Annotated in this window: 112 protein-coding genes, 6 tRNA genes and 1 riboswitch (1 of these 119 only partly in view); of the genes, 64 read left to right on the top strand and 54 right to left on the bottom strand. The window is 55.2% G+C overall.

Annotated elements, in window-relative coordinates; genetic code table 11:
• Positions 1-310: the 3' end of a phosphoethanolamine transferase gene (locus TH5_RS13095; RefSeq protein ID WP_244204911.1), read on the top strand. The gene continues 1,421 nt to the left of window position 1, outside the view; only the last 310 of its 1,731 coding nucleotides appear in the window; its start codon lies off the left edge, out of view; the stop codon is at positions 308-310.
• Positions 311-377: 67 nt separating this feature from the next.
• Positions 378-1,010, top strand: coding sequence for a TetR/AcrR family transcriptional regulator (locus TH5_RS13090; protein WP_114122236.1), 633 nt, complete (start codon positions 378-380; stop codon positions 1,008-1,010).
• 27 nt (positions 1,011-1,037) lie between these two features.
• Here TH5_RS13090 and TH5_RS13085 read toward each other — a convergent pair whose 3' ends face one another.
• The 7 genes from TH5_RS13085 to TH5_RS13055 all read right to left on the bottom strand — a co-directional run bounded on the left by TH5_RS13085 (position 1,038) and on the right by TH5_RS13055 (position 7,423).
• Positions 1,038-1,460 carry a secondary thiamine-phosphate synthase enzyme YjbQ gene (locus TH5_RS13085; protein ID WP_114122235.1) on the bottom strand — a complete coding sequence of 141 codons (423 nt, stop codon included), beginning with the start codon at positions 1,458-1,460 and terminating at the stop codon, positions 1,038-1,040.
• A gap of 42 nt (positions 1,461-1,502) precedes the next feature.
• Positions 1,503-2,348 (bottom strand): DODA-type extradiol aromatic ring-opening family dioxygenase, encoded by an 846-nt coding sequence (locus TH5_RS13080; protein ID WP_114122234.1) that lies wholly within the window; start codon positions 2,346-2,348, stop codon positions 1,503-1,505.
• 148 nt (positions 2,349-2,496) lie between these two features.
• Positions 2,497-2,709 (bottom strand): DUF3185 family protein, encoded by a 213-nt coding sequence (locus tag TH5_RS13075; RefSeq protein ID WP_114122233.1) that lies wholly within the window; start codon positions 2,707-2,709, stop codon positions 2,497-2,499.
• 198 nt (positions 2,710-2,907) lie between these two features.
• Entirely contained in the window at positions 2,908-4,782 is a 1,875-nt protein-coding gene (locus TH5_RS13070; RefSeq protein ID WP_114122232.1) for an autotransporter outer membrane beta-barrel domain-containing protein, read from the bottom strand.
• 182 nt (positions 4,783-4,964) lie between these two features.
• Entirely contained in the window at positions 4,965-5,546 is a 582-nt protein-coding gene (locus tag TH5_RS13065; protein WP_244204910.1) for a cysteine hydrolase family protein, read from the bottom strand.
• Positions 5,547-5,647: 101 nt separating this feature from the next.
• Positions 5,648-6,208, bottom strand: a complete 561-nt coding sequence (locus TH5_RS13060) for a hypothetical protein (protein WP_147250103.1) — start codon at positions 6,206-6,208, stop codon at positions 5,648-5,650.
• 309 nt (positions 6,209-6,517) lie between these two features.
• Entirely contained in the window at positions 6,518-7,423 is a 906-nt protein-coding gene (locus TH5_RS13055; protein ID WP_114122230.1) for a LysR family transcriptional regulator, read from the bottom strand.
• Between the two features lie 104 nt (positions 7,424-7,527).
• Here TH5_RS13055 and wrbA point away from each other — a divergent pair, with 104 nt between their 5' ends.
• Together wrbA and TH5_RS13045 are read left to right on the top strand one after the other, a co-directional pair.
• Complete coding sequence (gene wrbA, locus TH5_RS13050) at positions 7,528-8,163, top strand: NAD(P)H:quinone oxidoreductase (protein WP_114122229.1); 636 nt, start codon at positions 7,528-7,530, stop codon at positions 8,161-8,163.
• On the top strand, positions 8,163-9,368 hold the full coding sequence (locus TH5_RS13045; RefSeq protein ID WP_167443544.1) for an MFS transporter: 1,206 nt from the start codon (positions 8,163-8,165) through the stop codon (positions 9,366-9,368). Before wrbA ends, TH5_RS13045 begins: the two co-directional genes overlap by 1 nt.
• Positions 9,369-9,458: 90 nt before the next feature.
• Here TH5_RS13045 and TH5_RS13040 read toward each other — a convergent pair whose 3' ends face one another.
• Positions 9,459-13,169 carry a vitamin B12-dependent ribonucleotide reductase gene (locus tag TH5_RS13040; protein WP_114122264.1) on the bottom strand — a complete coding sequence of 1,237 codons (3,711 nt, stop codon included), beginning with the start codon at positions 13,167-13,169 and terminating at the stop codon, positions 9,459-9,461.
• 947 nt (positions 13,170-14,116) lie between these two features.
• Between TH5_RS13040 and TH5_RS13035 the strand changes: the two genes are divergently transcribed.
• From TH5_RS13035 to TH5_RS13005, 7 genes are all read left to right on the top strand, one after another.
• Positions 14,117-14,479 (top strand): NADH:ubiquinone oxidoreductase subunit NDUFA12, encoded by a 363-nt coding sequence (locus TH5_RS13035; RefSeq protein ID WP_114122227.1) that lies wholly within the window; start codon positions 14,117-14,119, stop codon positions 14,477-14,479.
• A 157-nt stretch (positions 14,480-14,636) separates the two neighbouring features.
• Positions 14,637-15,113 (top strand): outer membrane lipid asymmetry maintenance protein MlaD, encoded by a 477-nt coding sequence (gene mlaD / locus TH5_RS13030; RefSeq protein ID WP_114122226.1) that lies wholly within the window; start codon positions 14,637-14,639, stop codon positions 15,111-15,113.
• Positions 15,114-15,273: 160 nt separating this feature from the next.
• Positions 15,274-15,519, top strand: coding sequence for a hypothetical protein (locus tag TH5_RS13025; protein ID WP_114116183.1), 246 nt, complete (start codon positions 15,274-15,276; stop codon positions 15,517-15,519).
• A 6-nt stretch (positions 15,520-15,525) separates the two neighbouring features.
• Complete coding sequence (locus TH5_RS13020; protein ID WP_114122225.1) at positions 15,526-15,969, top strand: DUF2155 domain-containing protein; 444 nt, start codon at positions 15,526-15,528, stop codon at positions 15,967-15,969.
• A gap of 381 nt (positions 15,970-16,350) precedes the next feature.
• Positions 16,351-16,944, top strand: coding sequence for a YceI family protein (locus TH5_RS13015; protein ID WP_114122224.1), 594 nt, complete (start codon positions 16,351-16,353; stop codon positions 16,942-16,944).
• A 73-nt stretch (positions 16,945-17,017) separates the two neighbouring features.
• Positions 17,018-17,572, top strand: coding sequence for a cytochrome b (locus TH5_RS13010; protein ID WP_114122223.1), 555 nt, complete (start codon positions 17,018-17,020; stop codon positions 17,570-17,572).
• A gap of 2 nt (positions 17,573-17,574) precedes the next feature.
• A complete protein-coding gene (locus tag TH5_RS13005) occupies positions 17,575-18,150 on the top strand; it encodes a YceI family protein (protein WP_114122222.1) in 576 nt (191 codons plus the stop codon).
• A gap of 89 nt (positions 18,151-18,239) precedes the next feature.
• Here the strand turns inward: TH5_RS13005 and TH5_RS13000 are convergent, their stop codons facing one another.
• Together TH5_RS13000 and TH5_RS12995 are read right to left on the bottom strand one after the other, a co-directional pair.
• Positions 18,240-19,940, bottom strand: coding sequence for a methyl-accepting chemotaxis protein (locus TH5_RS13000; protein WP_114122221.1), 1,701 nt, complete (start codon positions 19,938-19,940; stop codon positions 18,240-18,242).
• A 216-nt stretch (positions 19,941-20,156) separates the two neighbouring features.
• Positions 20,157-20,855 carry an alpha/beta hydrolase gene (locus TH5_RS12995; protein WP_114122220.1) on the bottom strand — a complete coding sequence of 233 codons (699 nt, stop codon included), beginning with the start codon at positions 20,853-20,855 and terminating at the stop codon, positions 20,157-20,159.
• Positions 20,856-21,537: 682 nt separating this feature from the next.
• Between TH5_RS12995 and TH5_RS12990 the strand changes: the two genes are divergently transcribed.
• On the top strand, positions 21,538-22,875 hold the full coding sequence (locus TH5_RS12990; RefSeq protein WP_114122219.1) for an MATE family efflux transporter: 1,338 nt from the start codon (positions 21,538-21,540) through the stop codon (positions 22,873-22,875).
• Between the two features lie 32 nt (positions 22,876-22,907).
• Here TH5_RS12990 and TH5_RS12985 read toward each other — a convergent pair whose 3' ends face one another.
• Positions 22,908-23,384 (bottom strand): Lrp/AsnC family transcriptional regulator, encoded by a 477-nt coding sequence (locus tag TH5_RS12985; protein ID WP_007091953.1) that lies wholly within the window; start codon positions 23,382-23,384, stop codon positions 22,908-22,910.
• 469 nt (positions 23,385-23,853) lie between these two features.
• Here TH5_RS12985 and TH5_RS12980 point away from each other — a divergent pair, with 469 nt between their 5' ends.
• Both TH5_RS12980 and TH5_RS12975 read left to right on the top strand, forming a co-directional pair.
• Positions 23,854-24,351, top strand: a complete 498-nt coding sequence (locus TH5_RS12980) for a GNAT family N-acetyltransferase (protein ID WP_223305055.1) — start codon at positions 23,854-23,856, stop codon at positions 24,349-24,351.
• A gap of 4 nt (positions 24,352-24,355) precedes the next feature.
• Positions 24,356-24,802: an Rrf2 family transcriptional regulator gene (locus tag TH5_RS12975; protein WP_114122218.1), complete on the top strand. Its 447-nt coding sequence runs from the start codon at positions 24,356-24,358 to the stop codon at positions 24,800-24,802.
• A 93-nt stretch (positions 24,803-24,895) separates the two neighbouring features.
• On the opposite strand, the gene TH5_RS12970 is transcribed toward TH5_RS12975, so the two are convergent.
• Positions 24,896-26,743 carry a DEAD/DEAH box helicase gene (locus tag TH5_RS12970; protein WP_114122217.1) on the bottom strand — a complete coding sequence of 616 codons (1,848 nt, stop codon included), beginning with the start codon at positions 26,741-26,743 and terminating at the stop codon, positions 24,896-24,898.
• 214 nt (positions 26,744-26,957) lie between these two features.
• On the opposite strand from TH5_RS12970, the gene TH5_RS12965 reads away from it, so the two are divergent.
• Both TH5_RS12965 and TH5_RS12960 read left to right on the top strand, forming a co-directional pair.
• Positions 26,958-27,518: a hydrolase gene (locus TH5_RS12965; protein ID WP_114122216.1), complete on the top strand. Its 561-nt coding sequence runs from the start codon at positions 26,958-26,960 to the stop codon at positions 27,516-27,518.
• Positions 27,515-28,252: an alpha/beta fold hydrolase gene (locus tag TH5_RS12960; protein ID WP_114122215.1), complete on the top strand. Its 738-nt coding sequence runs from the start codon at positions 27,515-27,517 to the stop codon at positions 28,250-28,252. The genes TH5_RS12965 and TH5_RS12960 overlap by 4 nt, the downstream gene beginning before the upstream one ends.
• On the opposite strand, the gene TH5_RS12955 is transcribed toward TH5_RS12960, so the two are convergent.
• Both TH5_RS12955 and TH5_RS12950 read right to left on the bottom strand, forming a co-directional pair.
• Positions 28,249-29,088 carry a substrate-binding periplasmic protein gene (locus TH5_RS12955; protein WP_167443543.1) on the bottom strand — a complete coding sequence of 280 codons (840 nt, stop codon included), beginning with the start codon at positions 29,086-29,088 and terminating at the stop codon, positions 28,249-28,251. The genes TH5_RS12960 and TH5_RS12955 overlap by 4 nt on opposite strands.
• 324 nt (positions 29,089-29,412) lie before the next feature.
• A complete protein-coding gene (locus tag TH5_RS12950; RefSeq protein ID WP_114122213.1) occupies positions 29,413-30,027 on the bottom strand; it encodes a hypothetical protein in 615 nt (204 codons plus the stop codon).
• Positions 30,028-30,165: 138 nt separating this feature from the next.
• On the opposite strand from TH5_RS12950, the gene TH5_RS12945 reads away from it, so the two are divergent.
• Positions 30,166-30,717: a cytochrome b gene (locus TH5_RS12945; protein ID WP_114122212.1), complete on the top strand. Its 552-nt coding sequence runs from the start codon at positions 30,166-30,168 to the stop codon at positions 30,715-30,717.
• Between the two features lie 56 nt (positions 30,718-30,773).
• Here TH5_RS12945 and TH5_RS12940 read toward each other — a convergent pair whose 3' ends face one another.
• Positions 30,774-31,301 carry a TetR/AcrR family transcriptional regulator gene (locus tag TH5_RS12940; protein ID WP_197467338.1) on the bottom strand — a complete coding sequence of 176 codons (528 nt, stop codon included), beginning with the start codon at positions 31,299-31,301 and terminating at the stop codon, positions 30,774-30,776.
• 81 nt (positions 31,302-31,382) lie between these two features.
• Between TH5_RS12940 and TH5_RS12935 the strand changes: the two genes are divergently transcribed.
• The gene (locus tag TH5_RS12935) at positions 31,383-31,907 is read left to right on the top strand and encodes a dihydrofolate reductase family protein (RefSeq protein ID WP_114122211.1); all 525 of its coding nucleotides are present in this window, start codon (positions 31,383-31,385) and stop codon (positions 31,905-31,907) included.
• Between the two features lie 39 nt (positions 31,908-31,946).
• Here the strand turns inward: TH5_RS12935 and TH5_RS12930 are convergent, their stop codons facing one another.
• The gene (locus tag TH5_RS12930) at positions 31,947-32,867 is read right to left on the bottom strand and encodes a glutaminase (RefSeq protein WP_114122210.1); all 921 of its coding nucleotides are present in this window, start codon (positions 32,865-32,867) and stop codon (positions 31,947-31,949) included.
• A gap of 86 nt (positions 32,868-32,953) precedes the next feature.
• On the bottom strand, positions 32,954-34,936 hold the full coding sequence (gene parE, locus TH5_RS12925) for a DNA topoisomerase IV subunit B (RefSeq protein WP_114122209.1): 1,983 nt from the start codon (positions 34,934-34,936) through the stop codon (positions 32,954-32,956).
• A 273-nt stretch (positions 34,937-35,209) separates the two neighbouring features.
• On the opposite strand from parE, the gene TH5_RS12920 reads away from it, so the two are divergent.
• A complete protein-coding gene (locus TH5_RS12920; RefSeq protein ID WP_062951777.1) occupies positions 35,210-35,635 on the top strand; it encodes an acyl-CoA thioesterase in 426 nt (141 codons plus the stop codon).
• A 110-nt stretch (positions 35,636-35,745) separates the two neighbouring features.
• Here the strand turns inward: TH5_RS12920 and TH5_RS12915 are convergent, their stop codons facing one another.
• From TH5_RS12915 to TH5_RS12870, 10 genes are all read right to left on the bottom strand, one after another.
• Positions 35,746-36,036, bottom strand: a complete 291-nt coding sequence (locus TH5_RS12915; RefSeq protein ID WP_114122208.1) for a type II toxin-antitoxin system RelE/ParE family toxin — start codon at positions 36,034-36,036, stop codon at positions 35,746-35,748.
• Positions 36,033-36,275 carry a type II toxin-antitoxin system ParD family antitoxin gene (locus tag TH5_RS12910; protein ID WP_114122207.1) on the bottom strand — a complete coding sequence of 81 codons (243 nt, stop codon included), beginning with the start codon at positions 36,273-36,275 and terminating at the stop codon, positions 36,033-36,035. Before TH5_RS12910 ends, TH5_RS12915 begins: the two co-directional genes overlap by 4 nt.
• Before the next feature lie 104 nt (positions 36,276-36,379).
• On the bottom strand, positions 36,380-37,402 hold the full coding sequence (locus TH5_RS12905) for a dipeptidase (RefSeq protein ID WP_114122206.1): 1,023 nt from the start codon (positions 37,400-37,402) through the stop codon (positions 36,380-36,382).
• A gap of 54 nt (positions 37,403-37,456) precedes the next feature.
• Complete coding sequence (locus tag TH5_RS12900; protein ID WP_114110466.1) at positions 37,457-38,230, bottom strand: ABC transporter ATP-binding protein; 774 nt, start codon at positions 38,228-38,230, stop codon at positions 37,457-37,459.
• A gap of 7 nt (positions 38,231-38,237) precedes the next feature.
• The gene (locus tag TH5_RS12895) at positions 38,238-39,080 is read right to left on the bottom strand and encodes an ABC transporter ATP-binding protein (RefSeq protein ID WP_114122205.1); all 843 of its coding nucleotides are present in this window, start codon (positions 39,078-39,080) and stop codon (positions 38,238-38,240) included.
• Positions 39,081-39,082: 2 nt separating this feature from the next.
• Positions 39,083-40,006, bottom strand: coding sequence for a nickel transporter permease (gene nikC / locus TH5_RS12890; protein ID WP_114122204.1), 924 nt, complete (start codon positions 40,004-40,006; stop codon positions 39,083-39,085).
• A 6-nt stretch (positions 40,007-40,012) separates the two neighbouring features.
• Positions 40,013-41,080: an ABC transporter permease gene (locus tag TH5_RS12885; protein WP_114122203.1), complete on the bottom strand. Its 1,068-nt coding sequence runs from the start codon at positions 41,078-41,080 to the stop codon at positions 40,013-40,015.
• A 15-nt stretch (positions 41,081-41,095) separates the two neighbouring features.
• Positions 41,096-42,685: an ABC transporter substrate-binding protein gene (locus TH5_RS12880; protein WP_114122202.1), complete on the bottom strand. Its 1,590-nt coding sequence runs from the start codon at positions 42,683-42,685 to the stop codon at positions 41,096-41,098.
• A gap of 299 nt (positions 42,686-42,984) precedes the next feature.
• Positions 42,985-43,061 (bottom strand) — tRNA-Asp (locus tag TH5_RS12875).
• 330 nt (positions 43,062-43,391) lie between these two features.
• A tRNA-Asp gene (locus TH5_RS12870) sits at positions 43,392-43,468 on the bottom strand.
• Positions 43,469-43,701: 233 nt separating this feature from the next.
• On the opposite strand from TH5_RS12870, the gene TH5_RS12865 reads away from it, so the two are divergent.
• Positions 43,702-44,073: a hypothetical protein gene (locus TH5_RS12865; RefSeq protein WP_147250101.1), complete on the top strand. Its 372-nt coding sequence runs from the start codon at positions 43,702-43,704 to the stop codon at positions 44,071-44,073.
• Positions 44,074-44,118: 45 nt separating this feature from the next.
• Here the strand turns inward: TH5_RS12865 and TH5_RS12860 are convergent, their stop codons facing one another.
• The 3 genes from TH5_RS12860 to TH5_RS12850 all read right to left on the bottom strand — a co-directional run bounded on the left by TH5_RS12860 (position 44,119) and on the right by TH5_RS12850 (position 45,934).
• Positions 44,119-44,667, bottom strand: coding sequence for a transcriptional regulator (locus TH5_RS12860; RefSeq protein ID WP_114122200.1), 549 nt, complete (start codon positions 44,665-44,667; stop codon positions 44,119-44,121).
• Complete coding sequence (locus TH5_RS12855; RefSeq protein WP_114122199.1) at positions 44,664-45,161, bottom strand: response regulator; 498 nt, start codon at positions 45,159-45,161, stop codon at positions 44,664-44,666. The genes TH5_RS12860 and TH5_RS12855 overlap by 4 nt, the downstream gene beginning before the upstream one ends.
• A gap of 278 nt (positions 45,162-45,439) precedes the next feature.
• Entirely contained in the window at positions 45,440-45,934 is a 495-nt protein-coding gene (locus TH5_RS12850) for a deoxycytidylate deaminase (RefSeq protein WP_114122198.1), read from the bottom strand.
• Between the two features lie 309 nt (positions 45,935-46,243).
• Here TH5_RS12850 and pyk point away from each other — a divergent pair, with 309 nt between their 5' ends.
• The 3 genes from pyk to TH5_RS12835 all read left to right on the top strand — a co-directional run bounded on the left by pyk (position 46,244) and on the right by TH5_RS12835 (position 50,425).
• Complete coding sequence (gene pyk / locus TH5_RS12845) at positions 46,244-47,668, top strand: pyruvate kinase (protein ID WP_114122197.1); 1,425 nt, start codon at positions 46,244-46,246, stop codon at positions 47,666-47,668.
• 346 nt (positions 47,669-48,014) lie between these two features.
• On the top strand, positions 48,015-49,478 hold the full coding sequence (locus tag TH5_RS12840) for a DUF2336 domain-containing protein (RefSeq protein WP_114122196.1): 1,464 nt from the start codon (positions 48,015-48,017) through the stop codon (positions 49,476-49,478).
• A gap of 5 nt (positions 49,479-49,483) precedes the next feature.
• A complete protein-coding gene (locus TH5_RS12835; protein WP_114122195.1) occupies positions 49,484-50,425 on the top strand; it encodes a hypothetical protein in 942 nt (313 codons plus the stop codon).
• A 25-nt stretch (positions 50,426-50,450) separates the two neighbouring features.
• Here TH5_RS12835 and TH5_RS12830 read toward each other — a convergent pair whose 3' ends face one another.
• From TH5_RS12830 to TH5_RS12820, 3 genes are all read right to left on the bottom strand, one after another.
• Positions 50,451-50,765 (bottom strand): ribbon-helix-helix domain-containing protein, encoded by a 315-nt coding sequence (locus TH5_RS12830; protein ID WP_114122263.1) that lies wholly within the window; start codon positions 50,763-50,765, stop codon positions 50,451-50,453.
• Positions 50,766-50,876: 111 nt separating this feature from the next.
• A complete protein-coding gene (locus tag TH5_RS12825) occupies positions 50,877-51,458 on the bottom strand; it encodes a DJ-1/PfpI family protein (RefSeq protein ID WP_114122194.1) in 582 nt (193 codons plus the stop codon).
• 163 nt (positions 51,459-51,621) lie between these two features.
• Complete coding sequence (locus tag TH5_RS12820; protein ID WP_244204909.1) at positions 51,622-52,602, bottom strand: mechanosensitive ion channel family protein; 981 nt, start codon at positions 52,600-52,602, stop codon at positions 51,622-51,624.
• A 244-nt stretch (positions 52,603-52,846) separates the two neighbouring features.
• Between TH5_RS12820 and TH5_RS12815 the strand changes: the two genes are divergently transcribed.
• The gene (locus TH5_RS12815; protein WP_114122193.1) at positions 52,847-53,746 is read left to right on the top strand and encodes an OmpA family protein; all 900 of its coding nucleotides are present in this window, start codon (positions 52,847-52,849) and stop codon (positions 53,744-53,746) included.
• 173 nt (positions 53,747-53,919) lie between these two features.
• Complete coding sequence (locus TH5_RS12810; RefSeq protein ID WP_114122192.1) at positions 53,920-54,561, top strand: hypothetical protein; 642 nt, start codon at positions 53,920-53,922, stop codon at positions 54,559-54,561.
• A 78-nt stretch (positions 54,562-54,639) separates the two neighbouring features.
• On the opposite strand, the gene TH5_RS12805 is transcribed toward TH5_RS12810, so the two are convergent.
• The gene (locus TH5_RS12805) at positions 54,640-55,083 is read right to left on the bottom strand and encodes a CoA-binding protein (RefSeq protein WP_062958297.1); all 444 of its coding nucleotides are present in this window, start codon (positions 55,081-55,083) and stop codon (positions 54,640-54,642) included.
• A 208-nt stretch (positions 55,084-55,291) separates the two neighbouring features.
• Here TH5_RS12805 and TH5_RS12800 point away from each other — a divergent pair, with 208 nt between their 5' ends.
• On the top strand, positions 55,292-56,173 hold the full coding sequence (locus TH5_RS12800) for a protein-methionine-sulfoxide reductase heme-binding subunit MsrQ (RefSeq protein ID WP_114122191.1): 882 nt from the start codon (positions 55,292-55,294) through the stop codon (positions 56,171-56,173).
• On the opposite strand, the gene TH5_RS12795 is transcribed toward TH5_RS12800, so the two are convergent.
• Together TH5_RS12795 and TH5_RS12790 are read right to left on the bottom strand one after the other, a co-directional pair.
• Positions 56,145-56,780 carry a LysE family translocator gene (locus TH5_RS12795; protein WP_114122190.1) on the bottom strand — a complete coding sequence of 212 codons (636 nt, stop codon included), beginning with the start codon at positions 56,778-56,780 and terminating at the stop codon, positions 56,145-56,147. The two genes, TH5_RS12800 and TH5_RS12795, sit on opposite strands and share 29 nt — an antisense overlap.
• An 88-nt stretch (positions 56,781-56,868) precedes the next feature.
• The gene (locus TH5_RS12790; protein WP_114122189.1) at positions 56,869-57,678 is read right to left on the bottom strand and encodes an enoyl-CoA hydratase; all 810 of its coding nucleotides are present in this window, start codon (positions 57,676-57,678) and stop codon (positions 56,869-56,871) included.
• Between the two features lie 154 nt (positions 57,679-57,832).
• On the opposite strand from TH5_RS12790, the gene TH5_RS12785 reads away from it, so the two are divergent.
• From TH5_RS12785 to rpsI, 6 genes are all read left to right on the top strand, one after another.
• Positions 57,833-58,723, top strand: a complete 891-nt coding sequence (locus tag TH5_RS12785) for a hypothetical protein (protein ID WP_114122188.1) — start codon at positions 57,833-57,835, stop codon at positions 58,721-58,723.
• A gap of 274 nt (positions 58,724-58,997) precedes the next feature.
• Positions 58,998-59,285, top strand: coding sequence for a hypothetical protein (locus tag TH5_RS12780; RefSeq protein WP_114122187.1), 288 nt, complete (start codon positions 58,998-59,000; stop codon positions 59,283-59,285).
• 53 nt (positions 59,286-59,338) lie between these two features.
• Complete coding sequence (locus tag TH5_RS12775) at positions 59,339-59,941, top strand: hypothetical protein (RefSeq protein ID WP_147250100.1); 603 nt, start codon at positions 59,339-59,341, stop codon at positions 59,939-59,941.
• 153 nt (positions 59,942-60,094) lie between these two features.
• Positions 60,095-60,553, top strand: coding sequence for a PaaI family thioesterase (locus TH5_RS12770; RefSeq protein ID WP_114122185.1), 459 nt, complete (start codon positions 60,095-60,097; stop codon positions 60,551-60,553).
• Positions 60,554-60,713: 160 nt separating this feature from the next.
• Entirely contained in the window at positions 60,714-61,181 is a 468-nt protein-coding gene (gene rplM, locus TH5_RS12765) for a 50S ribosomal protein L13 (protein ID WP_007091636.1), read from the top strand.
• Entirely contained in the window at positions 61,181-61,666 is a 486-nt protein-coding gene (gene rpsI / locus TH5_RS12760) for a 30S ribosomal protein S9 (RefSeq protein ID WP_007091635.1), read from the top strand. Before rplM ends, rpsI begins: the two co-directional genes overlap by 1 nt.
• Before the next feature lie 179 nt (positions 61,667-61,845).
• On the opposite strand, the gene TH5_RS12755 is transcribed toward rpsI, so the two are convergent.
• The gene (locus tag TH5_RS12755; RefSeq protein WP_114122184.1) at positions 61,846-63,009 is read right to left on the bottom strand and encodes an alpha-hydroxy acid oxidase; all 1,164 of its coding nucleotides are present in this window, start codon (positions 63,007-63,009) and stop codon (positions 61,846-61,848) included.
• A 387-nt stretch (positions 63,010-63,396) separates the two neighbouring features.
• Between TH5_RS12755 and TH5_RS12745 the strand changes: the two genes are divergently transcribed.
• The 3 genes from TH5_RS12745 (at position 63,397) to argC (ending at position 66,877) form a co-directional block, all read left to right on the top strand.
• Positions 63,397-64,290, top strand: a complete 894-nt coding sequence (locus TH5_RS12745) for a GNAT family N-acetyltransferase (RefSeq protein ID WP_114122182.1) — start codon at positions 63,397-63,399, stop codon at positions 64,288-64,290.
• A gap of 27 nt (positions 64,291-64,317) precedes the next feature.
• Entirely contained in the window at positions 64,318-65,646 is a 1,329-nt protein-coding gene (locus tag TH5_RS12740; RefSeq protein WP_114122261.1) for a hypothetical protein, read from the top strand.
• Positions 65,647-65,830: 184 nt separating this feature from the next.
• On the top strand, positions 65,831-66,877 hold the full coding sequence (gene argC, locus TH5_RS12735) for an N-acetyl-gamma-glutamyl-phosphate reductase (RefSeq protein ID WP_114122181.1): 1,047 nt from the start codon (positions 65,831-65,833) through the stop codon (positions 66,875-66,877).
• Positions 66,878-66,929: 52 nt separating this feature from the next.
• Here argC and TH5_RS12730 read toward each other — a convergent pair whose 3' ends face one another.
• The gene (locus TH5_RS12730; RefSeq protein ID WP_244204908.1) at positions 66,930-68,339 is read right to left on the bottom strand and encodes an aminotransferase-like domain-containing protein; all 1,410 of its coding nucleotides are present in this window, start codon (positions 68,337-68,339) and stop codon (positions 66,930-66,932) included.
• Between the two features lie 109 nt (positions 68,340-68,448).
• Here TH5_RS12730 and TH5_RS12725 point away from each other — a divergent pair, with 109 nt between their 5' ends.
• Positions 68,449-69,324: a DMT family transporter gene (locus TH5_RS12725; protein ID WP_114122260.1), complete on the top strand. Its 876-nt coding sequence runs from the start codon at positions 68,449-68,451 to the stop codon at positions 69,322-69,324.
• A gap of 15 nt (positions 69,325-69,339) precedes the next feature.
• On the opposite strand, the gene TH5_RS12720 is transcribed toward TH5_RS12725, so the two are convergent.
• Positions 69,340-70,194, bottom strand: coding sequence for a substrate-binding periplasmic protein (locus tag TH5_RS12720; RefSeq protein ID WP_114122180.1), 855 nt, complete (start codon positions 70,192-70,194; stop codon positions 69,340-69,342).
• Positions 70,195-70,337: 143 nt separating this feature from the next.
• Between TH5_RS12720 and TH5_RS12715 the strand changes: the two genes are divergently transcribed.
• The 3 genes from TH5_RS12715 to TH5_RS12705 all read left to right on the top strand — a co-directional run bounded on the left by TH5_RS12715 (position 70,338) and on the right by TH5_RS12705 (position 73,323).
• Positions 70,338-70,871 (top strand): gamma carbonic anhydrase family protein, encoded by a 534-nt coding sequence (locus tag TH5_RS12715; protein ID WP_114122258.1) that lies wholly within the window; start codon positions 70,338-70,340, stop codon positions 70,869-70,871.
• A 133-nt stretch (positions 70,872-71,004) separates the two neighbouring features.
• Positions 71,005-71,904 carry a DMT family transporter gene (locus tag TH5_RS12710; RefSeq protein WP_114122179.1) on the top strand — a complete coding sequence of 300 codons (900 nt, stop codon included), beginning with the start codon at positions 71,005-71,007 and terminating at the stop codon, positions 71,902-71,904.
• 114 nt (positions 71,905-72,018) lie between these two features.
• Positions 72,019-73,323, top strand: a complete 1,305-nt coding sequence (locus TH5_RS12705) for a cytochrome-c peroxidase (RefSeq protein ID WP_244204907.1) — start codon at positions 72,019-72,021, stop codon at positions 73,321-73,323.
• Between the two features lie 2 nt (positions 73,324-73,325).
• Here the strand turns inward: TH5_RS12705 and TH5_RS12700 are convergent, their stop codons facing one another.
• On the bottom strand, positions 73,326-74,201 hold the full coding sequence (locus TH5_RS12700) for an NAD(P)-dependent oxidoreductase (protein WP_114122178.1): 876 nt from the start codon (positions 74,199-74,201) through the stop codon (positions 73,326-73,328).
• A 76-nt stretch (positions 74,202-74,277) separates the two neighbouring features.
• Complete coding sequence (locus TH5_RS12695; RefSeq protein ID WP_114122177.1) at positions 74,278-76,080, bottom strand: PHA/PHB synthase family protein; 1,803 nt, start codon at positions 76,078-76,080, stop codon at positions 74,278-74,280.
• A gap of 265 nt (positions 76,081-76,345) precedes the next feature.
• Here TH5_RS12695 and TH5_RS12690 point away from each other — a divergent pair, with 265 nt between their 5' ends.
• From TH5_RS12690 to TH5_RS12670, 5 genes are all read left to right on the top strand, one after another.
• Positions 76,346-77,848: an OmpA family protein gene (locus TH5_RS12690; protein ID WP_114122176.1), complete on the top strand. Its 1,503-nt coding sequence runs from the start codon at positions 76,346-76,348 to the stop codon at positions 77,846-77,848.
• A 137-nt stretch (positions 77,849-77,985) separates the two neighbouring features.
• Positions 77,986-79,227: an LL-diaminopimelate aminotransferase gene (locus TH5_RS12685; protein ID WP_062951813.1), complete on the top strand. Its 1,242-nt coding sequence runs from the start codon at positions 77,986-77,988 to the stop codon at positions 79,225-79,227.
• Between the two features lie 124 nt (positions 79,228-79,351).
• Positions 79,352-80,656, top strand: coding sequence for a homoserine dehydrogenase (locus TH5_RS12680; protein ID WP_114122175.1), 1,305 nt, complete (start codon positions 79,352-79,354; stop codon positions 80,654-80,656).
• Positions 80,657-80,793: 137 nt separating this feature from the next.
• The gene (glpX, locus tag TH5_RS12675) at positions 80,794-81,753 is read left to right on the top strand and encodes a class II fructose-bisphosphatase (RefSeq protein WP_007091616.1); all 960 of its coding nucleotides are present in this window, start codon (positions 80,794-80,796) and stop codon (positions 81,751-81,753) included.
• Positions 81,754-81,887: 134 nt separating this feature from the next.
• Positions 81,888-83,180: an Hsp70 family protein gene (locus tag TH5_RS12670; protein WP_097050485.1), complete on the top strand. Its 1,293-nt coding sequence runs from the start codon at positions 81,888-81,890 to the stop codon at positions 83,178-83,180.
• Positions 83,181-83,193: 13 nt separating this feature from the next.
• Here the strand turns inward: TH5_RS12670 and TH5_RS12665 are convergent, their stop codons facing one another.
• On the bottom strand, positions 83,194-83,511 hold the full coding sequence (locus tag TH5_RS12665) for a hypothetical protein (RefSeq protein WP_007091614.1): 318 nt from the start codon (positions 83,509-83,511) through the stop codon (positions 83,194-83,196).
• 202 nt (positions 83,512-83,713) lie between these two features.
• On the opposite strand from TH5_RS12665, the gene TH5_RS12660 reads away from it, so the two are divergent.
• The 3 genes from TH5_RS12660 to TH5_RS12650 all read left to right on the top strand — a co-directional run bounded on the left by TH5_RS12660 (position 83,714) and on the right by TH5_RS12650 (position 87,082).
• Positions 83,714-84,250, top strand: a complete 537-nt coding sequence (locus tag TH5_RS12660) for a peroxiredoxin (RefSeq protein ID WP_114122174.1) — start codon at positions 83,714-83,716, stop codon at positions 84,248-84,250.
• 83 nt (positions 84,251-84,333) lie between these two features.
• Positions 84,334-86,130, top strand: coding sequence for a single-stranded-DNA-specific exonuclease RecJ (gene recJ / locus TH5_RS12655; RefSeq protein WP_167443542.1), 1,797 nt, complete (start codon positions 84,334-84,336; stop codon positions 86,128-86,130).
• Between the two features lie 175 nt (positions 86,131-86,305).
• Positions 86,306-87,082, top strand: coding sequence for a substrate-binding periplasmic protein (locus tag TH5_RS12650; protein WP_167443541.1), 777 nt, complete (start codon positions 86,306-86,308; stop codon positions 87,080-87,082).
• A gap of 43 nt (positions 87,083-87,125) precedes the next feature.
• On the opposite strand, the gene TH5_RS12645 is transcribed toward TH5_RS12650, so the two are convergent.
• A complete protein-coding gene (locus TH5_RS12645; RefSeq protein ID WP_062951822.1) occupies positions 87,126-87,659 on the bottom strand; it encodes a hypothetical protein in 534 nt (177 codons plus the stop codon).
• Between the two features lie 530 nt (positions 87,660-88,189).
• Between TH5_RS12645 and TH5_RS12640 the strand changes: the two genes are divergently transcribed.
• The 6 genes from TH5_RS12640 (at position 88,190) to TH5_RS12615 (ending at position 91,054) form a co-directional block, all read left to right on the top strand.
• Entirely contained in the window at positions 88,190-89,014 is an 825-nt protein-coding gene (locus TH5_RS12640) for a substrate-binding periplasmic protein (RefSeq protein ID WP_167443540.1), read from the top strand.
• A 196-nt stretch (positions 89,015-89,210) separates the two neighbouring features.
• Complete coding sequence (locus tag TH5_RS12635; RefSeq protein WP_244204906.1) at positions 89,211-90,392, top strand: MFS transporter; 1,182 nt, start codon at positions 89,211-89,213, stop codon at positions 90,390-90,392.
• Between the two features lie 250 nt (positions 90,393-90,642).
• Positions 90,643-90,718 (top strand) — tRNA-Glu (locus tag TH5_RS12630).
• Positions 90,719-90,750: 32 nt separating this feature from the next.
• Positions 90,751-90,826, top strand: a tRNA-Glu gene (locus TH5_RS12625).
• A gap of 38 nt (positions 90,827-90,864) precedes the next feature.
• Positions 90,865-90,940, top strand: a tRNA-Glu gene (locus tag TH5_RS12620).
• Between the two features lie 38 nt (positions 90,941-90,978).
• A tRNA-Glu gene (locus tag TH5_RS12615) sits at positions 90,979-91,054 on the top strand.
• Between the two features lie 89 nt (positions 91,055-91,143).
• On the opposite strand, the gene TH5_RS12610 is transcribed toward TH5_RS12615, so the two are convergent.
• Positions 91,144-92,514: a DNA polymerase IV gene (locus TH5_RS12610; protein ID WP_114122169.1), complete on the bottom strand. Its 1,371-nt coding sequence runs from the start codon at positions 92,512-92,514 to the stop codon at positions 91,144-91,146.
• 92 nt (positions 92,515-92,606) lie between these two features.
• Positions 92,607-93,857, bottom strand: coding sequence for an EAL domain-containing protein (locus tag TH5_RS12605; RefSeq protein ID WP_114122168.1), 1,251 nt, complete (start codon positions 93,855-93,857; stop codon positions 92,607-92,609).
• 321 nt (positions 93,858-94,178) lie between these two features.
• Between TH5_RS12605 and TH5_RS12600 the strand changes: the two genes are divergently transcribed.
• From TH5_RS12600 to TH5_RS12590, 4 genes are all read left to right on the top strand, one after another.
• Positions 94,179-95,597 carry a tetratricopeptide repeat protein gene (locus tag TH5_RS12600; protein WP_114122167.1) on the top strand — a complete coding sequence of 473 codons (1,419 nt, stop codon included), beginning with the start codon at positions 94,179-94,181 and terminating at the stop codon, positions 95,595-95,597.
• 24 nt (positions 95,598-95,621) lie between these two features.
• Complete coding sequence (locus TH5_RS26105; RefSeq protein WP_341866610.1) at positions 95,622-96,161, top strand: SAM hydrolase/SAM-dependent halogenase family protein; 540 nt, start codon at positions 95,622-95,624, stop codon at positions 96,159-96,161.
• A gap of 24 nt (positions 96,162-96,185) precedes the next feature.
• Positions 96,186-96,443 (top strand): SAM hydroxide adenosyltransferase, encoded by a 258-nt coding sequence (locus TH5_RS26100; RefSeq protein WP_341866612.1) that lies wholly within the window; start codon positions 96,186-96,188, stop codon positions 96,441-96,443.
• Between the two features lie 98 nt (positions 96,444-96,541).
• Positions 96,542-97,366 (top strand): MBL fold metallo-hydrolase, encoded by an 825-nt coding sequence (locus TH5_RS12590; RefSeq protein ID WP_114122166.1) that lies wholly within the window; start codon positions 96,542-96,544, stop codon positions 97,364-97,366.
• Positions 97,367-97,387: 21 nt separating this feature from the next.
• Here TH5_RS12590 and TH5_RS12585 read toward each other — a convergent pair whose 3' ends face one another.
• From TH5_RS12585 to TH5_RS12575, 3 genes are all read right to left on the bottom strand, one after another.
• Entirely contained in the window at positions 97,388-98,080 is a 693-nt protein-coding gene (locus TH5_RS12585; RefSeq protein ID WP_114122255.1) for an OmpA/MotB family protein, read from the bottom strand.
• A gap of 35 nt (positions 98,081-98,115) precedes the next feature.
• Positions 98,116-98,910: a motility protein A gene (locus TH5_RS12580; RefSeq protein WP_114122165.1), complete on the bottom strand. Its 795-nt coding sequence runs from the start codon at positions 98,908-98,910 to the stop codon at positions 98,116-98,118.
• Positions 98,911-99,189: 279 nt separating this feature from the next.
• A complete protein-coding gene (locus TH5_RS12575; RefSeq protein ID WP_244204905.1) occupies positions 99,190-100,902 on the bottom strand; it encodes a methyl-accepting chemotaxis protein in 1,713 nt (570 codons plus the stop codon).
• A gap of 274 nt (positions 100,903-101,176) precedes the next feature.
• Here TH5_RS12575 and TH5_RS12570 point away from each other — a divergent pair, with 274 nt between their 5' ends.
• The 5 genes from TH5_RS12570 to TH5_RS12550 all read left to right on the top strand — a co-directional run bounded on the left by TH5_RS12570 (position 101,177) and on the right by TH5_RS12550 (position 103,783).
• Positions 101,177-101,443 carry a hypothetical protein gene (locus TH5_RS12570; RefSeq protein WP_062958278.1) on the top strand — a complete coding sequence of 89 codons (267 nt, stop codon included), beginning with the start codon at positions 101,177-101,179 and terminating at the stop codon, positions 101,441-101,443.
• A 240-nt stretch (positions 101,444-101,683) separates the two neighbouring features.
• Positions 101,684-101,905, top strand: a complete 222-nt coding sequence (locus TH5_RS12565) for a hypothetical protein (protein WP_114122254.1) — start codon at positions 101,684-101,686, stop codon at positions 101,903-101,905.
• A gap of 112 nt (positions 101,906-102,017) precedes the next feature.
• Positions 102,018-102,545 carry an adenine phosphoribosyltransferase gene (locus TH5_RS12560; RefSeq protein WP_114122163.1) on the top strand — a complete coding sequence of 176 codons (528 nt, stop codon included), beginning with the start codon at positions 102,018-102,020 and terminating at the stop codon, positions 102,543-102,545.
• Between the two features lie 125 nt (positions 102,546-102,670).
• The gene (locus TH5_RS12555; RefSeq protein WP_114122162.1) at positions 102,671-103,117 is read left to right on the top strand and encodes a hypothetical protein; all 447 of its coding nucleotides are present in this window, start codon (positions 102,671-102,673) and stop codon (positions 103,115-103,117) included.
• A 123-nt stretch (positions 103,118-103,240) separates the two neighbouring features.
• Positions 103,241-103,783: a Panacea domain-containing protein gene (locus TH5_RS12550; RefSeq protein WP_114122161.1), complete on the top strand. Its 543-nt coding sequence runs from the start codon at positions 103,241-103,243 to the stop codon at positions 103,781-103,783.
• 28 nt (positions 103,784-103,811) lie between these two features.
• Here TH5_RS12550 and TH5_RS12545 read toward each other — a convergent pair whose 3' ends face one another.
• Positions 103,812-104,867 carry a ChaN family lipoprotein gene (locus TH5_RS12545; RefSeq protein ID WP_114122160.1) on the bottom strand — a complete coding sequence of 352 codons (1,056 nt, stop codon included), beginning with the start codon at positions 104,865-104,867 and terminating at the stop codon, positions 103,812-103,814.
• 48 nt (positions 104,868-104,915) lie between these two features.
• Entirely contained in the window at positions 104,916-106,073 is a 1,158-nt protein-coding gene (locus TH5_RS12540) for a trans-sulfuration enzyme family protein (protein ID WP_244204904.1), read from the bottom strand.
• Positions 106,074-106,166: 93 nt separating this feature from the next.
• Here TH5_RS12540 and TH5_RS12535 point away from each other — a divergent pair, with 93 nt between their 5' ends.
• Both TH5_RS12535 and TH5_RS12530 read left to right on the top strand, forming a co-directional pair.
• Complete coding sequence (locus tag TH5_RS12535) at positions 106,167-107,489, top strand: NAD(P)/FAD-dependent oxidoreductase (protein ID WP_114122158.1); 1,323 nt, start codon at positions 106,167-106,169, stop codon at positions 107,487-107,489.
• A gap of 123 nt (positions 107,490-107,612) precedes the next feature.
• Positions 107,613-108,341, top strand: a complete 729-nt coding sequence (locus TH5_RS12530) for a DUF4198 domain-containing protein (protein WP_167443539.1) — start codon at positions 107,613-107,615, stop codon at positions 108,339-108,341.
• An 84-nt stretch (positions 108,342-108,425) separates the two neighbouring features.
• Here TH5_RS12530 and TH5_RS12525 read toward each other — a convergent pair whose 3' ends face one another.
• From TH5_RS12525 to TH5_RS12510, 4 genes are all read right to left on the bottom strand, one after another.
• Positions 108,426-109,469, bottom strand: coding sequence for an MBL fold metallo-hydrolase (locus TH5_RS12525; RefSeq protein WP_114122156.1), 1,044 nt, complete (start codon positions 109,467-109,469; stop codon positions 108,426-108,428).
• Between the two features lie 195 nt (positions 109,470-109,664).
• Positions 109,665-110,618 (bottom strand): ABC transporter substrate-binding protein, encoded by a 954-nt coding sequence (locus TH5_RS12520; protein WP_114122155.1) that lies wholly within the window; start codon positions 110,616-110,618, stop codon positions 109,665-109,667.
• A gap of 72 nt (positions 110,619-110,690) precedes the next feature.
• Positions 110,691-111,494, bottom strand: coding sequence for an ABC transporter permease (locus tag TH5_RS12515; RefSeq protein ID WP_114122154.1), 804 nt, complete (start codon positions 111,492-111,494; stop codon positions 110,691-110,693).
• A complete protein-coding gene (locus TH5_RS12510; RefSeq protein WP_114122253.1) occupies positions 111,491-112,315 on the bottom strand; it encodes an ABC transporter ATP-binding protein in 825 nt (274 codons plus the stop codon). The genes TH5_RS12515 and TH5_RS12510 overlap by 4 nt, the downstream gene beginning before the upstream one ends.
• Positions 112,306-112,417, bottom strand: a riboswitch (TPP riboswitch). (Overlaps the previous gene by 10 nt.)
• Between the last annotated feature and the right edge of the window lie 434 nt (positions 112,418-112,851).

Here is a 112,851-nt window from a genome sequence, read left to right as displayed (position 1 = left end):
ATCACTTGGCGAAAGCGGCATGTATCTGCATGGGGCGCCATACATGTTTGCGCCCGATGAACAGACGCGGGTGCCGATGTTTGTCTGGGCGTCGGACGGGTTTGTCGCCGATCGCGGGGTCAGTCGCGTTTGTCTGAGCGATCAGGCCAGAACCGGCAGCTTTTCGCATGACAATGTGTTTTCAACCGTACTGGGCGTGATGGGGGTCGAAACATCGGTCTATCGCAAGGGGCAGGATATCTTTGCTCCTTGCGAGAACGCCACTTATCAGGCCGAGCTTGAAACGCAGCCCGAAATGACGGGCAATTGACAGCGGCGGATATCGAGTTTAATTGAGTATGCTCATTGAGTGTGCTCAATTAAATAAGGGATGTCTTATGCAGACCGGTGTGAACAGCCGTGCCACCAAACGCGAACAGACACGTGAAAATATCCTGATCGCGGCGCGAAAATGCTTTGACGCGCAGGGTTATGACGGGGCATCCACGCGCGAAATCGCAAGGGAAGCCGGGGTTGCCGAAGGCACGATTTTCAGCCATTTTCCGACCAAGGAAGAGTTGCTGATTTCCAGTGTGGGTGACCATCTGGCCGATGCGATCAAGCAGGGGCTGCATACGATGGAGCCCGAATGGTGCTTTGTCGACAAGCTGATGCATATCGCATCCTATCGCTTTGCGCAGATCGCGTTGCAGCCGGGACTTTGGCAGGTGATTTTGCAGCAATTGGTGTTTTCGCCGCGCAAGGGGGCGGTCAAGGAACTGATGCGCGGTAGCGGCCTGATTGATGCGGTGATGCGCCTGATCGAGGATGCGCAGCTTGACGGGGAACTGAACCCCGCAATCGAACCCGCAGCAATCCACAAAACCGTTATCGCGCTGTTTTTGTTCACCATTCATGAACATGTCGGGGCGGAGAATTACGATTGCGAAGACATGTGCGCGACATTGCGTGATTTGCTTGAAACCCAGATCAAAGGCATCTGGCTGCGCCGGCCGGTGACGGCGGCGTGAGAGTGCAGGGGCGGAATTATTCGGCTCCTATTCCCCAATCAGATGCAGGGTGATCTGGCGGCGGTGCGGGGCGTGGCGATGTTCAAACAGATAGATGCCCTGCCACGTTCCCAGAACCGCGCGGCCACGCGCAACCGGGATGGTGAGTGACACATCGGTCAGCGCAGCCCGGATGTGGGCTGGCATATCGTCCGGGCCTTCGGCGGTGTGGCGATAGAGGCTGGGGTTTTCTTCCACCAGCCTTGCAAAGAAGGTTTCAAGATCAAGCACCACATCGGGATCGGCGTTTTCCTGGATCGTCAGACTGGCCGAGGTATGGCGGCAATAGATTGTCACCTGACCGGTTTTGATGCCGGTCTGTTGCAGCCATGACTGGACCTGATCGGTGAATTCAAGCAGGCCCTGTCCGGTGGTGCTGATTTCAAGGGTGGTCTGATCCTGGGTAAGCATGGCATCCCGCTTTGTTTCGGGCGGCCCGTATGATCGGTGTGATCAGGCCGCCGCAGTCGCACTTTGGGGATCGTAGAAGCGCAGGGCCGTCATGGCAAGGTTGCCGAACTCAAAACTGTCATGCAGGGTTTCGGGTACGAAATCATCACCCGCCGCCCCCACCGCAGCCCCAAGGGCAACATAAAACGGCATCAGGTGATCGTCTTCGGGGTGGGCCATGGCGGCGTGCGGGGCCTGTGCGCGGTAATCGAGCAGGGCATCGATATCGTGGGCGGCCAGTTTGCCAAGCATCCAGTTGGTGAATTCCTGTGCCCACGGATCAATCGCGCCCTCGTTACGGTCAAGGGCGCGGAGATTATGGGTCATCGCCCCGCTGCCAACCACCAGAACGCCCAGATCGCGCAAGCCGCGCAGCTTTTTACCCAACTCAAAATGATCTGCCGGGCTGCCATGACCCAGCATGGATAACTGAAATACCGGGATATCGGCACCGGGGCGCGCGATGATCAAAGGCATCCATGCGCCGTGATCAAGGCCGCGTGCGGCATCGGTTTCTGCGCCGATCAGACCGGCAATTTCGGATGCCAGTGCGGGATCGCCCGCCACATCGTAATGCAGGTCATAAATCGGTTTGGGGAAGCCGTAAAAATCGTGGATGGTGTCCGGGCGGGCGGCGGTCGAGATGGTCGGCGTGGCGGTCTGCCAATGGGCCGAGACGATCAGAATGGCGCGTGCGCCATCGAACTGCCCCCCAAGATCGCGGGTAAAGAAATCAAAGGCCGGGGTGCTTTGGCGTGCGACCAGCATCGGCGATCCGTGCGAAATGAAGATCGGCGCAAGATTGCCCTGCGGGGCGGTCGAAACAGGGCTGGCAACGGGACTGGTCATGGTGGGGCACCTCGACATTCACAAAATACTGATTGCGAATATGTGCCTGTTTGGGCCACCTGACCAGTCACCGTTCGTCAACAGTGTGTTGCCATTGCACGCGAAAGGGCAGTTTGGGGAAACAATGGCAACACCCGGATCGGGATGATCAGCGGGCCTTGGCGCCGAACATCATCATGACAAAGCCACCAATGGCAGCCGCAGCACCAGCAATCAGATACCAGACGGTTTCGTCGGTATAGCGGCCAAGGAAGGTTTCGGACAACTGATCGGCCGCACTTTCAGACGCGTTAAAGCCAACAATCAAAAGAGCGATGCCGATGATACAGATGACGATGCCTGCGATACGACTGATGGGCATTGGGGGCTCCTGTTATTTTTGTTTGCGTTTGCTCGTGTCCTGAAAGCAGGACGTGTGTAACAGAGATCACAACGCGGCTTTGGCGAAGTTGTTCCCGCGGGTAAATAATTGATCCGGCTGGATGTATGGTGAAACGCAAAACCCCCGGCCTGTGACCGGGGGCGTTGCGGATTTTATCGGGCGGTTGGTTGCGAGAAATCAGAAAGGCATCGATATGCTGATTTCGATCCGGCTGGTGTCGGTGTCATCGTCATCATCATCGTTGGCAACCGACATCATATGGCTGAGTGCGAGTTCGCTGCTAAGCCTGCCGGTATCAAAACCAAATCCGGTGCGGATGCGCTGATTGCCATATTCGTTGAGGTTGCTGGCGAAGAATGGTGTAACGATCCCAAGGGGACGGCCATCATCGCCAACCAGTTCAAAGCCGTAAAGGATCGTACCGCCGATGGTGTATTCGGTGTAGTCCGACCGACCGGCAAGGTAGTTGCCTTCGAGTGCGGCACTCAGGCCGGTAGCAGAGTCAGACAGCCGCACACCGCCGCCAATATTGAACGCGGTTTTGTCATTGTTGATTTCATCGGTGAAATCATAGATCAGGCCGGTTTCAACAAAGGGCGAGACGGTCAGGCTTTGAGTTGGGGTGAAGTCATAGGCCGCCTCGATCGCCGGTTTGATCTGCCGGGTGTTGGACCGGGTGGTGGCGTTGTTTGTGCCGTCGCTTTCACGATAGGCATCGACCGTCTTGCGGGCCGCGAGAAACGCCAGTGACGGGGTGAGGGACGCCGCCGACAGGGTTTCGGTCGGGCTGATCCGATAAGATGTGGTCAGGGCTGCATACCAGATATCTGAGTCCGTATTGCCCGACACCGCATTGTTATCGCGTGCCACATCAATCTCGCCCATGCCGTATCCGGCTTCGGCCAAGATGGAGAGGTTCGCGAGCGGGCGATAAATCACATAAGGCGATGCGACCCAGCCGGTTTCCTGATAGCTGCCATTGTTAAAGGCGGTGGTCAGGTCGGTATCATTATAGCCAAGTGACAGGCCGGCAATCAGGGCATCGGCAAACCGGTAATCCAGCCCGACATTGTAACCCCAGACATCGCCGTCATAGCGGTTGTCATTGGTGCCATTGACATAGTCGTTATCGACCGAGGTAAAGGAGCCGTGACCCCACACGGTAAAGGGCGTTGTGGTGGCAAAGGCAGACCGTCCGTCAATGCCACTTGCGCCGCCAACATCGCCCTGATCGGTCGGGCCAAGGCCGAGCATCTGCATGCCTTTGCCGGTGGAGCTGTCGAAGCTGCCCATCATTGCCATGCGACGCAGCGCATCATCGCCGTCGGTGATGCTGTTGCGATCATCATCGGGCGTTGTGCCGGTCAGGCTGGTGCGATGGGTGCCGGTTTCGACCATTGAGGCGGTTCGGTCGGGCACGTTATCGGTATTGGTATTGGTATTGTTGGCAGTACTGATCACGGACGAGACACGCGCGCTGATATTCTGTTGAATGACGGTGGTTTGGGAGCGCGAGACGGCATTGACAACGGCGGAGGTGGTGCTGGCGGAGGATTTTAACTCTTCTGCTTCCGCGACCGGTTCTGTTCCGGCAACGCAGGTTGCGGTCATGTTGTATCTTGCGGTCGTGCCCGAGGCATTAATGAAAAGCTTGCCACTTGTCGTATCTGCCGGGATCTGGATGGTGAGGGTGACAGTATCGCCGGTGGTGGTGCTGCCCGCTGTGGCGGAGCGTGAATTGGCGGCGTTTATATTGTCCGTATAGGTATAGGTGTAGTTGTTTGGTGATTGGCCGGTTACGTGTGTGAAGGTGATCTCGGCGACCTCCCAAGCGCTAAAAACTTCGTTGGAGGTCACTATGGCGCTGGTGCTGCCAATTGTAAGGTTCCAAAAACCGCAACCGACGCTAATGGCGAAGGCGCTGTTGGCAAAGGGCAGTGATAATCCCGTCAGGGCCAGCGCACAAAGCCCTTTTTTAAAGAAAGATTTGCAAGCGTTGAGGGGCGAACGATCAGATCGTTCCTGTTTGAAGGTGCTTCTGATCTTATTCATTGTTCGCCATGCCCATATTCCCCCTTTTGTCCGGTGCCGATGATCGGGTCCGTCGCAAGAGCTTTAGGGGCGGTGTATGGCGAGGGCTATTCTCAAAGAGATGATTGTGTCGTTTCTTGACACTAAGTGGATAGGTTTTGCGCAAAGTGGATAGAGGGCCCGGTTTTCGGGCCGCATTATCGTTATGCGGGCAGGGCGGCGATCACATCATCCGTCGTCGAAAGCGTGCAATATTCCGATCCCAGAACCGCAGCAAACAGGTCAAACACGGTTTGCGCATCGTGACGGATACCCTTGGCGTCGGTGACGTCAATCGCGGTGGTGGCATCAAGCGGCAGGATGACATCAAAGCCCAGACAGTGCGCGACCCGGATCGAGGCATCCATCGAATTGTGGATGACGACACCGGTAAAGACCAGACGTGTAATGCCATGATCGTGCAGGTATTTTTCAAGATCGGTGGCGATGAAGGCGCAATTGACATTTTTGGCAATGACCGGTTCGCCCGGCAGCGGGGCGACTTCGGGTTTGATCGCATTGCCCGGCCCATCGGTGTGATAGGTCGAGGCCGGATTGGGTTCGTCATGGCGGATATGGATCACCGGAATGCCTGCCGCCCGAAAACCCGCCAGCAGATCGACGATTTTATCGACATAGCCGGGATTGTTTTTTGACGCCCATTTCGGATCGTCGATGGCCTTTTGCACATCAAGGACGATAAGGGCGGTATTGGCGGTGATCGGTGGCGTGATGACGGCGGACACGGGATACTCCGTTAATCGGGGCGATGACTGATTTATCGGCACAGATTAGGGGGAAGCCCAAGGAATTCAAAGATTGGATTGTTTGGGGTGTGTCATATCCATTAATCAACTCTTTGAACGGCACATATGGGTAAATGTCTTAAAGTGTTGGCATAACCACTTTTGTAACCATCCGGTGTTTTTATTCCGTGGTTAATCGCCTCTCCCTCAAGGCCAGGAACTCCTGCAACAATGGTATTTGCACCAGCGCAAATCTCCATCAATTCTGTGCTGCTATCCAGCGAGAGCCAGATCTCGTAATAATGCTTCCCATAACTGGCAGGGGCGTTGCCATAGAAGGGGATTCCCACTGTTACTATGGCTTCAAAAAAACAACTTGAGTTTTGATTTTGATCTATTTCAGGAAAGTTATTTACAAACTCTTTTAGTCCGCGATCAGTAGCTTTCCTTGTTTGAGCGACAGCAATATTATTTTCTGCCATGGTCTTGAATGCAGCCACGTAATCAAAGCTGCAATTCTGGTCGCTGTATTCCTGATAAGTATCTTCGAATGAATATGTTATTATGTTTGATGTACTGCATCCCTGGAGTGCAGATGCAAACAAAACAGAAAACCATGCGCCCGGTTTGTACGTTTGACTTAAAATCGACATGATATTCACAGAGCAGAAACTCCGATATGTATTGATGCGTTGAATTTGCATCCTATCCATATTCTATGACGAATTGATGATGAAAAATCTCAAATAAAATCGAATAAAATATGGTTTTATGCTTGCCATATAAATGACAAATTCTGTGATGGAGCTAAGGTGTTTAAATAACCGTCTGCCCCGGAAGTGGTTATATTACCATTCATGTATTTGTATGATTAGAGGGGGCTGGCTTCAGTCCCTTCGAGCCACGACCAATATCAGACATGACTTTGTGTTTGGCTTCAAAATCAGGCCGTATTGGCAATGCGGGCGTGGTCATCGATGTGCGAGTATTTCCCGGCGCAGCAGGCGGGCGGCGGGGCCCATCGCCTGATCGGTGCGATGGAGGAGATAGCAGTGCAGCAGCGTTTCGCCGTCCTTTCCAAACGAGGCGGCGGGCACGCGGATCAGGCGGCCGTCTTCGAGGTCCTGCGATATCCGCCAGAACGGCATGCGGCCCCAGCCAAGTCCGGCCAGAATAAGGCTGTGTTTGACGTCCAGACTGCCGACACGCCAGGTGCCGGGCGATAAAACGCCGATATCGGTTCCGTCTGAAAGCGGGGTCGGGTCTTTGATGACGATTTGTAGATGTTCGGCCAGGGCGGTTTTGGGCAGAAGGGTGTCGTCCCGAATGTCATGCGCCAGGGGATGTGTTGCGGCAACCACGGCAATCATCGCGGTTGTGCCGACGGCCTCTGCCTCAATATGCGGGTTGCGGAATTCCTCGCCGACCGTAATGGCGAGATCACATTTCTTCTGATCAAGGGCCGAAACCGGACCACCAAGCGGCAGGACCGAGAGATTGACCGAAACGGTGGGAAAGGCATTTCGCATCGCCAGAAGAGCCGCACCGATTTCGGGCAGGGGAAACAGCGTATCGACCACGATGCGCAGTTCGAGTTCCACACCCTGTTCCATGCCGCGCGCGCGGGCGCGCAACGCATCGGTTTTCAGAAGAACTGCACGGGCATCCGCAAGCAGGGTCTGGCCTTCGACGGTCAGGGTGGGGCGGTGCCCGGATCGGTCAAAAAGACAGATCCCCAGTTCGGTTTCAAGATTGCCGATGGCGTGGCTGATCGCTGATTGCACGCGGCCAAGCCGTTTTGCCGCAGCCCGGAAGCTTCCGGTTTCGGCAACAGCGATCAAAACGCGCATCTGATCAAGGGTCAATCCATCCAGCATGATCGATATTTTAGAACATTTTGATCGTTCTTTTGCCACTTATTTCGAACGGATGGCTGTGCGATGCAAGGAACCCTGTCGCAACAATTTGAAAGAGAGCGGTCATGACAAGGGTTCTGGTGCTTTATTATTCGTCCTATGGCCATATGGAAATCATGGCCAATGCGGTTGCCGAGGGCGCGCGCAAAACCGGGGCGATTGTGGATATCAAACGCGTGCCCGAGATCGTGCCGGATGCCGTGGCGGAAAGTGCCGGATACAAACGGGATCAGGCAGCGCCAATCGCGACGGTTTCCGATCTGGCCGATTATGACGCGATCATTTTTGGCACGCCGACCCGGTTTGGCAATATGGCAAGCCAGATGAAAAACTTCCTTGATCAGGCGGGCGGGATCTGGGCGCAGGACAAGCTTGTCGGCAAGGTTGGCAGTGTCTTTACATCGACCGGCAGCCAGCATGGCGGGCAGGAAACAACGATTTTATCGACCCATATCCCGTTATTGCATTTCGGCATGGTGATTGTCGGACTGCCTTATACCTTCAAGGGGCAGGGGCGGATGGACGAAGTTACCGGCTGTTCGCCATACGGGGCATCGACCATTGCCGATGACGGACAGGGCGGGGATCGCAGCCCGTCGGAAAACGAGCTGGACGGCGCCCGGTTCCAGGGGGAGCATGTGGCCCGAACCGCAATTGCGCTTTCCGAAGGGCGGCATCTGCTTAAAGCCCGAAGTGCATGATGAACATGATCGGTGACCGGCAGCAAACGGTGGCAATTGGCCGTTTCGTTGTGCCGGTGATTGTCGGTGCGGGCATCGTATCGGCATTCCAGGTCGGCAAGGTGCCGGTTGTGATGACGGCCTTGCAAGATGACCTTGGCGTCGGGCTGGCGAGTGCGTCCTGGCTGTTATCGGCCTTTGCGCTTGTCGGCGCACTGGCGGCGGCACCGCTTGGCCTGCTTGTCGGGCGGTTTGGCGCAAAGGGCATGGCGTTGTCGGGGCTTTTGATGCAGGCCATCGGATCGGCGATTGGCGGGTTGAGCCCTGTTTTCGATATCATCCTTGCATCAAGGGTGCTTGAGGGTATTGGTTTTCTGTTGCTGATTGTTGCCGCCCCGACATTGATCGCAGCGGCCACGCGCGATGGCGGGCGCGAAAAGGCCGTGGCGCTTTGGGCGACTTTCATGCCGGTTGGCATTTGTCTTGTCATGCTGGCGGCCCCGGTCCTGGGGCTGATCGGGTGGCGCGGATTGTGGCTTGGCAATGCGGTGCTTCTGGCGGGATATGCCGTTTTGTTGCGCGGATATATGCGGGCGATTCCTGATGCGGATCTAAGCGATGACTCTGATCATCGTGCGATTGGCGATGATCTTGGCTGGGCGTTGCGATCTGGTGCGCCGTGGATATTGGGGGGCATCTTTGCCGCCTATACGGCGTGCTATTTTGCCGTGTTCGGATTTTTGCCGATGCTTTTGTCCAGGGGCATGCAGATCGGGCCGGAACTTTCGGGTGTCCTGGGCGCAGTGATTGTTTTGGCCGGGGCGGCGGGGAACATCGTTTGTGGTGTGATGCTGGCGAGGGGATATCAGGCGCAGCGTATCCTGATGACGGCATTTGCGGTCATGACGGTTTGCAGTGCCGGTATTCTGATCGACGGGATTTCGGTTCTGGTGCCGTTTCCGGCCGCATTTGTCTTTTCATTTGCCGGCGGGTTTATCCCGGTTGTGGTTTTTGATGCCGCCGGGCGATCCGCACCGCGAAGCGCGCTTGTCGCTGTGACCATCGGTTTTGCCATGCAGGGCAATAATATCGGGCTGATGGTCGGCCCGGCGATTGCGGGATCCATGGCCGAGCAGTTTGGCTGGGGCAGTATCGGCATTCTGATTGCCGGGATTGCCTGTGGCGCGGTTTTGCTTGGGCGCAGTCTTTTGGGACGGATGCGCTAGGTTCACAAGCAAACAGGAAAAACAAAACCGGCCGGGAAATTAATCCCGGCCGGTTTTTGTTAAGTCGGTTTTGCGGTGGTTCCGGAGCTTTTAGGAGCAGCCAGTGGTGCCGCCGCAAGAGTCGCATTTCAGGCAGGTGCCGTTACGCACCAGAGTGAAGTTGCCGCAATCGGGGCAACCGTCGCCTTCGTAGCCTTTCATGCGGGCTTCGCGGATGCGGTCCATTTTGGCGTCCGTGGCCGACATGACTTCTTCGCTGGCGTTCAGGATCGCGGTTTCGCTGCTGGTCGGGGCAGCGGTGGTTGCGATGCTGGCGGTTTCGGCCTGATGGCTGTGGTCATGCGAGTGGGCATGATCGGTGCCGGTTGCCTTCATCACCACGCGTTCTTCGACCGGTGCGCCGCCATCGACAACATAAAGGTTGCGACGCACGAAGCCGCTGGATGCGACCTTGCGGATGGTTTCGATCGCGCGGTCTTCGGCCTTGGCTTCCTCGCCAAGGTCGCCTTCGGCCACACCCTTGCCAACCGCGTCCGGCAGAACGTCGGACGGCTGGACATGGGCGAGGTCGTTACGACCGAGATAGGAAATGGCGAGTTCGCGGAACATGTAATCAAGGATCGAGGTTGCCATCTTGATGGCGTCGTTCCCGGAAACCATGCCGGACGGCTCGAAGCGGGTGAAGGTGAAGGCTTCGACATATTCTTCAAGCGGCACGCCATACTGAAGGCCGATGGAAACAGCAATCGCGAAGTTGTTCATCAGCGAGCGGAAGGCGGCGCCTTCCTTGTGCATGTCGATGAAGATTTCGCCCAGTTTGCCGTCTTCATATTCACCGGTGCGCAGATAGACCTTGTGTCCGCCGACGGTGGCCTTCTGGGTGTAACCCTTGCGGCGTGACGGCAGGGAACGACGGTCGCCACGAATGACGCGTTCGATGATTTTTTCGACGATCTGTTCGGAAACAGCGGCCGCCTTGGTTGCGGTCGGCTGATCGGCGTAATCGTCTTCTTCGACGAGGGCGGCATTCAGCGGCTGGCTGAGTTTCGAGCCATCGCGATAGAGCGCGTTTGCCTTGAGGCAGAGACGCCAGGACAGCATATAGGCGTCCTTGCAATCCTGGATTGAGGCATTGTTCGGCATGTTGATGGTTTTCGAAATCGCACCCGAGATGAACGGCTGTGCCGCGGCCATCATGCGGATGTGGCTTTCAGCCGACAGGTAACGTTTGCCGATACGGCCACACGGGTTGGCGCAATCGAAAACGGGCAGGTCTTCGTCACGCAGATGCGGGGCCTGTTCGAGCGTCATCGCGCCGCAAACATAGGTGTTTGCCAGTTCGATCTGCTTTTTGTCGAAGCCAAGGGCGGCCAGCATGTCAAAGTCCATGCTGTTGAGTGCCTTGCTATCGAGGCCAAGCTGCTTGACGCAGTATTCTTCGCCAAAGGTGTATTTGTTGAAGACGAATTTGATGTCGAATGCGTTGGCAAGTGCGCCTTCGATTTTCGAAATCGCATCATCGTCAAAGCCCTTGGCCTTGAGATCGTCATGGGTGATGGTTGGCGAACCAACCAGGGTGCCATGACCGACCGCGTATTTTTCGATGTCGCGGATCTGACGTTCGGTATAGCCGAGTGTTGCCAGTGCGACCGGAACGGTGCGGTTGATGATTTTGAAGTAACCGCCGCCAGCAAGCTTTTTGAACTTCACAAGGGCGAAGTCCGGCTCGATCCCGGTGGTGTCGCAATCCATGACCAGACCAATCGTGCCGGTTGGCGCGATAACGGTGGTCTGTGCGTTGCGGTAACCGTGTTTTTCGCCCAGTTCCAGTGCCTTGTCCCATGCCGCACGCGCAGCAACCGGAAGTTCGGCATAAGGAGAATCGGCGGCAACAAGCGGAACCGGATTGATCGACAGACCTTCGTAGCCTTCCTGTTCGCCGTGTGCGGCACGGCGATGGTTGCGCATGACACGCAGCATTTCCTTGGCGTTATCGGCATAGCCCGGGAAGGCACCGAGTTCGGACGCCATTTCGGCCGACGTGGCATAGGAAACGCCACACATGATTGCGGTCAGAGACGCGCCAATCGCACGGCCTTCGTCGCTGTCATAGGGAATGCCCATGCTCATGAGCAGGCCGCCAATGTTGGCATAGCCAAGGCCAAGCGTGCGGTAACGATAGGACAGTTCGGCGATACGGTCAGACGGGAACTGTGCCATCAGAACCGAGATTTCCAGAACGACGGTCCAGAGACGCACGGCATGTTCATATGCCGCGACATCAATGCCACCATCGTCCGAACGGAAGTTCATCAGGTTGAGCGAGGCGAGGTTGCAGGCCGTATCGTCAAGGAACATATATTCCGAGCACGGGTTGGACGCATTGATGCGACCCGAATTCGGACAGGTGTGCCATTCGTTGATCGTGGTGTCATACTGGATGCCCGGATCGGCACACGCCCATGCGGCTTCGCCGACCTTGTCCCACAATTCGCGGGCGGCAAGGGTTTTGGAAACCTTGCCATCGGTACGGCGGATCAGTTCCCAGTCACCGTTATCAAGAACAGCCTGAAGGAAGTCGTTCGAGACGCGAACCGAGTTGTTCGAGTTCTGACCCGAAACGGTCAGGTATGCCTCGGAGTCCCAATCGGTGTCGTAGGTCTTGAAGCTGATTTCGGTGAAGCCCTGACGGGCGAATTCGATGATCTTGTTGATATAGCTGTCCGGGATCATCACGGCACGGGCGGCCAGCACGGCTTCTTTGAGCTGCGGGTTGGCACGCGGCAGGAAGCGATCCTCGGAATCTGCGGCACCGTCCCAGTTGGTGCAGGCAGCCAGAACATCGGTCAGGTGCTTTTCGGCCAGTTTCGAACCGGCGACGAGGGCCGCGACCTTCTGTTCTTCGACGACTTTCCAGTCGATATAATTTTCGATGTCCGGGTGGTTGATATCCACCACGACCATTTTGGCTGCCCGGCGCGTGGTGCCGCCCGACTTGATCGCGCCAGCAGCGCGGTCACCGATTTTAAGGAAGCTCATGAGGCCCGAAGAACGGCCGCCACCCGAGAGCGTTTCGCCTTCGCCGCGGACATTCGAGAAGTTCGAACCGGTGCCCGAACCGAATTTGAACAGGCGGGCTTCGCGGGTCCAGAGATCCATGATGCCGCCCTCGTTGACGAGGTCATCGGAAACCGACTGGATGAAGCAGGCATGGGGCTGCGGATGTTCATAGGCACTGGCCGATTTGGTCAGTTCGCCGGTTCTGAAATCAACATAGGAGTGACCCTGCGCCGGGCCATCAATGCCGTAGGCCCAATGCAGACCGGTATTGAACCATTGCGGCGAGTTCGGCGCACCCATCTGGTGGGAAAGCTGATAGCGCATTTCATCGAAGAAAGCCTGCGCATCGGATTCGGCATCGAAATAGCCGCCTTTCCAGCCCCAATAGGTCCAGGTGCCAGCCAGACGGTCAAAGACCTGGGTGGCGCTGGTTTCGCTGATATAGCGCGATTCCGACGGCATTTTTTCGAGCTTGGCCTTGTCAGGCGCCTGACGCCAGAGCCAGGACGGAACGTCCTTTTCCTTGACCGGCTTCAGCGCGACCGGAACACCCGCCTTTCGGAAGTATTTCTGCGCAAGGACGTCACTTGCCACCTGCGACCAGGAGGACGGGACGTCGATATCTTTCATTTCAAAAACAACCGAGCCGTCGGGGTTTTTGATAACGCAGGACGACTTACGAAAATCGATGTCGGCGTAAGGGCTGACACCTTCCTGGGTGAACTTTCTGCTGATCCGCATGGTCTGCTCCGTTTTGGTCAGACTTGATGTCGTGCGCATAAGCACCAACACGGCCTGAACATTATATAGTTTGCTCAACGCTCATACGCTGCCCCCTGGCCTTTATAAAATGGCCATGTTTGGGCGAACGGAAATCTGTAATCTTTGGTGGTGGTCCCCCCTTGGAACCATCCGGTCCGTGGCCAAGACTATAAGGCCAAAATTTCGGGGTAGTCCACCAAACTTTGTGGTTGACAGCGATTTTTATCACTAGATGTAGTGGTTCAATCGATGTCGCGCATATTTGATGTTTGGAAAATCTCGTTAAGATTGTTTAAACGCCCCGCAAGCCCGCGGAATACTGCGCTTCTGACGATGGTGCGGCCATCACAAGTCCGTAAGACTCGGACTACATCTTGTGCCGGGACGAGATGACCCCCACAACGCAAAACAAAGCTAACGCCGTTTGCATTTGAAATCCAGCGCCAAGCACAGACAATGCCGTTTCGGAGATGTTTCTAGCACGGGGAAGTCTGATAACATTTTGATATTTATATGAAAATCATTGTTTTTATCCGGCGCGAATTTTCAAGCCGGGCAGGGTATATGCAGGACCGATAGTCTTGGAATGCTGTGGATAAACAGGTGGACAAGACCGCGTGACGATTGTGTTGCAATGAGTCGGCCATACACAAGTGGTTGTGGGTTGTTTTGGCGGTGTTTTCGCGGAGTCATACCCCATATTGTGTGTCTGCTCCGACTTTGCGGGGGCTTGTGCGGGAAATGCAGTGTTTGCACCTGTCTGAAACATTGACTTTGCAGCAACATCACGACATATAAGGTCCTTATTGACCGCCGGACACAGGCCGCAAAATCAGGGCCCGCCAGCAAACACCGCTTTGCAAATACGGGCCTTTTGTCTGCGCGCCGCCAAAGGCGGAAGAACCAGATCTGGAGAGAGACCACACATGGCCACCGTCGGGACCCGCATTTTTACCGCGCTGTATGGCAAACGCGTCGGCGAAGACCGTTTTGGAAATATCTATTACACCGAAAAGAAAGCCGCCAATGGTCGCCGTGCGAAACGTTGGGTGATCTATAAAGGTATTACCGAGGGTTCCAAGGTTCCGGCTGAATGGCATGCATGGCTGCATTACACGATTGATGCGCCGCTGTCGGAAAAGGCCGAAGACCGTTACGAGTGGCAGAAAGAACATCTGCCGAACCTGACCGGGACCAAACATGCCTATCGCCCGAAAGGCCATGAATATAGTGGTGGCCAGCGCGCCAAGGCGACTGGTGACTATCAGGCATGGTCGCCGGAAGGCTGATCGGGAATCGTTATATTTTGCAACCGGGCGCGACAATATGTTGGCGCCCGGTTGTGTTTCTACCGGGTTTTTACGCCAAAGTGCCCGAGCCGGTTGTTTTTTCGGCCCGCACGCGACAATATGCAGATCAACAAGATACCAGAGACGGATAAGGTCCATGAGCAACAGACTGATCGAGAGCCTTGCAGGGGCAGCCGTAATCGCCGTGGCGGTGGGCTTTGCGACCTATTCCTATTCCCGGGCGGGCATCGAGTCTGTTGACGGATACGAACTTTCGGCAAGCTTCAACCGCATTGATGGCCTGACGGTTGGCAATGATGTCCGGATTTCTGGCGTCAAGGTTGGCTCGGTCACGGCGCAGGAACTGAACCCGAAGACCTATATGGCCGTGGTCAAGATGACAGTGCGTTCCGATGTTGAATTGCCAGCCGACAGTTCGGCCAAGATTGCGTCTGACGGATTGCTGGGCGGCAAGTTCGTATCGCTGGAGCCGGGCGGGGATATCGACATGCTGGCGCCGGGCGGCGAGATTGAATACACGCAAGGGTCGGTTAACCTTGAAGAGTTGATCGGACAGGTGATTTATTCATCCGGCGGCGGTTCTGGTGGCAATTCTTCGGACAGCCCCGAATAGGCGCTTGATCCGGTGAACCGAGCCGGAATGGCGGGCACGAAACCGGCCATGATTTTGCCGGTTTTACCGGTCAGTTTGCCGCAAAGTATCTTTGACAGCTTGCGTAACGTGATATCGACACCGATATCCTGATCAGATCGAAAGGCAGCGGAGCCGCTTGATGAGCAAATCCGATAGCATGAACAGGAATTTCCCCACATGGCAGGACCCCGAAGGGGCACCGCTTTCGTGTGTGGAGAAGATCAAGGTTCTGAACGAGAATTTCGGCGAACTGCGTGAAATGATGCAGGAAGCAATGGAAGACGCGTTGCTGATGGGTTGCGACGAGGAACAGTTCCGCCAGGTGATGCGCAGCGTTGTTGAAGAGCTGCACAATCCTTATGGCAAGCCAGACGATCAGGACTGATTATTCATGAAAACCAAGATAGTGTTTGGCGCTGCGGTTGCCGCGGTTGTTTCTGTGGCTGCGTTGACGTCTGCTTTTGCGCTGGATTATCGCCCGGCACAAATCGCCCAGCTTCAGGGGCTTGATAAAATTACCGCCCGCATTTCGACCTTTGAGGTGCCGGTGGGCCAGACGGCGAAATTCGGCACGCTGACGATCCGGGTTGATGCATGTTATCGCACCCCGCCGGAAGAACGCCCGGAAAGTGCCGGTTTCCTTGAAATTTCCGACCAGCGTGAAGATGCCGAAAAGACCGTCGCCGAACTGTTTTCGGGTTGGATGTTTGCGTCAACACCAGGTCTTTCGGGGCTTGAACATCCGGTTTATGACGTGTGGGTCAAGGAATGCATTGATCCGAATGATCAGGGATCAGGCGCCGTTGAACAGGGGCAACCCGCCCCCGCGGAATGATATTCCCGCACAAGATTGTTTCCAAATGCAGGCCGATGCAAAGAGCGTCGGCCGCAATTGTTTTGGGGAATGATTTGTGACGGCGGGATATCAGATGATTTGACGTTACGTCACGCAGGGGATTCGCAATGGGAAAGAGGCGCCTGTGCCCGGTAAACCGGGGATTTTGTCGGAAAGTATATCGATTTTGGTTCTGATATCAGTGCGTTCTCATTTTGGATAAAATAAGGCGCAAATGGTGTTTATTGTTTCCTTTGGGGAAAATGAGTGTTGCGGGCTGTCCGGCTTGAGGTCAGGGGCATGTGCTGTCATCCTTTTTCCAGTTTTGTTGCGATGCGGCAATTCGCGTCGAACGATTTTTTTAAACAAGGGATGTGCATAATGTTTACGTCAATCAAGAAGGCCGGTTTCGTTCTGGCGATTGCAGCGGGTCTTTCGGGGGCTGCCGTTTCGGCGCAGGCCGCCGAGAGCTATAAGCTTGATCCGACCCATACCAGCGTGATCTTCATCGTCAACCATCTTGGTTTTTCCAACTTCCAGGGCCGTTTTGGCGGCACGAGCGGCGAACTGACGCTTGATCGTGAAAACCCGGCGGCATCGTCGGCGATCATTACGATTGACCTCAATCAGGTTGATACCGGTGTCGAGGGCCTCGACAACCACATGAAAACCGCCGACTTCCTGAATGTTGAACAGAACCCGACCGCAACGTTCAAAAGCACCTCGATCGAGATGACCGGCGAAAAAACCGCCACCATCACCGGCGATCTGACCCTTCTGGGCCAGACCAAGCCGCTGGTTCTGGACGTGACCCTGACCGGTGAAGGCGATCACCCGATGACCGGCGATCATGTTCTTGGTTTCGGCGCGACCGGCACCGTGACCCGTTCGGAATATGGCATGAACTATCTGGTTCCGGCTGTCAGCGACGAAGTCGAACTGCAGATTTCGACCGAGTTCCTGCAGCAGAAATAACGATACTGACAAACCGGCGGCGGCGTGTGATTGTCCCGCCGGTTTGGTGTTTTTTGTCCTGAGAGGATCACATATGGCGCTTCGCAGTACGCAAACGGGCTTTGGTCCGGTGACCAAGGGTTTTCACTGGCTGATGGCGATCCTGTTTGCCACGATGTTTGCGATTGGCTGGTATATGGATCTTTTGCCGCTGGGGCTGGAAAAGCTGGCGTGGATTTCACGCCATAAATCGATTGGTGTTACCATCCTTTTCCTGGCAGTTTTGCGCATTATCTGGCGTCTGGCCGAACAGACACCGGCGGGACTGGGTGAAAAGGCATGGGAACGTCAGGCGGCGAAACTGGCGCATTTCGCGCTTTATGCCGTGATGCTGGCGATGCCGCTTAGCGGGTGGCTGATGTCGTCGGCGGCGAATTTTTCGGTCAGTGTCTTTGGCCTGTTCACGCTTCCTGACCTCGTCGGGCCGGACAAGGTGCTTTATGAACAGCTGCGCTTCACCCACTGGATATTGTCCTGGGTGATTGTCGGCCTTGTCGGGCTGCATGTTGCGGCGGCATTCAAACATCATTTCATCAATCGCGATGCGACGCTCCGCCGGATGCTTCCGGGGACGGGGAAAGGGAATTGATCATGACGTCTTTGTTTAAAAACATTCTGCGTGCTTCGGCGATTGTACCGGTGATGGCCATTTGCGCACCGGCCTTTGCCGCCGATCAGTGGCAGGTCAAAGCCGATGACAGCGATATCGAATTTGCAGGCACCCAGCTTGGCGCGGATTTCGAGGGCGAGTTCAATAAATTCACCGCCGAAATCACCTTTTCGCCGGATGATCTTGCCGGATCGAAAGTCAGCGTTCTGATCGATATCGCATCGGTTGATACCGAAAATGCCGATCGTGACAGCCAGATCATTTCAGCAGACTGGTTTGATGTTGCGCAGTGGCCGACTGCAAAGTTTGAAACCAAATCCTTCCGCGAAATCGCGCCGGGCCAATATGAGGCGACGGCTGATCTGACGATCCGGGATGTGACGAAGGAAGTCGTTCTGCCCTTTACGCTTGAGATCGAGGGCAATGAGGCGGAAGCCGAGGGGACGGTGACGATCAAGCGGACGGATTTCGGCGTCGGGCAGGGGCAGTGGAGCGATACCAGCCAGGTGGGTGACGATGTGACCATCCGCATTGATATTGATGCGACACGGTCATGATGCCGATGGCGCGATAGTCCGATAGTCCGATGAACAAAAAAACAGCCGCCCACCGGGCGGCTGTTCTCATTTTGGCGCAGCAGTCGATATCAGGCGGCTGCGTTTTTACGCAGATCGGCAAGGAAGCTTTCGACGGCCTGATCCAGGGAGACGGCTTCGGCGACGAGTTTCTCGGCTGTCTGGGCAAGCTGGGTCGTGCCTGATGAAACCTTGCCCGCATTGTCATTGACGGTTTCAATGCGTTCGGACACCTCGCGGGTGCCGTTGGCGGCTTCTTCGACGTTACGTGCGATTTCGCCGATGGCGGCGTGCTGTTCCTCGACCGCAGCCGCAATCGCGGTTGAACTGTCAGCGACCTTGGCAATGGTTTCGGAAATACGGCGGATGGCCTCGACGGCCTCTCCGGTTTCGTTCTGGACCGAGGTGATCTGCTGGTTGATTTCCTCGGTCGCCTTGGCGGTCTGGTTGGCAAGGTTTTTGACCTCGCTTGCGACAACCGCAAAGCCCTTGCCGGCATCGCCTGCGCGGGCGGCTTCGATGGTGGCGTTAAGGGCCAGAAGGTTGGTCTGTTCGGCAATGTCACCGATCAGTTTGGCGACGTCGCCAATTTTCTGGGCCGCGTCGGCAAGGCCGGTGACGGTTTCATTGGTGCGGGTGGCTTCGTCATTGGCCTGATTGGCAATGTCGGCCGAACGCGCGATCTGCTGGGCGATTTCATCAGAGGATGCGGTCAGTTGCTCCGTCGCGGCAGAGACGGTCTGAACGTTGCCCGATGTCTGGGCCGTAGCGGTTGCAACGGCACCTGACAGCTTGCTGTTCATTTCGGTAGCGGACTGCATGTTTGCCGTCGCCTTTTTCATGTCCGAGATCGATGCCGAGATTGACTGGATCAGGCCCTTGACCCGGTTTTCCAGACTGCTTGCCATTTCCAGAACGTCCTTGCGGCGTTTCTGTTCGGCTTCGGTTTCCATCTGTTTCTGGCGTTGCTGCAATTGCAGGTTTTCGCGGGCCTGTTCGCGGAAGGCGACAACGGTGCGCGCCATATCGCCGACTTCGTCACCGCGGTCCTGACCTTCGATCTCGCCGTCAAGATTGCCCGAGGCAATGTGGATCATGCGTTCGGAAAGTTTGCGCAGGCCGTTCGTGATATCGCGTCCGACCCAGAAGCCGGCCAACATCAGAAGGGCAATGATCGATATGCTTAACGAGATGAACCAGATCGCGGAATCCCAGAAGGCAACGTCAACATCGTCGATATAGACGCCGGTGCCAAGAATAGCTCCCCATGGCAGGGGATGTGCAAAGGAGATTTTTTCAAATGTCAGTTCCTTTGGCTCGCCGGGTTTGGGCCAGTGATAGGATGAAAAACCGCCATTCGGGTTGCTGCCGGCTGCGATCAGATCACGAATGAAATAAGCGCCGTTCGGGTCCTGGACAGAGGTGAAATCCTTGCCGACCAGTGCCGGGTTGGCACCGTGCATGACCATGATATTGTCCTTGGTCAGGGCAAAGAAGTAACCGATATCACCATCATATTTGCCTGCGGAAATAACCTTGTAGAATGCGTCGATTGCGGCCTGCTGATCAAGCTCGCCGGCCTTGACCTGCTTTTGAAAATCGTTGGCCTGCGACACCGCATATTCGGTGATGGCGCGGATTTTCTCCTTGCGGTCTTCAAGCAGGGTGGTGCGCAAACTCATAAGTTCGAAGGTTGAAATGACGATCAGGCCGAGCAGGGCCACGATGGACAAACCGGCGATCTTGTAGCCGATTTTGATTTTTTGCAGCATGTAATGATTTCTCCCGACCCACACCGAATGTATAGATGCCTCGACAATATGACTGTCGGGCTTTCTGACGCTGTCCAGACAGATTTCCTATACTTTGGGGTGGGCCGCTAGTCTTTCAATAAGGTGCAAAAAAAATCCTGTAACATCATATACGAAAACACCTGCCTTCGATGTGAGGGCAGGTGTCTGGCGGTGTATCGGAATTTCCGGGCGTTTTCAGCCAAGATGCGATTGCAGGAATTTCATCGCCAGAAGAATGCCTTCCTCGTCGATGCCGTGCTGAAGGCCGGGGCGTTCGTGCAGTTCGGCATCAAAACCGTTGGCGGTCAGGGTATCAAGTGCCAGTCGGGATGCCTCTATCGGGACGACCGGGTCGGCGGTGCCATGTACCAGCAGAACTGGCGGTCTGGTTTTGATCGCACTTGCAAATGCCTCGTCGCTCAGAAGCGCGCCGGAGAAACCGACGACACCGGCAAGAGCCGGATCGCGACGCGGTGCGGTTTGCAGCGACATCATCGTGCCCTGCGAGAATCCGATCAGGGCAAGCTTGCTTGCCGGAAGGTCATGTTCGGCCAGAAGGGTATCGATGAAACGGTCGATATAGGCGGAATTTTTCGCAGCCCCCTCGGCCATCGCACGAAGCGCGCCTGACATGGTTTCGGGCTTGCGGCGGAGAAATTCCGGATCGTATTCGGCCAGACTGAACCATTGCCGTCCGAAGGGCGACATTTCGCATGGAAACGGGGCATTAGGCGAATAAAACGCGGTGTCGGGCAGGGCACGGGCAAAATGCGGTGCCAGCCCGATCAGGTCATTGCCATCGGCGCCATAGCCATGCAGCAGGATCACGATGCTTTTGGTCGTGCCCGATGCGGCCGGCAGCATCGGTCCGTTCAATGCGGTTTCGGCGGTCATGTCAGATCAGATCCCTTCGTTTGTCTTTGTCCCTGATTAGCAATGCTGCGTCGCAACGGCCAGTCTTTTTATATCTGGCGGTTTCCTGTGGCAGCAATTTGATCGCGACGATGTCCCTTGATGAAGCGGTAAATGATCGGTTTGCCCCGCATTGTATGGGGCCAAAGGAGGGAACGGTCGGACAAATACCCGGCGGGTGATGCATCGGGCATGTAAATGACGGAACAGGGCCGTGATCCACGTCGTGATATGACCTGTGGATAACTTTGTGGATGATTGGCCCGGTATAGCCAGAATTGATCAGGATTTCTGTCAATAAAGCATGATTTTGCGACAGCGAACTATTCATTGGGATAGTATTTTGGGCAGCAATCATGACCAAATGGTCGAAATTCCTGTCGCAAATTTATTGCGGTTTCACAGTCATTTGTCGGGAATTGTGAAAAAATCATGACATACATTTGCATTTTGGGCGGGCTTTGGGAAGGCCGGGCAGATCGGAAAAAATCGCCTAAAGGGTGAATGAGGTGCAGATCGTATTCCACAATGTGGATTCTTTGATGCATAACAGTTCCAAAGGTGCCTTTTGCACCGCTGCAAACTGTGTCACAAGAAATCCTCCGGATGATCCGGAATTCGCCCCATCCGAAGAAGACTTTCCGAGGCCCCGATGAGTTCCCCTGTGAGCCGTACGCGCCGCTGGTTCGGCAAGGGGGATCGACGCGTTCTGGCGTTGACCCTGCCGATTATTCTGTCCAATGCCACCGTTCCGTTACTGGGTGCGGTTGATACCGCTGTGGTCGGCCATCTGGACAGTCCGCATTATATTGGGGCGGTTGCGGTCGGGGCGCTGATTTTTTCCTATGTGTTCTGGAGCTTTGGCTTTTTACGCATGGCGACCACCGGGCTTGCCGCACAGGCCGACGGGCGGCGTGATCCGAACGGGGTCAGGGCGGTATTTGTCCGGGCAGCGCTGATTGCGGTGACGGCGGGGCTTGCGGTTATGCTGCTGCAATGGCCGATTATCGAGCTTGCCATGGCCTTGATCCAGCCGACCGCCGCAGTCGAGGCAGCAGCACGGGATTATTTCCATGTGCGCATCTGGGCATCGCCCGCGACATTGATGCAGTACTGCATGCTGGGCTGGTTGCTGGCGATGCGCGACGCGCGCGCGGTGTTTATTTTTCAGGTGGTTCTCAACAGCCTGAACATGTTCCTTGATATCCTGTTTGTCCAAGGCTTTGGCTGGGACGTCAAGGGGGTGGCGGGTGCCACGGTGATTGCCGATTATTCCGGTGTGATGCTGGGCTGGTTTTTGATGCAGCCGCATTTAAAACGGCTTGGCGGAACGTGGCGCGGGATCGGTATTTTTGATCGAACCCAACTGGCGCGCCTGATGAAAATCAATGGCGATATCTTTGTGCGCACCATGGCGCTGACATCGGCCTTTGCAATTTTCACCAGTTTTTCCGCCCGCTTTGGCGAGGTGACATTGGCAGCGAATGCGGTTTTGCAGAATTTCCTGATGTTTGGCTCGTTCGCGCTGGACGGGTTTGCCCATGCGGCGGAAACGCTTGTCGGGCAGGCTTATGGGGCGGAGCGGCGCAAACAGTTCCTGTGGGCGGTGCGCAAGACAACGATCTGGGCGATTGTATCGGCGGTGGTGATGGCGGCGATCTTTGGCCTTGCCGGACCGTGGATCATTGATGGCCTGACGTCGATCCCGGAAGTCCGCGATGCATCCTACAGCTATCTGTTATGGGCGGTGATGTTGCCGATTACCGGGGTGCTTGGTTTTCAGTTCGACGGGGTGTTTCTGGGCGCGATGCAGACCAAGCACTGGCGCAACATGATGCTTTTGTCGGTGGCGATCTATGCCGGGATGGCATGGGGGGCGGTAGTGGCAGACAGCAACCATCTGCTTTGGGCGTCGTTTAACGCGTTCTTCCTGCTGCGCGGGGTGACGCTGGCGGTGCTGTTTCCGACGATCATTCCCGCAGGTCGCAAGGCGACGGCTTAGGGTGGCGAGGCCAGACGCCGAAAAACCGGCGGTTATGCCTCCGGCACGGGCAGGGTGGTGCTGTTTTTGACTTCGTGCAGGGTGAAGCTTGACTTGATGTTGGCGACACCGGGCAGCTTCATCATGACGTCGGACAGGAAACGCTGATAGGCGGCCGGGTCCTGCACGACAATGCGCATCATGTAATCCTGATTGCCGACCATGGCATAGCAATCGACGATTTCCGGGTGGGATTGCACGGCGGTTTCAAAGCGGCGCAGTGACGGTTCGTCATGCTGGGTCAGGGACACGGTAACAAAGACGTTTACGCCCAGACGCAGATGTGACGGGGCCAGCAGGGCGACATATTTGCGTATCACGCCACTTTCTTCGAGCTTGCGCAGGCGACGCAGGCAGGGGGACACGGAAAGACCGACCTTGTCGGCCAGTTCGACCATCGAGATGCGCCCGTCTTCCTGAATCTCGCGAAGAATTTTGCGATCAATTGCGTCGAAACCGTTGCGCGCCATGGCGTGCCCCACTCCTTATACTCGATAGATGTTGCTGCAATTCCGGTCCATTTCGCGCCGGGTCGAACTTTGCGAAAGTTACCCGTTTACGCAAAATTTATGCTGGGCGATAAGCCATGACTTCGCGTTCCTGTCAATCTTTGCGTGATCCGGGCGCGATGTTTTTACGGTAACAGATTGTGATTTCGAAACCGTATCAAGAGACCCCGAAATTCCCGGTTGCCAGGCAGGGCAAAACAGTCTGGTTTGCAATGCGAAAAACGTTAGGACTTGCACAGAACAAATATCGGGGTTATGTGGTTCAAATCCTTGTGTTGCTTTGCTTTGTGAGCACATGCAGCGGAACTTATCATTGCCGCGCGCAGTGATGACAGTGTAGTATAATCGTACCAATTTACGTATTTTACTCCTGTCAGGAGCTGGGGGGTTGGGGTTTTACCAACCTGCAGGATAAGAAAGGCATTACGTGGTGGACGCTGCGCAAGATACACCGGGATATAACCTGGTCTCGATTGGCGAGCATAAAATCAATATTCGTCCGGCGGTAAAGGATGACCTTGCCAATGTGGTCGCACTTGATGACCGCACAACGGGCCTTCGCAAGCCGGAATATTGGGATGACCTGTTCACCCGTTATGGCAACCGGAAGGATTCCCGGTTTTTCCTGATTGCCGAAGAAGGCGACACGCTTCTGGGCTGCATTTTCGGGGAAGTCCGGTCATGGGAATTCAACTCGGTCCCGTGCGGCTGGGTCGGCACTGTCAGTGTCGAGCCGAACTTGCGCATGGGCGGGATCGGCAGCATTCTTTACAAGGAAATCTGCCGCTGTTTCCGCAAGGCCGGTGTGACCAAGATCCGCACCATGATCCCGCGCGATGCGACCGACCTTATGTCGTTCTTCCGCGCGCAGGGCATGATGGCCGGTCCCTTTATCCAGCTTGAAACCGATATGGACGAAGGGGTGTAACGCCATGATGTCTTTGCAAAAGGCGACCCTGTTCGCACTCTATGCCGTGCTGGAACTGGCCGAGGATACCGACCGGCAGCTTTCGGCATCCGAAATCGCCGAGCGATACAATATTTCGACCAACCATCTGGCGAAGGTCCTGCGCGATCTGGGCCGGGCGGGGCTTGTTGAATCGGTCCGCGGTGCCGGTGGCGGTTATCGTTTCTGTGGCAATGCCAAGCGCACGACGCTGCTTGATGTTGTCAGGCTGTTTGAAGAGGTCGGAGCCGGCCCGACAAGCGGCATTGTGCAGGAAACCAATGCCGGTGTGGCATTGTCGTTGGTGATGGACGAGATCGAGGAAATCACCCATGCGACGTTGCTGTCGATTTCGATTGAAACCATGCTGAAACTGATGCGCAAGCGCCGCCCGGAAAAACCGAGTTCCACCGGATTGTTCCGCGCGGTTTAACCGCCCGCGTCGATCATCATATTCACCAAAAAGGCCGTCAGATTTTTCTGACGGCCTTTTTGATTTTCAGAACCCGGGAAGGTTTCCGCAGCATCAGCTTTCGCTGGTTGCGGTATCGCTTTTCGCGGCGTCGGCATTTTCAGCCTTTTTCGCGGCGGGTTTTTTCGGAGCAGCCTTTTTGCGCGGACGACGGGCGGCCTTTGGCTTTTCTTCCTTGGCCGGGGCGTCTTCAGTTGCCGGAGCCGGAGTTGCCACCGGTGCAGAAGGTGCGACCGTTTCGTCCTTTGCCTCGGGTGCCGGGGCTTCTTTTTTGGCCGCTGCCTTGGACGTTCTGGTGCGGGCCGGTTTGGCGCGCGTGGCTTTTGCCGGTGATTTTTTCGCCGGTGCCTGTTTTTCGACCTCGTCGGCGCGCGGCTTGCCTAGGCTTGACGCCGGAACCGGGGTCAGCAGGAAGGCCGGAACGTGATCGCCAAGACCGATAACAGGTTTGTCGTCACGGTCATAACGATCGTCCCGGTCACGACGCGACGATGAACGTCCTGCATTGCGGTCGCGGTCCTGATAGGCCGGGCGGCTGGAACGATCATTGCGCGGCTTTGTATCGCGCTGTGTCGCATTTTCGCGCGGCTGCTGTGCCGGGGCGGCATCCTGCTTTGGCTCGTTACGGGCTGGGGTCGTGGCTTTGGCGTCGCGTTCAGCGCGGTCGTCACGGTTGCTGTTGCGTGCCGGACGATCATTGCGCGGGGATGCGTCGCGCACCGGTGCCTTGCGGCTTTTCTTCACACGGCGTTTCTTGCCGGTGAAGTCCAGTTCAAGGGTTTCGATGCCTTCAAGCTCGGTTAGCGGAATGTCCATGTTGATGGATTTGTTGATCGCAGCAACAAGTTTGCCGTCTTCGGGCACGGCCAGCATGAAGGCCTTGCCTGCGCGGCCAGCACGACCGGTACGGCCGGTACGATGGACGTAATCCTCGGCGTTGAAGGGCACGTCGAAGTTAAAGACGTGCGAGACATCGGCAACGTCAATCCCGCGTGCGGCAACGTCCGAGCAGATCAGCAGGGTGATTTCGCCGGACTTGAATTTATCAAGCGTTTCGGTGCGTTCGCTCTGGACCAGATCGCCATGCATGCGACCGGCATTGAAGCCGTGCTTGGTCAGCGATTTGAACAGGATATCGACGTCTTTTTTGCGGTTGCAGAACACAAAGGCGTTCTTGACGTCTTCCTGACGGACAAGTTTGCGAAGGGCTTCGCGTTTGTCCATTTCATCCATGACAAGGAGTTTATGTTCCACCGTGGTCGCCATGGTCGAGGGCGGGGAAACGGTGATTTCCTTGGGGTTGGACAGGAATTTGTCGGCAAGGCGACGGATTTCCTTGGGCATGGTCGCCGAGAAGAAAAGCGTCTGGCGCTGCTTGGGCAGCATGTTGACGATTTTTTCAATGTCGGGGATGAAGCCCATATCAAGCATACGGTCGGCTTCGTCGATCACCAGCAGTTTGCAGTCCGACAGAAGCAGTTTGCCGCGTTCAAAGGTATCGATCAGGCGACCCGGGGTCGCGATGATGACGTCAGCACCTTTTTCAAGGATTTTCTGCTGTTCGACGAAGGATTCCCCGCCAATGATCAGCGCCTTGGACAGCGACATGTATTTGCCGTAGGTGTCGAAGTTTGCTGCTACCTGGGTCGCGAGTTCGCGGGTCGGTTCGAGAATGATCGAACGGGGCATCCGCATGCGCGCACGGCCATGATGCAGGATATCAAGCATCGGCAAGGTAAAGCTGGCTGTCTTGCCCGTACCTGTCTGTGCACAGCCCAGAATGTCACGTGCCATCAGGACGGACGGAATGGCCTGGCTCTGAATGGGGGTCGGGGTATCATAGCCGGCGTCTGCGACGGCTTTGAGGATATCTTCGCTCAGACCGAGATCGGCGAAATTCATATGGTTCGTTTTCCCGCAATAGAATGCGTTATGATGTGATTATCGCTGCGATAAAGCAGCTTGCGTCGTAAAGCGAAGCCTTAATTAAGTCAAGAAAAACGCCTCAAAAAAGGGTTAAAGAGGCAATTTAACCCGGTGCGAGAGGCTTGTTTGCCACAGACCGGAAGCGTAATCTGGTGAAATAGACAATGAAACGGGGAGAAAAACGGTGTTGATGGACGCATCACGTGCAAGTCTGGTGATTATCGATGTTCAGGAGAAGCTCTATCCGGCCTGTCAGGACCCTGATGAGACCGTCGAGAATTGCTGCTTTCTTGTCAAATGCGCCAATCGTTTGAATGTTCCCGTCATTGTGACTGAACAATATCCCAAGGGGCTTGGCCATACGGCCCCCGCGATCCTTGATCTGATGATGAAGGCGTCCGATACCGCCGATGGCGGCAATGTCGTTTCCAAGGTCAGTTTTTCAAGTGTGCCAGCCGATGGCTTTATGGAAAAGATTGAAGAAACACCGGGGCGTGATCAGATTGTCATTGCCGGGATGGAAACCCATGTCTGTGTGCTTCAGACCGTGATGGAGCTTATTGATCGCGGGCGCGAGGTTTATGTAGTGGCCGATGCGGTGACATCGCGCAGCATGCATGACAAGATTTTCGGCCTGGAACGCATGCGCGATGCCGGGGCGAAAATCGTGACGCGGGAAAGCGTGATGTTTGAATGGTTGCGCGTGGCGGGTACCCCGGAATTCAAGGAACTGAGCGCGCTGATTAAATGACGGCCAATCCCCATACGGCCATTCCGGTTGTCTTTCTTTCGGGGATGCTGGCCGATCAGCGGATGTGGCAGCCGGTGATGGCCCGCGTGGATGCGCGTGCCCGGCGGGGTGTTGCCCCGGCGATCACGCCGATTATCCCGGCACTTGATACCAAGGACGATGTGGTGGCCATGGCAAGGGATGTCCTTGATCTGGCACCGGATCGTTTTGTGTTGGTCGGGATGTCGATGGGCGGGTATGTCGCGTTTGAAATCCTGCGCATGGCGCGGGAACGGGTATCTCACCTGATGCTGGTCAATACGCGGGCGACGGCCGATGACCGGTTGATGCGACGGCGCAGGCTTTTGCTTGCCCGGCTTTCGGGTCGGAACCTGCCGTTTCAGGGGGTGAATGACGCGATGCTTGATGACATGCTCCATCCCGATCATCGGCACAATCGCGAACTTGTCAGGCTGCTCTCGGATATGGCAGAGAATCTGGGCGAGGATGTTTTCAAGCGCCAGATCACAGCCGTTGCCAACCGACCGGACAGCATGGCGTTGTTATCGGAACTCGATATCCCCTGCACCGTGATGGTGGGGGAAGCCGACCGGGTGATCAGCCCAGCATCGCATCATGAAATGGCGGCACGTATTCCCGGTGCGACGATGATTGATGTTGTCGGGGCAGGGCACTATGTCCCGCTTGAACAGCCCGACTTCTTTGCCGATGCCTTATGCGAACTTGTTACCTAGGGTGTTGATATCCTGGTGTCGGACGGGGCGAGCGTATCGCTTAGAACCATTTCGATGGTGTTTTCATCGGTCAGATACTGAGCATAAAGCTTTTCAAGTGCGCCGTTGCTGCGCTGTCTGGCGAGGTAGCTGTTAAAGCGTCGCATAAGGCGCGCATTTACGGGGCTTACCGGCAATGCAAGGCGATTGATCGTATTCATCAGCGGCGTACGGTGGATCGACAATGCGGCAATTTCATCATCGGCCAAATGGGTAACCTGCTTTAGCGATGCCTTTTGCGCATAGCCGCAATAGATCAGTGCGACATCAACCCGCCCGGCAAGCAGCAGGGCAATCGATTGGCGGATCGAGTTGAACCAGATGACGTCAAAGCGTCCCTCGTCGCGATGGCGGGCGAGTTGACCATGCAGTTGCAGGCCGCGCGCCATCGAGACCTGCAAGCCTTCAAGATCGGCAGGGCGTCTGATCACCAGATCGCGTTGTTTGAGAGTGACCGCATAGAGGCTTGTGGTGCTGATGCCGTCGGACAGGATGAAGGCACCGGTTTTGGTGTTGCCGGGAATGCCGATGAACCCGGCCGGGTTATTCTGACTGTCTTCGAGTGCGCGTTTCAGCGGCAAATTCTGGAAGGTCATGTCGATCTGTTGGAGTTTGCTGAAATCATGCAGCAGGTCATAAAGCACACCACTGGCATGACCATTGATCTGATAGCTTTGCGGGAAGGCTTCCTGATCGGCAAGGATGGTCAGGCTCAGGTCATAAGCATTTACGGGATCGGGATGATTGTCACTGGCCTTTGCCGCCGAACCCTGCACCGCGGCGCATGCCATGATCATGATAAATCCGGTGCAAATCATGCCACGCAGATATGGCAGGATCAAAGGCCATACAGAAAGGACAGAAGACTTCAATTTTACCCTGTTTTTCATTTCAGGGTCGCCAGCCAGTGCCAAAGGCAACCAGATGGGCGCGCGCAATTCGCCATTACGTGCCATTTCTGGCAACGGTCATTCCCCATTCGAGTAGTCTTCCCTGTTTTTATCGGCATTTATTTTCATGCCTGATGCCTACCCTTGTGGGTAGTTGAAGACAGGTTGCCCGGAATGGAGAGCAAGAGCAAGTGTGATCCGGCGGGATTTATACCAATTGCTATTTTTGGTTTAGCAATCCGCGCGCCTCATACCGCATCGATGGTCATCGTCATCACGGATATAACGGGGAAACAGTTGGTAGATAATTGTGTCGCCGTTTTCGATAAGGTGTTGTTCGAATTCATCTTTTATGAAGTGTGCGCGGAGTTCGGAGATCGGGCTGTCACCCGCACAGAATGCAATCCGGACCGGGATACGGGTTGTGTCTGCGGGATAATCGGTAGTCTCGGGGGCGGTGCATATTTTCTCGCTCATGGTTGTCTGCGATGGGCTGACAGCAACGACGACGCGATAGCCATCGCGCAGGGTCTGATTCGGGGCGAGATCACCGGCATCGGTAATGAAATCAAGACGTGGCGGATAACCGTGATTGGACAGTGCAGATGCCCATGTTTCCGGGGTGACAAGGTTTTCCCTGTCATGAACTTCGACCATCATGATCCGGCTTGGCGCGCCATAGGTTTTGAAGCTTTCGACTTCGGCAACATGATAGTTCGGATATTCAACCACGGTCATGTTGCTACACCCCGCCAGCAACAAGGCACTTCCCATAACGCCGCCCGCAAGCACGCGCAAAATGGCGCGCGGAGACAATTGTTTCGAAGCGTTGGAAAGGGGGCTCATGGGGGCTCCTTGCGGGTGTGGGGCGATAAAATTCCGGTCTGCGACAAATTGATACAGATGCGACAAACCCTTGCGAAACTTTGCACCTAAAGTTTGGACGGGATCAGTTTCGTCATATTCCGTCATGAGGGTACAATTATGTCTGTTATCTCTGAAAGGCAAATTTCGCGATGGCCGCACTGGTCGGTTCCGGTACTGCACTGGATCATGGCGCTTCTGATCTTTGGTACCTTTGCCATTGGACAGGTCATGGAAGATTTCCCGCGCTCTGAAAGGGGGGCCATCATGGGATATCATGCCCTGCTGGGGCTTTCGGTGCTGGTTCTTTTCCTGCCGCGCATTTGGGCGGTCTTGCGCCGATCCCCGGTGGCGGTGGGCGATGATCCCCGTATCGTGAAAATGATGGCACGCATCGCGCATGGTTTGCTGTATCTGGTGATGATTGCGATGCCGGTCACCGGGCTTTTGGCGGTGATGACATCGGGGCGCAGTTTTTCGGTCGCCGGATTGTTTTCATTACCCGATCTGGGGCGGATCGAATGGCTTCATGAAGGGGGCGAGGAAATTCACGAATTTTTCGTCCCGGTTCTGGTGACATTGGTCGTGCTGCATGTGATTGCCGCCTTTTGGCATCACTTTATCCGCCATGATGAGGTTCTGGCGCGCTATGTGCCGTGGTTGCGGAAGTGATAAACAGCCAGGCATCAATCTCAAAACCCGGCCAACATGTCGGGTTTTAAGATTTGTTATTTGATGACTCGTGTTACCCATTCTCGCAAGGCCGTCCGGATGGCGTGATCGGCCGATTGATCACGCGTAAATGCCCACCATGTGTGGGCACCTTGCCAGATGCTTGCCATTTGCCAGCCAAGCTGTTTGCCTTCTACTTGGTTGTCCGACAGGCGGCGGCCAAGTATTTCGGCAAGGCGGTGCCCCCATGCGGCCCCGCGTTCGCGCAGTATCGGATTGCGGATATCTTCACGCAGCAAAAGAAGGCCGTCAGTGGTGTCGCGTTCTGCCGTTTCGGGCGGCATCAGGCGCATCAAAAGGGCGATGGCGCCGTCCGGTGTTAGTGGTTCCTGCATATCCGCAGTGGAGGTTTCAGTATCAAGCTGGTCCCATGCGCGTAGCAGAATAGCCAAAACCAGTGCATCACGATTGCCGTATCGCTGTACCAATGTTGCCGGGGACAGGCCGCATGATTTTGCCGCTCGTGCAAAAGTCAGCCCGGCCGGGCCGGTTTCCAGCAGGGTTTCAAAAAGGGTGTCGAGCACCTGGTCATCGGGAATCGTCTTGCTTCTTGCCATAAAGTTTTATAAACGTATGTTCATTTATAAATCAATGGAGAATTCATTGTGGCTAGAATTCTTGGATATATCGCCAGCAGTCTGGACGGAATGATTGCGGATCAGGATGACAACCTAGATTGGCTTTTTGCATATGACGGCATGGAACTTGGTGACCATGATTATAACAAGTTTCTCAAGCGCATTCGTACCGTTGTGATGGGGCGGGGGACATATGATTTCATTGCCCGACAGCCATCTGACTGGGCATACGGTGCGCAACGAGTGATTGTTGTGACATCGCGTCCGATTGAGAATCCTGTTGCGGAAATTGAAGTGCGCAGTGATGTCGATGCCTTGATCAAGGAGCTTCGCGCGCTTGATGATGGGGATGTCTGGATGTTGGGTGGTGGGCAACTGCAGATGGCATTTCTGGAACGCGGGGCGCTGGACGAAATCGAAATTTACGTCACGCCCGAAATGCTTGGCGGTGGAAGACCGCTTTTTCCAATGACGGGATTTCGCACCAGCCTGACGCTGATCAGTGCGCAGGCGCTTGATCGTGGGTGTGTGCGGTTGCACTACCGGTTCTAGAGACCTCATATAGGGCAGGGCGTCGGCCTGTTGTCCGGCTCAGAAAACCGATCGTCCGATAGCGCGGATCAGCATTTCAAGTGCCTTGATGCCAGCGGCGGAATTGCCGCGTGTGTCAAGACGCGGCGACCAGACGCAGACGGAAAATTCGCCGGGAATGACGCCGATGATGCCGCCGCCAACCCCGCTTTTGGCCGGGATGCCGACGGTAAAGGCAAAATCGCCCACCCCGTCATACATGCCGCATGTCAGCATCAGCGCATTGATGCGGCTGGTTTCTTCGGGCGCGATCACGGTGCGGCCATCAATGCCGACACCCTTGTTGGCAAGGAAGAAGGCGGCACGCGCCATTTCACGGGCGGTCATCGCGACCGAGCATTGCTTGAAATAAGCGCGCACGACGTCCTCGACCGGGTTGTCGAGCTTGCCGAAGCTTTTCATCAGATAGGCAATGGCGCGGTTGCGATCCCCGTGCTGATCTTCGGACAGATAGACATCGTTATCGACGCGAATGCCGGGATTGCCGCAAAGCTGGCCAAGGAATTCGGCCACCGAACGGTCCGGATTGGCGTAGCGCGATGCGATCAGATCAGCAACGCGGATCGCCCCGGCATTGATGAAGGGATTGCGCGGGATGCCGTGTTCCTGTTCAAGCTGGATCAGGGAATTGAAGGCGGAACCGGATGGTTCGCGCCGGACGGCTTTCCATAACTCATCACCGTGTGCGCGCTGGGCCAGCACAAGGGCGAAGACCTTGGAAATGCTTTGGATGGAAAAGGGCAGGTCTGCCTGGCCGATGGCAAGTTCGTTTCCGCCAGCCGTGCGCAGAACCATGGCAAAATGATCATCGGGAACGCTGGCAAGGGCCGGGATATAGTCGGCCTTGCGGGCATCGGCAAAATCGGTCTGGTGGATCGCGTCCGAAATATCCTGGAGGATGGCGGCATAATTGTGGGTCATTATGTGTCCGCTTTGTTTATCAGGCTGTCAGGGACAAAAAACCCGGCGCAGGGCACCGGGTTTGATGATGAAGAATTTTAATCCGATCAGACGTCGATATCCTCGACAAAGCGGGCGTGTTCCTGAATGAACTGGAAGCGGAGCTCCGGCTTTTTGCCCATCAGGCGATTGACCAGATCCTTGGTCTGGCCACGCGCATCGGGTTCGGCTGCATCGGGCAGGCAAACGCGCAGCAATGTACGCTTTTTCGGTGCCATCGTGGTTTCGCGAAGCTGCGGGGGCGGCATTTCACCCAGACCCTTAAATCGGGAAATCTCGACCTTGCCACGGTTTTTGAATTCGGTATCGAGCAGGACCTCTTTTTCCGCGTCATCCATCGCATAGATGGATTTCCCCCCCTGTGTCAGGCGGTAAAGCGGCGGCATGGCAAGATACAGGTTACCGTTTTCAATAAGGCCGGTCATTTCCTGATAGAAGAAGGTCATCAGCAGGGATGCGATATGTGCGCCATCGACGTCAGCATCGGTCATAATGATGATGCGTTCATAGCGCAGATCGGAAAGCCGGAAATCGGAGCCGGAACCGCAGCCAAAGGCTTCGATCATGTCCTTGATTTCCTGGTTGGCCATCATCTTTTCGCGGGTCGCGGACGCCACGTTAAGGATTTTACCGCGCAGCGGCAGAACGGCCTGTGTTTCGCGATCACGTGCCTGTTTGGCGGAACCGCCTGCCGAGTCACCTTCGACCAGGAAGATTTCAGTTCCGGCGGCGATGGAGCGCGAGCAATCGGCAAGCTTGCCCGGAAGGCGCAGGCGACGGGTTGCTGACTGGCGTTTGGTTTCTTTCTTTTCCTTGCGGCGCTGGCGTTCTTCGGCGCGCAGTATAATGCGTTCAAGCAGGCGTTTGGCATTTTCGGTATCACCGGTCAGCCAGTGATCGAAATGGTCGCGAACCGCGGTTTCCACCAGTTTGGTGGCCGATGCGGTGCCGAGCTTTTCCTTGGTCTGGCCCTGGAACTGCGGATCGGGAATAAAGACCGACAGCATGATGCAGCCGCCGCCAAAGACGTCCTCGGCGGTGATGGCCGCGGCCTTTTTCTGACCAACCATGTCGCCATAGGTCTTGATCGCCTTGGTCAGGGCATAGCGGAAACCAGCTTCGTGCGTACCGCCAAGCGGGGTCGGGACGGTGTTACAATAGGAATGGAAATACCCTTCGCCGCCATCCGGCCATGCAATCGCCCATTCAACGCGACCGGCACTTTCGGAAAACTTGGCTTCGCCTGCGAACGGGCGTTCGGTGATCAGATCACGCCCTTCGATGGTCATGTTCAGGTAATCGAGAATCCCGTTGGGGAATTTCAGGACTTCGTTCTGCGGGGTCGGATCATCGCTTGTCAGCAATTCCGGATCGACCGACCAGCGGATTTCGACACCCTTGAACAGATAGGCCTTGGAGCGCGCCATACGGAAGATCGTGGCGGGTTTCAGCTTGGCCCGGTTGCCGAAAATTTCGGGATCGGGGCGGAAGATGACCGTGGTACCGCGGCGGTTATTGACCGCACCACCATCCTGAAGCGGACCCAGCGGGGTGCCTTTGGAATATTCCTGAAACACCAGTTTGCGGTCGCGTGCGACTTCGACCCGGAATTTGTCGGTCAATGCGTTCACCACCGACATACCCACCCCGTGCAGACCGCCGGATGTTTCATACGCCTTGCCCGAAAACTTGCCGCCCGAATGAAGCGTGGTCAGGATGACTTCAAGGGCGGATTTATCGGGGAATTTCGGATGCGGATCGGTCGGAATACCACGGCCGTTATCGCGCACCATGACGGTGTTGTCGGTTCTGAGTTCCAGCTCGATCCAGTCGGCATGGCCGGCAACGGCTTCGTCCATCGAGTTATCGAGGATTTCGGCAACCAGGTGATGCAGTGCGGCATCGTCCGTGCCCCCGATATACATACCGGGACGGCGGCGCACAGGCTCCAGGCCTTCGAGAACTTCGATATCCTTGGCGGAATAGGCGTTTGTGGTCGATTGGTTTGAATCTTCGAAAAGGTCGGTCATGCCCCGGAACGCAACTTCTTTATTATGTTAAAACAAGGTCCAACGACGTATATCTGTTTGATCGATTTTACGAAGTTCTGACCCTAGGCTTAACGAGTATCATATGTTTTCAGATGCGGCCCATAAAAATGTTTTTTGGGCGTGAATGCAAGCAGTGGTCTTGCCAGAGATCATAATTTCGTTGTGGCAGCGCAGAAAACGATGCCAGACTTCTCGCGAAAACCGAGACCGTCAGGTCCAATAAAAATACCGGCTCAGACAGGAGTAAGCCCGATGGCGAATGAGAGTGAGACCACACACGGCACCGACAACACCATGCCGCGCGGTGACATGTGCACCCGAACCCTTGCCATGCCTGCCGACACCAACCCGAGCGGCGATATTTTCGGCGGCTGGCTGATGTCGCAGATGGACATCGCGGGTGGTGTGATGGCAAGCCAGATCGCCGAGGGCCGCGTTGCCACGGTGGCGGTGGATGGCATGACGTTCCATCGCCCGGTCTATGTTGGGGATGTGGTGTGCGTGTATGGCGATATCGAACGGATCGGTAATACATCGATGGTGCTGCATCTTGAAAGCTGGGTGCTGCGCAAAAACCAGCCGCCGCGCATCAAGGTGACAGAGGCAACCTTTACCTTTGTCGCGATTGACGCCGAAGGCCGCCCGCGCCCGGTGCGCAAGGATGAGGTTGCGGTTTAAAGAGGCAAATTCGGGTTTCCGGCCGTTGCGAGGTGCCGAGCTGGAAACCGTCGTTGCGTCAAGTCTGGATTCCCGCTTTCGCGGGAATGACGCGTGGAAATGGGGCGTCGTTATACCGCCGATAAATCTGGGTTTTCACGACCCAGAATGCGCATAATCAAAGGGATATTGCCGTCCATGCGGTAATAAATGGTGTGCGCGGCAAAAACACAGCGGCGATATCCGGGGAGGATATTATCGGCAGACTGATAAATTGTGGGCGACCGCGCGATTTTGTCGAACTGTTCAAACAACGCGTCGAAATAGATGTCTGCCTGTTGTGGCCCGAAAGTTTCAATGCCGTATCGATACAGGCGTCTGATATCGTCTTCTGCGAGTTTGCCAAGACGATAAGAGGTCATTTGAGCTTCAGGTCCGCCTTGACGCTCGCGCGTATATCTTCTTTATCCATCGAAGAAAAGCCGCTTTCCTCGGCGGCATTCAGAGCATTGCGAATGCGTTCGATTTCTGCCATGCGCATCTGTTTTTCCCGCAAGGCTTCGCGTACCACTTCGCTGTCGGAGGCGTATTGACCGGTTGAAAGCTGGGCCTGAATCCAGGCTTCCTGCGTTTCAGTGACCGTGATGCTTTTTTTGATCATAAGGTGATCTTTCGTCTTTTGATCCTACTTTATCCTACCATCAGCAACGTGGCCGACGCAAACATTTGCCGTAGAGAAAACGACAAGGCAATGGGCTGGGCGAGTCAGGCCGTCCAGCATTCCTTTGCCACGCGGATAAAGTTTTCACCCATGATCTTGTCTACGTCGTCGGGTTTGTAGCCCCCGACAATCAGGGCGTCGGCAAGGGCGGGGAGTTTTTTGGGATCGAAGACGGCAGCACCACCGGCACCGGGGCCATAGCCGCGTTCGGCGGGCCAGTAATAGGCGCGGTCAACACCATCGGGGAAGTCGTTGGTGCCCGCGACACTGGGCATCGTATCAAGGCCGATGCCGACGTGATCAACGCCGACCAGTTTTACCGCATAGTCGATATGGCGGATCATGTCGGGGACTTCTGGCGCGTTGGGTGATTTGATGAAGCGCTGGAAGCCGCAAATGCCGATTACCCCGCCGGTATCGGCACAGGCTTTGATCTGTTCATCATCGATGCAGCGTTCATGTCCGCCAAGCACCTTGGGATTGGCGTGGCTAAAGACGACCGGTTTGGTCGATGCCCGCATGATATCAAGGCTGCTTTGGCGGCCGGTGTGGGAGCAATCCATGATCATGCCGCCGTTATTAACAGCCCGGACCATGGCATGGCCCAGCGCGGTCAGTGGGATATCGTCATCATGACAACCACCCGCGACCGAATTGTTGCGGTTATAGGCAAAGTGGATCTGCTTTACGCCCAGTTTGGCAAAGACCGGGACCATTTCGGGCATGTCCTGCAACATGACCGAGCCTTCGAGGTCGAAACCAACCCCAAGCAAACCCTTTGATTTGGCGATTGCCAGATCATCAAAGCATTCGATCTGCATGTATTTGTCCGGGTGGGCGGCGATTTTGGCCCGGAAGGCGGCAATCACGCGAAGGATATGGGCAACGGAATTCATATCCATGCCGACATTCACACAGACATAATCAACATCACCCGCGACATAGTTATCCAGCAGGCTGATCGGTGTTTTGGGATCAAGCGGCAGGCAGGCATGCGCATCCCACGTGAAGGCAGGGCGATGGCGTGACGGGGTGGCGGGGGTGTTCGGGGCGGTGGTGACGTTCATGATGTCCCTTGTTGTTCTGGCGCGTGGTTCTTCTGACGCGTGCGGGGCCGATGTTCAGTCCCAATCCACGAAGCTGTCGATGACGGCGCGGTCATATCCCCCGGCGGCCTTGAAAAGCTGCTGCGAATAGGGGTTTTCCAGTTTGCCGTCGGCAAGCTGGCCCGCGGTGGCGCGTTCGACGATGCGGCCGTGGTTCATGATCGCTATATCGTCGCACATATGGGCGACCACGGCGAGATCGTGACTGACCATGATATAGGTAAGGCCCAGATCGTTGCGCAACCGGGTCAGCAGGTTCAGCACTTCGGCCTGGATCGAGACATCAAGGGCCGATGTCGGTTCATCGAGCAGCAGGATTTTCGGTTCGAGAATAAGCGCACGTGCAATTGCGACACGCTGGCGCTGCCCGCCGGAAAGCTGATGGGGGTAGCGGAAGCGGAAGGAATTATCGAGCCCGACCTGTTTAAGGGCCTCAACCACGCGGGCATCCGAATTGCCGAGTTTGTGGATATTGACCGGTTCGGTCAGGATGCGATCGATGGTGTGACGCGGATGAAGCGATCCAAACGGGTCCTGAAAGACCATTTGCGCCAGACGGTAAAATGTCTTGTCGCGCTTTTTGGTCAGTTCCTTGTTATTGACGACAATATTGCCTTCCCAGTCATCGACAAGACCGGTGATGGTGCGAAGGACGGTAGATTTGCCCGATCCGGACTCGCCCACCAGACCAAATGATCCGTTGGCGGGGATCGAAATATCGATGTCCTTGAGGACGTGGTTGTCGTCAAACCAGGCGTTGAGTTTGGTGATTTCAATCATGGCAGTCATTTTTATCTCAGGTCTCCGCCCAGCTGGCTTCGCGGGTCAGGACGGGTAGTTCGGCGTGATTGCCATCCATTTTCGGCAGGCAGTTCAGAAGGCCTTGCGTATAGGGGTGTTTGGCCTGATCAAGTTCGGATGCGCGGATTTCTTCGACGACATGGCCCTGATACATCACCAGAACCCGGTCGCAGAAGCTTGAGACCAGATGCAGGTCGTGGCTGATGAAAACCAGCGCCATACCGCGTTCGCGCACCAGATCATCAAGGATGGCCATCACCTGAAGCTGTACCGTGACATCAAGAGCCGATGTCGGTTCATCGGCAATCAGGATTTCCGGATCGGGGATCAGCATCATTGCGATCATGACACGTTGGCCCATCCCGCCCGATACTTCGTGCGGATAGGAATTGAACACGCGTTCCGGATCACGGATTTTGACCGCGGCCAGCATGTCAAGGGCGCGGCGTTTGGCTTCAATCGCATTGACCTTGTGGTGTTCGCGGTAGGCTTCGATGATCTGATCACCGATGGTCATCACAGGGTTTAGCGAATATTTCGGGTCCTGCATGATCATGGAAATGCGCGCACCGCGGACCTTGCGCCAGTCGCGTTTGGACAGGTTGCGCAGGTCCAGATCATGGAATTGCATCTGATCGGCGGTGATTTTGCCGTTCGCCGCCGTCAGGCCCAGAATGGCGCGCCCTGTCTGGGACTTGCCCGAACCGGATTCGCCAACAATCCCAAGCCGTTCACGCCCAAGATCGAACGATACGCCGCGCACGGCATGGACTGGTCCCTTGGAGGTCGAAAAGGTAATGGCGAGGTTTTTGACAGACAGAAGGGTGTCGGTGGTCATGATCAGTCGCCTCCGCGTGGGTCAAGAACATCGCGCAGGCCATCGCCCAGCAGGTTGAATCCAAGGCTGACGATAAAGATCGCGAGCCCCGGCACGGTCGATACCCACCATTGTTCCAGAAGGAACTGGCGGCCTTCGGACACCATTGCCCCCCATTCAGGCATCGGCGGCTGTGCGCCAAGGCCAAGGAAGCCAAGACCCGCCGCAATCAGGATCATGCCGGCCATATCAAGGGTGACGCGCACCACAAGCGAGCTTATGCACATCGGGGTAATATGGCCAAGGATCAGACCCATATTCGAGACACCCTGCAAACGGGCGGCTTCGATATAGTCGGATTTGCGGACCGTGATGGTTTCGGCGCGCGCAATACGGGCATAGGGTGGCCATGCGGTCAGTGCTATGGCCAGAACCGCATTTTCGATCCCCGGTCCCAATGCGGAAACAAAGGCCAGCGCCAGAATCAGTTTCGGGAAGGCTAGAAAGATATCGGTGATGCGCATCAATGTCGCATCAATCCAGCCGCCAAAGAACCCGGCGGCTGTTCCGACCAGAAGGCCGACGGGGGCGGCGGTAATCACCACAAGAGCCACGATCATCAGGGTGTATTGCGCGCCGTAAATCAGACGCGACAGGATATCACGACCCAATTGATCGGTGCCAAACCAGTGTTCGGCACTGGGGGACTGAATACGGTTGGTAAGATCGGCTGCCAGCGGGTCATAAGGGGCCAGAAGCGGGGCAAAGATGGTGACAAGGATCAGGGCCAGCACGATCGACAGGCCGATCATGGCGAGCCTGTTTTCCGTGAATTTAAGCCAGCCCAGCCATGCGCGACCGCATTTTGCCTGCCAGCGCGATTGCGGGGTGTCGGATGTCAGCCATTGTTTCAGGCCCGGTTTCGCGGCGTTGCTTGTGATATTCATGGTGACCTATCTCCGTGCGCGCGGGTCAAGCAGGCGATAGAGCACATCTGAGAGCATATTGACTCCGATGAACACCGCACCCACGACGACGGTACCGCCCAGAACCGCATTCATGTCGGCATTGAGCAGCGAATTGGTGATGTAAAGACCCAGCCCCGGCCAGGCAAAGATGATTTCGGTCAGAACCGATCCTTCGAGCAGATTGGCGTAAGACAGTGCAATGACGGTAACCAGCGGCACCATCACGTTGCCAAGGGCATGACGCCAGATGATGCGGGTTTCGGAAATGCCCTTTACCCGTGCGGTCAGGATGTATTCCTGACTGAGCTGTTCGAGCATGAAGGAGCGGGTCATGCGCGCAATATAGGCCAGCGAGAAATAGGCCAGGATGGAGGCCGGCAGAATGATGTGCGAAACGGCATTCCAGAACAGGTCCATATCGCCTTCGATCAGGGTATCGATCAGCATCAGGCCGGTGGTTGGTTCGATGAAATCGACATAGAAGGCATCCAGTCGGCCCGGACCCGCAACCCAGTCGAGTTTCAGGTAAAACACCAGAAGCCCCATCAGGCCCAGCCAGAAGATCGGCATCGAATACCCGGCAAGCCCGATAATGCGCACGATATGATCGGGCCATTTGCCCTTGTTGATCGCGGCAAAGACGCCGGCCGGAACCCCAAGGAAAACACCGATGATGGTGGCAAGGGTGGCCAGTTCCAGCGTAGCCGGGAAGACACGTTTGATGTCTTCGAGGACCGGGTTTGAGGTCAGAACCGATGTTCCGAAATCACCCTGAACCACATTGCTGATATAGACAAAGAACTGTTGCCAAAGCGGCAGGTTCAGGCCCATTTCTTCTTTGACGCGCTGATAGACCTGTTCGGAGGCATGGTCGCCGACAGCCGCCAGAACCGGATCGATTGGCAGGACGCGCCCGATCAGGAAGGTGACCAGCAAAAGGCCGATAAAAGTGATCAGCAGCGAGAAGATGATCCGCACAAGGCTTGCGCCGGTGCGGGAAAAGAGACGGGCGCGTTTGCGCCCGTCCGATGCATTTCGAGTAACGGCGAACATTCGACCGTTGTCTCCTTAGTCCTTGGTTACAAAGCGATAATAGTTGTTATCGAACGACGGACCGAGGACGAGATTATTCACATTGTCCCGCATCGCGGCGATCTCGGTTTCCTGGAACATGATCACGAACGGACCGCTTTCGAGAACCTTTTTCTGAAGGTCCACATACATCGCGGCACGCTTTTCGCTATCACGTTCTAGAATGGCCTTATCGACCTCGGCGGTCATGTCACCCGGGTTCCAGGAGTTGCGCCATGCAAGCGGCTTGGCCGATGCATCGTCGCTGTTGTCCGGGTTCCATGCAAAGGTGGAGGCGTTGGTGTGCGGATCCTGATAATCAGGGCCCCAGCGACCGATATAAATATCGTGCTGACGGGCACGGTATTTGGTCAGGGTCTGTTTGTTGTCACCCGGAATGATTTCCAGATTGATACCTGCCTGTGCCCAGGTTGCCTGGATCGACTGTGCCATCGACATCACTGCCGTGGTGTTACGCGTATCCATGGTTACCGTGAAGCCATCAGCAAGGCCAGCGTCAGCAAGCAGCGCCTTGGCTTTTTCGATATCAAGCGAATAGGGGTTTTCGTTATAGGCGCCGAGGAAACCTTCGGGCAGGAATGCCTGATGGGTCTGGGCGCGGCCCGCCATGATGGTTTCGGTGATGCCATCATAATCGACGAGATACTTAAGCGCTTCGCGAACTTCGGGTTTGGACAGGAATTCGTTTTTCTGCGAAAGGCCAAGATACCAAAGCGCGCCTTTGCCTTTGGACAGCAGCTTGATGTTTTCGTCACCCTTGACCGATGCAAGCTGATCGGCTTCGAGGTTCCGGGCAATGTCGATATCACCTTTCTGCAACAGGAGCTGCTGGGATGCGGCTTCCTTGACGTTGCGAATGATGACGCGCTTCATGGCCGGTGCGCCGTCCCAGTAATCTTCGTTTGCTGTCAGGCTGAGGCTTTCACCTGCGGTCCATTTGTTCAGTGCGAACGGACCGGAACCGGCATAGTTGGTTTTCATCCATTCTGCGCCAAGGTCGCCGTCTTTTTCATGTTCAAGGACGACTTTCTTGTCGACAACGGCACCGACGCCCGCGGTCAGGCAGTACAGCACGAAGCTTGGCGCATAAGGCTGATCGACTTCCATCACCAGCGTGTTTTCGTCAGTTGCGCGGATCCTGTCCTTGACGTTATCGGCGGTAAAACCGAACTGGCCAAGAATGAAGGCCGGGGACTGATCAAGCAGGACGACACGTTGCAGCGAGAAGGCAGCGTCTTCGGCGGTCAGGTCATTGCCCGACGCGAATTTGATGCCGTCGCGAATCTTGAAGGTAAAGGTCAGGCCGTCTTCGGAGACGTCCCAGCTTTCGGCGACGACACCGTAAATTTTCGAGACGTCGTCATTATCGAAGCCAATCAGGCGATCATATGTGTTGCCAGCATATTCCAGAGCGGAAAATTCGAACATCCCGGCCGGATCAAGCGTGATGAGATCGTCGATGGCAAACGCCATGACGAGTGCATTTTTCGGTGTTTCGGCCTGTGCGGCCATTGGCGTGGTAGCCAGTGCGGTTCCCAGAACCAGCCCTGCGATCAGTCTGCGCATTTTGCGCCTCCCGTTTTGTTGTTTGTTGGGTCAGCAGGCCATTCTAAGTGGGGCGACCTGCGTGATCTTCGACTAGAACCTGCAGAGCGAAGCATAAATTATACGATTAATCAATGACCAGACGGTCAGGAATGCCTAAAAAGCACGCAAGATATTATGTGGTATCTTGCCTGTTCTCGTGTCGGTTGTGACGACTGGATCGGGGATGGCCCGGAGAGCAGTTTGGGATGAGAAGGGGCCAGATTTCAGGCACAAAAAAAGCCGCTGTTAAAGCGACTTTCCGTACTCTTTAAAAAGAGTGGCGCGAGTGACGGGACTTGAACCCGCGGCCTCCGGCGTGACAGGCCGGCGCTCTAACCAACTGAGCTACACCCGCTTGGTGTGGCGCGGTTTATATAAGGGGTGGTTCGGTCTGGCAAGGGCTTTTTTTCAAAAAAATGAAGCCCTGATTGGTCTGGATAAAAGGGGCATTGCAAATGCGTTGAAAACCGGGTGTCCGAATACTTTGGCGCTACGGTGGCGATGCCGTTTTCGCGCAGCACAGGATTGGAAAATCGACTTGCCTGTTTTTGCGAAATGTCGCGCATGAGTGATGAACGCCGTGGCGCTCGTCCGCATGCCGGTTCAATAAGAATAAGGGGGAGAAACAAAAAAACGCCAACGGCGAACCGTGGCGTCTTTTTTGAACTTTCCATCAGGAGGAAAGTGGCGCGAGTGACGGGACTTGAACCCGCGGCCTCCGGCGTGACAGGCCGGCGCTCTAACCAACTGAGCTACACCCGCTCGGTGTGTGGCGCGGTTTCTAACAGCAGCTCCGAGGGGGCGCAAGACCTTTTTTGGTCGTGTCCGACACTTTTTTGAATGCTGACACCATGGCGCGTTTTGTGTGGTGCAAAATGTATCCCTTGGGTGGTGGTGGCAGATTGTGTTGCGACCTGTTTGATGCTGATCAAAGTACAAGCAGGCAAGCAGATGTAAAAGTTTGGGATGATTCAAAAACGGGACGGGGGGCCCTGATGGCGGATAACCGAAGCGGGGGCCTGATGACCGATACGATCCTTGCCGTGCTTGACGACATAGACGCCGGTTTGGCGACCCATCTTGCAACGAAGCCGTCAACAGCGCCGTCTTCAAACCGTTCGGGCGAGATGGCGATGTGCGATCTGCGGATCGTGCGCAGTCTGGTGCTGTTGTGGAGCGGTCAGAACGCGGCATTGACCGGAGACAATGATGATGTCCGGCAATGGATCATGGATCGTCTGCCCGATATTACCGAACGGCTGGAACGGATTGATGCGCATATCGACCGCGCCATTGATGATGACGACCGGAATGCAGCCAGGCAGATGATGTTTCCGGTGATAAAAGGAGGCAGGGATGCGCAGTGAAATGCGCAGCCAATGGCGGGCCGTCACCGTATCGCGAGAATCCGGTTATTCGCGCGGTAATTCGTAGCGTTCGGCGAGCTTTGTCAGGGCAGCGACGGTTGCCTGTTCGACGGTGGTGCCAAACCCGGTGACGCGGCTTGCCAGAATGACATAAAGAGAATCAATGTGAAGCTGAATGACCAGAAGCTGCTTCATATTGGCCGTGGTCCGGTCGGCAACAAAGATTTCAAGCGATTTTGCAATTTGCGTCATCAGCGGATACTGGAACGTGCCGCCAAGTGCCTTGACCGAATAGGCGAGGTCGGCACTGTTTTCCAGTGCGGTTGGTGCCTTTGAATTGTTGCTGACAGCATCGACAACGAGTTTCCGGCAATCGGCAAGTTCCTTGCCGATATCGCGGACGAAAGTCTCGGTGCTGCGCTGAACGACTTTTTCGAGTTCTTCGAGCTGTTCGGGGGACAGATTGATGTCAAAGCCCTTGACGAAATTGACCGCACGCCGCTTCAGATCCGTCTGTGGCGGAATGATCTGGGCTTTTTTCTTTTTCTTTTCGGGCGTCACGATTGCTCCGGTCCCCCAATCATAATGGGTCATTCGTCATCAGGGCTCCGTCTGTCAGGCCCATCGAAGGCGACCTGTCTGCGGCGGCGATCCGGACCGAAATAGGTGCCGGTATTCACGAAATGCCGCGGACGGGTAATGACTGATACCAGTCTACTGTAAAGTGCCTTGGCATTGAACGGTTTGGCAAGAAATTCCGTAATGCCGAGATCACGTGCAGTTGTGACGTATCGTTGCTCCGAATGTGCCGTCAACATGATTACCGGAATGAAGCGGTTGGGTGAGTTGACGGAATTCCTGAGAACATCAAGGAATTCAAGGCCATCCATTCCGCGCAGGCGCCATTCCGTGACGATGATATCAATCTGCTGGGTCCGGAGAACCTCGAACGCATCGTTCGGGGATCGCACACGCTGTACGGCTGTCGCACCTAGATACGAAAGGGTATCGAAAACTACCTGGGCCGAAATCTTGTCGCCATCGACGACCAGAAAACTGATTTTACTGAAATCGATCTTTGCGCTCATCCGGCCTTCTATCCTGTGCGTCGTCACGATCCCGGTCCTTGTTCCGGTCAGGACCTTTTCTGCGTGATGATCGTACTACCGTGGTACTAAATGCTTATACCTTTGTCTGATTAGCGGCAAGGCCAAAGCGGTGTTTTATCAGCAGGAAAATCTGACAAATACTGACGCCTAACCTTGTGCAGGTATTGAACAAACGACGTTTACGTTCTTTTTGTTCGTGCTCGTAATCCCACAGATCACCGTATATTGGGCGAGCAGACAAAATTAAAAGGGGACGATCAGGAATGATCCGGAACGGCATCGGGAAGGGGTTCGGTTGTGCCTTCTTCGTCAATGACCTGAACGGCCACACCTGCCTCGCCAAACATTTCGGTCGAGATGGTCATGTCCTGCTGCCAGCGTTCCAGAAAATCAGGCGTGAGTTTGCTTTTATCGACAAAAACCTCGGCGATGCCCGCCTGAATGATGGCGCGTGCGCAGTCACAACACGGGAAGTGGGTGACATAAAGCGCGCACCCGTCAAGCGACGTGCCGGTGTAGCTGGCGTTATAGATCGCATTGCGTTCGGCATGTTCGGTATAGGCGTATTTTTCCGGGCGTTGATGGCGGCTTTCGATATTGTCGTCAACGCCGCGCGGAAAGCCGTTATAGCCGACGGCGCGAATTTCCTTTTTGGGGCCGATGACAACGGCGCCGACCTGGGTGCTGCGGTCCTTTGACCATTCGGCAATATGGGATGCCAGTCCCAGGAAACGATGATGCCATTTGCTCATTTGTCCGGTCCCCGATCTGTCTGCGCGCTGTTTCTATCGCGTGGTTGTCAATGCGATTGCCGGGCAGGGCCGGCGGCCAGCTTTTAAATGCTGCACTGCTTCTTTAAAGGAGTGCCTGCTTGTAATTGTCCAGCGAAAAATCACATTTTTGTAAAGGCATTTAGCGAAAAGTCCCTGTTCAAACAGGGACTGATTGACTATTAAGGGGTTACCCCCAGAAAAAAATCAGGACGTCTCGACGCCTCGCCGGGAAGCTATGGCCGAAGCGGAGAGACCCAATGGAAACCAAAAAACAAGAGGTAAGAGCCGATGCGCCGACAACGTAAGGCGAAGATCATCGCAACCCTGGGGCCAGCGAGCTCTCATCCGGAAACTCTGGAAAAGATCGTCAAGGCGGGTGTTGATGTATTCCGGCTGAATTTCTCGCATGGTGAACATGCAGAGCATCAGGCGCGTTTTGAAACAATCCGCGAAGTCGAGGCCAAGCTTGGCCGTCCGATTGGCGTGCTGATGGATTTGCAGGGGCCAAAGATCCGCTGCGGTACCTTTGCCGACGAAAAGATCGAACTTGAAGCTGGTGCGACCTTCCATTTCGATATGGACAAGAAACCGGGGGATAAAACCCGAGTTTCATTGCCCCATCCCGAAGTTTTTGCAGCACTCAAGCCCGGTGCGAACCTGTTGCTTGACGATGGCAAGCTGCGTATGCGGGTGGAAAAATGCGATAGCAAATCAGCGGAGTGCACCGTTATTACCGGTGGGCCGCTGTCGAACCGCAAGGGCGTTAACCTGCCTGACGTGATGTTGCCGATGTCGCCCCTGACCGACAAGGATCGTATTGATCTGGATTACGGTCTTGAGATGGGGGTTGATTTCGTCGCGCTGTCCTTCGTCCAGCGTCCCGAAGACGTTGCCGAAGCACGCAAGATCATCAATGGTCGTGCGGCGATTGTTTCCAAACTGGAAAAGCCGCAGGCGATTGAACATCTTGACGAAATCGTCGCCCTTTCGGACATCATCATGGTCGCACGTGGCGATCTTGGCGTTGAATGCCCGCCGGAAGATGTTCCGATCCTGCAGAAACGCATCATCAAGGCCTGCCGCGAAGCCGGCAAGCCGGTGATTGTTGCGACCCAGATGCTGGACTCGATGGTTACCAACCCGGCACCGACCCGTGCCGAGGCATCGGACGTTGCAACCGCCATTTATGATGGTGCCGATGCGGTGATGCTTTCGGCGGAAAGTGCGGTTGGCAAATATCCGATCGAAACCGTCAGCATCATGGACCGGATCATGATCCGGGTCGAACAGGACGAACTTTATTACCGTCTGCGTGATGCCAACCGTCCGGATCCCGAGCATAACGCGCCGGACGCGATCAGTGCGGCGGCCCGTCAGGTGGCTGGTACGATTGGTGCCAAGGCCGTAGTGACCTATACCACGTCGGGATCGACATCGCTTCGCGCGGCGCGTGAACGGCCGGAAGTTCCGATCCTTGGGCTGACACCGAAAATCCAGACAGCACGTCGTATGACGCTCTGCTGGGGGGTGCATGCGGTATTCACCCGTGATGCAACCAACTTTGCCGAAATGGTCGGCATCGCCTGCGAAGTTGCCAAGCGCGAAGAATTTGCAGGTGCTGGTGATTCGCTGGTGATTACGGCTGGCGTGCCATTCGGTACGCCGGGGGCTACCAATATTTTGCGCATTGCGTGGCTGACATCGAAAAGCTGATCAGACCATTGCGTGATGAAACGGAACGGGCGGCAATATGCCGCCCGTTTTTTATGCCGATGTATGAATAAAACCGGGAAGCCTGTTATATCGCCGGATAGTGGACTGTATTGTTAATGCTTTTTTGAGTGTTTGCCGTAATAGTCACAGTGTTATGGCATATATCTTCGTGTTTTGCGGGGATTGAGCCATGACCATGAGTTTAAAAGGTTTTTGGCTCTTGTATTGTTGTTTGGGGAGGATTGCTTTGCTATAAGCAATCCAAGACCAGATAAAAAACGTCGGTGTTGCAAGGGGTTGGCGCCGATATGCCGCAAGGCAGGGGATCAGGGGAATTGCTGCGATAATGCTGAACTGGATGTTCAATCGGCAGAAATCGAAGGATGACGGCGCGCTTGACGACAAGTCGGCGGCCAAGCTTCGTGATCTGGCGGAAACGGTCCGGAGCATCGCGCCAGACGAGTTTGGTGCGGCCGAGCAGGCAAATTCGCGTGCAGCCCGAATCCCGCGTAAAAAAGATTCAGATGAGCAGGCTGCCCAAAGCGGAATCGACTATGCCGCGCGCATGTCTGCCGATCTTGTCGATGATGACGAGGATCAAGACGGCCTGCCTGATTTTGACAGCGATGTCCGCATGGATGTGGCGCGCCGCCTGCGGCGCCATCTGAGCGAGCTTAGCCCGTCCGAGCGCCTCGACATGGTCGAGGAGTTCGTTACCGCAATTGGCAACATGGCCGATTGTTATCGCCCGCAGGTCATTGCCCTGATCGAGCAGGAACTGAGCCATACACCTTACATGACCCGTCAGGCCGCGATGCGCCTGCGTCAAGATATTGCGGCGATTGGCCGGGTATCGCTTGGGGAATATGTTGAACTTCTGAGCGATGCGGATTTCCTGGATATTCTGCGCGGACGTGGTGAGTTCGTTCAGACTGCAGCCGAAAAACTTGAAGCTGAACAGGAAGCCGCCGCACAGGCTCGTCTGGCACGGGATCGTTCGGAAAAGGAAAAGGGAGGGTTGCTGAACCGGTTGCTGTCATCGGATGACGCGCCGCGCAATGTGGTTGCCCTGACCCCGCAGTTCGGCAGCAAGAAAGAGACATCCAGTAAAACACCGCTTGGTGAAATGATGGATGGTCGCAACAAGATTTCACGTCAGGCGCAGCGTCGTGTGGCGCATTTCATTCTGGCGTCGCTGTTTGATACGCTGGTTGAACGGGGCCGTATGCGGGCCGAAGTGGCACGTGCCATGCGCCAGTCGGTGCGTCAGCGCATTGAAAAGGCAAAGTTCGAAAACCGTATCGTGAATCGCACGGCACCGGTATCGTCCGGGCAGGATCTTGACGATGCGATGCAGGATGACGCGGGCGAACAGGGCGGTGTTGCCGAGCCGGTAACCGTTGATCACTATATTCTTGATGCGCTGTCGCGCAATGAAGACGCGCTTGTGGTTCAGAGCCTTGCGCATTATGCGCAGATGCCTGCGGCAATCGTTTCCAAAATCCTTGATTCGGGAAGTGCGCGCGCGATTACCGCGCTGGCATGGCGTGCGGGCATGTCAGCCCCGTCGGCCGTCGTTTTGCAAATGAGTGCCGCAATCCCCGAAGACAGCATCGAGCGCCCGGCTGCGGGCGGTCGTTATGCCATGGCATCGACGGATATGGACTGGTATATTGATTTCTTCAACGAGCTTCAGCCTTCCGGGCCGCGTGGTCGTGCTGCGGGGGCCACATCGTCACGCAGTTCGGAGAAATCTGGTCGTACACGCCGCCTGTCGGATGAGCGACCCCAGGGGCCGAAGGGAGAATAAACGGGATGCACAAGGATCTCGGAATCTCCTACGACGGGTTGAAATACGCCCTTTCCATCAAAGACAATTATCTTAGCGGTGAACCGCTGACCGTTACCGGGGCAGGGGCCCAGCAGCGCCTTTTGATGCCGGAGCATTTGCTGAGCAATGATCTGGCATTGATGCAGTATGACGATCCGCTTGCGCTTGCCGTGATTGCGACCAAGGACCCGGAAAGCCCGATGGCCCTGGCCGCGGCGATCCGCATGGGGCCGCACGCCAAATGCAAGGAACTGATTACGGGGGTTTTTGAAGTCGTATCGGATGCAACCAAGCACGAGCTGGTGGCAGATTGTGCCAAGCTGTTATCGCGCAATGCATTCAGTCCGGAAGCCTTCCAGCTTGTACGAAATCGCGCAAGCAACCATGTTGTTGAAATTCGCGAAGCCTATCGCCGGGCAATGGCGGGCAATTTGCGCGCCCTGCTTGATGGCAAGATGGCCGCGCGCGAATTTGTCGAGGAATTCATCGAACTGGCGTCGCATGGCAATCTGCGGATCGATATTTATCGCCGGTTGGTGATGAAGCTGATGCGCTCGGATGCGGTACGGCCAAGCGTGAAATTCATGCTGCTGGAGCGGCTCGACAAGTTTCCGCAGATGGTCAAGGTGCAGATTGTTAACGAGGTTAACTCTGCCCCGGATACGCCGGAATACCAGACCCTGAAACAGGAATTGCGCTGGATATACGAAAGCAAGGCACGGGCAAAAACGGCCACAACAGACGTGCCGGAAACGTCAAAAAACTGGTTTGGCGGTGCGTCACTGGATTATGGTGCAGCGGCCGGCTTGCAAAGCCGCAACGCGATCATCAAGCCGCAGCAACCAGCCCTGAGGCGCCCTGGCGTGCCATCCATGCAGTCAAGTGGCGGTTTCAGCACGCGCGAAATTGCGTCCTGGCTTAACTGACAGACCACAACACCGAAAAAACTGATCAGCCCGCCAGACGTCTGGCGGGTTTTGTCGTTTCCGGCGTAGCCGCAATTCCCGCCTGATGTTCGAGATAGACGGTGCAGACCACGCGCAGAAGCGATGCGAAGTTGGGAATGTCATCGCGCTGGCTGACGACTTCGTCGTGCAGCTTGCCGAGAAATTGCGGTGTGCTGAACCCTTCGCCAGCGGCAATTTCATCAAGGATTTGCCAGAAGCGTTGTTCGAGCCGGACACTCGTGACCATACCATTGATGCGAAGCGAGCGACTGACAGATTGATAAAGTTCGGGATCGGTGCCGGAATAGATCTGACACATGATGACGACCTCTCCTGTTTTGCCACCGGCGATATGACGCCGGTGGTCGGTTACAGGTTTATGGTCCGGCATATGGCCCGGAAACGCAATCGGTGATTGCGCGAAACTACCCTAGTGGGTGATTTCGGTACCGAGCAATGTCAGGAATCCGGCCAGCCATTTTGGATGGGCTGGCCATGCCGGGGCGGTGACGAGATTGCCATCGATGCAGGCGTCATCAATCGCGATTTCGGCATAGGTACCGCCGGCAAGGCGCACTTCGGGCGCGCAGGCCGGATAAGCCGATACGCGGCGGTCCTTGATGATATCGGCGGCGGCCAGAATTTGCGCACCGTGGCAGACTGCGGCAATTGGCTTGTCCGCTTCGTTAAAGTCGCGGACCAGACGGATGACATCCTCGTTCAGGCGCAGATATTCCGGTGCACGGCCGCCGGGAATCAGGAGGGCGTCATAATCTTCGACGCGGGCTTTGGCGAAATCGGCGTTCAGCGCAAAATTGTGACCGCGTTTTTCGCTGTAAGTCTGATCGCCTTCAAAGTCGTGAATGGCGGTTGCAACGGTGTCACCGGCCTTTTTGTCCGGACAGACGGCATCAACCGAATGACCGACGGCAAGCAATGTCTGGAACGGAACCATGGTTTCGTAATCTTCGGCATAGTCGCCGACGAGCATCAGGATTTTTTTCGCTGACATTATTTATCCTCCCGTTTGGTGTGATCGAAAAATTATAGATCATGACGGGGATCAGCGGGTAACAGCGGGCTACTACGCCGGGATTCGATACGAAATGCCGATGTGAAAACAAAAAAGACGGCCCGGTTGGGCCGTCTTTGACAGATCAAATTTTTATGACAAATCAGCTTTTGGTCGTGGTTGATTTGCTGGCGGCAGGTTTTTTGGCAGCCGTCGATTTTGTTGCGGTTGTTTTAGCCGCAGGCTTTGCCGCAGTACTGCGGGTTGCCGGTTTTTTTGCCGGTGCAGTTTTGGCCGGAAGAGCGGTTGATGCTGTTTCGACACCTTCCTTGATATGCAGATCGCGTTGCGGGAAGGGAATCGAGAAACCGGCGGCTTCCAGTTCGGTTTTCGAGCGGCGGCTAAGATCCCAGAAGGCGGCCCAGAAGTCAGCCGTATTGGTCCAGCCGCGTGCGGTCAGATCAACCGAGCTTTCGCCAAGGGTCGCGACGAAGCTCATGGGTTCCGGATCTTTCAAGACGCGCGGATCGCTTGCGACCAGATTTTTGAGGAAGTCGAGTGCTGCATCGACATCGTCGTCATAGGAAATACCAACCTTGATATCGAGACGGCGGGTCGGATTGCGCGAATAGTTTTTGATCGAGCTGTTCCAGATCTGCGAGTTCGGGGCCGACACATAGATACCGTCCGGCGTTTTAAACAGTGTGGTGAACAGGGTGATTTCCACCACGGTCCCGGAAACCGAACCGGCTTCGACAAACTCGTCGACTTTGATCGGGCGCAGGATCAGGATCATGACGCCAGCGGCTATGTTTGAAAGCGTGCCTTGCAGGGCCAGACCGATAGCAAGACCGGCGGCACCGAGTACGGCGATAATGCTTGCCGTCTGGACGCCGAAGTTCGACAGAACCGCGATCAGAACAAAGATCAATATCAGATAGCGCACAATGCTTGCAGCAAGCGGCTTGATTGTAGAGTCGACAAATTTTGCGTTCTTCAGGGAATGGCGGACCAGGGCGGAGGCGCGGCCAGCGACCCACCAGCCGACAATCAGAATAAGAACTGCACCCAGCAGGTCCATTCCGAAGCCCAGCGCAAATGCCTTTAGCATCTCGGCAATTGTCGCCATATCTGTTTCCATCATTTAAACCTCACTTGCTCAGATAATGTATGTGCTGCTAACATGGGTTGTAGTCTAAAGCCCACATACTAGCGTATGATGTTTTAGCATCGCAGGTTTAGGCGATCTTGAAAAGTGACCACAAAATACCACCTGAACCTAATGTTATGGAACTTTTCGTATTTTCGGTCGTTTAGAGACATAATATGACCATCATTGGTGATATTGTAGGTTACTGAATAACAACCTGAACTATAGGGGCAAAAACATGCAGCTTCGTCCGTCTTTTATCTGTGCTATTGGGGGCATTGCCCTTCTTAGCGCGTGTAGCAGTGTCGACAACTCGGGTACGGCCGTCATGTACGGTGGTAACCCGCTGACTTATGGCAATTCCGTTAATAGCGCTGTTACCGGTGCTGAGCCGACCACCGCGTTTGGCAAGGCACTTAAAGCCGAATATATCGCTTACGCTCAGCGTGAAGCCGATGAATGGTACGATTTCTTCGACGCCGACTTCTTTGCGAAGAAAGCAGGCAAGGTCGCCGAAAACGAAACCATCCTTCCTGAAGATCCGGCCAACTGGCGTTTTGACGCCGAAGAAATCGCACAGAAGCGCGCCGTTCGTGATGAACTGATTGCTCTTCTTGACGATGGCAAGCGTGAAGCAAAACCGGATACCGCCGCAATTGCTCAGGCTCGTTTCGATTGCTGGATCGAAGAAAGCGAAGAAGGCTGGCAGACCGAACTGATCAGCCAGTGCTGGAAAGATTTTGAAGCCGCAATGGCAGAATTGCGTGCAGAAGAGCCGAAAGAAATGGCACCGGCACCGGTTGCAGCCGCACCGCGCCTGTTCACCATCTTCTTCGACTTTGACAGCACCGCGATCACCCCGGTTTCCGAGCGTGTTCTTGATGCCGCTGCCGAACAGTGGGCTTCGAGCATGAGCAATGTTACCGTTGTTGGCCATACCGATGCGTCTGGTCCGGCAACCTACAACCAGGGCCTGTCCGAGCGTCGTGCTGCTGCTGCCTTGTCTGAGCTGACCACCCGTGGTGTTACGGCTGACAAGGTCGACACCGATGCCGTCGGCGAAGGCGAATTGCTGATCCCGACTCCGGATGGTGTTCGCGAACCGCGTAACCGTCGTGTGACGATCTCGATCGACTAATTCTCGGTCATTTACCAAATCTTTGGCAACGGGGTGGCATAATGCCACCCCGTTGTTTTTTATGGAAACTCGATCAAATACACAGTCGGACATGTGAATAACGGTTGAAATTGGACGCAATACACCTAATGTCTGCGGGATATCCCAGCCGCAAAAGGGAGAGACGGGGGAAAATGATCAGAAATTTGTGCCGTTCATTGCGCGGTGCCGGTATCTGCGCGATGGCCGTTTTGGTAATTGCAGGAAGTTTCGCCGAGCAAGGTCAAGCTGCAGATAAGACGCCACCGGTTCCTTTTGAAAAGTTTTATGCTGCCGAGCGCGGTGACGGAAAATATCTTAGCTTTAATGCATTTTCCGGCGAAATTCCCGGCAAACGGATCAAGGCATTGCTGCGTTCCGGCCAGGTTATTGGCGACCGAATTCTTCTTGCGGAAGATGTCGCCGTCTATTTCCCCGATGGATATATCGTTCAATCACAGGTCCGGTTTGGCAAATATATCCCCCGTGCGGGTTTGATTGCCGGTGCCGTCGCCAAACGCGATCATCTGATCGAAAATCCGCGTTATGCGCTGGTCGATCAGTTTGATCAGATTCTTGGCAAAGAGTGTGCGCGTACCGAATATGCCAATGGGTTTGCAGCACTTCGGATCAAGTCCGACGGTGTGATGTCACTGGTTATGGAAACGGCTGGTCTTTACGATCCGCTGGTGAACGAAGTCACAACCACCTATACGGTAACAAGCGCGGTGCAGCCGGTCTTTATCGGCAATCAGGGGCTTGTCCCCGATCTTATGAAAATCTGCGGTCGCGGCTGATGATGGCCTGCTGAAAGCAAAGAAAAGGCACTGCAAATGCAGTGCCTTTTTGGTTTTTCTGCCCCGGTGAATGATTGCTCAGGCGACTTTCCAGTCCGGGGCAAACAGCCGGGGAATTTCAATCGCGGGGCAGCGGTTCATCACGACATCAAGCCCGGCATCCTGTGCGCGTGTCGCGGCACCGACATTGATCACGCCAAGCTGCATCCAGACGGATTTGGCACCTATCGCGATCGCCTCGTCAACCACACCACCGGCATCCTCGCTATTGCGGAAGATATCGACCATATCGACCGGTTCGGAAATATCGGCCAAGGTTGCGACGACTTTCTGGCCATGGATTTCACCACCTGCCTGACCGGGATTGACCGGGATAACGTGATAGCCGCGCGACAGCAGGAACTTCATAACGCCGTTTGACGGGCGTTCGGGTTTGGGGCTGGCGCCGACCAGTGCAATGGTTCGGGTGCGTTCAAGCAGTGCCTGGGTGGCATTGTCGTCGGGATTTTTAAAATCGCTCATGTCATCTGCCTTTGGTTTGCGATACGGCATCGTTATATCTGTATGATACATAAGGTTTTGATCTGCTGCCGCAATCTTCTGGCGTCGGGATTGTGTGATGCCGCGGCGCTCGCAGAAAGTTGATGGCGGATTTAACTGACGGGGCGTGAAAAACCGGGTTGAGTAAGGGATATGATTCCAAACGCGCAAAATATCAAAGGTGCCCTGCATGTATCCATGGCTTGATCCGTCTGGCAGATTTTCCGTTTTCAAACTGACTGTGTTTGCTTTGCTGCTTGTGCCGGGCTGTTTCATTCTATGGCCGGTCTTTGCCGAAGGCGGGGCAACCATTCCTGTCAAGGAAGCGATCCTTGAAAGCGGGGACTGGGCGATCAGAATGTTGCTGATCTCGCTTTTGATAACGCCGCTTCGCCGGATTACGCGTGCGGGCAAGCTTGTCCAGATCCGGCGTCAGGTCGGTTTGGCCGCCTTGGCATATGCCGTGATCCACCTGCTGTTATATATGCTGAGCCAGTCGTGGGATGTGTTACGCGTTGCCAATGAAATTCTGGTGCGGATTTATCTGACCATCGGCTTTGTCGCGCTGACGGGGCTTGTCATCCTTGGGGTGACGTCAACCAAATCAGCGATGCGCAGGCTGGGCAAGAACTGGACCCGATTGCACAGGATCAGCTATGGCATTGGTGTTCTTGCGGCCCTTCATTTCTTCATGCAGTCGAAAATTGATGTCAGCGAAGCGACCCTGATGTCGGGATTCTTTGTCGCCCTGATGCTGTATCGCGTGGCGCATGCCCGTGACTGGTCGCTGCGATCACCGTTCGTTTTGGTCTCAATTGCGGTTCTGGCGGGGCTGGCAACCGCGGGGATCGAATATGCGTGGTATGGGCTTGCGACCGGTGTGCCGCCATCGGCTGTTTTTGCCGCCAATCTTGAATTCATGTGGCCGTTGCGCCCGGCATGGAATGTGTTGCTGAGCGGGTTGTTCGTTGCGGTCGTCAGCCTGTTCGGGCGCGATGCGATTGGCCGTGAATGGCTTGGTCAGATCGCATCGAGCCTGTTTGTCAGACCGCAGCGCTCGCGCGGCGGGTAAGGGCGGTCAGAAGGCCCGCACCAATCATGACGGCACCCCCGGCACGTGTCAGGCGGCGCATGGCGGTCGGTTTGCGGAACTTTTCACGCAGGGCACCAGCCATTATCGCCCAGATCGCAACATTGACCGCCGCCAGCGAGACGAAGGTCGCGGTCATGATGACGAATTGCGGAACGACTGGCATCGACGCATTAACGAACTGCGGGACAAAGGCGATAAAGAACACGATGCCCTTCGGGTTCAGGGCCGTCACGATATAGGCCTGCAGGAACATGCGGGACGGTCGGTTGCGTTTGGCATCGGGATTGTCTTCAAGTGTGCCCGGTTTTTCCCGTAGCATTTTGATGCCAAGATAAATCAGATAACCCGCCCCACACAGTTTGAGGACCGTGAAGGCATTTGCCGAGGCCGCCAGCAATGCACCGGCACCGGCCAGCGAAATCGTCATCGCCGTCAGATCGCCCAGTGCCACACCGGGGACTGTTGCCCATGCGGTCTGGCGTCCCTTGCCAAGGGCGTAGCTGACCACAAGCATGATGGTCGGGCCGGGAATGGCCAGAACGATTGTGCAGGCCAGAACGAAGGCCAGCCAGATTTCAAGATTCATCTTTACCCTCCTTCAGGTGCTTTTCATCCAATCATAAATCCTGATCCCGATTGCGAAGTCGAGGGCAAAATCGCAGGTGGCAAAGCAATCATTCGTGGCGCCATTCCGGATGGCGTTTTTCAACAAAGGCCCCGATGCCTTCGCGGGCGTCATGCTTTTGCATGTTTTCGGTCATCACCCGGGATGCGAAATCATAGGCCGCCGACAGCGGCATTTCGAGCTGGCGATAGAAGGCTTCCTTGCCCAGTTTAACCGTCATGCCCGAACGCGATGCGATGCGTTTGGCAAGGTCGTCAGTTGCGGTGATCAGATCGTCATCTTCGACAACATCGGAAATCAGCCCCATCTGCCAGGCGGTTTGCGCATCAATCGGGTCGCCGGTCAATAACATGCGCATCGCATGTTTGCGCGATACATTGCGGCTGAGTGCCACCATCGGGGTCGAACAGAACAGCCCGATATTGACCCCGGGCGTGGCGAATTTCGCATATGTTCCGGCGACTGCCAGATCACAGCTTGCCACCAATTGGCAACCGGCGGCCGTGGCCACGGCGTGAACGCGTGCGATCACCGGCTGAGGCAGGGTCACAATCCGCATCATCAAGGCGCTGCATTGGGAAAACAAGGCGGCGTGGCCGTCACAGGCTGAAATCCCGTTCATTTCCTTGAGGTCATGACCGGCACAAAAAGCCGGGCCGTTCGCGGCAAGGATCACACAGCGGATGGATTCGTCGGTGGCGATTTTGTCCAGTGCGGTATGGAGGGCTCCCATCATTGCCCCTGACAGGGCGTTACGGCTTTGCGGGGCATTCAGGGTCAGTGTCGTGACCGGACCTTGATCCTCGCGCAGGACAAGTTCGTTTGCGTCAGTGTGACTGGTAGGGGAATTGCGGGTCATTCGGGCCTCCCTGTGATGGCGCGCACTGCAGGTTTTTTACTTTTGCGTCAATATATTGTCGTTGTAGAATTTCACGTCCCGGTTTTGTTGAAAACCAAAAATGCAAGATCAAGGCTTCATACCGGGTGATGATCCCATGTGAGGACGATTGGGAATGAGCAACGACGAACAACGAAAGCCGCGGCGGGCTCCTGGTCGTTTTGTTACCACCAAGGAGATCGTTGAAAAACGCAAGCCGGTTTCGCCGGTCGCGAAGACGAAAATGAAACGCTATGACCGCAAGGAGGTCATGGACTGGGACATGGAACGTCAGCGTGCCGAAGCACGTGCGCGGTTGTTAAGTCGTGGTTTTGACGTGCCTGAAATTCTTCAGCCCCGTCGACCCGAAGCGGATCCCGATGATCCGGAAGTCAGCACCATTGATCCCGATGCCGGGCGCGATATTTCCGGGGCGGCGATGGCCGGGCCCAAACCGGCGGCTCCGAAAAAAAGCCGACCGATTACCGCAGGCGACCTTCACAACGCTGCGAAACAAGGGGACCGCCCCAAGCCCAATCGTCATTTCCTTGCCAGCAATATCGCCCTGCAGGCGCGACCCAATGCGGCGCAGGCCGAGACCGCACAGAATGACGGGCAGGGCAGGGATGATTCCGAGGGCAGTGCATATCGCGAATATCTGGAAGGCTTGGGGGAAGGCGCGAAAACCGGTTTGGATATCCATAATGATATTACCGGTCGCGTTGATGACCTGAAATCGGCATCAAAAACCGGATCGGGAAATATTGATTTACCCGATAACAGTTCAAGCTGGGTCAGTCAGGAAGAAGCCCGGCGGCGCAATGTGACCAGGGAATCGCAGGCACATTCCGTCAAACGAAAATCCGCAAGGCAGGCCAAGGCCGAAAAAAAGGCAAGGGCGCGGGGCAATGCGCTGGCGCTTGACAAGGTCCTGCCGAAACTTGGTGCCTATATGGTGGCGGCCATTGCGGTCGGTTATGTGCTGGTGCTGGTCTATACCGAGCTTGGCAAACTGATTGGCGGATAATCGCAAAACAATCAGCAATAGAAAATGCATTCTGCATTTTGCCTCAAACCTGCCCGAATCTTCACGTCTAGTATAATTGTCGCATAATGAACCATGTGACAGGCATCGGGCTTTTGACGGAATTGTCCGGTGTTTCGAGATCAGATAATGGGGAGATTGGACGACGAGGGGGTGATGGCCTGAATTGATCGGCAAGGTATGTCGGCAATGAAGGTGGTCAGAGTGTGACATAACCCTTGTTGCAGGAGACGGCGGAGGTACCGCCGTAGTCGCCATGGAAAGTGACGTAAAAGGTCAGGAAGACCGACACCCGGTTTATCTTCCGGAAAACCGGTATCATTGGGCGTCCAACGATGAGGTGGACAAGCCCACAGTTATCCTGCGTGGCCCGGTCAGGCCAAGATTTCTAAGGTCCGGCTCAGATGCCGGTTCTGGATTTGATCTGACCGATTGGATGCAGAAAAATCTGCCGCGCGTCGGGGCGTCCCTGATTGTCAGTATCGTAATTGCGAGTGTTGTCCTCGCGACATATTCAGAGCTTGCTGTTCTGTTGTCGCGTTGACGGTGCATGGTCGTCTGTTTTGCACAGAGCCATCTGGCTATTGGAGGCGTATCATGAAAAGCCAGAGATTGCCTGTATCAGGTGTCTATCATGCTTCGGCATCAAGGATGCTGTCTGCGGGCATTCATCGTCGCAGCCCCGGGCAGGGCGTTTTGACGTCGGAACTCGATAGTGCCGATCAGCAGAACGGTGGTGGAGACCCGGAACCACAATCGGACCATCAGAGCCCGGAACATCGCCGCCATGTCAAAAGCCAGGCGGCAGCGTCGTCCAAATCCGGTCGCCATCCGGATATTGATGTGAAGAATGTAAAGACGAATGTCGCGGCATCGGACGACGGACCGGAAGATCACCCGTTCATCGACTTCATTGCATCGATAATGCCATCGGGTGAGGTCCCGAATGACGACCCGGAATTTCCAATATATGCCGACGATAGCCAAGCCAGCGGGTATCGTCCCGAAAATCAAGGCAGGCGGATTTTACGGAACGCACCGGAAACCAAACCTGTTTCATCTGTTCATACACTCGCCATCAGGCGTCGGGGCATGGAAAGATGGCTGCCTAATATCGGCTCCTTTCTGATTACCGGGATCGTTATTGTTGCGGTGATCTGGATGACAGTGATCGAGCTTTCGGTCATCCTTGGCAGATAAAACCGGTAACGGAGCGGGACATGGTGGTTTGCGACTTTATGCCAAGGGGTACGTATGCTGAAAGAGTTGACGTTAACGTAAACGTTATGTCAGGCTGTTGGTCAAAGGGAACAAGGCCATCCGTCCAGGGTTGGCGACAGGGAGGAACCCGATATGACAGCCATGCCACCCCGTACCGGCATCGGATTGGCGGATTTCGACGCCATCATGCGTGAAAAAGTCCCGTTTGTCGGGGATATGAATGTCAGGACGGAAGAGCTTTCGGGGGATCGTGCCCTGTTGCGCCTGCCGTTCAATGAACGGCACATTCGGCCGGGCAATGTGATTTGCGGTCCGGCGATCTTTGCGCTGGCTGATATTGCGCTTTATGCTGTGGCGTGGCTTGTGGTACCCAAGGCCGACTTGGCGGTTACAACCGAGGCGACCGTGCATTTCCTTTCGGGGGCAAAGCCGGGCGATTTGCTGGCCGAGGCGAAAATCCTCAAGGCGGGCAAGCGCCTTCTGATTGCGGAATGCCATATCCGGTCTGCTGTTGATGGCGCGCTTTGCGCGCATGTCATCGGGACTTACGCGATGCCACCCGAAAAGGGAGCAGAGCCAAAGGCGGTATGAGGATGATCAAAATCAGTGTGGTAAAATAATACCTATTGATTTAAGTTGTTGAAATACAACGAAATATTCCTGTTGCTTTCCTGTCTAATGCTGGCATACTGCGCCGACTTTCAACGAGGGGCGATTCCCTCCGTGGAACCCAGTTTTCGAGTATTAAATTATGAAAACCTTCACTGCGACACCGAGTGACATCGAGCGCAAATGGTTTGTAGTCGACGCAGAAGACGTCGTACTCGGCCGTCTTGCAGCCGTTGTTGCCAACCGTCTTCGTGGTAAACACAAAGCAATGTTTACCCCGCACATGGATTGTGGCGATCACATCGTCATCGTCAATGCCGAAAAAGTCAAACTGACCGGCCGTAAACTTCAGAACAAGAAGTTCTACTGGCACACCGGTTATCCGGGCGGCATCAAAGAACGCACCATGGACAAGCTGCTGAATGGCGAGCATCCGGAACGTGTGATCATCAAAGCTGTCGAGCGTATGATGTCCCGTGGTCCGCTGCGCAGCCAGGTTCTTTCCAAGCTGCACGTCTATGCCGGTACCGAGCATCCGCATGATGCACAGAAGCCGGAAGTTCTCGATCTTGCCGCAATGAACGACAAGAATAAGCGGAGTGCTAAGTAATGGCCGACACCAAAACTCTTGAAGATCTCAAGGATCTGGCACAGGGCGGTGAAGCTGCTGCTGCAGAAGGCACCCTGCCGGAACCGAAGATCGACGCACAGGGCCGTTCCTATGCAACCGGTCGTCGTAAGAACGCAATTGCACGCGTCTGGATCAAGCCGGGCTCGGGCAAAGTCACCGTCAATGGCCGCGAATTCGAAGATTACTTCGCACGTCCGGTTCTGCGCATGGTGATCAATCAGCCGTTCGGCGTTGCCAATCGTAAAGATCAGTTCGACGTCGTTTGCACCGTTACCGGTGGTGGTCTATCCGGTCAGGCCGGTGCCGTTCGTCACGGTATTTCGCGCGCGCTGACCCTGTTTGAGCCGGCACTGCGTCCGTCGCTCAAGGCAGGCGGCTTCCTGACCCGTGACTCTCGTGCAGTCGAACGTAAAAAATACGGTCGCGCCAAAGCCCGTCGTAGCTTCCAGTTCTCGAAACGTTAAGTCGTTTTCGGGCAACAGGCTCGCGATTTTATTGGAAAAGCGTCACCTTCTGGTGGCGCTTTTTCTTTTTGCGGGGGTTGCTTTGTCTCCGAGCAAAACCAACAAAAAAACGGCGTCTTCGCGAAGGAAAGACGCCGTTTTTTTGTTTCGCGTTTAAAGACTGAGCAGTCTCTGTCGCGTTATTGCCAGCGATCCGAGAAATCGCGCGGGATCATGAGAATATCGCGATCCACCTTGGTCACGTCAGTATGGCCGCAAAGCGCCATGGAAACTTCAAGTTCCTTGTGAATGATCTCAAGCGCCTTGGTCACACCGGCTTCACCCATTGCGCCCAGACCATAAACATAAGCGCGCCCGATATAGGTGCCCTTGGCACCCAGTGCCAGTGCTTTCAGCACATCCTGGCCGGACCGGATCCCGCTATCCAGATGGACCTCGATCTTGTCACCGACGGCATCCATGATGGCGGGCAATGCACGGATTGACGACAAGGCACCATCAAGCTGGCGTCCGCCATGGTTGGAAACAATGATGGCATCTGCGCCAACGTTAAGGGCTTCCAGGGCATCACGCGGATCAATAATCCCCTTGATGATCAAGGGCCCATCCCACATTTTGCGGAACTCGCGAATACGGTCCCAATCAAGTGATTCATCGAACGCTTCGGCGGTCCAGGTGCTCAGTGATGAGGGGTCGGCAACCCCCTTGGCATGGCCGACGATGTTACCAAAGAAGCGGCGCTTGGTGCCAAGCATACCGAGCCCCCACTGCACCTTTGTCATCATGTTGGCGACAGATTTGACGGTCAGCTTGGGCGGGGCGGACAGGCCGTTCTTCAAATCCTTGTGACGTTGCCCCAGCATCTGAAGATCCACCGTGATGACCGCGGCCGAGCACTTGGCTGCTTTCGCCCGATCAAACAACCGCTTCATGAAATCGTCGTCTTTGAGCGTGTAAACCTGCAACCAGAAGGGCTTGGAGGTGTGTTCGGCAACATCTTCGATCGAACAGATTGACATGGTTGACAATGTGTAAGGGACGCCAAACTTCTCCGCCGCGCGGGCAGCCTTGATTTCGCCGTCTGCACATTGCATGCCGGTAAGTCCAACCGGGGCAAGGGCTACAGGCATGGCTACATCCTGACCGATCATCCGGCTTTTGGTTGAGCGCCCGGCCATGTCGATCGCGACCCGCTGACGCAGATGAATATCCTGAAAGTCGGTGGTGTTTTCACGGAATGTCTGCTCGGTCCAGCTTCCGGATTCTGCGTAATCGTAAAACATGCGCGGTGCGCGACGTTTATAGATGCGTTTCAGGTCTTCGACGCAGGTAATCACTGGCATGAGGTCAACTCCGAATAAAATGCGCTCGGTAATGGTAATACCAGTTTCGGAGGTTATCGCAAACCGAATTGAAAATCAGCTTTTTGCAGGGCCCAAACTGTTTCCGGATTCCGGACTCATGGTAATGTTGTGGTTGGAAAAGAATTTTAAAAAGAAGGATCGAAAATTCGGAAGGTTGTGATAATAAGAATCCATCGAAGAGAGATTTTTTGAATTTAAGGTGACATCCAATGGTCGGAACGATGCGACGAGCTTTCAAGACATAAGTGTTTGAACCTCTGTTGGATTACCTTGCGATATGTGAAGGGCCGCTAATGGAGCGGTCTTTTTTTATGCCAATTCGGAAGGTTGGCAATTACCTGAAGCCCAAAGAAAGGGACCCCCGATATGCAGTACAGAAAGCTGCAAGATGATGATCTTCATGCCCTTGACGCATTTCTCGCGACCCATGCCGAAACCAGCATGGTCCTGCGCAGCAATTTGCGAAAAGTCGGCATGAACCGACGTCATCATCCGCTTTCGGGCTGCTATTACGGCGAAGTTTCCGGCGATGGCACGGTGACGGCGGTTTTGACGATATTTGGCAATGGTAATGTCTTTGTGCAAACCGGCGGTAAACCGGTGCCGCGCGGTTTGATTGACCAGTTTCGTGCAGAGAATACGCAGGCAGTGGCTGGTTTCTATGGTCCGGCGGATCAGGCGAAAAGCGTGATCGAGATGCTTGGGCTTGGCGATGCGGAATTTGCAATCAATGCATGCGATGCCTTTTATCGTCTTGATCTTGCCAACCTGATCCTGCCGCAAAATGTGCGGTCGGACAGTTTCCAGATGGTTGATGCCGAACGGATTGATCGCAATACGCTGCTGCGCTGGCTGCGCGCCTACGAGATTGAGGCACTGGGCGGGGAGGATACGCCAGCCCTTGATAGCCGGGTCGCCAGTCGCCTTGTCCATGCGCTTAATGATCGCAACATGTGGGTGCTTGTGGTGGATGGTGTGCCGGTCAGTCTTTCGGGGTTCAACGCCGAACTGCCCGACATGGTCCAGATCGGCCCGGTCTGGACGCCGCCCGAACAGCGCGGCAATGGCTATGCCCGTATCCTGGTCGCGAAAACGCTTTTGGCGGCACGGGCGCGTGGCGTGACCCATGCGGTGCTGTCAACAGATAGCCCGGCGGCGGCGAAGGCTTATGAGGCCATCGGGTTCGAAGGTGGCGGCGCGTATCGCTTGGCGTTGTTGGCGGGCCCGGTTAAGCTGCCCGAACCGATTTCATGTCAGTGAGGTGCGCCCGTGGCCGGGCCTGAGAGATTGCTGCGCTTTAAATGTTTCCTGCTGCCGGTCCTTTGGCTGGCGGCAGGGTTATTTGCCGGTGCAATGCCCATTGATGCAGTCGCACAGAATTTATCCCAGGTTTTATACCGTTTCGAAGACCGGCCGCTGGTTTTGGGGAAATACGGTGCGGTTGCCGATTTTCAGAGCCGGTTGTTTGTTGCCGCGGCAAGTTGCAAGCGTGGCAGTACGTCTGCCTATGGGGCGACGGATGGTATTGTCGGGGCCAAGACACGCAGTGCGATCATGGATTTGCAGCCCTGTCTTGATCCGAGCGTTAAATCTGCCATCGGGGCCGGAAACCCCGGGGCGATCACGGTCGGGCTCTGGAAGTTGCTGATGCCAGCGGAGCAGCCCTTTCCCGATGCGATCACGCGGGCCAATCATCTGACCTTTGCGCTTGAGGGCACGGATTATGATGCCATCCAGTTCAATTTCTGCCAGTCGCGCAACCCGCGCAGTGGCAAGCGGTATCTGGAGGGTGATCCGTGGTGTTACACCAATGATCCCAATGCCTATCTGACATGGGGACCGCGCGGAGCAACTGCCGGGGCCGGGGCGGAAATCCAGCAGATCATCTTTGCCGCCGAACGCGCCAATCCCGGATTGCTTAACGCGGTTTTTGGGCCGCATACCGATGCGATGCATCGTCTGGCGTTGGGCAATAATCAAAGTGCATTTGATATCCTGTGTGCGATCTGGATCGATCCGAAACGCCGCGCTGATTTTACCACCCGGTTTGCACGATATGGTGCCTTGCCCGAAGTGCAGCGTGCCTATCGCCGGGTTTATGACGCGGCCAATGCCGATGGCGGAAAAATCGCCCGGTTTTTCAAGATTTATGCGGCCCTGAAACCGGTTATTGGCCGTGATCCGACCGAGATTGATCTGGCCTATTTCATCGATATGGCGACCCATGGCATGGCACCGCCCGGAAATGTTTCCGATCTTTCGGCAAGAATGGTCAAATTCGCCAGCCGGACGCGCAATGTGCCAAGCCCGGGTGAATTGCGCCGCCAGCTTGCCGCATGGTTGCCGTCCCAGCACAAATATAATGACCGGATCGCGCGCGATGCGATTTTCCTGATTGATGATCCTGAAATCACGTTATCGGATACCCATCGCCGTATCTGGCAGCAACGATCGGGGTTAAAGGCCAGCGATTTCGGCCTTTCGGATCAACGTTATGTTTCGGGCTATCCTGTCGCGGCCCCGACGGGGTTTGAGAAAATCGAACGGTTTTATACTGTTCTGCCCGAGGATAAGCGCGCCTGTCCGGCCAATGTACGCAAATCCCGACGACCGTGATCGTGGGCGTAATTGCGCGGGGTCAATGTGATATATGTCATCACTGCATGGGTCCTGATCCGGGGATGCAGGGGAAAAGCCGCCTAAAGGCTTGCATCTGTGGGGCTTGTTTGCCAACATCCGCCCGTTAACCGTGTCCGGTGACCATGAAGGTCCGGGCGAGCCTAAAGGAGCAAGATTTGAAATGAGCGACGTTAAGGTCAAAGTCGGAATTCTCGGTGCCAGCGGATATACCGGGGCGGAACTGGTTCGTATTCTTGCGCACCATGCCGCTGCCGAAATCACCCTGCTGACCGCCGACCGACGCGCCGGACGTCCGTTCGGGGAGGTTTTCCCGCATCTTGCCCATCTGAAATTGCCGACCATGATCCGGATCGAGGATGCGGACTGGTCAATGGTGGATGTGATTTTCTGCGCACTGCCGCATGGCACGACACAGGAAGTGATTGCCGGTCTGCCGGGGCATGTCAAAGTTGTCGATCTGTCGGCGGATTTCCGTTTGTTTGATGCCGCGACCTATAAGGAATGGTACGGCGCAGAGCATGCCGCACAGGATTTGCAGAAAGAGGTCGTTTACGGCCTGACCGAACTGCACCGTGAAAAGATCAAGAAGGCGCGCGTTGTTGCCAATCCGGGATGTTATCCAACCCCGGTGCAGCTTTCGCTGGTGCCGCTTCTGGAACAGAAGCTGGTGCATGCTGATGACATCATCATTGATGCGAAATCCGGTGTAACCGGTGCAGGCCGTTCGCCCAAGGAAGGCATTCTGTATGCCGAAGTCACCGAAGGCATTCATGCCTATGGCACCGGTGGACATCGCCATGCGCCCGAGATCGAACAGGGCCTTGCCTGGGCCGCGGGACAGGATGTTGTGGTGAACTTTTCACCGCACCTGATGCCGATGAGCCGCGGTATCCTTGAAAGCATCTATGTCAAAATGACCGAGGGCACCACGGCCGAAGATATTCAGGCCGCCCTTGAAAAACGTTATGCCGACGAGCCGTTTGTACGTGTTCTGCCGTTTGGGACAACCCCGCAAACCCGTCATGTGCGTGGGTCGAATTATGTGCTGATCGGGGTGGTCAAGGATCGCGTGCCGGGCCGTGTGATCATTGTTGCGGTCGAGGATAACCTGGTTAAAGGCGCATCGGGGCAGGCGGTTCAGAACATGAATGTCATGCTGGGCCTGCCGGAAACCATGGGGCTTGAGATCGAGCCACTGTTCCCCTAATCGCGCGACAGCATCCTGTCAAAAGGGGCGTGTCTGGTCTGGATGGGCCGCATCATGCGTTCATGATCGCCCGTTCAAGAACGGTGAAAACACGGTCGTCTTCGCATTGCGCGATGTTAAAGCGCATCAGGTTTCCTGCCGATTGCGAGATGCTGAAAACATTGCCGGGTGCCAGAACCACACCATCGGCCAGCGCATCGCGGGCAAGTGTTGCGGCATCGATGGGGGCGGGCAGGTGACACCATAGGAAAATCCCGGCATCGGGTCTGATCGCCGGTGTGATGCCAAGCGCGCCAAGACGGGTTTCGGTGACGGACATAGCGCGGGTCAGCCGGTCGCGCAGGGCGTCCATATGTTTGCGATAAGTGCCGTCCTTCAGGACCGAGAAAATCAGTTCGGCAGAGAAATTCGGGCTTGAAAAGCCAGTCGCGATCTTGAGGTCCGTCAGGCCTTCGATCCAGTCGGGACTTGCCGCGATATAGCCGCACCGGACCGAGGCCGACAGCGTTTTGGAAAAGCTTCCGATATGGACAACCCGGTCAAGCCCGCCAAGGGCTGCCAGCCGTGGGGCAGGCGTGTTTTCAAAATCGGCGAAAATATCGTCTTCGATGACGATCAGGTCATGTTCTTCGGCAATTTTCAAAACGCGGTGGGCGACCATCGGCGACAGTGACGCGCCGGTCGGGTTGTGCAGCCCGGAATTGGTAATGTAGAGGCGGGGCTTGTGCGTGGCGGCAATCCGGGCAAAGGCATCGATATCAGGTCCGGTGTTAGTAAAGGGCACGCCGATAATGTTGGCGCGATGCGCGCGCAGTAATGCCTGAAAATTGAAATAGCACGGATCGTCGATCAGTACCGTATCGCCCGGTTCGATCATAAACCGGCACAGCATATCGATTGCCTGGGTCCCGGACTCGGTCAACAGGATCTGGCCGGGATCGGCATCGATGCCATAGGTGCCCATTCGACGCGACAGTAGTTGGCGCAAGGGAGCCAGGCCGAGCGGTGTGCCATAATCGACCAGTGTGGCGTCATCGGCGCGTGAAAGATTGCGAAGCGCGCGTCTGATGGCTGTTTCAGGCATCCAGTCCGCCGGAAGCCAGCCGCAACCGGGTTTGATCATATCCGGCCGGGCATCTAGCGACTGGCGCGAAACCCAGAACGGATCAATGGCCCGATCCAGTTTGGGGCCGGTTTGGGCAATCGACAGCGGTGCGGTGTGACCCGACACGTAAAAACCCGATCCGCGGCGGGCCTCGATCATGCCTTCGACCACAAGCCGGTCATAAGCTTCGACCACGGTTGAGTTTGACACCTTCATCTGTCGCGCAAGCCCCCGGATCGAGGGCAGGCGATCCCCGGCAAGCAGATTGCGTGCACCAATCCGGTCGCGGATTACGGCCATGACACGGGTGACAAGTGTTCCGTTGTCCGACTGTTTTGGTGATCCGTCAGGCGCCACTGTATTGCTCCTGTAATCAGTACAGTTTGTTAAAATTGTACTTTATTGTGTCTGGTCGATGTACGGCTGGCAAGCGATAGATAAACCTTCGAACATGACGGAGGTTTTGATGGCAATTGCAGTGCAACGGACAAGTAGTGGCTGGATCAGCGGGATGATCGGCATCCTGATTTTCAGCGGGTCGTTACCTGCTACCCGGGTTGCCGTGATGGATTTCGATCCCCTGTTTCTGACCGTTGCGCGTGCAGCAATTGCCGGCCTGCTGGCGACTATATTGCTTTTGGCATCACGAACCGCCCGGCCACAGGCATCGGACTGGATGTCGTTGCTGGTGGTGGCTGTCGGGGTTGTTGTCGGCTTTCCGTTGCTGACCGCCCTTGCGCTTGAACATATCACCTCGGCCAGATCGATTGTGTTTATCGGGTTGCTGCCATTGGCGACGGCCATTTTCGGTGTGCTGCGCGGTGGTGAGCGGCCAAAGGCCGTTTTCTGGCTTTTTTCGGTTCTTGGCAGTGCACTTGTCGCCGGCTTTGCTGCCATGGAAAGCAATGCAGGGTCATTGCGCGGTGATCTTTACATGCTGGGGGCGGTGATCGTTTGCGGGCTCGGTTATGCCGAGGGTGCAAAACTGTCCCGACGTCTTGGAGGATGGCAGGTGATCTGCTGGGCGCTGGTGATTTCGCTGGTGCCGATGCTTGTGCTTTGTGTTGCGACCTGGCCAGATAGCTTTGCCGGAGTTGGCATTCCCGCTTGGTTTGGTCTTGGTTATGTCTCGCTGTTCAGCATGCTGATCGGGTTTTTCTTCTGGTATCGCGGATTGGCCTTGGGCGGGATTGCGGCGGTCGGGCAGTTGCAATTGCTGCAGCCGTTCTTTGGTCTGCTGCTAGCAGGGTTGCTTCTGGCCGAGCCGGTTGGCGGTCTGATGATCGTGGTCACAGTCGGCGTGGTTGCCTGTGTCGCCGGGGCGAAGCGTTTTGCCCGATAGATTTTAAGAAACCAGCTATTCCGTCGGTTGGGGCTTGACGGGATATTTCGCATCGTCACTGGCGGGCCAGTACCGGGCATGCGCCCTGGCAATAAAGCCTTCTTCGCGAAGATCCGTGACGATCTTCGATATCTGGTCTGTCTGGCTCATCAGTGGGGAATTGCGCGATATTGCGATATGAATGTCATTGTGATGATCGGGTCTGAAATCGGCCTTGCGAATGATATCTCCAAGGTTGTTGCGCCGGATTTCAAAATCGACATTGGCGTCGGACCCGACAATGACATCGACACGGTTTGCTTCGAGCATACGCAGCAGTAGCATTTCGCTGCTGGCTTCGAACTTGTTCAGCGATGGATCGCTGTCGAATGGTTCGAAATAGCGGGAATCAACCACGGAGCCGACTGCAAGCGTTTTGAGGTCGCTATATTCTGATATCCGGGTGTTCTTGCCCTGTCGGACATAGAATACCGGGCTGACACGGCTATAGGCGGGCTTGATGTAAAACGCGAATTTTTCGCGTTCGGCTGTGTAGGCAAAGCTTGAAAGAACGTCGATATCACCTTCTTCAAGCATTTTAAGGCACCGCCGCCACGGGCAGGGCTGAAGCACCAGAATCTTGCTCATACGGTGTGACAGTTCGGTCAGGATCGCCATATCGATCCCGTGTGGTCCCGATGCGTCATCAATCACAAACGGTTCCCATACCGAAAAAGCGGCACGCAATTGTCCCTGACGAAGAGGTTCTGACTGCGCGCGGGCATCCCTGGTGATTGCGACACCCCATACAATAATGATCGCAGCCAGCAGAATGAAGCCGACAAGCTGTCTGGGGCGTTTTGGGAGGTCAAATTTCCGATGTGCTGGCATGATCACGATTTGGATGAGAACGGGGTTTCCATATCCACATGTTAGAATTTAAACTGTCAAATCAAGATGCCGCTATTGTCCCGGAAAAGGGGCAGGTGCAGAGCCAGTCAAAACCGATCCCACAATTGAAAGGTCGTCAGACCATGATCCTGACCTATTGCGGAGTGCGCCCCACCATTAATGAAACGGCCTTTATCGCGCCGAATGCGACAATCATCGGCGATGTTGAAATCGGGGCGGAAACCGGGATCTGGTTTGGCTGTGTCATCCGTGGTGACGTCCATGAAATCCGCATCGGATCGCGCACCAATATTCAGGACCTGACCATGGTGCATGTCGCCAAGGGCAAGTTCGGCACCTATATCGGGGACGATGTGACCATCGGCCATTCCGCCGTCATCCATGCCTGCACACTTGAAGACAGAAGTTTCGTCGGCATGAGTGCAACGGTCATGGATGGCTGCGTGATTGAGCAGGGCGCAATGCTGGGGGCGGGTGCGCTTTTGGCACCCGGAAAACGCATTCCGGCGGGCGAACTTTGGGCCGGAGTTCCGGCACGCAAGGTGCGCGACCTGACGCAGGAGGAAATCGAATTTTTCAAAGTTTCCGCGGATCGCTATGCTGATCTTGGGCAGGAATATCGTGTGACAACTCCAGATGACCTGAAATCTGAATAATAACCGCGATTGTCGACCGCAAAGGATCTTCTTGCCTGTGACAGGGCGCTAAGATAGCAAGCAATTCAGATATCCAAAAAATATAACCTGCCGCGCGCCACCACGCCCGGCGACCAGGAAACGGAACCGGGAAATGACGCGTTGGCAGGCGAATGCCGTAATCGTTTTTGTTGCCCTTATTTGGGGTACGACTTTTGTCGTCCAGCAAACCAGCATGGACAATATCGGCCCGCAATATTTTACCGGTGTGCGGTTCCTTCTGGGGACGCTTATTGTCTTGCCGTTTGCCCTTCGTGAAGTGCGCAGAATGAAGCGCGAAGGACGCACGCTTTCGAGGGCTAACAAGCTTGGCCTGATCTTTACCGGCGTTTCGATGTATCTGGCCAGCATCCTTCAGCAGATCGGCATCATGGATACCACCGTCACCAATGCGGCCTTTCTGACGGCGTTTTATGTGCCGCTGGTGCCGGTTCTGGCTTTTATGGTCTTTCGGACAAAGCCCCACTGGTCAGTTTGGCCCGGTGGCATGATGTGCGTTTTCGGCACGTATCTTTTGAGTGGCGGTAACCTGTCGGCACTTGGGGCCGGTGATTTCTGGGTGATGGGTAGTGCGCTTTTCTGGGCCGTTCAGGTGGTGATGATCGGTGTAATGGTGACGCGCACCAACGCCCCGGCACTGGTCGCGACGATGCAATTCTTCATTACCGGTATTTTCGGTATGGCGATGGGCGGCATGCTTGAGACCTTCAGCTTTGCCGATATTCATAATGCCGGGTTTGAAATCCTGTATGCCGGAATCATGTCGGCCGGGATCGCCTTTACCCTTCAAGCCGTGGCGCAGAATTATACCGAGGCGGCAGATGCCGCGATCATCATGAGTGCGGAGGCGGTCTTTGCCGCGATTGCCGGGGCATTCTTCCTGGGTGAACGATTGGCGCCCGCTGAATATGCCGGTTGCGGGGTGATCCTTGCCGCGATCATCGGGGTACAGTTGTTGCCCATGATGGGGCGCCGTCCCAAGGTTGCGATCTGAGCTGAATTATCCGGCCGGGACCATTGACCTTTATCAAGGCAGGGTGCAATTAGGATATTGTAAGTGATTATTGGTCGCGATCATGCGGCTATAAGTGAATACCGGATATCGAATATGCCTGTCTTGCCGACTGTTTCCAGCATCCCTGTTCGCAGGCTCCTTGGCCTTGGGTGTGTTTTCGCAGCCACGATGGTGATTGCCGTTATCAGCAATGGCGGCATTAACAGCGCACAGGCAGCCGATGGCATTCCGGCACAGACGCAAAAGTCGCCTGATGTATTGCTGAACGAACTTGCAGGCAATATGTCCCCGTTTGCCGATAAGGCAGCGTTGGGGGAGGCGCTTTATTTCGATACCAATCTTTCGAAAAACAGGACGCAGGCCTGTGCAAGTTGTCATGAACCGACAACCGCATTCCGCGATCCGCGTGGCGAGATTGCCAAGGGCGCCTTTTCGCTTGGCGATGATGGCAGCTCGCTTGGCGATCGCAATGCACCAATGGCGGCTTATGCCAAGTTCGCACCCGATTTCCATTTCAAGGAAGACGGAACGCCGGTTGGCGGGCAGTTCTGGGATGGACGTGCCAAGGATCTGGCAGAGCAGGCAGGCGGGCCGCCGCTTAATCCGGTTGAAATGGGGATGCCCGACAAGGCAACCGTTGTCGCACGCCTTCAGGAAGATGAAGATTACGTCGAAAGCTTCAAGGCGCTGTTTGGTGATGGTGTCTGGAATGATACGGATCGTGCTTATGCGGCGATGACGGACGCGATTGCCGCGTTCGAGCGTACTGATCAGTTTTCGCCATTTGATTCAAAATATGACCGGTTCCTGCGCGGGGAATACAAAATGACGCCGCAGGAGGAATTGGGGCGTGTGCTTTTCTTCTCGCAGCAATTCACCAATTGCAATGTGTGCCATCAGCTAAAAACGTCGCCGACGGCAGAGGGCGAGACATTCACCAATTACGAATATCACAATATCGGTGTGCCGCGGAACGTGGCGGTCCGCAACGAGAATAACAAGGACCCCGATTTTACCGACAACGGGCTTCTGGATAATCCGGCGATTGATGATGTTGCGCATAAGGGCAAATACAAAACGCCCGGGCTTCGCAATGTCGCGGTGACCGGGCCGTATATGCATAACGGTGTGTTTGCCGATCTGCGGACCGTGATCAAATTCTACAACAAGTATAACAGCCGAGCGAAATCGGCCCAACTTAACCCGGAAACCAAACAGCCCTGGGGTGATGCCGAGGTCCCCGAAACCATTTCTCTTAAAGAGCTGGAGCAGGGAGATGCGCTTGATACCAAGCGCATTGATGCGCTGGTCGCGTTTCTTAAAACGCTGACCGATGCTCGTTACGAGCCGCTTCTGGCCGAGCAGGAGGAAGCCGCGGCAAAGGCCAAGAAGAAATAGGCCTACCTGCTGCGAACGGTTTCCAGAACAGCACTTTGTGCAAGGTCGCCAAACCCGGCTTCGATTGCGCGATCAAACATCTCGGTCGCAGACCGGCCCACAGGCAGGTCAAGGCCAAGTTCATCGGCAAGCCACATGGCATAACCAGCATCCTTGGCGCGTAATGCGGTTGTAAAATGAATGCTTTCGTTATGGTTGCCGCTGATCATGCCGGGGATTGTCATGACACCCGCCCGGCTGGCAACGGCACCATTGGCAAATGCATCGGCAACCAGATTGCCATCCAGTCCTGCCTTTTGCGCGACCGCAACCAGTTCGGCGGCGGCAGCAATATGGACCGCGCCTAAAAGGTTGTTCATCAGCTTATAGACAGTGCCCGATCCGACAGGGCCGAAATGCACGATACGGTTGGCAACGGCTTCCATGATCGGGCGAGCCTGTTCAAGGGCGACTTTTTCCGCACCGATCAAAAACATTGTTTCGCCTGCAGCGACCTGTGCCGGAACGGCGGTGACCGGTGCATCAATATAAAGACGGCCCGCAGTCATGACCTTGTTAGAGAGTTCCAGGACGAACCCATGCGAAAGGGTGGAGCATTCGATGGCAAGGGCGCCCGGTGTCATTGCGCAAAGCGCACCATTTTCGCCGAGCCAGACGGCTTCGGCAGCGATATCGTCGGCCATGAAGGAAATGACGGCGTCAACATCACTTGCAGCTTCGGCTGGCGTGTTACAGGCAGTCGCACCCTTGGCAACGAGTGGCTTGATCTTTTCCAGGCTGCGGTTCCAGACCTTGACCGGATAACCCTGTTCCAGCAGGCGGGAAATCATTGCTGATGCCATGCGTCCTGCACCAAGGAAGCCGATTTTCTGAGGCATGATATGTATGATCCTTTGGGCCAAACAAACGGCCCGCCATCTCGGGCGGGCCGGAAATTCCAGTCATGACGGATGATCAGGAAAGCTGCACTTTGACATATTCGCCGGGGGCTGCACCGAGCACCTTGAGCTTGCCATCCCCGGGGGTGCGGGCGTCAACCTTACCCCCGGAACGGCGGCTGATCCAGTTCTGCCAATCGGTCCACCATGACCCGTCATGCTGGACCGCCTTGGCAAGCCAGTCATCGGGATCAGCGGGATTGCGGTTATAGGTCCAGTGGCAATATTTGTTGGCGGCAGGCGGATTGACCACACCGGCAATATGGCCCGACGCCGATAGCACGAATTTTACCTGGCCTGACATCAATTGCGTGCCGGCATAGGTTGCTTTCCACGGTGCAATATGGTCTTCGCGCGTGGACAGGAAATAAACCGGAATTTTGATATCGCGCAGGTCGATCTTTTCACCCAGAATCGTAATGCCGCCGGGTTCGCGCAGCAGGTTCTTGTTATACATGTTGCGCAGATAGAAACTGTGCATGGCTTTGGGCATCCGGGTCGAATCGGAATTCCAGTACAGCAGGTCGAACGGGAAGGGGTCCTTGCCCAGCATGTAGTTGTTCACCACGAACGACCAGATCAGATCATTGGCGCGCAGCATGTTAAACGACATCGCCATGTCGCGACCGTCAAGATAGCCTTCTTTCGACATCCGGTTTTCAAGGCTTTCGATCTGTTCGTCATCGACAAAGACCGAGAGTTCACCCGGTTTTTCAAAGTCGGTCAGGGTGGTAAAGAACGTCGCCGATTTGATCCGTTCGTCACCAACCTTGGCCATATAGGCCAGCATCGCGGATAGAAGCGTGCCACCAAGACAATAACCGATTGCATTGACTTCGTTTTCGCCGGTTGCCTTTTCGATCATGTCGAGCGCAGCCAGCACGCCGTCTCGCCCGTAATCTTCAAAGCTTTCTTCGGCCAGTTTGCTGTCCGGGTTGACCCAGGATAGGACAAACACCGTGTGACCCTGATCAACAGCCCACTTGATGAAGGAATTTTCCGGACGCAGATCAAGAATGTAATATTTGTTGATCCATGGTGGCACGATCATGAGCGGGCGTTTCGCGACCTTGTCGGTTGCCGGTTTGTATTGCAGCAATTCCATCAACGGCGTTCTGCCGATTACGGATCCTTCGGTGGTTGCGACATTCTCGCCGATCTTGAAAGCATCCAGATCGGTCATTTTGATCTGAAGCTTACCCTTGCCGCGTTCGAGATCGTCCAGAAGGTTGCTGAGCCCCTTAAGTAGGTTTTCACCACCACTTTCGATGGTGGCGCGAAGGACTTCCGGGTTGGTCATCATGAAATTGGTCGGCGATATCGCATCGGCAAACTGCCGGGTATAAAACTCGACCTTCTGGGCTGTTTTTTCATCCAGCCCGTCAACATCATGCACAACATTCTGCATCCATTGCGAGGACAGCAGATAGGACTGTTTGATGAAATCAAACAGTTCGTTGTTTTCCCACGCCTCGTCGCGGAAACGGCGATCACCCTTTTGCGGGGATGCGACGGGTTCCGATTCCTGCCCCAGCATGCGCATCGTCGTATTGTGCCAGAGCATATAATACTGCTGCCACAGATCCATTTGTGCTTCGACCAGTTTGGTCGGATTTTGCATCATATGGGTAGTCAGTTCGACAAAGGCCGAGCCGATATTGAGCGGATCAGGATCGGAAATTTCCGGATCTTCTGCCTGTTTGGCGAGGAAGTCAGACACAAGTCTTTGACTTCTCTCGGCTATTTCTGCCATAGCAGATGACAGTTCCTCGGGATCAGGAAGATGAATTTCGGTTTCTTTGGCCTGTTGATCGTTCATGGCGCATTCCCTTATGATACGGCCGCCTGAGCATAGGAACATAAAGCAGGAAATTCGATCTTTGCGATATCGCAATCATTTTCCCGTTTTATGATCCAATGCCCTCAAACAGCGTGTCGGGTTGAAACTCTGCTTGATCCCAAGCTTATCATGGTCTTAGCCTAGCCCGCTGATGAGGGGTAATACAAGAATTATAAGGTGACGGATTTGTCGCAATCTTCAACGGCAACGTCACACAAAACATAGTTTGGAGCAGCGAAATCAAATGGGCGTTCTGAAATCGACGACATGGCGGTGGTCGGAGCACGGGTCCGCGAAAATCAAATTGCGGCCATTGCTGCATGCCGGATCGGCGCTTGCTGTTGTGCTGATGCTGGGCGCCTGTTCTTCGGTCCCTGATGCTATTAACCCGGTCGAGTGGGGCAAATCGATTGGTGATGCCTTTGACGGCGAAGATGAAACTGCTGCCAAATCGGATCAGCCGATTCCGGGTGAAGACGAAGATTACCCGCGTCTGGCCGATACACCCGCCAAGCCGGTTGTAACCGGTGATGCGGAACGTGATGCGCTTGTTGCCGGGCTTGCTGCGGACCGCGCGAATGCGCAATATACCCAGTCGGGCCGCCGTCAAAGCACCCCGCCGGTCAACGCGCTTCAGCCTGAACCGGCGCCAAGTGCCGCAAATGTCGATCAGCCGGAAATCACCCCGGCACCAACGACGGCGGTTAGCAGCAGTCCAATGGCAGAACCAAAAGCACAGGCCGCCGAAGCTCAATCAAGCGCAACCGAAGCACAGAAATCGGCTGAAGCCACAGCCAAGGCTTCTGAAACCAAGACTGCGGCAGCAGCAGGTGCCGCCGGAGCGGCGACGGGAAGTGCTGTAACATCGGCGCAATCGGGTTCGAAAATTGCGGATGAATGGAATGCCAAGGCACCGGCTTCGGGACCGGTACCGACGCCAGCCGCCGTACCTGAAAAGCCGGAAGTACTGGAAGAAACGGCTGCTGCTGCACCGTCATCTCCCGAAATGACCGATGAAGATCGTGCTGCAATTGCCGATGCAGAAGCTGCGCTTGCTGCTGCGGAGGCTGGTAATGCCGCGTCTTCGGCCAGCTCCGCCCCGACCTCTACGGGCGATCCGGTGATGGATCAGTACAACAAGCGCCTCGCCGAGGGCGAAGGTGTGTTCGCCAATGAACCGACACCGGGTTCGGGACCTGCAGCACAGGCGCAGGCATTTGATTATTCGGTTTACTCCGATAATGGATCGGTGATTGTCGATGAAAGCCAGCTTGGCGGTGGCGGCAATCCTTATCTGTCCGATTCTGCCATGCCTTATGCCGAAACCGCGAACGAGGTTCTGGCGGCGCGTCTTGGCGTTCGTTCCGTCGATACGCTGGGGCCGAGTGTAAACGGAGTCCAGGTTGCGCAAATCCAGTTCGGACACGGTTCGTCGAACCTGTCGGGCACGGATAACAATGTCCTGAGCCAGGTTGCCCAGGCATGGCGTCAGACGGGCGGGATTCTTCGGATTATCGGTCATGCATCGATGCGTACCGCGAATATGAGCCTTGAAGAACACATGGCGATCAACCGTCAGGTTTCGGAACGGCGCGCATCGGCGGTGGTATCGGAACTGGTGTCTCTCGGTGTTAACCCTGACGCGATCTTTGTCGGGGCCGACGGATCGGCCGATCCGCGCTATTATGAAGGCGTTCCTGCCGGTGAGGCTGGAAACCGCCGTGTTGAAATCTTTATGGATTATTGATCCTAAAAAAGGTACATCCTTCGAATTGTACGGCGCGCCACCCGCATTTTGTCGTGTGGCGCGCAATTTTTTTCAATTCGACGATCCGGTTTTCGCAGAAAATTCGAAAATCGGCGAAGTGACGAGGATGTAGGATAATGTCCCAGGAATTCCATCGCATAAAACGCCTCCCGCCATACGTATTTGCTGAAGTAAATGCGATGAAAGCGGCGGCGCGGCGAGCGGGAGAGGACATTATTGACTTCGGCATGGGCAATCCGGACCCGGCCACCCCGCAGCATATCGTCGACAAGCTGGTTGAAACCGTCCAGAACCCGCGCACGCATGGTTATTCGATGTCGCGCGGTATCCCCGGCCTGCGCAAGGCGCTTGCGGCCTATTATGGCCGTCGTTTCGGGGTTGATATCGATCCGGAAACCGAAACTGTTGTGACGCTGGGGTCCAAGGAAGGCCTTGCCAACCTTGCGGCTGCCATTACCAGCCCCGGTGACATCATTCTGGTGCCCAATCCGTCCTATCCGATCCATGCGTTCGGTTTCATCATTGCCGGGGCGGCATTGCGTCATATCCCGATTGGCCATGACGAGCAGGGCGAATTCAATGCTGAAAGCTTTATGGAGCAGTTGCATCGCGCTGTGAAACATTCGGTTCCGAAACCGAGTGCCGTTGTGCTGAACTTCCCGGCCAACCCTACATCGCTGGTGGTCGATCTTGATTTCTATAAGGAAGTTGTCGATTTCTGCCGTGCGCAGGAAATCTATATCCTGTCGGATATCGCCTATTCGGAGATCTATTTTGATGGTAACCCGCCGCCCTCAATCCTTCAGGTTGAAGGGGCCAAGGAAATTGCCGTTGAATTCTATTCGCTGTCGAAAACCTATTCGATGGCGGGCTGGCGTATCGGCTTTGCGACCGGTAACAAGAAGCTTATCAATGCGCTGACCCGTATCAAATCATACCTTGATTACGGTGCATTTACCCCGATCCAGGTGGCGGCAACCGCGGCGCTTAACGGCCCACAGGATTGTGTCGAGGAATTCCGCAATCTGTATCGTGACCGCCGCGATATCTTTATCGAGGGGATGCAAAGTGCCGGATGGAACATTCCGGTCCCGGCGGCAACCATGTTTGCATGGGCGCCGATTCCCAAGGCGTTCGAGGAACTCGGGTCGCTTGATTTTTCGAAGCTTCTTTTGCAGGAAGCAGGTGTCGCCGTGGCCCCCGGTCTTGGCTTTGGCGAGTATGGCGATCGCCATGTTCGTATCGCCCTTGTTGAAAACAAGCACCGCATCCGGCAGGCCAATCGCAACATCAAGGCATTCTTCCAGAAATATCCCGATGCAGAATCTGCACGTGAACTGTTGAAGAAATCTGTCTGATATTCGATAAAGCATTCTATGTTTCGCCCGGGACATGTCCCGGGCGAAGTTTTGTGTGCGCACCGGATGTTGTAAAAGACTCCGTCACCTATGCGCAAATCCAACCACGGCATGAGGAGTTATCGTGCAAAACGTCGTAAAGATCGGTGTGGCAGGCCTTGGTACGGTCGGTGCCGGAACCGTTAAACTGCTGAGCGAACACAGGGACAATCTGGCGGACCGTTCCGGTTCCCCGATGATTGTCACAGCAGTATCGGCGCGCGATCGAACTCGGGACCGTGGTTTTTCGACCGAAGGCATTACCTGGTACGAAGACGCCCGTGATCTTGCAACCGACAAGAATGTCGATGTGGTTGTTGAAACCATCGGCGGTTCGGACGGCATTGCCTATGACGTCTGCAAGGCCGCCCTTGAAAACGGCAAGCATGTCGTCACCGCGAACAAGGCGCTGATTGCCCTGCATGGCGTCGAACTGGCGCGCATTGCCGATGCCCACAATGTTACCATCGCCTATGAAGCGGCCGTTGCTGGCGGTATCCCGGTGATCAAGGCGCTTCGCGAAGGGTTGGCAGGAAATGCCATATCCCGCGTAACAGGCATCCTGAACGGAACATGTAACTATATCCTGACCACCATGCGCGAACAGGGGCGTGATTTTGCCGATGTTCTGGCCGAAGCCCAGAAGCTTGGTTATGCCGAAGCCGATCCGACCTTTGACGTCGATGGTATTGATGCCGCACATAAGCTCGCGATTCTGACCAGCCTTGCCTTCGGGGTGGAGGTCGACTTTGACGCGATTGCGGTTGAAGGCATTCGCAGCGTTTCAGCACTTGATATCCAACTGGCCGAGGAACTTGGATATCGCATCAAGTTGCTGGCAATTGCCAAGCAGACTCCGGAAGGCATCGAACAGCGCGTATCGCCGGTTCTGGTGGATCGCAGCACCCAGATATCAAAAGTCGAAGGCGTGTTTAACGCGGTCGTGCTTGAAGGTGATTATGTTGGTCCGGTTGTTCTGCAGGGACGCGGTGCGGGCGAACGCCCGACGGCATCGGCCGTGGTTGCCGATCTTGTTGATATTGCAGCCGGGCGGAATGCACCGGTGTTTGGTGTTCCGGCAGATCGCCTGAAAAAGAATGTGCGTGCGTCGCTCGAAAAGCATGTCGGGCCTTATTACCTGCGCCTGATGGTCTGGGATCGCCCTGGTGTCATGGCCGAGGTCACAGCGACCCTCGCCAAGCATGGTGTGTCGATGGCTTCCATGATCCAGCACGGGCGGGCCGAGACCGAGGGTGGTGTTGTTCCGGTGGTCTTCGTGACCCACGAAACCAGCGAAGCGGCGATGTCCGGGGCGCTTTCGGATATTTCAGCGTTTGAAAGCAATTCGCAGCCGCCGGTCCTGATGCGGATCGAAGGATTTACTTCGTAACAAAACAAAAAAAAGACATATGCGCCTCGCAGGTATAATACCGCGAGGCGTAATTATAAGTCCCGAGCCAAACGGGACGCGCCGGGAAACAAAGAGACGGGGCCCCCAGACCCCGCGTTAACGACGAGGATGAAGTTATGGATCGAAATCTCGCGCTTGAAACCGTTCGTGTTACCGAGGCCGCGGCACTTGCCTGCTCCGGGCTTATGGGGCGCGGTGATGAAAAGGCCGCCGATCAGGCCGCCGTGGACGCAATGCGCAATGCACTGAACAGCATGGACATTCGTGGTACCGTCGTGATCGGCGAAGGCGAACGCGACGAAGCACCGATGTTGTTCATTGGCGAAGAAGTCGGTTCGGGCGAAGGCCCGGAAATCGACATCGCGCTTGATCCGCTTGAAGGCACAACCATTTGTGCGACCGGTGGTCCGAACTCGTTGGCCGTTGTTGCCATGGCTGAAAAGGGTGGGTTCCTGAACGCACCGGACACCTACATGGATAAAATTGCCGTTGGCGGTGGTCTGCCCGACGATGTTGTCGACCTTGATGCCAGCCCGGCCGAAAACCTGAAAAGCCTTGCCTCGGCAAAGGGCTGCGATGTTTCTGATCTGGTGGTCTGCATCCTTGATCGTCCCCGCCATCAGGAAATCATTGCGAAAACCCGCGAAGCCGGTGCGCGTATCATGCTGATCGGTGATGGTGACGTTGCCGGTGTTATCGCGACCTCGCAGAAAACGTCGGGTATCGATCTTTACATGGGGACCGGTGGCGCGCCCGAAGGCGTTCTTGCGGCTGCTGCCCTTCGGTGCATTGGTGGCCAGTTCCAGGGGCGTCTTGTTTTCCGTAACGATGACGAAATCGCGCGCGCCAAGAAATGGGGCATCGAAGATCTGACCCGCAAATACAAGCTGACTGAACTTGCCAAGGGCAATGTGATGTTTGCCGCAACCGGTGTAACCGATGGGGCGATGCTTCGCGGTGTCCGTCGTTTCGCCAATGGTGCGGAAACCGAAAGCATCGTGATGCGTTCGCAGTCGGGTACGGTGCGCTATGTCCGTGCGGTTCACGATTTCAGCCGGAAAATCTGGTACAAATAATCCGCTTTGGCGGATTGCGAAAACGGGGGAGTGCCTTTGCGCTCCCTTTTTTCGTTTATTGCTTGCGGGCTGGGGCTGTCCGGGTTACATCCTCCGCCCCCTTGAAAATGAAATGCCTTTGCCGGAGCCGACAAATGTCCGAGATTATCGCCCTTGATTTTGGTACGACCAACTCGGTACTGGCCGTTGCCGATAGCAACGGCAATGTGCAATCGGCAACGTTCGAGGTTGGTCAGAACAGTTTTGATACCTATCGAACCATCCTATATTTCTGGGAAGAACAGAAACTGACCGCACCGGGTGCGCCGATCAGTCTGCAAAGCTGTTCCGGGCCGTTTGCCATGGCCGAATATCTGAAGGAAAGTCAGGATTGCCGACTGATCCAGTCGATCAAATCCTATCTGGCATCCAAGGATTTCGAAGGCACCGAAATTTTCGGCAATGTCTATACGATCGAAGACCTGATCGCGACGTTCCTGACCCAGATACATCATCACGCGCAATACAGCCTTGGGGGCCTTGGATATCGGGTGATTTCCGGGCGTCCGGTTGCGTTTGCCGGAACAAATCCCGATAACGATTATGCCGAAATGCGACTACGTGCGGCCTATGAGCAGGCCGGGTTCGAGGTCGAGGCAATGGTGTTCGAACCCTTGGCGGCGAGCTATTATTACGGTCGGCAGCTTGATAAGCCCGAAACCGTTCTGGTCGCCGACTTTGGCGGTGGTACCAGTGACTTTTCGGTTATCCGCTTTACACCGGGCATGGGTATTCGCGGGGTCAAGGCGCTTTCGCATACCGGTCTTGGCATTGCGGGCGACAGTTTTGATTACCGCATCATCCAGAAAGCCATCTGGCCGCGTCTTGGCTTTGGCAGCGAATATCGTACGATGGGGGCCGCGCTTCCGGTGCCACGCCAGTATTACACCGCGTTTTCGCGCTGGCATTATCTTTCGATGATGCGCCAGCCCAAGGTGATCAACGAAATCAGAAGCCTGATCCGGACCGCCGAACAGCCCGACGATATCGAAGATCTGGTAACGATCATCGAAGAAGAACTCGGCTTCCATCTGTATCAGGCGGTGTCAAAAGCCAAGGCGGAACTTTCAAGTGCGGAAAGCACGATCCTGCAATTCAACCATGCCGGGGTCGAGATCGAGGAACGTCTGACACGTGCCGATTTTGAAGCCGCGATTGCGCCCGATATTGCCGATATTGAAAAGGCTGCAAAGCTTTGCCTTGAGCAGGCAGGCATTCAGCCACACGAGGTTTCGCGCGTTTTCATGACCGGCGGTACTTCTTATGTCCCGGCCGTGCGTCGCCTGTTTGAAGAGGGTTTTGGCAAGGAACGGGTCGAAATCGGCCAGCCGTTCCTGTCGGTTGCGCACGGTCTGGCATTGATTGCAGCCGATGAGGGCATTGTTTGATCAGTCTTGCGTTCTAGCAACTGAAACTGCCCTGGCATTGGGTTTCAAGCAGGATGACGGCGACCGTGATCAGGACAAACCCGATCACGCCAAGCCCGTAAAGCCAAAGCGATTTCGGGTGATTTTTTAAAATCCATGGCAGGATGCCGCCCATCAGGCACAGTACCGGAAATGCAAGAACGGCAAAAAACAGAAACCAGGTCAGGTTATTTTCGTCCGATCCCGGTGCATCGAATATCATCGGCGAAAACATGACAAGCGGGGCTGCCATCAGTGCACCCAGAATGGAAAGGACGGTCAGTCCGATCCGCAATCCTTTTCTATGATTCATTGCGCGTACCCGTTTTTTGTTTATCCCGGCAGTCTGCACAGCTTTGGCGTGTATGCAAGAGATTGCGGGCAGGCGCATGTTTTTCACAATGCGAAATCGTCGCTTCTTTTGTCGCGGATTGATCATGCCTATCTTCAGAAGATGAAGGGTTGGATATTGTCCGACCTATAAAGTCCGGCGACCTGTTTCAGGGGGATGATCAATGAGTTCGGAAAGTGATGCGCATATTGTTGAACGGCTGACGGGGCAAATCCTGCCTTCTTTTGCGTTGGTGGCAACCAATGATCAGCCGGTTGATCTTGCGACCCTGAGCGGGCGCACGGTAGTTTATGCGTATCCCCGCACGGCCGAACCTGACAAACCATCCCCAGCGGGTTGGGATGAAATCCCCGGTGCCAAAGGATGTACGCCGCAATCCTGTTCGTTCCGTGACCATGCCAAGGAACTGTCGGCTGTCGGGGTGGATCATCTTTTCGGGCTTTCCAGCCAGACCACGGACTATCAAAAGGAAGCGGCAGAAAGGCTTCATCTGCCATTTGCGCTTTTGTCCGATGCCGATCACCGGTTCAAGGAATCGATGGCGATGCCGGATTTCGTTGCTGATGATATGCGTTTGTTTAAACGCCTGACCATGATCATTGATGACGGACGTATCAGCAAAGTTTTCTATCCGGTTGATGCCCCGGCCGAGGATGCCGAAAATGTTTTGCGTTGGTGCCGGGATAATCCGCGGGGCTGACGTGGAAGGGGAATTCGATTTGCTTTGCATCAAAGCAAAATATCCGGTTTAAGCGCGCCCCGGATTACGCTATTTCATTGGGCATGACAGATCATGCGCAAGAAAAGACATTTTTGGGGATAGAGCGATCCGTTACCGGTAAATGGTGGCGTGAACGCAATCTGGACGACAGGCTGGCAATCACCATTGCCCAGCGTTTTGGCGTTCCCGAAGTTGTCGGGCGGGTGATGGCGGCCCGCGATATCGGGCTCGATGATGCCGAAAGTTTCCTGAACCCGACCCTGCGCGATCTGATGCCCGATCCATCGACCTTAAAGGATATGGACAAAGCCGCTGCGCGAATTGCTGACGCGGTCATCAAGGGCGAAAATATTGCTGTTTTTGGTGATTACGACGTTGATGGTGCGACCAGCACCGCGTTGTTAAAACGCCTTTTCGCGGCCCTTGGGCGCGATGTGGTGGTTCATATCCCGGACCGCCAAAAGGAAGGGTATGGCCCCAACAGTCCGGCTTTGCTGGATTTGCAGCGTCGCGGTGCCAATCTGATCCTGACGGTCGATTGCGGGGTAACAGCCTATGCGCCACTGACCGACGCCAAGGAAGCCGGGATCGAAATAATCGTTGTCGATCATCATGCTGCGGAGCCGGAATTACCACCTGCCGTTGCTGTCGTGAACCCGAACCGCCTCGATGATGAAAGCGGCCTTGGGCATTTGTGTGCTGCCGGTGTTGCCTTTTTGCTATCCGTTGCGATCCTGCGCGAATTGCGGTTGCGCGGCTGGCTGGAACAGTCGGGCATCCGCCCGCCAGATTTGCGCAACTGGCTTGATCTTGTGGCACTTGGCACTGTCTGTGATGTGGTGCCGTTGCGCGGACTCAACCGTGCTTTCGTGACACAGGGCATCAAAATCATGCGCCATCGCCACAATATCGGTATGGCTGCATTGGCCGATATTGCCGGGGTCAATGAAACTCCCAGTGCCTATCATCTTGGCTTCATGCTGGGGCCGCGGGTGAATGCTGGTGGGCGTGTCGGGGAATCTTTCCTGGGGACCACATTGCTTTCGGGTGATGATCCCGCGCAGGCGCTTGATATCGCGCGCAAGCTTGACGAATATAATCGTGAACGCAAGGCGATCGAGGATATCGTGCTTGATCAGGCGATCAGCGCGGTCGAAAGCCAGTCAAAGGTCGGTGCGATGGTTCTGGTCGGTGGGGAGGACTGGCACCCCGGAGTGATCGGCATCGTCGCCAGCCGTTTGAAGGATCGTTACCATGTGCCCGCCCTTGTGATGGGCATGGTTGATGGCGTGTTCAAGGGATCGGCGCGTTCGGTACGCGGGATTGACCTTGGGGCCGCGATCATTGCCGCACGTCAGGCGGGTCTTCTGATCAATGGTGGCGGGCATGGTATGGCAGCAGGTTTCACCCTTGATCCGGAAAAACGCCCGGCATTCGAAGAATTTCTTGAAACCCGGTTTGCCAAAATCATCGCTGAAAATGATATTCGCCCGACCATGACGGTTGATGGTGGCCTGCATGCGATGGGGGCAACTGTTGATCTGATCGAGGCCCTTGAAAAACTTGGTCCGTTTGGAGCTGGCAATGCCGAGCCGCGCTTTGTTTTCCCGGAATGCCGGGTGGTCAAGGCCGACGTGGTGGGCGCTGATCACGTGCGCTGCATTTTATCGGGAAGCAACGGCAAGGGGCGGCTCAAGGCCATCGCATTCCGTTGCCTTGATAATGATATGGGCCAGACCCTTCTGAAGCACGGTGGGCGTCCCCTGCATATCCTTGGGCATTTGCGGCGCGATAGCTGGCAGGGGCGCGAAGGTGTGCAGCTTATGATCGATGATGTTGCATTGCCCGTTTTGGAGTAGGCCTGCTACCTGATGATCTTCGTCGCATTGTATTATCCGTTGGCATGATTATATGTTCGAAGGTATAGGTTTGATGCGATAGGGCGGCGAAATTTTGCACCGTGTTTCATTCTACGGATTGGTGTTTGGAAAGCTGCGGCTGGCTGCTTTGATATTGGTGCCTTTTTGGGCTGTATTGCCGGAAACAGCGCGTGCCGATCAAGATGATTTAAAGGCCCCCGGTGCAATAGCCGACGCACTTTCCATTACTCTTCTGACCGAAGAGTATCCACCTTTCAATTATACTGAAAACGGCCAAATTCTGGGAGCTGGCGGTGAGGTTGTCCGTGCGATGGCAGCCCACCTTGGTTATCACAAGCCGATCCAGTCAATGCCTTGGAAACGGGTAATACTGCGTCTTGAATCTGACCCGGATGTTGCGGCCTTTTCCATGACCCGGACATCGCAGCGCGAAGACCTTTACCAATGGGTCGGCCCGATTGTCGAAATCGAGGCGGGTATTTATGAATTTGCCGATCATCCCGACCCGGTGAGATCGCTTAACGATATCCGCAATGTGCCGGCGATTGGTGTGCAAGCCGGAGGGGCAGACGAAATCGCCCTTCGTCAGTATGGCATGGTCAATCTGGAACCGTTGCACAATCCGGAAGTCGGGTTACAGATGCTTGCCGCGGGGCGAATTGATCTGCTGGTTTCATCGGATATTGAATTGCACCGCCAGCTTGCCGATACCGGTATCGCTCCCAGTCTGATCCATCGGGTTTATTCGTTCGGTTCAAGCGGCCTCTATCTGGCATTTTCCCGTGATACCGATCAAAGAGTGGTTACAATCTGGCAATCTGCACTGGATGCTGTCGTCGCGAATGGCCAGTTTGCCAGAATCATGGCGCAATATGGTGCGGTCTCAGATCAGACCACACCTTTTTCCGGAAGCCTTGCACCGGGACAATGAAAGGCCCGATTAAAACGGTCACTTAAACCGGTCATCGCGCCAATCAATTCTTGGTGTCGCCTGCAAGACGTTGCTGCTGCCGTCCAAGAATGATGGAGATAGCCTGAGACAGGACGGTCGCCATTTTGCTGTTATCTCGATTATTTTCGAGGTCGCCGACAATCTGGTCATAGGCCGTGATGATGTCATGGGCGATTTGCGGACTGTTCGAGATGCCTTCGGCAGCCAGAAATCCGCTGATAATGGCCATAAGTACTTCGCGTTCGACCGGATCGGCACAGCTTGGCGATGATGCTGTTTCAAGCTCGTCAGGAGGCAATTCCGCCCCGGCTGTGCTTTGACCTTCGCCTGTTGCAATCCATTCCATGCGAATGCCTTTGGAAATGGCAAGGCGTGCAATCCCGACAAAACGGGGTTCGGATTGTGCCTGGCACCATCTGTTTAACTGTTCGGGGATGATGCCCGCGATCCGGGCAGCATCCTTTTTTCGATCAAACAGTTCAACGACCTGGCGAATGCGATCCCCCAGCGCGCTATCAAGTACGGGCAGGGGACCTTGGGTATTCCGCCTATCCATGCTGCACGCTGGATGTTGCAGGTTGTAAAGTGTCGCTACCCGTTTTCCGCGAAAAACCGGATTGTCGAAATTTTTTAGTTGAATATCGAATTTTTTCGTTATAAATCTTGCTCATGTTCAACTTTAACTGGCTTTTTTAACCAAGTGGCTCGGTTTTGTTGTTCGGACTTGGGGATCGGCGAAGAGTGGGCGCCGAAAGAATCGATGACAGCATACTACATCAACATGTTCTAAATTTAGACTGTTACCATTTTGGGGCGTAATCGTGCTCGCGCGTGATGTGAATGGCGTCACGCGAAAGGATGTTCATATCCAAATGGATGGTTCCCTCCGAGTCTAGATATGTACGACGTCACTGGCAATCAACATGTCGGACTATCATGTTGAATAAACAGGTTATGTGACGACGTATTCTTTCGGTCTTGCAAGTTTCTTCTTTGCGGCTTTTTTGCATTTGATGGCTGACAGGGAAACACATGCGACGGGCAGGTATATTCTTTCAACCAAAGGAACGGCGGAGCATCACGATCTTGCGGCGTGTCGTCGTGATCGTTGTTTTTGTTATTGTTGCGCTCTGGTCGCGGGGAATGTTTGCTGCCCCTCAGGCCGAGGCGGCGATGGAAGCTGCGCGGTCCGTCAGAATATATACCGAAGATTTTGCCCCCTTTAATTACATCACCGATACCGGTTTGACCGGTGCTGGGGCTGATGTGGTCAGGGAGATGGCCCGGCGTCTGGGGCATGACGGAAAATTTGAAATCCTGCCATGGAAGCGGGCCCTGCAAATTGTGGATGACACGCCCGGTACGGCCGTCTTTTCCATGGTGCGAACCGCGGAACGCGAGCCGGAATATAAATGGGTCGGGCCGATTATCGTTACCCGGGGCTGGCTTTATAAAATGACCGACAGCGATCTTGATATCCGGGGGCTGGAAGATGCCCGCAAAGTTGCCGCCATCGGTGTGCAGGCGGGCGGTGCCGCCGAACGGATATTGCATGAAAAGGGTTTCAAAAACCTAGCATCCCTTTATACGCCAGGAAACGCGTTGCAGCTTCTGGCAAGTGACCGTATCGACCTTTGGGAAGCTTCCGATCTGGTGATGGAACACCAGCGCCGCAAATTCGAAATTGATCCTTCGGAAATCGAGCCGGTTATCGGCTTGGGAACTTACGAGCTTTATCTGGCATTCTCGCCGCAAACGCCTGATTTCGTTGTTGCGCCGTGGCAAAGGGTGCTTGATGAATTGCGAGGTGACGGCACGTTTGCCGAGATTGGCCGGAAATATGGCGTGATAATCCCCAGCGAAGAGGCCGAAGTGCTTTCGGATGGCGATATCAACCTTATGACACGTTGATCGCGACAGAAGTTGAACTGAACCCCTCTGCGCCCATTTTACGAAACGTATCACGGCAATACACCCGGATATATCGTGCGGGGGCTTGCGGGTATCTTGTGATCGGATTATGCCATTTGGCATCATGAATGATCATACAAAAACACCAAAGCAGGCGTCGTATGGGCTTGGAACCTTTTTATGGATCCTGGCACCTGTGGTACTTGCTTTTTCGCTTAGCCAGTTTTTCCGTTCCGCGCAGGCATTGCTGGCGGAATCGCTTCGGATCGAAATTTCAACCTCGCCCGAGGAACTTGGGCTGATATCTGGCAGCTTCCATTTTGCCTTTGCCCTGATGCAAATTCCGGTCGGTGTGATGCTGGACCGGTACGGTCCGCGTTTGACCAATGGGGTGATGATGATCATCACCGTTGCCGGTGTGCTGATTTTTGCCAATGCGCATAGTGTGGCCGGGTTGATGATCGGGCAGGCGGTGATTGGTCTTGGCTGTTCAGCGGCCTTTATGGCGGCACTTGTGCTGGCATCGCGTTGGGTGGCGCCGGAAAAGTTTGCCGCGACCTCTGGCCTGATTGTGGCGTTCAGTTTGCTGGGCGTTCTGGCATCGGCAACGCCATTGGCCGCCCTGATCGAGCTTCGCGGCTGGCGCGAGGTTTATTATGGTCTTGCGGTGCTCAGCGCACTTTCAGTCGTCCTGACCTTCACCATGGTGCGCGATGCCCCGCCAAACCACAGCTTCCATTCCCGCAAGGGCGAAACCGTGACCGAGGCCTTGCGCGGCATGGTTTCTGTCTGGAAGAACCGGCAGGTCTGGTTTCTGGTTGGTGTCGCCTTCTTCAGCTATCCGGCGATCCTGACGGTACGCGGGCTTTGGGGCGGGCCATATCTGCATGATGTTTTCCATCTTGGGGTGGTAGATGTCGGCAATGTCCTTCTGGTGATGACAATTGGCATGATCATCGGGCCACCCGCCTATGGGCAGCTTTCGCGTCTGATGGGCGGGGCTGCTCATCCGCTGATCGTCTTTGCCGTTCTGATTGCGGCTGTGCTGTGCCTGTTGCAGGCCCTGCTGGGGACGACGGCCCTTTGGCTGGCGGCGGTCCTGATGGTCGCGCACGGGCTTCTGGGGAGCTGTGCAACGCTGAACTATGCCGCATCGCGCGCGGCCGTGCCCGAACATCTGATTGGCCGTGCCCTGACCACGGTTAATCTGGCGACCTTTGGCGGGCTGTTTGTCCTTCAGGGGATTGCAGGTGTGATCATTGGCCGGTTTGAACCAGGCGCAACGGAAGGCTATCGCGTGATGTTTGCCTTCCTTGGTGTCTGCCTTGCGATTGCCGGGGCTGCCTTCTGGATGGGAACGCGCAAGCGGGCGAATTGATTTCAAACGGTTTTGTGGCAGATGCCGTTATGGTTGCCGTTGCGGGTATGCGTTGGCATATATGTTGAACATTGATATTGAAGGATCGGGCTATGTTCCTTGCGGTTAAACAGGATGCTTGGATTTCCCGGCTTTTGGCGTGTTATCGCCCTATTTAAGGTGGGGGATTAAAAAAAACGTCACAGCGGCGAAAAACGCGCTTGACCTTACCCGACCCAATCGCTAAAAACCGGCCTCGTTAACGCGCTGCGTCCCCTTCGTCTAGAGGCCTAGGACACTGCCCTTTCACGGCGGCAACAGGGGTTCGAATCCCCTAGGGGACGCCACTCGTTAACACGGACTGCATTTTGGTGACTGTGTCCCCTTCGTCTAGAGGCCTAGGACACTGCCCTTTCACGGCGGCAACAGGGGTTCGAATCCCCTAGGGGACGCCACCAAAGCAGACCATACATAAGATCGCAGCGCGATTTGCGTCCCCTTCGTCTAGAGGCCTAGGACACTGCCCTTTCACGGCGGCAACAGGGGTTCGAATCCCCTAGGGGACGCCACCAAAGCAGACCATACATAAGATCGCAGCGCGATTTGCGTCCCCTTCGTCTAGAGGCCTAGGACACTGCCCTTTCACGGCGGCAACAGGGGTTCGAATCCCCTAGGGGACGCCATCTTCTTCCAAAGATAATTATTCGGCTTGTAATGCTCGTTCGGTTTGTGACGGGAATTTTTTGTTTTGGCTGCCCGACCACGCGTAGGGTTAGAACCCAAACCGGTGTTGGCGCGATGTTTTCTTGTGCTGGCGATATCGCCGCGTCAGGCTTTCGCGCAATTGTTCTGCCGTCGGGCGCGGGATTTGCGGGATCAGACGGGCCGGGGGCAGGGTGCTTTCACCGTTATCCTCAATCAATTCAACGGGAGCTGTTTCTTCGGCTTCACCAAACAGATCGGCAGGGTCGGCTGTATCGGCCGGGAAAAGATCGGCAACGCCGACACCCAGCAGGCGATAACGCGTTCCATCCACTTCCTTTTTCAAAAGTGTCAGGGCGGTTTCAAGGATCATATCCTCGCGCAATGTCGGGTAGGTCAGGCGCATGTTGCGGGTGCGGGTTTTGAAATCGGCTGATTTCAGTTTCAGGACAACGGTATGGCCTGCGATTTCCTTGCGTGCAAGGTCACTGGCAACACGCGCCGTCAGGCGCTTGGCGATATCCACCAGTTCATCAAGGTCGGAAATGTCCTCGTTAAACGTGGTTTCCGATGATAGGCTTTTACGTTCGCTGCTTTGTTCGACCCGGCGATTGTCCTGTCCGCGCGAAAAATGGAAGAACCGTTTACCAATGCTGCCGTAACGGCCCTGCAAGGCATGTATATCAAGTTCCTGCATTTGTCCGATGGTGGTGATGCCATCGTCGCGCAGCTTGCGCTCCATCGCCGGTCCAACGCCCCACATCATGCGTACCGGTTTATCGGCAAGGAACGATAGGGCTTCTGTGGCGCCGATCATTGAAAAACCGAACGGTTTATTGAGGTCGGATGCGATCTTGGCCAGAAACTTGTTATAGGAAAGCCCGATGGAAACCGTTATGCCGACCTCGCGCCGGATTTGCGCCTGAAGTTCGATTAGGCATTCGGCGGCTGTTTTGCCATGCGTTTCCTGCGCGTTGGTCAGGTCAAGAAACGCCTCGTCGATCGAAAGCGGTTCAATGTCCGGGGTTATGGCGCGCATCATGTCACGCACCCGGTATCCCTCGCGCTGATATTTCGCCATGTCGGGTTTCAGGAAAACGCCATCCGGGCACAATTCCCGTGCCTTGAAGGCAGGCATCGCGGATCGCACGCCGAATTTGCGCGCTACATAGCAGCAGGTTGAAACAACCCCGCGATGTCCGCCGCCAATGATGACGGGCTGATCAATTAGTTCCGGTCGGTCGCGCTTTTCGATGGAGGCATAAAAGGCATCACAATCGAGATGGCCGATCAGAAGATCGGGCAACTCTGCATGCGCAATCCCGCGTTTTCCAGCACAGACCGGGCAGGGCACGTAGGCCCCTTCGCCGCTTTTGGCAAGCGGTCGGTCTGCATGGAAGCGCCATTTGTGATGGCAATCGGGACAAAGTGCATAGATCATGCATATTTGTACCGCTTTTGTTCCTGATCTGCCAAGAGGAGAAACGCGGGACAAAGCGGTCAAGTGACAGGAATTGTCAGGATCAGGCGGGATTAGCGTTTCTGGGCGGCGGCCGCGCGTTTGGCCCGGCGCTGGCGGGCGATCATGTTATCGATATAGCGGCCCTGAAACAGGGTAATCCCCAGCGATTGGCCGAATTTGATGGCGGTCGGGCTATCGCAACGACACAGGATCACACGTTCGCGGCCAGAGTCTTTTACAAGGTTATCCATTTCGGAATATTTCTTGCGAATGACGTTGTCAGTCATTTCCTCGCGCCAGGCGACCTTGATGAAATCGGCCTTGAGGCTTTTGCGATCCACGAATGACAGGGCTTCGACAGTCAGGTTGTCGATCAAAACGCGATAGCCGCGTTCATGAAACTCGTCACGCAGCCGCAGATAGGTCTCAAGGTTCGAGAACAGATCGACCTGATTGAGCTCGATGATCACATTGCCCGGCCATTTTTTACGAACAACTTCGTCGAAGCGTTCAAAATCCCTGGATGTGAGCGTTTCGAGATTAAGGTTGATCGAGAACGAGCTTGCATGGGTCTTGAATGTCCGCTTGCAAAGATAATTCAGCATGCGTTTATCAAGCACTTCGGTCATGTGCTGGAACAGCCAGCGATTTGACGCGAGGTCGATATTGGGCATTATCGCGTTGCGAAGATCGGCAATCGAGACAAAAAACTCGTCGAAAACCGGATGCAGTTCCTTCGATCCGGCACGGGCAAAGACGCAAACCGGTTGCTGACGGATATGTTCGGAAAGATCGGCGGAATGAATGGTGTCTTCAAGCTGTGCCAGATTTTCCGCATTGATCGGGCTTAGTGCATCAATCGGTTTTTGCACCGGACGCAGGTTGTTGCTTTGCTGCAGCTTTTTGGCGCGTTCATCCAGGTGCTGGCACAGAAGCAGGAATTCCTGAAATTCCGTGTTCAGGTTGTACCACGTGCAAAAGCCGGTTTCTTCGCTTTCGTCCTGGGATAGCGGATCATCGCGGAAAAGATAGCGCAGCGTATCAACAGCCGGTTCGACATCGGCAATTGATTTGTCTTTCCAGATGAAAAGAAGGTCGTTGTTGCTTAGAACGAAAATGCGGCCGACATAAAGCTTCACATAGCTTTCGAAAGTATTGGTCGCGACGCGAATATGATAGTCTCGCCGGTGGAAGGGTTTAAGCCGTGACAAATGAATATGAACAGCGCGGTGCCCGAATTTACGGGTTTCCAGGCGCTGGACATAGTCAAGCATCAGGTATTCCTGAAGGGCCTGTTGGCCATATTGTTTCGGCTCAATCAATCTTCTTCCCCGAAAGAGACAGGATTAATTCCTGATATTGTGAATTCATACAATGGCATGGAACCATCTATCAAACCATATTGTCCCTGAATGCCGCGTTAACAGGGGGTGTCTGGTATATAGTATCTTTTTACGAATTATATTTTGGACATGTCCTATCGCATAGTTTCCGAGTTTGGAAAATGCTTTTAACGAATTGTTCGCAGCCATCGGGCAGACTGGATCACAATCAGGGAAAAGATTGATCTGTGCGCCTTGGACTTGACGACAGGCTGCGAAACATGCTCCCTGAATTGTCTTTAATAATAGGGGGTTGGCACCATGAAGGTATCCGCAATGCGGACCGGAGACTGGCTGAGGATCGGCGGCAGAAGCCTCGCCGTTCTCGGCATGGTTTCATGGGTGTCTGGCTGTGCGCCACTGCTTGATCAGGATTTCTGGGACGAGGCAACGTCGTTTACCGATGAAAATTACACCGCCAATGGATTGCAACAGCTGGCGACTGGTGATTATGCGTCGGCCGAAAAATTCTTTGACGAGGCGCTGCGCAAGAATCCCCAGGACGGACATGCACTTTTGTGGCGGTCCGTTTTGTACCAGAACACCAACCGGGCGGATCGGGCACGTGATGGCTATGATACGCTGATTGCGATGAACCCGCCCGGAACGGTTTTGATGACAACCGCCAGCGGGACGCAACCGCGCCCGTTGCGGGATGCTGCCGAATTCAATCTCATGCGTCTGCAGCGTGGCCTTCCAGGTTCGCTTAGCATCAATGACCAGATTGCCACTGCACCGGCCGGACTTGGTACAGCAACCCAACCAATGATCGCGCAATCAAATGCTTTGACTGCAACTCCGATGGTTGCGGGTGCCGGGTCACGCGTGCGCACGGCAGATATGCCTGCTGGTGCGGCATTAAGCGCCGGTGACGAGGCCATTGCAAAACGGTTTGCGACGATGCGTGATTTGCAGGCCGCAGGTCTTGTTACACCAGAAGAATATTCGGCTCGCCGTTCGGCCAATTTGGGTGCACTTCTGCCAATGAGCCAGCCGGCACCGGCGGCCTTTCTGGATAACCCGCCCCCCGACAGCGCACAGGTCGCGCAGCGTTTGAACCAGCTGAACCGTGCGCTTCAGATTGGTGCCATCACGGTGCAGGAACATGTTAACGAGCGCACGGCAATTCTTGATGCACTGCTGCCTGCGCAGCCGCGTCAGCGTGCAACACCACCCCCTGCGCCACAGGGGTTGATGGATGCCGCCCGCCAGATAGCACGGATCGAAGATTTGTCGCAGATGAAGCTGATAACGCCCGATGAATTCAAGCGCGAGCGCGATGCAATCGAGGCCGCAATTGTTGAACCGGCGCAGGCAAATGTTACGACGCTGAGTTCCGGTGAACCGGTTCGTCGTGTTGCGACGGGTGAAAGCCGCGCGGTCCAGTCTGGCGGCGAGATGGCGGCTGCACCGATGGCAGCAAGTTCGGTAGCTGCGACCGCAGGTGGCAAAAGCATGCATCTGGCGTCTTATCGCAGTCAGGCACAGGCTGAACGCGGCTGGCAAATTCTGACGCAACGTTATGCCCAGCTTGCACCGCTTCAGCATGGTGTGACACAGGCAACCATTCCGGGCAAGGGCACCTATTTCCGTCTGATGGCCACCGGGCTGAGTGATAGCTCCGCCAGTTCGATTTGTGCGGAACTGAAACGTAACGGGCAGTTCTGCGAGGTTAAATAACCAAACTTTGAAGGCCGGGTGTTTATGGAAACATATTACCCGGTCTTTGATCTGAACCGGCTAATTACTGCCGGTTTTCCGATTGACCGGACATCCGACATGATCCTGATTTTCAGCGATTTTGGTGTAACGGGCCCTTATAGCGGGGCCATGCGTGCGGTTGTTCACCGTGACGCGCCGGATGTGACGGTTTGCGATCTGATGGTGGATGCTCCGGATCGTAATCCCAAGGCATCGGCGTATCTTCTGGCGGCACTTTCACGCGAATTTCATCTCGGCGACGTTGTTCTTTGTGTTGTTGATCCCGGTGTTGGCAGCCAACGGCGCGGCCTTGTTGTTGAATGCGACGGTGTATTATTTGTCGGGCCGGATAACGGGTTATTTGAAATCCTGATCCGGCGGGCAGCGAAGTGTCGTGTCAAGGTTATCAACTGGTATCCCGAGAACGCATCGGCCAGCTTTCACGGGCGCGATATTTTCGCCCCGATCGCCTGTATGATAGCAAAGGGGAAGCCGGTCGCGCTGGCTGATATTGATCCCGTGCAGCGCTATGTTCCGGCATAAAGCTGGCCGGACGAACTTTCGGAAATCATTTATGTCGATACTTACGGTAACCTGATGACAGGGCTTGTTGCTGCACCGGGCTGGCAGAACCGTAACCTGTCCCTTCTGATTAACGGGCAGTTGCTTTCGCCCGCACGGACATTTTCCGATGTCAAGCTTGGACATGGATTTCATTATCGCAATTCAATCGGTCTTTGCGAAATTGCCGTGAATTGCGGTCGGGCGGATCAGGTTTTCGGCGCAGAGATCGGTACCGCGGTTTTCATCAGAGAGCAGAAATAGAACGCGGACAATTGGCTTGTCCGAAATGAGTGTTATATTTCAACCTGATTGATGCATTCCCGCTGGCGATGGCCGCAGATAGATGTGAAGGGCAGTGAATGGCGATTGACGTCAAGTTCTGGGGAGTTCGCGGAAGCATTGCCTGTCCGTCACCCGATCATGTTGTTTATGGCGGCAATACCAGCTGTGTCGAAATGCGGATCGGTGATCAGACCCTGATCTTTGACGCAGGTACCGGTATTCGAAACCTTGGCAAGGATCTGATCCGGCGCAAGGTAACCGAAGCCAGCATTTACCTGACACATACCCACTGGGACCATATCAACGGTTTTCCATTCTTTGTCCCGGCTTATAACCCGGCCGCACGGTTCCATGTCCTGGCAGGGCACCTGACGGCGCAGGGCGGGGTTGAGCGCGTGTTTTCGGCCCAGATGGCCGATCCGACATTCCCCGTGCCGCTATCGGCCATGAAGTCAAAGCTGACATTCGAAGATTTTCCGGTTGGCTCTGTCCTCATTCCGGCAGACGGGATTGTGATACGGACAGCGCCGTTGCGCCACCCGAATGGTGCGACGGCTTATCGGGTCGAATATGCAGGCAAGTCGGTTTGCTATGTTACCGATACCGAACATGTTCCCGACCAACCTGATGAAGTGATCCTCGACTTTATCCAGAATGCCGATCTGGTGATCTATGACAGTACTTACACCGATGAAGAGTTTCCGGCCAAAGTCGGGTGGGGGCATTCAACCTGGCAGGAAGGTATTCGACTATGCCGGGCGGCAAATGCCAAGCGCCTTGCTCTTTTTCATCATGATCCCGATCACAATGATGCGGCAATGACCGTGATCGAGCAAAAGGCACGTGCCCAATGGTCAAATACCTTTGCCGCACGGGATGAAATGGTTGTTGTGATCGAGTAGGGGAAGCTTGGCGACAAACGGTCAGAATACGCGCGAATATTTCGGGAATACGCGGATATCGATACGCCGGTTTGCTTCGCGGTTTTCCTCGATCGGATTACCGTCGTCGTCGCGGTTTGGCAATTTCGGCTTGGTATCGCCATAGGAAATTGCCCGCATGCGATCACTGTCAGGATCAACCCCGACAGCGGTCAAAAACCGAACAACGGCAATGGCCCGCCCGGCGGCCAGTTCCCAGTTTGACGGGAAACGTGGTGTGTTAATCGGGCTGTCATCGGTATGCCCGGTGACCTCAATCTGAAAGCCAAGGTATCGCGGTTCCTTCAAAAGATCGCCAACATCTTTCAGGAAAAGCACGGCATCCTGCGTCAGATTGGCCGAACCGGGGTGAAAGAATGAACCGCTGCCCAGTTCCATCAGGATACCTTCATCATCTGTCGAAACATTGACATCACTATCCATGGACATGTTGAAGACGACATCCTTCAGGTCGGTTTCAAGGACCTGGGTCGGGCGCACAATCTCGCGCTTACCAATCTGTTCTGCGATACCGGACTGGACCTTTTCAAACAGCGGAATTTCAACCTTTGAAAAGCTGACCAGCATGACAAAGAATGCCATCAGAAGCGTGATTGCGTCGGCATAGGTCGCCATCCAGTCTTCGTCGACCGGTTCGTCCTTGCGTTGCCCCATGGGTGATTTGCGCCGGGCCATCATGGCCTCCTGTCTTCAAAAATATCTTGCCGCTGCTATTTGGCAGACTTGTCGATATTGAAATGGATTGCCGGATCAAGGAACGAATTCATTTTGTCCTGGATCGCGCGCGGTCCCTTGCGATCAGCCAGCATGATCAGGCCTTCTGCAATCAGGTAATTGCGAAACCGCATGATTTCTTCACGCTGCTGGATTTTGCTGGCGGCGGGCATGAAAAAGAACCGGGCGGCAACAATCCCGTAAAGTGTCGTGATCAGCGCAATCGCAAGACCCGCACCAAGCTGTGTTGGATCGTCAGCCATTTTATCAAGCATGATCACCAGACCAACCAATGTCCCGATCATGCCAAATGCCGGCGCGGCACCTGCCATGTTTTTCAGGATGGAAACCGGCACCAGATTGCGGTTGAACGCGTTTTCAATCGCGTTGTGGAGCATTTCGGCGGTTTCATCACCGTTATACCCGGTGATCACGACTTCCATCGCCCAGCCCAGGAACGGCTCATCTTTGCCAACCCGCTGAGCTTCCTGCTCCAGCGCATTGATGCCTTTTTTCTGAAGCAGATAGCCCCATTTGACCACACGACCGACTTCGCCGGTCAACTGGCCGCGGCCCATTTGCGGTGCCCGAAAGATTTTGAATATCAGCTTGAGTGCGAGCAGAACATAGCGCGCTTCATAGGCAATAAAGGTCGCTGCCAATGTGCCGCCGATAACCATCAACGCACTCGACAGGCTCATGAAAACAAAATAGTTGTCGGTCGAAATGAAAATCGAGCCAATGAATAGCCCCAGTCCGACCAGAATCCCCAAAATCGTCGTAAACGACATCGTTTTTTATTCTCTCCAAGCGTGAACCGCTCGAATACCCCCAACCCATTTAGAACTTTAAAGAGTTAACCCCCTTTTTTTGACAGAATAGACATATAACCTGTTGCCGTCAGGTTAAAATTGGTGTCGAGCCGTTCACGGAAGCCATATTTTTCATAACGCGCTGTAACAATTTAATTTTGTCCTTCATGCGATCATTGCAAGAGGCAGAAAATACAAACCCCGCAACCGTACGGGACGGCGCGGGGCGTATGGCTTGGATTGAAGTGTATTTTGTGTTCAGGCAGACCGGATACTGATCAGGAAACTGTCGACTTCACTGCGAAGTTCGGTTGATAGCTGGCCAAGTTCCTCGGCAACTTTGAGAACCTGATGGGCGGCCTTATCGGTTTCCGCAACCGTATCGCTGACGCGCTCGATATTGCTGCTGACTTCCTGTGTGCCGATGGCAGCCTGTTCGACATTCTGTGCGATTTCACCCGTTGCGTCGGCCTGTTCACGTACCGCATCGGAAATCGTATTGGTGATGTTGGTAATGCGGGAAATAACATCGGAAATATCGTCCATCGACTGGACTGTCTTTCCTGTTTCTTCCTGAATTGCCAAAATCTGTTCGGAAATTTCACTGGTGGCACGGGCCGTCTGGTTGGCAAGGTTTTTGACCTCGGCGGCAACCACAGCAAATCCCTTGCCTGCTTCGCCCGCCCGGGCGGCCTCGATGGTTGCGTTCAGCGCCAAAAGATTGGTCTGACCGGCGATGTCGCTGATCAGTTCGACAATCTCACCAATGCGACCGGCGACTTCGGAAAGGCCGGCAACGGTTTTGCTGGAAACTTCGGCTTCACGGGATGCCTCGGCTGTGATTTCGGTTGAATGGTGTGCCTGATCACCGATCTGGGTGATGGAATGAGACAGATGTTCCGCCGCGTCGGCCACTGTGCGGACATTAACGGTGGCTTCTTCGGATGCGGCGGCAACTGTGGTGGCACTCTTGCTGGCCAGATCGGCGGCCCCCACGAGTGCGCGGGCCGTGCTTTGCATGCGATCGGCCGAAGTCGAAACCGAACCGACAATATTGGCAATAACGCTTTCGAAACCGCCGATATGCTTTTCCAGCGTCTGCATGCGTTCTTCACGTTTGCGCGACGCGGCTTCCTGTTCGGCTTCCATGCGTTTTTTGGCAATCGCATTGGTCCGGAATACGTCAACCGATTGGGCCATCCGACCAATTTCGTCTTTGCGATCCAGATCATGGATGACCAGATCGGTTTTGCCGTTGGCAAGCTCGGTCATGACCGAGCCCAGCTTGCTGAGTGGCTCTGTAACGATTTTCGACAGTAGCAACCTCATGCCGAAAATGGTCGCAATCGCAATCGCGATACCGCCAATCACAATACCGAACAGGATCTGATTGGTTTTTGCCTGTTCGGGGGCAACCGAAAGGCTCGATGACAGAACGGCAATCACGTCGCCTTTTTCGGCTTCCATGGCACCGTGGCAACTAAAACAAACCTCTCGCTCGGCACCCTTGGTCACGCCCAGAACAATCGGCATAGACAGGCGATAAGTCCCCTCGTCGGTATAGCGACCGATGGTTTCACCGGTTTCAATTGCTTCTTGATCAATGGCATCGCGCGGTGTTTTCAGGTCCTTGTCGCCATATTCTTTCATGTAGGCCATCGTCGTTGGCCCCCAGGCAGACCAGAGCTCGCCGGGATAATCCAGATTGCGGCTTTCAAACCAGTTATTGAAAACATCGATCCCGATGTCATCTGAGTCATCGGGGCGGGCAGCCATGACATTGACAATCAACGCGTGAAGCGATGTCAGTTCGTTCTGACTAAGCTGATGAAGCTTGGCGTCCATTGCCTTTTCTTCGGCAAACATCATCATCGCAAGTGCGATGATCACGGTTGACGTCACGCCGAAGGCCGACGCCCACATAAAGCGTTTGCGAATGCCCATGGCATTGAAAGCCGATAACAACTTCATCACTGATCCCCGATCGGATAATGCAAATGCATGCATGACGGACCACCGACGACCTGTTGATCTGTCGACGATCCGTATCAAACTGTCCCGCACGGAGCATCGGGGTATGTGGCTTGCGGGTCTTTGATTTGTCTCAAGTGACCGCGGGCAAGGGCAGGTTTATTCGGATAGGTTGCTCTCTGATCGTATAGGTTTTGGTGAGGAGCGAAACCTTGTCACAGGGCGCGCGGCAGGGCATAACGGGCAGCCGATCTTGCCAGAACAGGAAAACATCATGAGCATTTCATTTTCGGACGCGCAGAAAAAGCTCGAACAGATCACAGCCGAAATGCTGGAGCTGATCCGCAAATACGGGTTGGATGCTGAAAGTCCGTTTGATGTGATACCGGTTGCACGTGCCAAAATCGACAATCAGCAAGACTATGTCCGGTTTCTCGAACTGTCTATCGAAGGCCGTATTTACGGCGAATATGCTGACGCCCTTAAAAAGAAAATGGATGAAGAAGTCCGTCAGGCCGACGCCAACAAAAAGATGCATTGAGACGATCCGTGCATTTGCGAAATGGCGGATTTTTTCAGTAGGCTAAAATACTGTTTTATAAAAACTTTCGCCGATTAAGGCGGGGTGTCACAAAATATTCCCGATCTTGTCACCGTCCTGCCGTTGAGACGCGGCCTTTAGAGGATTATATCGCTGCTTGACGATGCGCTGGGTTAACCGGGCGTTGTTATTCCGAAGGGGATTGTCATTCGGAACATCACGAGCAACAGGATGGCTGACATGAACAAAAGTTATGTCCAGACCTTGATGGAAGTCGAAAAAGTATTTGGTCAGATCAATGATCATGATTACCGCCTTTATCGTGCAGTATGGGGTAACCGGCAGGCCGCCGGGACCGGTTTGCCGCGCGGAACGCGTGCCGAAATCAGCAAGAAACTTGCCAACGACTTTGTTGCAGCCAACGGTGCTGTAATGCACCGAAGCACGGCACACGCGGCCTAGTGACCATTGCGGGATTTACCGCCAATATTCCGGAACGCTTGATTTCAAACCGCCATCTGGTGTTAAAGATGGCGGTTTTGTTTTTCAGGTTAACCTCGACCGGAGTTCTCCCATGTCGATCAAGTCGCTGATCCGTACCATTCCCGATTACCCGAAAAAGGGAATCATGTTTCGCGATATCACAACACTGTTTGCCGATGCAGACGGCTTGCGCGATGTGATCGACGGTTTTGCCGCCGAATTCCAGGATAAAAAGATCGACGTGATTGCCGGGATCGAGGCGCGCGGCTTTATCATTGGTCCGGCCGTTGCGGTCGCCCTTGGTGTCGGTTTTGTTCCGATCCGCAAACGCGGCAAACTTCCGGCCGAAACCATCGCGGTCGAATATGAACTTGAATATGGCTCGGACGTGATCGAAATGCACACCGATGCAATCAAGCCCGGTCAGCGCGTTCTTGTGATGGATGACCTGATTGCGACGGGTGGCACGGCGCTTGCCGCGATTGATCTGATTGAAAAGGCGAGCGGCGAGGTTGCCGGTTGTGCCTTCATCATCGATCTTCCAGATATCGGCGGAGCGCAAAAAATTCGTGATCGTGGTGTCGATGTCTTCCATCAGGTCGAATTTGAAGGCGATTGACGCCTCAAAACCGGTCCTGCACCTTGAAAAATGACGATTCTTGTCTCTTTTGGGCCGTAATTGGGGTATAATCTTACAGTTGAATAATGCTGTAATATGTTCCGGTTTCGGCTGGAGAGAGGAAAATGGTCGTACCTACCGTCAATAGCCAGTCCGTAAGCCAAGTCAGCCAGTATGGTCGACTTGCGGCTGCTGGTGCGCGCGGTATGGCGACCGTTGACCGCAATGCCCAAGTCCAGGCACCCAGTGAACATTACACCTATGACCCCGACAATGACGGCATCCTGTTCAATGCCTATATCGATGGCAAGGGCAGCAGAAATTCCGGTCAGGGCAGCGCAGGTGAGCAGAAAGACCAGCGAACGGAGCAAAGCCGTTTTTCCGCGGCCCGTCGTTCCAGTGATCGCGAAGGGGCAATTTCGTCTGAAAGCGATATCGATTTCGCAAGTTTCCTTGATCCGGAAATCCCGTTTGATCTGAGTGTGAATAGCGGCACTTCGTTCTATGCGGTTGTCAACGCCGTCGTGCATGGGGCTGGTGTTCGCGGTACGCGGGTGGACGCCTATATCTGATATGCCGGGCGACAAGCCCGAGCCTTCTTCAAAATTGAAAACATTCTTTACCGGTTCTTGTTGTCCTATCCTTGCGGCATTATGATCACGGCTTGATCATGCGTTTCCATTGCTGGATCTGATATGCAGAACAAGCCGGTCCTCAATTCCGTTTTCGAAGCCGTTTTTCGCCTGATTGATCATGCGCTGAACGATAACGAATATCTGCAACCGCAAAAACTTCATCGTTTGCTGTATCTGGCACAGGCCTATTACGGTGCGAATTATCATGGCCGCATGCTGATGCCGGCTGTTTTCGTCGCGGACGATATTGGTCCGATCGAACCGAACGTCTACGCGGTGATGGAAGAAAGCCGCCCGGATGTGCGGCTTAAATCGGTTGATCCAAAAACGCAGCATTTCATTGAAAGCATCTGGTCGCAGTTCGGTCATCACTCGGTCGAGCATCTCAGCGAAACCGTGCGCAATCATCCACCTTATCTTAATGCCTATAAACAGGCACCGGGGACATTGATCCCGTTTCAGGAGATGGTCGATTTCTATGCCTCGGTCCGCAAAAGTGCCACCACGCCCGAAGCAAAGGAAGTCGTCCGTCCACGTGTCATGAGGTCGCACAAGGGGAAACCGGTCGCGACCACTGACTGGTTGCCCCGCCGTATTAAGTAACCGATCAAATCATAACGATTGTAGATGGTTATTGGCCGATATTCATGTCTTCGCACGGATCAGTACGTGGCAGATCATTGGTGAACCACATGAAATCCGCCACATCCTCCGATCCCATCCGAAGCGCATAGTCGCGGACACCAGGAAGGTCTTCTCCCGGGTCGTCGGCCTCGACCAGGATGACGACCGCAATATCCTTATCGGTCAAATCAGGTGCATAACGGTGCAGGTGATAGGGGACCGCAACGTCATTGCGTACATGCATCGCACCGGCAATCAGGAATGCGCCATCCGGACTGTTGGTTTCGTTCACATCAATCATTGCGCGTGCCAGCGATGCGTCGCGGGCAAACTGCACAAGCGAGAAAGCAGGCAACTGAGATTTGGGCAACATGTTGCAATGGCCCTCGGCAATTTCCTGATCAAAGCGCGCGGCAATGTCATCGGGTATCGGCGGTAGTGCAAGCTTTTCTGCAAGCTCTGTCGGCATGGCGCTTATACCCTCGCTGATCATGGGGCGCAGGACATTTTGGGGCAGGTTGCCAGCAACCATAGATAACCCGTTTTCCCGGGCTGCCTCGGCAATCGGGGCATAGTCGTGCCAGGAAGGCCAGCCGCTCTCACCCCAGTTCATTTCACTGCCGAGTTCATCGGGGGATACAGTCTGCCACGCCTGATCGAGGCTTTCCTGCTGGTCCCGGTTAAACATTTCCCAGACAACCGCCCGCTTGGTGTTTTCGCGTTTGCTAAGCGCGCGGACCAATTGGGCCTGATGATGATGGTGGATCGGGTTGTCATGTTTTTCACCAATCAGGACAAAACGTGTCCCGGCAAGTCGCGAAACCATGTCGTCAAACATGACATAGCGCTGCCCGGCCATATCAAAAATCAATCCCGGTGCAGGTGGCAGGGCATCCGCATCGGGAATATCGCGAATGCTTGGCAGTTGGCTTGGCGTGTCGGTTTGTGCCTGTGCCGACTGAACCGGAAATTCCGTCGCCGCGATCATTGCCGTTACGGCAAGACACAGTGAAAGTGACTGTTTGAAACAATATCGTGTGCGGGCACGAAACGCAGTTTTCATCACGCGTGGAATTTCCAGTCCATTGATTGGCCGATCTACAATCCGACTTTATTTACTCAAAGCTAGGGCGGTTTCAATATCATGGATCAAGTCATTGATATCTTCGATACCAACAGACAAACGCAACAGATCATCAGGCACCGGGCTTGTCGGGCCTTCGACCGACGATCTGTGTTCAATCAGGCTTTCGACCCCGCCGAGTGATGTCGCGCGTTTAAACAGCTTGCACTGATTATGGAAATCCACGGCCCGCGCACCGCCGCCCTTGACCCGGATCGACATCATGCCGCCAAATCCGCCACTCATCTGGCGTTTGGCGATATCATGGCCGATATGGCTTTCAAGGCCGGGATACTGGACCTGTACGACTTCGGGGTGGTTTTCGAAATGGCGTGCAATCACCATCGCATTGGCACTGGCCCGTTCGACACGGATTGACAGGGTGCGCATACCACGCAGAAGCAGCCATGCTTCGAACACGCCCAGAACTCCGCCACCGCCAGCATGCTGTTTGCAGACCCGTTGCCAGAATTCGCTGTCCTTGTTTGCGGTGGTAAGTGTGCCTGCCAGAACGTCGCTATGCCCGTTCAGATACTTGGTGGCCGAATGCATGACGATATCAGCACCCAGTTCAATCGGGCGGGTCAGAAGCGGGGTTGCAACCGTATTATCGACCGCAACAATCGCACCGGCTTTGTGCGCGGCGTCGGCAACGGCGGCGATATCGGTGATCTGCCAATCCGGGTTGGCGGGCGTTTCCAGCCAGACCATTTTTGTTTTACCCGGCTTGATATGGCTGACCCAATCGGCTGTGTTGCCATTGTCAACGAAATCAAATGTCAGACCGGCGCGCACACCGCTATCAAGCATGAAACTGCGCAGCGCCCAGTACATCACCTTTGGCGCGACGACATGATCGCCCGGCGACAGTGCATGCAGCAATGCAACCGCGGCCGCCATGCCCGATGCGAAAAGTCGCGTTTGTGCGCCGCCTTCCAGCGCATCAAGAACCGCACAGGCCTGATCATAGGTCGGGTTGTCGGTCCGGGTATAGCAACGGCCGTCATGATAGCTGAGGTCGGCATTGCGTTCAAACGTGGTCGAGGGATAGATCGGCGGGGTAACCGAACGGGTGGTTTCCTCGACCCAGCCCAGTGCCTGGGCCGTGATGGTTGCAGGCTGCTGTTTCTTGTTATCGGCAGACATGGTGGCACCTGATTTTGTTGTCATTTATTGCCACGCAACATAACGTGGAACGCGCCACATCCCAAAACGAAAACAAAAGAACGACCCATTCAGATGCCCCATACCACGAACGATCCCCAATTCGAACTTCCCAAAGAATGTGATGTTGTCGTCATTGGCGGCGGTATCCATGGTTCTTCCAGCGCCTATTACCTTGCCAAGGCAGGCATGAAGGTTGTCCTTCTGGAAAAGGATACCATTGCCTCGCATCAGTCCGGACGGGCGTGGGGGTTCGTTCGCCAGCAGGGCCGCGATCCGGTTGAACTGCCCCTGATGATCGAATGCAACCGTATCTGGCAGAGCCTTGAAAAGGAACTGAATGCGGATCTGGAATGGCGGCAGGGCGGGGTGATGTTTGTTGCCCGCGACGATGCGGAAATGGCCGAATTTGAACAATGGATCGAAGACGCCAAAGGGTTTGATATCGAAACGCAGGTGCTTGATCCCAAGGGCGTTGCCAGAATTGCACCGGGCATTACGCGACCCGGCGTCGGCGGAATTTATACCCCCTCTGACGGGCAGGCTGAGCCGAAAAAGGCCGCCCCGGCAATCGCAAAACGTGCTGCCGAACTTGGTGCTGTGATCGCCGAGGGATGCGGTGCCATCGGCATTGAAACAAGCGGTGGCGCAATCAGTTCGGTTATTTCCGAACGTGGCGAGATCAAATGCAAATATGTTATCTGTGCCGCCGGGGCCGCGACGCATAAATTCGTCGCCAAATTCGGGCGCCGTCTGCCGCAGCAAACCACGCGCGGCACGGTGATCCGCACAACCCCGGTGCCGGATATTTCGGCTGCCGGGACGCTGGCCTCCGGCCTTGCATTTCGCCAGCGCGCCGATGGTTCGATGAATATCGCGGACGAGTTCATGACCGATCTGGATTTGACATTGGGCCGGTTCAAATATGCCCGCGATTTTGCACCGGGCCTCTTTGCCAACTGGGCGACCTTCAAATTCCATCTGAACAAGCGGTTTATTGATGACCTTGTTGACCGCCTGCCGGGGTCGGCGGCATCAAAGCAGCCATTGATCGGCCGCCGCGAAAATCAGGCGCAGCCTTATGAGGTGCGGGTGAATAACGCGATGGCCAACCTACAAAAGGTTTTTCCGCAAATCAAACAGGTCGGCATTGTCGATAAATGGGCAGGCGACATCGATGTCACCCCGGATGCCATACCGGTGATCGATCAGTTCGACAATCCAAGACATTTCTTCGTCGCAACCGGTTTTTCCGGCCACGGATTTGCCATGGGCCCGGTTGTCGGCAAGGTGCTGGCCGACTGGATTACAACCGGGCAGCCATCCATCACCCTTGCCGGGATGGAGCTTTCACGGTTTGAGGATGGCACCATCCGCAAACCGCGCACGCGGGTCTGATCCTGTCTGGATGAGGAATAATCTGGCGTCGGGATCGTTTTCAAACGGTCTTGACGCAGGGTATCTCTCATGCAATTAAATGTTATGTTATAACGTAGCATAACATTTAATTTGAGGTTCATGATGAAATTTGCATCGGTCGTCGGTGTTGGTCTGGTTCTTTTCGGGGCGGCACAAATCGCCAATGCGCATGGCGTCTGGGTTGCCCAGCGCTGGGATGAATACGGAATTATCTATGGTCATGGGGCCGAGGATAATGATTATGATCCGGCCAAAATCAAATCGGTCACGGTCCTGACCGAGGACGGCAAAGCCAGCGAAGGCAAGGTCGAGGCCCGCGATACCCACGCCATGATCGTGCCGGGTGAGGATGCGGCCATTGTCCTGATCGATTTCGATAACGGCTTTTATACCGAGGGACCGGACGGCAAATGGGTTAATCAACCCAAATCAGCCGTCGAGGGCGCAAAACAGGCGGGCCGTTACCTGAAGCATTCGGTGTCACTGCTGCATATTCATGGCGATATCCCTGCCTTGCCAGCACAGGCATTGCAGATCGTGCCGTTATCCAACCCGACCGAACTTGAAGCGGGTGACGATTTCAAGGTCCGGATCCTTTATGATGGCAAGCCCCTGCAGGGCGTTGCGATCATTCCCGATTACGTCAATCTGGCCGAAACCCTGATTGGTGAAACCGATCAGGATGGCATTGCCGATATCACGGTGCGCAATGACGGGCTGAACGTTATTGCGGTCAAATATTCAGTTCCGCTTGAAAACAATGCGGATGCGGACCTGATCCAGCATTTCGCGACCCTGTCCTTTACGGCGGGGGGCGAACATAGCCACTAATCAATTCCCATGGCCGGAAGTTTGATCGCGCTTCGCGGCTAATGAAGACCGGCAACGATCTGCACGTTGTCGGTCTTCATCTTTTTACTGGGCTGCTTCCGTGTCGTTATTCGCTTTTATCGGATGGCTGATTTTGCCGGGAAAGAAGCGTGTTGCCCCAATGGGGGCTGCAATGAAATCATCGTCGGAAATGCCAGCATCCTTTCGCGCCGATGCCAGCCGCAATGGCGGTTCGTCAACCGGCTCCGCGGTCAGGACGAACGTGCCCCAATGAATGGCAAGCGCCTGTTTGACGCCCATCACCTGCATGATCTGAACGGCTTCTTCGGGGTTGGTGTGGGCATGTCGCATGAAATCGCTGGGTTCATAAGCCCCGATCGGGATCAGGCCGAAATCAATCCCGCCATATTGTTCGCCCATTTCGGCAAACAGCCGTTCGTTCCAGCCGGTATCACCGACGAAATAGAAACGATAGCCGTCGGCGAATTCAAGGATGTAGCCGCCCCACAGCATTTCCTTGCGGTCCTTGGTGGTGCGTGCTGACCAGTGATTGCTGGGTACATGGGTGATTTTCAGGTCCCCATGCGAAAGGCTTTGATCCCAGTCGAGTTCGTCATAGCGATCCGGATTGATCCCGGCGGTTTCAAGCAGCACACCGTTCTTCAGCGGCAGGATATAGCGCGGCGCATTGCCAATCTTTCGTAGGCTGGCAACGTCGAAATGGTCGTAATGATTATGCGATAGCAACACCAGATCAAGCCTGGGCAGTTCATCAATCTGCAATCCCGGCTGGCTGTAGCGTGCCGGGCCAAGATGGCGGAACGGCGATGCCCGCTTGGCAAAGACCGGGTCGGTCAGGATATTGAGCCCGCCATATTGCACCAGTACCGTCGCATGGCCGATCCAGGTAATTTGCAGGCGCGCCGGATCCGGATTGTGAATGGCATCCAGATTTGGCGCCTCGGTCGGGATTTTGCCGCGCTGATGTTTGGCTTTCGGCCAGTTTTCAGCACCGAAATAACGCCGTTTCATAAAACGCCAGAAAGATCGTTTGACCCGATCGGGCAGGGGATAGCGGTTTTCAAATCCGGTTTCGGTGTGATGTGGTGGTCGGTTATCATTCGTCACGCGGTCAAATCCCCAGATCGGCTGATTGTTGTTTTGGATCCTATCAATGTGTCGCGGATCGGGAATTGTGCAAGTGGGACCGCTGTCCGGATTGGGACAAAGAAAAGGCCGGAACCGGGGCAGGTTCCGGCCTTCGTGACGACACCTGCTTTTGACCGGCAAAAGCAGGTACCGCGGGGGGAAGGTGCGGGCAGATTATTCGATTACCGTCACGTAGCTATCAAGTGCCGGAACGGTTTCGATAATACCCTGATCCTTGAGATAGGTGGCAAAGCGTGCATAGCGGGTCCGGTCAACCGCGGCCGGACGCAGCGCAAAGCGCGGCAGGGTATCGGCCCATGCCTTGATGTTGAGTTCGTCATCAAGGTTTGGATAGGCCGCGATAAAGGCCTGCCAGCTGTCATCGGGATGGTTGATCAGGTATTGCACGCCTTCTTCAAGGGCGGCCAGCATACGGGCATAGCGCGGATCATCGACCTTGTCGTTGCGCACGGTCAGGATCAGCTCGTCATAGGGGGGGACGCCTTCTTCCTCGACATAGAAAGCCTTGCCCGGTTTGCCTTCGATTTCCATCTGATTGAGTTCGAAGTTGCGGTAGCCGCCAATGATCGCATCGACCTGTCCGGAATAAAGAGATGGCGAGAGCGAGAAATTGACATTCACCAATTCGACGTCATCAATGGACACGCCATGATTGCCCAGCATGGTGCCCAGCAGGGCATCTTCAAACCCGGCCAGCGAATAGCCGATTTTCTTGCCCTTAAGGTCGGCGATTTCCTTGATCGGGCCGTCTTTGAGCACAATCAGGCTATTGAGCGGGGTGGCAACCAGCGTACCGATCCGGGTCAATGGCAGGCCTTCGGCGGCCTGCACGTGAAGCTGTGGCTGATAATTGACGGCAACGTCACCCTGACCGGCGGCAACAAGACGCGGCGGGGCGGATGGATCGGCCGGTTCGATCAGCTCGACATCCAGATCATGCTTGGCAAAAAAGCCCTTTTCCTTGGCGACGATCAGCGGTGCGTGATCGGGATTGACGAACCAGTCGAGAAGAATGGTGAGCTTGTCGGCGGCAAAGGCTGGGCTGGTCATTCCCATCGCAACCGCGCCAATCGTGGCCGCGGTGATCATGGATTTCAGGCGTGACATGGATGAACCTCCTATCGGATATCGGATATATTTTTGATGTTCTGCCCCGCAATCTTTCGCGAGGAATTCGGTTTATCTTGCCGGTTTCAGGCTGTCGGGCTGCCAGGGCAAGGCCGCACGTAACGCCCGGTCGACAAGGAAATATTGCGTGATCGAAAAGGCGCACAGGATCAGAAGGCAGGCAAAGACCATATCGATCTGAACCCGGGCATTGGCATGGAGCATCAGATAGCCAAGCCCGTGGCTTGATCCGACCCATTCGCCGATCACCGCCCCGATGGGGGCAACCGCGGTTGCGACCCGAAAACCCGAGGCAAATGAAGGCAATGCGGCAGGCAGGCGCACATGGGTCAGCAACCGCCAGCGGCTGGCACCCATGGTGCGGGCAAGGTCAAGGAAGCCCGGTTCGGTCCGAGATAACCCGTCAAAGAACGCGACCGTGACGGGGAAGAAAATGATCAAGGCCGCCATCGCGATTTTTGAACCCAGACCAAAGCCCAGCCATAATACCAGAAGCGGGGCCAGCGCAAAAAACGGGATCGCCTGCGACACCAGCAAGATCGGCATCAGCCAGAACCGAACGGGGGCAAAAAGCGCCATCGGAAGGGCTGCCAAGGCCCCCAATGTCGCCCCGGCAAAAAGCCCGATCACGGTTTCGGCAATCGTGTATCTGGCATGGTCAAGCAACACGTCATGGCGCTTGATCAGGGTCAGCCAGACTTCATAGGGGGCGGGCAGCATATATTTCGGCGCACCGGTGACGGTGACAACAATCTGCCATGTCGCGATCAGGGCGGCGATGATGATGACGGGTCGGGCGAGTTTCAGCAGGCGCCGTTCGGTAAGCGGGGTGTGGGGCGTTGTTCGGTTGGTCATGCCAGATCCTCCGCCCGGTTGAGTTCCTCGGCGGTGGCACCAAGCTGACGGAGCAATTCGGCCTGATGGCGGAGTATTTCCGGATCGGTGACATCGCGCGGGATGCTGCCCGCCGGAAGGATGGCGTCACTCAGCACCGCGGGCGTGCCGCGCAAGACATGGACGCGATCACCAATCCGAAGGGCTTCGAGCGGATCATGGGTGACCAGCAAAACCGTTTTGCCGCGCAATACCCGTGCGGCAAGGTCCTGAAGGCGCATCCGGTTAAGCGGATCAAGGGCGGAAAAGGGTTCATCCATGAGGACAACCGGGCGATCTTCCATCAGGGTGCGGGCAAGGGCTGCGCGCTGCTTCATGCCACCCGAAAGTTCGGCCGGGCGCAGGTGGGCGGCGTCTGATAACCCGACCTTGGCAATCAGCGCATCGGCACGTGCAAGATCGGGGCGTTCATTGCGAAGCACCGCCCCCAGAACGACATTTTCCCGCACACTGCGCCACGGCAGAAGCAAATCCTGCTGCGCCATATAGGCAACCCGGCCCAAAAGCGGCCTGCCATCCGAGCAGGCAATATCTCCGCCAGCCTCGCCATCAACCAAGCCTGCGAGATAGCGCAACAATGTGCTTTTGCCGACACCCGATGGGCCCAGCAGACAGGTGATGCTGCTGGCGGGTAGGGTCAGATCAAGATCATGGAAAATATCGTCGCCGTTAAAGGCCACGCGACCACCGCGCAGATGAATATCAAACGGCGTCGTATTGCCCGGCATGACGGGGGGATTTGGGGATGTTGCCGGTTTCGGCGCTGGTACTGTCTTGCGCATGCGATCCTTCCTACGCCGGTCTTAACCGGTTCAGGTTCAAAGGGTCGTCCGGCAACACCGAACCTCTCAGCCGATTCACGATCAGCCCCCCTGGAGATGACGGGACTATGCGCAGATCGTCGCGTTACGTCAAGCATTGGAAAAAGTTCTTGATTTGTTCTTTGGTTTGTGACATAAAGACAAAGTCAACGGGAGAAATGCACCCGGACAGAAACCCGCAAGGCCTCATGCCTCGCGGGTTTTTGCGTTTGGGGCCGGATCAAAGAGGGGATCAGGATGCAGCGGCAAGGACTGAGGCAGGGCAGCGGGGTAGTCCGCAGGATATGGGTCGGCGGATGGCGGAGCCATTACGGCGGCATTCCGAGCCGGTTCTAATACGCTTTTAATACGCTTGTTTGTCATGACGGGAGAGGTGCGTCTTGTCGGGGAAGGGACCCCGAATTTGCCGGAAGCGGCAGCGATGGCAGCAGTGGCGGCAGTGGCGGCAGTGGGTTGAGGTCCGTCGGCGGTGGACAGGTTGGGGGCAGTACGCCCGA

This window comes from Thalassospira xianhensis MCCC 1A02616 (assembly GCF_003326475.1).
In the GTDB taxonomy this organism is placed as follows: Bacteria; Pseudomonadota; Alphaproteobacteria; order Rhodospirillales; family Thalassospiraceae; genus Thalassospira; species Thalassospira xianhensis.
This window is presented reverse-complemented; position numbering and strand designations above follow the sequence as displayed.

What these genes read in the sequence shown, in the direction of transcription:
- TH5_RS12865 (WP_147250101.1), top strand. Translation starts at nt 43,702, where the DNA reads ATGGCGGATAACCGAAGCGGGGGCCTGATGACCGATACGATCCTTGCC.
- TH5_RS12895 (WP_114122205.1), bottom strand. Translation starts at nt 39,080, where the DNA reads ATGACCACCGACACCCTTCTGTCTGTCAAAAACCTCGCCATTACCTTT.
- TH5_RS12565 (WP_114122254.1), top strand. Translation starts at nt 101,684, where the DNA reads ATGAACAAAAGTTATGTCCAGACCTTGATGGAAGTCGAAAAAGTATTT.
- TH5_RS12950 (WP_114122213.1), bottom strand. Translation starts at nt 30,027, where the DNA reads ATGAGCCCCCTTTCCAACGCTTCGAAACAATTGTCTCCGCGCGCCATT.
- TH5_RS12510 (WP_114122253.1), bottom strand. Translation starts at nt 112,315, where the DNA reads ATGCGCAAGACAGTACCAGCGCCGAAACCGGCAACATCCCCAAATCCC.
- TH5_RS12860 (WP_114122200.1), bottom strand. Translation starts at nt 44,667, where the DNA reads ATGACCCATTATGATTGGGGGACCGGAGCAATCGTGACGCCCGAAAAG.
- TH5_RS12545 (WP_114122160.1), bottom strand. Translation starts at nt 104,867, where the DNA reads ATGAAAACTGCGTTTCGTGCCCGCACACGATATTGTTTCAAACAGTCA.
- TH5_RS12985 (WP_007091953.1), bottom strand. Translation starts at nt 23,384, where the DNA reads ATGGCGCGCAACGGTTTCGACGCAATTGATCGCAAAATTCTTCGCGAG.
- TH5_RS13000 (WP_114122221.1), bottom strand. Translation starts at nt 19,940, where the DNA reads ATGCTGCAAAAAATCAAAATCGGCTACAAGATCGCCGGTTTGTCCATC.
- TH5_RS12930 (WP_114122210.1), bottom strand. Translation starts at nt 32,867, where the DNA reads ATGACCCACAATTATGCCGCCATCCTCCAGGATATTTCGGACGCGATC.
- TH5_RS12585 (WP_114122255.1), bottom strand. Translation starts at nt 98,080, where the DNA reads ATGGCCCGGCGCAAATCACCCATGGGGCAACGCAAGGACGAACCGGTC.
- TH5_RS12795 (WP_114122190.1), bottom strand. Translation starts at nt 56,780, where the DNA reads ATGAATCTTGAAATCTGGCTGGCCTTCGTTCTGGCCTGCACAATCGTT.
- TH5_RS12805 (WP_062958297.1), bottom strand. Translation starts at nt 55,083, where the DNA reads ATGAGCGATTTTAAAAATCCCGACGACAATGCCACCCAGGCACTGCTT.
- TH5_RS12915 (WP_114122208.1), bottom strand. Translation starts at nt 36,036, where the DNA reads ATGACCTCTTATCGTCTTGGCAAACTCGCAGAAGACGATATCAGACGC.
- TH5_RS13080 (WP_114122234.1), bottom strand. Translation starts at nt 2,348, where the DNA reads ATGACCAGTCCCGTTGCCAGCCCTGTTTCGACCGCCCCGCAGGGCAAT.
- TH5_RS13005 (WP_114122222.1), top strand. Translation starts at nt 17,575, where the DNA reads ATGACGTCTTTGTTTAAAAACATTCTGCGTGCTTCGGCGATTGTACCG.
- TH5_RS12810 (WP_114122192.1), top strand. Translation starts at nt 53,920, where the DNA reads ATGATCAGAAATTTGTGCCGTTCATTGCGCGGTGCCGGTATCTGCGCG.
- TH5_RS12685 (WP_062951813.1), top strand. Translation starts at nt 77,986, where the DNA reads ATGTCCCAGGAATTCCATCGCATAAAACGCCTCCCGCCATACGTATTT.
- TH5_RS13045 (WP_167443544.1), top strand. Translation starts at nt 8,163, where the DNA reads ATGAACATGATCGGTGACCGGCAGCAAACGGTGGCAATTGGCCGTTTC.
- TH5_RS12530 (WP_167443539.1), top strand. Translation starts at nt 107,613, where the DNA reads ATGAAATTTGCATCGGTCGTCGGTGTTGGTCTGGTTCTTTTCGGGGCG.
- TH5_RS12570 (WP_062958278.1), top strand. Translation starts at nt 101,177, where the DNA reads ATGAGCATTTCATTTTCGGACGCGCAGAAAAAGCTCGAACAGATCACA.
- TH5_RS12690 (WP_114122176.1), top strand. Translation starts at nt 76,346, where the DNA reads ATGGGCGTTCTGAAATCGACGACATGGCGGTGGTCGGAGCACGGGTCC.
- TH5_RS12745 (WP_114122182.1), top strand. Translation starts at nt 63,397, where the DNA reads ATGCAGTACAGAAAGCTGCAAGATGATGATCTTCATGCCCTTGACGCA.
- recJ (WP_167443542.1), top strand. Translation starts at nt 84,334, where the DNA reads ATGACAGATCATGCGCAAGAAAAGACATTTTTGGGGATAGAGCGATCC.
- TH5_RS12975 (WP_114122218.1), top strand. Translation starts at nt 24,356, where the DNA reads ATGATGTCTTTGCAAAAGGCGACCCTGTTCGCACTCTATGCCGTGCTG.
- TH5_RS12965 (WP_114122216.1), top strand. Translation starts at nt 26,958, where the DNA reads ATGGACGCATCACGTGCAAGTCTGGTGATTATCGATGTTCAGGAGAAG.
- parE (WP_114122209.1), bottom strand. Translation starts at nt 34,936, where the DNA reads ATGACCGACCTTTTCGAAGATTCAAACCAATCGACCACAAACGCCTAT.
- TH5_RS12900 (WP_114110466.1), bottom strand. Translation starts at nt 38,230, where the DNA reads ATGACTGCCATGATTGAAATCACCAAACTCAACGCCTGGTTTGACGAC.
- TH5_RS12590 (WP_114122166.1), top strand. Translation starts at nt 96,542, where the DNA reads ATGGCGATTGACGTCAAGTTCTGGGGAGTTCGCGGAAGCATTGCCTGT.
- TH5_RS12970 (WP_114122217.1), bottom strand. Translation starts at nt 26,743, where the DNA reads ATGAATTTCGCCGATCTCGGTCTGAGCGAAGATATCCTCAAAGCCGTC.
- TH5_RS12645 (WP_062951822.1), bottom strand. Translation starts at nt 87,659, where the DNA reads ATGGATAGGCGGAATACCCAAGGTCCCCTGCCCGTACTTGATAGCGCG.
- TH5_RS12815 (WP_114122193.1), top strand. Translation starts at nt 52,847, where the DNA reads ATGCAGCTTCGTCCGTCTTTTATCTGTGCTATTGGGGGCATTGCCCTT.
- TH5_RS13070 (WP_114122232.1), bottom strand. Translation starts at nt 4,782, where the DNA reads ATGAATAAGATCAGAAGCACCTTCAAACAGGAACGATCTGATCGTTCG.
- nikC (WP_114122204.1), bottom strand. Translation starts at nt 40,006, where the DNA reads ATGAATATCACAAGCAACGCCGCGAAACCGGGCCTGAAACAATGGCTG.
- TH5_RS26105 (WP_341866610.1), top strand. Translation starts at nt 95,622, where the DNA reads ATGGAAACATATTACCCGGTCTTTGATCTGAACCGGCTAATTACTGCC.
- TH5_RS12780 (WP_114122187.1), top strand. Translation starts at nt 58,998, where the DNA reads ATGGAAAGTGACGTAAAAGGTCAGGAAGACCGACACCCGGTTTATCTT.
- TH5_RS13090 (WP_114122236.1), top strand. Translation starts at nt 378, where the DNA reads ATGCAGACCGGTGTGAACAGCCGTGCCACCAAACGCGAACAGACACGT.
- TH5_RS12960 (WP_114122215.1), top strand. Translation starts at nt 27,515, where the DNA reads ATGACGGCCAATCCCCATACGGCCATTCCGGTTGTCTTTCTTTCGGGG.
- TH5_RS12775 (WP_147250100.1), top strand. Translation starts at nt 59,339, where the DNA reads ATGAAAAGCCAGAGATTGCCTGTATCAGGTGTCTATCATGCTTCGGCA.
- TH5_RS12560 (WP_114122163.1), top strand. Translation starts at nt 102,018, where the DNA reads ATGTCGATCAAGTCGCTGATCCGTACCATTCCCGATTACCCGAAAAAG.
- TH5_RS12540 (WP_244204904.1), bottom strand. Translation starts at nt 106,073, where the DNA reads ATGTCTGCCGATAACAAGAAACAGCAGCCTGCAACCATCACGGCCCAG.
- TH5_RS12715 (WP_114122258.1), top strand. Translation starts at nt 70,338, where the DNA reads ATGATCCTGACCTATTGCGGAGTGCGCCCCACCATTAATGAAACGGCC.
- TH5_RS13085 (WP_114122235.1), bottom strand. Translation starts at nt 1,460, where the DNA reads ATGCTTACCCAGGATCAGACCACCCTTGAAATCAGCACCACCGGACAG.
- TH5_RS12550 (WP_114122161.1), top strand. Translation starts at nt 103,241, where the DNA reads ATGCAGAACAAGCCGGTCCTCAATTCCGTTTTCGAAGCCGTTTTTCGC.
- TH5_RS12880 (WP_114122202.1), bottom strand. Translation starts at nt 42,685, where the DNA reads ATGCGCAGACTGATCGCAGGGCTGGTTCTGGGAACCGCACTGGCTACC.
- pyk (WP_114122197.1), top strand. Translation starts at nt 46,244, where the DNA reads ATGCGCCGACAACGTAAGGCGAAGATCATCGCAACCCTGGGGCCAGCG.
- TH5_RS12755 (WP_114122184.1), bottom strand. Translation starts at nt 63,009, where the DNA reads ATGCCAGTGATTACCTGCGTCGAAGACCTGAAACGCATCTATAAACGT.
- TH5_RS13055 (WP_114122230.1), bottom strand. Translation starts at nt 7,423, where the DNA reads ATGCTGGATGGATTGACCCTTGATCAGATGCGCGTTTTGATCGCTGTT.
- TH5_RS13015 (WP_114122224.1), top strand. Translation starts at nt 16,351, where the DNA reads ATGTTTACGTCAATCAAGAAGGCCGGTTTCGTTCTGGCGATTGCAGCG.
- TH5_RS12920 (WP_062951777.1), top strand. Translation starts at nt 35,210, where the DNA reads ATGGCGAATGAGAGTGAGACCACACACGGCACCGACAACACCATGCCG.
- TH5_RS12705 (WP_244204907.1), top strand. Translation starts at nt 72,019, where the DNA reads ATGCCTGTCTTGCCGACTGTTTCCAGCATCCCTGTTCGCAGGCTCCTT.
- TH5_RS12670 (WP_097050485.1), top strand. Translation starts at nt 81,888, where the DNA reads ATGTCCGAGATTATCGCCCTTGATTTTGGTACGACCAACTCGGTACTG.
- mlaD (WP_114122226.1), top strand. Translation starts at nt 14,637, where the DNA reads ATGAGCAACAGACTGATCGAGAGCCTTGCAGGGGCAGCCGTAATCGCC.
- TH5_RS12660 (WP_114122174.1), top strand. Translation starts at nt 83,714, where the DNA reads ATGAGTTCGGAAAGTGATGCGCATATTGTTGAACGGCTGACGGGGCAA.
- TH5_RS12955 (WP_167443543.1), bottom strand. Translation starts at nt 29,088, where the DNA reads ATGATCATGGCATGCGCCGCGGTGCAGGGTTCGGCGGCAAAGGCCAGT.
- TH5_RS12835 (WP_114122195.1), top strand. Translation starts at nt 49,484, where the DNA reads ATGCACAAGGATCTCGGAATCTCCTACGACGGGTTGAAATACGCCCTT.
- TH5_RS12910 (WP_114122207.1), bottom strand. Translation starts at nt 36,275, where the DNA reads ATGATCAAAAAAAGCATCACGGTCACTGAAACGCAGGAAGCCTGGATT.
- wrbA (WP_114122229.1), top strand. Translation starts at nt 7,528, where the DNA reads ATGACAAGGGTTCTGGTGCTTTATTATTCGTCCTATGGCCATATGGAA.
- TH5_RS12770 (WP_114122185.1), top strand. Translation starts at nt 60,095, where the DNA reads ATGACAGCCATGCCACCCCGTACCGGCATCGGATTGGCGGATTTCGAC.
- TH5_RS12665 (WP_007091614.1), bottom strand. Translation starts at nt 83,511, where the DNA reads ATGAATCATAGAAAAGGATTGCGGATCGGACTGACCGTCCTTTCCATT.
- TH5_RS12825 (WP_114122194.1), bottom strand. Translation starts at nt 51,458, where the DNA reads ATGTCAGCGAAAAAAATCCTGATGCTCGTCGGCGACTATGCCGAAGAT.
- TH5_RS12610 (WP_114122169.1), bottom strand. Translation starts at nt 92,514, where the DNA reads ATGATCTATGCACTTTGTCCCGATTGCCATCACAAATGGCGCTTCCAT.
- TH5_RS12855 (WP_114122199.1), bottom strand. Translation starts at nt 45,161, where the DNA reads ATGAGCGCAAAGATCGATTTCAGTAAAATCAGTTTTCTGGTCGTCGAT.
- TH5_RS12945 (WP_114122212.1), top strand. Translation starts at nt 30,166, where the DNA reads ATGTCTGTTATCTCTGAAAGGCAAATTTCGCGATGGCCGCACTGGTCG.
- TH5_RS12700 (WP_114122178.1), bottom strand. Translation starts at nt 74,201, where the DNA reads ATGCCTCAGAAAATCGGCTTCCTTGGTGCAGGACGCATGGCATCAGCA.
- TH5_RS12905 (WP_114122206.1), bottom strand. Translation starts at nt 37,402, where the DNA reads ATGAACGTCACCACCGCCCCGAACACCCCCGCCACCCCGTCACGCCAT.
- TH5_RS12600 (WP_114122167.1), top strand. Translation starts at nt 94,179, where the DNA reads ATGAAGGTATCCGCAATGCGGACCGGAGACTGGCTGAGGATCGGCGGC.
- TH5_RS12555 (WP_114122162.1), top strand. Translation starts at nt 102,671, where the DNA reads ATGGTCGTACCTACCGTCAATAGCCAGTCCGTAAGCCAAGTCAGCCAG.
- glpX (WP_007091616.1), top strand. Translation starts at nt 80,794, where the DNA reads ATGGATCGAAATCTCGCGCTTGAAACCGTTCGTGTTACCGAGGCCGCG.
- TH5_RS13035 (WP_114122227.1), top strand. Translation starts at nt 14,117, where the DNA reads ATGGCCACCGTCGGGACCCGCATTTTTACCGCGCTGTATGGCAAACGC.
- TH5_RS12515 (WP_114122154.1), bottom strand. Translation starts at nt 111,494, where the DNA reads ATGACCAACCGAACAACGCCCCACACCCCGCTTACCGAACGGCGCCTG.
- argC (WP_114122181.1), top strand. Translation starts at nt 65,831, where the DNA reads ATGAGCGACGTTAAGGTCAAAGTCGGAATTCTCGGTGCCAGCGGATAT.
- TH5_RS13025 (WP_114116183.1), top strand. Translation starts at nt 15,274, where the DNA reads ATGAGCAAATCCGATAGCATGAACAGGAATTTCCCCACATGGCAGGAC.
- TH5_RS12830 (WP_114122263.1), bottom strand. Translation starts at nt 50,765, where the DNA reads ATGTGTCAGATCTATTCCGGCACCGATCCCGAACTTTATCAATCTGTC.
- TH5_RS12520 (WP_114122155.1), bottom strand. Translation starts at nt 110,618, where the DNA reads ATGTCACGCCTGAAATCCATGATCACCGCGGCCACGATTGGCGCGGTT.
- TH5_RS12820 (WP_244204909.1), bottom strand. Translation starts at nt 52,602, where the DNA reads ATGATGGAAACAGATATGGCGACAATTGCCGAGATGCTAAAGGCATTT.
- TH5_RS12790 (WP_114122189.1), bottom strand. Translation starts at nt 57,678, where the DNA reads ATGACCCGCAATTCCCCTACCAGTCACACTGACGCAAACGAACTTGTC.
- TH5_RS12850 (WP_114122198.1), bottom strand. Translation starts at nt 45,934, where the DNA reads ATGAGCAAATGGCATCATCGTTTCCTGGGACTGGCATCCCATATTGCC.
- TH5_RS12575 (WP_244204905.1), bottom strand. Translation starts at nt 100,902, where the DNA reads ATGAAGTTGTTATCGGCTTTCAATGCCATGGGCATTCGCAAACGCTTT.
- TH5_RS12800 (WP_114122191.1), top strand. Translation starts at nt 55,292, where the DNA reads ATGTATCCATGGCTTGATCCGTCTGGCAGATTTTCCGTTTTCAAACTG.
- TH5_RS12995 (WP_114122220.1), bottom strand. Translation starts at nt 20,855, where the DNA reads ATGACCGCCGAAACCGCATTGAACGGACCGATGCTGCCGGCCGCATCG.
- TH5_RS12725 (WP_114122260.1), top strand. Translation starts at nt 68,449, where the DNA reads ATGGCAATTGCAGTGCAACGGACAAGTAGTGGCTGGATCAGCGGGATG.
- TH5_RS12710 (WP_114122179.1), top strand. Translation starts at nt 71,005, where the DNA reads ATGACGCGTTGGCAGGCGAATGCCGTAATCGTTTTTGTTGCCCTTATT.
- TH5_RS13075 (WP_114122233.1), bottom strand. Translation starts at nt 2,709, where the DNA reads ATGCCCATCAGTCGTATCGCAGGCATCGTCATCTGTATCATCGGCATC.
- TH5_RS12785 (WP_114122188.1), top strand. Translation starts at nt 57,833, where the DNA reads ATGAGCAACGACGAACAACGAAAGCCGCGGCGGGCTCCTGGTCGTTTT.
- rpsI (WP_007091635.1), top strand. Translation starts at nt 61,181, where the DNA reads ATGGCCGACACCAAAACTCTTGAAGATCTCAAGGATCTGGCACAGGGC.
- TH5_RS12580 (WP_114122165.1), bottom strand. Translation starts at nt 98,910, where the DNA reads ATGTCGTTTACGACGATTTTGGGGATTCTGGTCGGACTGGGGCTATTC.
- TH5_RS12720 (WP_114122180.1), bottom strand. Translation starts at nt 70,194, where the DNA reads ATGCCAGCACATCGGAAATTTGACCTCCCAAAACGCCCCAGACAGCTT.
- TH5_RS12535 (WP_114122158.1), top strand. Translation starts at nt 106,167, where the DNA reads ATGCCCCATACCACGAACGATCCCCAATTCGAACTTCCCAAAGAATGT.
- TH5_RS13040 (WP_114122264.1), bottom strand. Translation starts at nt 13,169, where the DNA reads ATGCGGATCAGCAGAAAGTTCACCCAGGAAGGTGTCAGCCCTTACGCC.
- TH5_RS13010 (WP_114122223.1), top strand. Translation starts at nt 17,018, where the DNA reads ATGGCGCTTCGCAGTACGCAAACGGGCTTTGGTCCGGTGACCAAGGGT.
- TH5_RS12695 (WP_114122177.1), bottom strand. Translation starts at nt 76,080, where the DNA reads ATGAACGATCAACAGGCCAAAGAAACCGAAATTCATCTTCCTGATCCC.
- TH5_RS12840 (WP_114122196.1), top strand. Translation starts at nt 48,015, where the DNA reads ATGCTGAACTGGATGTTCAATCGGCAGAAATCGAAGGATGACGGCGCG.
- TH5_RS12885 (WP_114122203.1), bottom strand. Translation starts at nt 41,080, where the DNA reads ATGTTCGCCGTTACTCGAAATGCATCGGACGGGCGCAAACGCGCCCGT.
- rplM (WP_007091636.1), top strand. Translation starts at nt 60,714, where the DNA reads ATGAAAACCTTCACTGCGACACCGAGTGACATCGAGCGCAAATGGTTT.
- TH5_RS13020 (WP_114122225.1), top strand. Translation starts at nt 15,526, where the DNA reads ATGAAAACCAAGATAGTGTTTGGCGCTGCGGTTGCCGCGGTTGTTTCT.